Raw genomic sequence first — 115,343 nt, 5'->3', positions numbered from 1 at the left:
GACGCGGGCAATATCACCCCCCACCGAATAGAAGCGTCCTTGCACCAGATTGAAGCGCTCTGACAGATCATGGTGCCCGTCACGCAGGCGTTCGATGCTGGCATCGGCATTGCGCTGCTCGGCCACCAGGGCTTCGAAGCTGACTTCCTGGTTGCCGATGATCGCTTCGCGCTGGCCCACCTGCTCGTTCAGGGCCTGCCAGCGCAACGCCGACAGCTGGGCCTTGAGCTGACGCTCCTGACCCTTGTATTCCTGGTACTTCTCGGCAGCCTGTGCCTGGCGGTGCAAGCGTTCCAGCTGGCGGCCCAGCTCGTCGCGCAGGTCAGTCAGGCGGGCGAGGTTCTCGTGGGTACGGCGAATGCGGTTTTCGGTCTCGCGACGGCGCTCCTTGTACTTGGAGATGCCGGCTGCTTCTTCGATAAAATTGCGCAGGTCTTCGGGCTTGGACTCGATCAGCTTGGAGATCATGCCCTGTTCGATGATCGAGTAGCTGCGCGGCCCCAGGCCCGTACCGAGGAAGATATCGGTAATATCACGACGCCGGCATTTGGTGCCGTTGAGGTAATAAGTGGTCTGGCTGTCGCGGGTTACCTTGCGGCGAATGGAGATCTCGGCGTAGGCCGCGTACTCGCCCAGCAGGGTGCCGTCGGAGTTGTCGAACACCAGCTCGATGCTGGCCTGGCTCACCGGTTTGCGCGTGGTTGAGCCGTTGAAGATGACGTCGGTCATCGACTCGCCGCGCAGGTTTTTGGCCGAGCTTTCGCCCATGACCCAGCGCACGGCATCGATGATATTGGACTTTCCGCAACCGTTGGGGCCGACCACCGCCGCCATATTGCTCGGGAAGGTTACGGTTGTCGGGTCAACGAAAGACTTGAAGCCGGCCAGCTTGATGCACGTCAGGCGCACGCTCAGGCAGCCGTCAAGGCAGACAGCACCAGGGCACAACTGCGCTGGGCATAGCTGCTCAGCACCACGCGAATCTGCGCCAGGTCACGCGCCAGCACGGCTTCAAGCAGCTGCGCGAACAAGGCCAGAAACTCGCTCATCTCGGCCTTGCGCTGATCCAGTGCCAGGTAATAGGCACGGCTCATGGCCGGGTGCAGGTTCTCGACGGTTTCCTGCAGGTACGGGTTGTCCGCGAACGGGTACGCCGCACGCATCACGTTGAAGCTGTCTTCAACAAAGGCGCTGATGTCCTGGCGCTCGTAGCTGGCGGCCAGACGCTGCTGAATCTGCAGGAATGGCCCCAGGTCAGCCGGCACCGCCCAGCGTTGGGCAACCGCATTGCCGAGCAGGATGTACATCTCGCTCATCAGCGTACACAGGCTCTGCACCTTGTGCGCCGTAAGTTCGGTCACATGGGCGCCGCGGCGCGGGAGGATGGCGATCAGATGTCGCCGCTCCAGGATCAGCAAGGCTTCGCGCACAGAGCCACGACTGACATTGAGTGCCAGTGTCACTTTCTGTTCCTGAATGCGTTCCCCAGGCTTTAGCTCGCCGCGAATGATGCGTTCGGCGAGGTGGTGAGCGATTTGCTCGGCGAGGCTGTCCGGCGCCTTGAACGTCATGTTTTACCTTCAAAATCTTTTATCAGTGCAGGGGCGAAGTGTAACGCACTTGGTGGGCCCTCGCGCAGAGCCCCGGAGGCCGAATATGGCACGAAATAAGCAAATAAATCCCCCGGATATCAATCACAGGGATGAGCGAGCTCTATTTCTTGACCCGCAGGTCAACTTTAGCTAGATTTCTACTCATCCCGCGTTACAACAATAATGATTATGCGAGGCCTTCCGTGATCCAGTTCCTACTCAACCAGACGCTGCGCACCGAGCACACGCTGGACCCCAACCTGACCGTGCTCAACTATTTGCGCGAGCACTTGCACAAACCCGGCACCAAAGAAGGCTGCGCCAGCGGTGACTGCGGCGCCTGCACGGTGGTGGTCGGCGAGCTGCACACGGACGACCAGGGCCTTGAGCGGCTGCGCTATCGCAGCCTGAATTCGTGCCTGACCTTTGTCTCGGCACTGCACGGCAAACAACTGATCAGCGTCGAGGACTTGAAACACCAGGGCCAGCTGCACAGCGTGCAGCGGGCGATGGTTGACTGCCACGGCTCGCAGTGCGGCTTTTGCACCCCGGGGTTTGTGATGTCGCTGTTCGCCCTGCAAAAAAACAGCAGCGGCCAGGCTGATGGCCATCAAGCCCACGAGGCACTGGCCGGCAACCTCTGTCGCTGCACGGGCTACCGGCCCATACTGGCGGCTGCCGAACAGGCTTGCGCCGGGCAGCAACCGGATCAGTTCGATGCCCGGCACAGCGCAACCATCGCCCAGCTCAAGGCAATCACCCCAAGCCAGACCGGCGAACTCAACAGCGGCGATAAACGCTGCCTGCTGCCCTTGACCGTCAGCGACCTGGCCGAGCTTTACGAGTCCCAGCCCCAGGCCCGGCTGCTGGCAGGCGGTACCGATCTGGCGCTGGAGGTCACCCAGTTTCATCGCCCGTTGCCGGTGATGATCTACGTCGGCAACGTGGCCGAGATGAAGCGCATCGAGCACTTCGCCGATCGCATTGAAATCGGCGCTGCCGTTTCCCTGACTGATGCCTATGCCACGCTCAATACCGAGCACCCGGACTTTGGCGAACTGCTGCACCGTTTTGCCTCACTGCAAATCCGCAATCAGGGCACCCTGGGCGGCAATATCGGCAACGCCTCGCCGATTGGCGACTCACCCCCGCTGCTGATTGCCCTCGGCGCGCAGCTGTTGTTGCGCAAGGGCCAAACCCGACGCACGTTGGCCATTGAAGACTACTTCATTGATTACCGGGTTACCGCGCGCCAGGAGGGTGAATTTATCGAAAAGATCATCATCCCCCGTGCCGATCCCAGCCAGACATTTCGCGCCTACAAAATTTCCAAGCGCCTGGACGACGACATCAGCGCCGTTTGCGCAGCATTCAACCTGCACATCGACAACGGCGTGGTGACCGGTGCCCGCGTGGCATTCGGCGGCATGGCGGCCATCGCCAAACGCGCCGCCGCCTGCGAGGCGGCTTTGCTTGGCGCCGACTGGAACAGCGCCAGCATCGAACGGGCCTGCGCCGCACTGGCAAACGACTTCACCCCGCTGTCGGACTTTCGCGCCAGCAAGGAATACCGCCTGCTAAGCGCACAAAACCTGCTGCGCAAGTACTTCATCGAACTGCAAACGCCACACCTTGAGACGCGGGTAACAGCTTATGTCTAACCATCACAAAGTGGCCCCGACCCAGGCCGAGCTGACCTCCCTCTTTCAGCAGGATTTGAAAACCGGCGTAGGTCGCAGCGTCAAGCATGACAGCGCTGAAAAACATGTCAGCGGCGAGGCGCAGTACATTGATGACCGGCTGGAATTCCCCAACCAGTTGCACCTTTTCGCACGCCTGTCCGACCGCGCACACGCCAGAATCATCCGTGTCGACACCACGCCCTGCTACGCCTTCGAAGGCGTGCGCCTGGTCATCACCCACGAAGATATCCCCGGTCTGAAGGACATCGGCCCGTTGCTGCCCGGCGACCCGCTGCTGGCCATCGACAAGGTGGAATTTGTCGGCCAGCCGGTCCTGGCTGTGGCCGCTTGCGATCTGGACACCGCCCGCAAGGCGGCAATGGCCGCCATTATCGAATACGAAGACCTGGAGCCCGTGCTGGACGTGGTGCAGGCACTGCGCCAAAAACACTTTGTGCTCGACACCCACACCCATCAGCGGGGCGACTCAAGCGGCGCACTGGCCGCGGCTGAACATCGCCTGCAGGGCAGCCTGCATATCGGCGGGCAGGAACATTTTTACCTCGAAACCCAGATTTCATCGGTCATGCCCACCGAAGACGGCGGGATGATCGTGTACTGCTCCACGCAAAACCCCACCGAAGTGCAGAAGCTGGTGGCCGAGGTACTGGATGTGTCGATGAACAAGATTGTCGTCGACATGCGCCGCATGGGCGGTGGCTTTGGCGGCAAGGAGACCCAGGCCGCCAGCCCCGCCTGCCTGTGCGCCGTGGTGGCACGCCTCACCGGGCAACCGACGAAGATGCGCCTGCCACGGGTCGAAGACATGCTGATGACCGGCAAACGCCACCCGTTCTATATCGAATATGACGTCGGTTTCGACGCCAGCGGCCGCTTGCAGGGCATCGTGCTGGACCTGGCGGGCAACTGCGGCTGCTCACCGGACTTGTCCAACTCCATCGTCGACCGCGCCATGTTCCATGCCGACAACGCCTACTACCTGGGCGATGCAACGATCAATGGCTATCGCTGTAAAACCAACACGGCGTCAAACACCGCCTACCGCGGTTTCGGCGGCCCGCAAGGGATGGTCGCCATCGAAGAAGTCATGGACCGCATCGCCCGCCACCTGGGCCTCGATCCGCTGGCCGTGCGCAAGGCCAACTACTACGGCAAGACCGAACGCAACGTGACCCACTACTACCAGACCGTGGAACACAACCTGCTGGAAGAAATGACTGCCGACCTGGAGGCCAGCAGTCAGTACGCCGAACGCCGCGAAGCGATCAAGGCGTTCAATGCCGCCAGCCCGATCCTGAAAAAAGGCCTGGCGCTGACCCCGGTCAAGTTCGGCATTTCCTTTACCGCCAGCTTTCTCAACCAGGCCGGTGCGCTGATCCACATCTACACCGATGGCAGCATCCATCTCAACCACGGTGGCACCGAGATGGGCCAGGGCTTGAATATCAAGGTCGCGCAAGTGGTGGCCGAGGTGTTTCAGGTGGATATCAGCCGTGTGCAGATCACCGCCACCAACACGGACAAAGTGCCCAACACCTCGCCTACAGCAGCGTCCAGTGGCGCCGACCTCAATGGCAAGGCCGCACAAAATGCTGCCGAAACCATCAAGCAGCGTCTAATTGAGTTTGCAGCAGGCAAGTATCAGGTCGACGAACAGGCGGTGATCTTTCACAACGGCCAGGTGCGCATTGGCGAGCAGATCATCAGTTTTGAAAGCCTGATCCAGCAGGCGTACTTCGGCCAGGTGTCGCTTTCAAGCACCGGATACTACAAAACCCCGAAAATTTTCTATGACCGCAGCCAGGCACGCGGCCGACCGTTCTACTACTTTGCCTTTGGCGCCGCCTGCGCCGAAGTCATCGTCGATACCCTGACCGGCGAATACAAGATGCTGCGCACCGATATCCTCCATGATGTTGGCGCCTCGCTGAACCCGGCCATCGACATCGGCCAGGTCGAGGGCGGCTATATCCAGGGCGCTGGCTGGCTGACCATGGAAGAACTGGTGTGGAACGCCAAGGGCAAGCTGATGACCAACGGCCCGGCCAGCTACAAGATCCCGGCGGTGGCCGATATGCCGCTGGATTTGCGCGTCACCCTGGTGGAAAACCGCAAGAACCCCGAAGACACCGTGTTTCACTCCAAGGCCGTCGGCGAGCCACCATTTATGCTCGGCATCGCCGCCTGGTGCGCGCTCAAGGACGCGGTGGCAAGCCTGGCCGACTATCGCGTGCAACCTGCGATTGATGCCCCGGCCACCCCGGAACGGGTGCTGTGGGGGTGTGAGCAAATGCGCAAAAGCCTGTCGGGAGACCAGCATGAATAACTGGATCAGCGCCCTGGCCGAGTTGCAGCAGCAAGGCGAACCTTGCGTGCTGGTGACCATCATCGAAGAGCAAGGCTCGACCCCGCGCAATGCCGGTTCAAAGATGGTGATTTGCGCTGATAAAATCTTCGACACCATCGGCGGCGGTCACCTGGAGTACAAGGCAATGGAAATTGCCCGCCAGATGCTCGACAGCGGCAAGCACGCGACCCATCTGCAACGTTTCAGCCTCGGCGCCAGCCTGGGCCAGTGTTGCGGCGGGGTGGCGGTGTTGCTGTTCGAGCCGATGGGCCAGGTCCAGGCACAGATTGCGGTGTTTGGCGCAGGGCATGTGGCCCGCGCCCTAGTGCCCCTGCTCGCCAGCCTGCCCTGCCGGGTGCGCTGGATCGACTCACGGGAGCAGGAATTCCCGTCAGTCATGCCCCCGGGCGTGGAAAAAATCGTCACCGATGAGCCAGTTGACGAGGTCGATGCACTGCCAGCGGGTTGCTACTGCATCGTCATGACGCATAATCACGCCCTGGACCTGGAACTCAGCGCTGCCCTGCTTAAACGCAACGACTTTACCTACTTCGGCTTGATTGGCTCCAAAACCAAACGCGTGAAGTTTGAGCATCGCCTGCGTGAGCGCGGTATCGGTGCCGCACCTTTGCAGCGCATGCGCTGCCCGATGGGCCTGAGCGAAGTCAAAGGCAAACTGCCTGTTGAAATCGCGATTTCCATCGCCGGCGAAATCATCGCCACCTACAACACCCATTTCGGCCAGCACACTGCGAGCGCCGACAGCACGTCATCTGAATCCATTAAACAATTGCTGCCGTCTTCACGACGCAGCCATGCCACACACTGAGAATTGCCATGACCTGTAAAGCCTATCGCGCCGCCATTTTGCACAGCATCGCCGACCCTGCCGACGTCGGGATCGAGGCCTCCTACGAATATTTTGAAGACGGTTTGCTGGTGGTCGACAACGGCCAGATCAAAGCCGTGGGGCCGGCCAGCGAACTGCTTGGCACACTGAGCGCCGACATTGAAGTCACCGAGTACAAGGATGCGCTGATCACCCCCGGCTTTATCGATACTCATATCCACTTCCCGCAAACCGGGATGATCGGTGCCTACGGCGAGCAGCTGCTTGATTGGCTCAACACCTACACCTTCCCATGCGAAAACCAGTTCGCCGACAAGGCCCATGCTGACGAAGTGGCCGATGTTTTCCTAAAGGAACTGCTGCGCAACGGCACCACCACGGCCCTGGTGTTCGGCAGCGTACACCCGCAATCGGTAGATGCCCTGTTTGAGGCCGCACAGCGTCTGGACCTGCGCCTGATCGCCGGCAAGGTGATGATGGACCGCAACGCCCCGGATTATCTGACCGACACCGCCGAAACCGGCTACAGCGAGAGCAAGGCACTGATCGAACGCTGGCATGGCAAGGGCCGCCTGCACTATGCCGTCACCCCGCGCTTCGCGCCGACCAGCACCCCGGAGCAACTGACCCTGGCGGGCAAGCTGCTGGGCGAATACCCGGATGTGTATCTGCACACCCATATCAGCGAGAACCTGCAGGAAATCGAGTGGGTGAAGTCGCTGTTCCCGGAGCGCAAGGGTTATCTGGACGTGTACGACCACTACCAGTTGCTGGGTGAACGCTCGGTATTTGCCCACGGTGTGCATCTGTGTGACGAGGAATGTGCGCGACTGGCCGAGACCGGTTCGGCAGTGGCGTTCTGCCCTACTTCCAACCTGTTTTTGGGCAGCGGCCTGTTCAACCTGCCGATGGCCGAAAAACATAAACTCAATGTGGGCCTGGGCACGGATGTCGGCGCGGGGACCAGCTTCTCGCTGCTCAACACCCTGAACGAAGCCTACAAGGTCATGCAGCTGCAGGGCGCACGCCTCAATCCGTTCAAGTCGTTGTACCTGGCTACGTTGGGCGGGGCGCGGGCACTGCGCCTGGAGGACAAGATCGGCAATCTGCAACCGGGCAGCGACGCTGATTTCCTGGTGCTGGACTACAACGCTACGCCGCTGATGAGCTATCGCCTCAAGCAGTCAAAAAACATCGCCGAAACGCTGTTTGTATTGATGACCCTGGGCGACGACCGCACCGTGCAGCAAACCTATGCGGCAGGTAATCTGGTGCATCAACGCTGATAATCTCCCTGGTGGGAGCGGGCTTGCTCGCGAGGGTATCGGCGCGGTTTAACTAAAGCACCGCGTCGCCTGCATCGCGGGCAAGCCCGCTCCCACAAGAGCAGCCGAGGCTTAAATCTTGGCAGCAGGCCGGGGGCTTTTGCCCTTGGTTTGCAGCAAGTGCGAAAACACCGCGTGCAAGTCATCCGAGGCGCTTTCTTCGTCGAGGTTGAGCTTGCTGTCGATGTGATCCATGTGGTGCATCATCAGGTGCACGGCCTGATCGGCATCCCGGGCTTCAATGGCATCAATCAGCTGCATGTGTTCGTCATACGAACAGTGCGAGCGGTTGCCGCTTTCGTACTGGGCAATAATCAGTGACGTTTGCGATACCAGGCTGCGCTGAAAGCTGATCAGCGGCGCATTCTTGGCCGCTTCGGCCAGCTTCAGGTGAAACTCGCCCGACAGGCGAATCCCGGCACCGCGATCACCCCGCGAAAAACTGTCGCGCTCGTCCTGCACCATCTTGCGCAATTGCGCCAGGTCATCTGCCGTGGCATGCACCACCGCCAGTTCGGTAATCGCCTTTTCAACCAGTCGCCGGGCCAGAAACACCTGGCGCGCTTCATCCACGCTCGGGCTCGCCACCACTGCACCGCGATTGGGGCGCAGCAAAACAACCCCTTCATGGGCCAGACGCGACAAGGCGCGACGGATAATGGTACGGCTCACGCCAAAGATTTCGCCCAGAGCCTCTTCACTCAACTTGGTGCCAGGCGCCAGACGCTGTTCAAGGATCGCCTCGAAAATATGCGCGTAGACGATATCGTCCTGGGTTCCACTGCGGCCGGCCTTGCCAGCGCGGGGTTGTTTCTTGAGAGGCTGCAACTGTTCGTTCATGGGCACTCGTGTGGGAAGCGGCGGCGAATAAGGGGTTACGTTAGTACGTAAACGGGTGTCACCGACCAGAAATTAATGCAAAAAACAGGACGCATTGTACACAAAGCACAGTGCCAGTACGACTGTACGGTCGTTTACGAACCCTGCTGTATTGCAACTGAATACAACCTTTACGTTTAGGCTTGTCGCCTGTCCGAACTCCTATAGCACACAAGGAAGACCGTTCCATGACTGACGCCACGCAGCCGCGCTTGCATCCACTGGCAGACACCTCGCCCTCGGCGGTGGTCGCAGGCTTTATCGCCATGATGACCGGCTACACCAGCTCCCTGGTCCTGATGTTTCAGGCGGGGCAGGCAGCGGGCCTCACCAGCGGGCAGATTTCATCGTGGATCTGGGCACTGTCAATCGGCATGGCTGTTTGCAGCATAGGCTTGTCTTTGCGTTATCGCACACCGATCACCATCGCCTGGTCCACCCCGGGGGCGGCACTGCTGATCACCAGCCTGGGCGGGGTCAGTTACGGTGAAGCCATCGGGGCCTATATCACCTGCGCGGTACTGGTGATCATCTGCGGCATGACCGGCAGCTTTGAGCGCCTGGTCAAGCGCATCCCCTCATCCCTGGCCGCCGCGTTGCTGGCGGGCATCCTGTTCAAGATCGGCAGCGAAATTTTCGTCGCCGCGCAACACCGCACCGGCCTGGTGATCGGCATGTTTTTTACCTACCTGATCGTCAAGCGCTTGTCGCCGCGCTACGCCGTGCTGGCGGCGCTGCTGATCGGCACCCTGCTCTCGGGCATGCTCGGGCTGCTGGACTTCAGCGGTTTTGCCCTTGAAGTGGCCGTACCGGTATGGACCACGCCATCATTCTCGCTGGCCGCGACCATCAGCATCGGCATCCCGCTGTTCGTGGTGGCCATGACCTCGCAAAACATGCCGGGCATCGCCGTGCTGCGGGCTGATGGCTATGACGTACCGGCCTCGCCGCTGATCACCACCACCGGCGTGGCCTCCTTGCTGCTGGCACCTTTCGGCTCCCACGGCATCAACCTGGCGGCGATCAGTGCCGCCATCTGCACCGGCCCCCATGCCCACGAAGACCCGAAAAAACGCTACACCGCGGCCATGTGGTGCGGGATTTTCTATGGCATTGCCGGCATATTCGGCGCCACTCTGGCCGCCCTGTTCGCCTCGTTGCCCAAGGAACTGGTGCTGTCGATTGCCGCCCTGGCACTGTTCGGTTCGATCATGAACGGCCTGAGCATTGCCATGGGCGAAGCCAGGGAGCGTGAAGCGGCCCTGGTCACCTTTATGGTCACCGCATCGGGCATGACCCTGTTTTCGATCGGCTCGGCATTCTGGGGCATTGTCGCGGGCGTGCTGACCTTGATGATCCTGAACGTCAAGGCACGCTAAGCGATCAGATCGCCAGTGCCCCGCCATCCACCGCCAGCGCATGGCCGGTGGTAAACGCCGCGCCGTCCGAGCACAGATACAGCACGGCGCTGGCCACTTCTTCGACTTTACCGACACGCCCCACCGGGTGCATGGCGGCGGCGAACTCGGCCTTGCGCGGGTCGGCCTCATAAGCGCGGCGGAACATATCCGTATCGATCACCCCGGGGCACACGGCGTTAACCCGAATATGCTTTTTCGCATACTCGATGGCCGCTGATTTGGTCAGCCCGATCACCGCATGCTTGGACGCCGAGTAGATGCTCATTTTCGGCGCAGCGCCCAGCCCGGCCACCGAGGCGGTATTGACGATCGCCCCGCCGCCCTGGGCCAGCATCAATGGCAACTGATATTTCATGCACAACCATACCCCCTTGACGTTCACTCCCATGATCGCGTCGAACTCGTCCAGAGTGCCGTCGGCCAGGCGCCCTTGCTCGATCTCGATCCCGGCATTGTTAAAGGCATAGTCCAGGCGACCGTAGGTGCTGATCACCTGTTCCATCAGATGTTTTACCTGAGCCTCAACAGTGACATCGCAACTTACAAAAGCCGCACTGCCACCCGCCGCCTTTATCCGAGCCACCGTATCTTCGCCGCCTGCCACATCCCGATCAGCCACCACCACTTTCAGGCCTTCGGCGGCAAACGCCAGGGCCGTGGCCCGGCCTATGCCTGCTCCGGCGCCCGTTACCACAGCCACTTGCCCCGTAAACGTCATGCCCATTGGTGTAATCCTCAGCAGAGTGCATCGGTGCCCCGAAACATTCAGGCACGGTCATCCGCTTATTTATCCGAGTGATAAAAGCCTGCCTACAACCATCACCGCCACTGATAAAAACCTATTCGTAAACGCGCATTCACTTGCCCTGCGGCTTGAGAAGGTCTATCAACAGAGATCAATCTCCAATGAGTTATAGCAATGACTGACCAGACAAACCGCCAATTCCTGCTCTCCAAACGTCCAGTCGGTGCAGCAACCCGCGACACCTTCACCTTCCAGCAAGTGCCCGTGGTACAGCCCAAAGAGGGGCAGATCCTGGTCAAGAACGAATACCTGTCCCTCGACCCGGCCATGCGTGGCTGGATGAACGAGGGCAAGTCCTATATCCCGCCGGTAGCGCTGGGCGATGTGATGCGCGCCCTCGGTGTGGGCAAGGTCATCGCCTCGGCACACCCGGGCTTTGCCGTCGGGGATTACGTCAACGGTGCCTTGGGCGTGCAGGATTACTTCGTCGGCGAGCCACGCGGTTTCTACAAAGTCGATCCGAAATTGGTACCGCTGCCGGTGTATCTGTCCGCACTGGGCATGACCGGCATGACCGCCTACTTCGCATTGCTGGATGTTGGCGCACCCAAAGCAGGAGACACCGTGGTGATCTCCGGCGCAGCGGGGGCTGTTGGCAGCATTGCCGGGCAAATCGCCAAGTTGAAGGGCTGCCGCGTAGTGGGCATCGCCGGTGGCGAGGAAAAATGCGCGCGACTGGTCGATGAGTTTGGCTTCGACGGCACCATCGACTACAAAAGCGAAGATGTGCTCGCAGGCCTCAAGCGCGAATGCCCTAAAGGCGTTGATGTGTTTTTCGACAATGTGGGCGGCGATATTCTCGACGCAGTCCTCAGCCGCCTGAATTTCAAGGCGCGGGTCATCATCTGCGGCGCCATCAGCCAGTACAACAACAAGGAAGCCGTGAAAGGCCCGGCCAACTACTTGTCACTGCTGGTCAATCGCGCGCGTATGGAAGGCTTTGTGGTGATGGACTATGCCGATCGCTATGCAGCGGCCGGGCAAGAGATGGCGGGCTGGCTGCTCAAGGGCCAGTTGAAAAGCAAAGAGCATATTGTTGAAGGCCTGGAAAGCTTCCCGGAGAGCCTGGCGAAGCTGTTCAGCGGGGAAAATCACGGCAAGCTGGTGTTGAAGGTCTGACACGCCACATAAGGGTGGGTGGGAGCGGGCTTGCTCGCTATACAGGCGCAAGCCCGCTCCCACAGCATCAGACCGGTCGCAAACAGCCTTAAGCCAGCTCAGCGACCACCGCAGCAAGTGCCTTGGCCGGGTCGGCTGCCTGGCTGATCGGGCGACCGATCACCAGATAGTCAGAACCGGCATCCAGTGCCTGGCGAGGGGTCAGGATACGGCGCTGATCATCTTGCGCACTGCCCGCAGGACGAATCCCCGGCGTCACCAACTGCAGGCTCGGGTGCGCAGCTTTCAGCGCTTGCGCTTCCAGAGCCGAACACACCAGGCCGTCCATTCCGGCCTTCTCGGCCAAGGCTGCCAGGCGCAGCACCTGCTCCTGAGGCTCGATATCCAGACCGATACCGGCCAGGTCTTCGCGCTCCATGCTGGTCAGCACGGTCACGCCAATCAACAACGGCTGCGGGCCGGTACGCTTGTCGAGCACTTCACGGCAAGCGGCCATCATGCGCAAGCCGCCGGAACAATGAACGTTCACCATCCATACGCCCATTTCGGCAGCGGCCTTGACCGCCATTGCCGTGGTATTGGGGATATCGTGGAACTTCAGGTCCAGGAACACTTCAAAACCCTTGTCGCGCAAAGTGCCGACAATTTCCGAAGCACAGCTGGTGAACAGCTCTTTGCCCACCTTGACGCGGCACAGCTTGGGGTCCAACTGATCAGCCAGTTTCAATGCGGCGTCACGCGTTGGGAAATCCAGGGCGACGATAATAGGAGTCTGGCAGTCGGACATTAGCGGGTTCTCAGGCTGGTCGAAATCGGCGCGCATTGTAGCGGAACCAGCCGCTAACCGGCACCCGATGATCGCAAATTCACGTTTTTAGTCATTCCCAAGGTTATCCCATACACGCGCGAATAACCGGCCTACACTGAAAGCATCGAACACTTACTGACTTAACAGGATAAATCGCCGCACACTGCAACCCAGCCCTGTGCGGCATTAAACACGGAGAACACTCTATGCCTTGGTATGCCTGGTTAATTATCGTCGTCGCCATTGGTGCCATCCTCGGCGCCCTGATGACCCTGCGTGACACCGCCAACAAAGTTGAACTGACCGATGAGCAACGCAAACGCGTTGCCGAACGCAATGCCGAAATGGACGCCAAAGAATCAAAGGACGGGTAACCAGATAAACGGTCAGGGCCTGCATTTCAAGGAATCAGCATCAGTGGGAAAAACCTACAAGCAGTTGCATGATTTACCACTGCATCTGCTTGAAGGTCGACGCTATGATGGTCCATTGCATAAAGAGACACCTGCCATGCGCTACTCACACGATCATAAAGCCCAAACCCATCAGCGCATCGTCAGAGAAGCATCCGGACTCTTTCGACGAGACGGTATTGGTGCGACAGGCCTGCAGCCCCTGATGAAATCACTGGGCCTTACTCACGGGGGGTTCTATGCCCACTTTTCATCCAAGAACGACCTGGTAGAAAAAGCCTTGCAGCACGCCGCCAGCCAGGTTGACGGCATCTGCGCCGAACTGTTCAGCCAGCCCCAGCCGCTGCATGCCTTTATCGATGCTTACTTGTCTGAATGGCACCTGACCTCACCCCATGAAGGCTGTCCGTTGCCGACCATGTCCGTGGAGATGGCCCAGCAGGGCCAGGCCAGTGCTACCACCGACCATGTCATCGACGCCAGGCTCAAACAGATACAAGCCACCCTGCAAGGGGCAGACAGCGAAGACAAGAGCATCGTGATCTTCGCCACCCTGGTCGGCGCATTGGTTCTCGCCCGCGGTGCCGAGAGTGACGCGCTAAAACACAAGATTTTCGACGTCACACGCAGTGCCTTGAAGCAATCAGTGCCACCGGCCTGAACACTTACAGCCAGGCACAAAAAAGCCAGTCATAGACTGGCTTTTTCCGTTCAGTAGCCCGGCGTTCAGTTGATCGCAATCTTGTCGCGGTTTCTGTCGAAGATAACCTTGCCTATGCCTTTGACCTCAAGCAACTCATCGATTGAAGCAAAGTCACCATTGGCGTCGCGGTAAGCCACGATCGCCCGGGCTTTAACAGGGCCTACGCCAGAGAGTTCACGCTGCAGGGTGGCCTCATCCGCGGTGTTGATGTTTATTGTCACCACCTTGGCATCCGACACTGCTGGCACAGCTACCACCGACTCAACAGCACCTGCCGCCGGCGTGGCATGGGCCACACCGGTAACACCCACCATCAAGGCAAAGAACATCGAAGAGAGAAAAGCGGTACGCATAATTGACACTCCATAACATCGTTAAGTTGAAAACAGCTTTCCTGAGCTGTATTTCAAACTTAGGCGATGGTTAAAGAGTGTCAAAAACCAGAGCGTTGCAGGGTATGTAATCAGGATGGCTCGACACGGCGCTGCTGGTGAATCCAGTCAACAATCTCACCCTCGGGGGCATAACCGCTGACCGTCTCACGCAACAACTGGCGCACGCGCACATAGTCATCCTGATCAACCGCCTCAAGCAATTGCGACACTCGCTGCTTGAGTTCATCCCAAGGCAACATGTCCTCGTTGGCACACATGATCATGGGGTGGCGGGTCGCGACTACGTTGTCGCCAATCAGCAACTCTTCGTAAAGCTTTTCGCCAGGGCGCAAGCCGGTGAACTCGATCTCAATGTCACCATGCAGATTCTTGTCCGAGCGCACGCTAAAGCCAGACAGATGGATCATTTTCTCGGCCAGTTCGACAATGCGCACCGGCTCACCCATATCAAGGACAAATACATCCCCCCCCTGCCCCATTGAACCGGCCTGAATCACCAGTTGAGCGGCTTCCGGGATGGTCATGAAGTAGCGGGTAATCTTCGGGTGAGTCACGGTCAGCGGGCCGCCGGCCTTGATCTGCTTGTGAAACAGCGGGATCACCGACCCGGAAGAGCCCAGCACATTGCCAAAACGCACCATAGTAAAACGGGTTTTATTCACCCGTGACACATTGGCCGGGTCACCGAACAGCACAGGCGCCACTTCACGACTGAGTGCTTGCAGGGTCATTTCGGCAAGGCGCTTGGTACTGCCCATCACATTGGTCGGCCGCACCGCCTTGTCTGTGGAGATCAGAACGAAGTTCGATACACCCGACTGCAGGGCTGCCTGAGCAGTGTTGAGCGTACCGATAACGTTGTTCAGAACACCTTCGGCAATATTGTGCTCAACCATTGGCACATGTTTGTAGGCGGCAGCGTGATACACCGTATCGACATGCCAGGTCTTCATCACATCCAGCAATTTGTGCGGGTTACGCACAGAACCCAGGATCGGCAGTACTTTCACCGACAGCGATTCCAGGCTGACCCGGCGTTCCAGCTCGCCAAAGATGCTGTACAGGTTGAACTCGCTGTGCTCGAACAGCAGCAGCGTGGTTGGCTTCAACGCCAGGATCTGCCGGCATAACTCCGAACCGATCGAGCCGCCAGCCCCTGTGACCATGACACACTGGCCCTTGATGCAACGCTCCTGCAGCTCACCTTGCGCAGGTACCGGGTCGCGGCCCAGCAAATCGGCGATATCCACTTCCTGGATATCGTCAACCTTGACCCGGCCACTGGCCAGATCCATAAAACCTGGAACACTGCGCACATGCAGAGGGAACCCCTCGAGCAAGCCCAGAATCTCGCGGCGACGGGCCCGGGACGAAGAAGGGACGGCCAGCAGCAGCTCCTGGGCGCCTGTGCGTTCGATCATTTGCTGAATATGTTCAGGCTTGTAAACCTGCAAGCCAGAGATGATGCGATCTGCAATACTTTCATCATCGTCGATAAACGCCACGGGCCGCATGGCGCGCCCCATGCGCAAGGCGGCTACCAGCTGGTTGCCTGCGGCGCCGGCCCCGTAGATGGCCACGCGCGGCAGGCCGTCATCGCGATTGGTAAACGGTACATGCTGGACAGCCGCAAACCAGTCGCCCAGAAAGTATTGACGCATGGCCAGGCGCAAGCCACCGAGCAAGATCAGGCTCAGCCACCAGTAGTTGAAGATTATCGAGCGTGGCACGGCATTTTCAGGGGAGCTGTACCAATACATCACCGCGGCCAGGACCAGCGACGACAGACTGACCGCCTTGATGATGGCAATCAGCGCATCGTTGCCGAAATAACGCATGACGGCGCGGTACATGCCGAAACGGATAAAAAAAGGAATGGCGACAACCGGGGCAACGACAAACAGCCAGAAGTGTACCTTGAAAGGATTGATCATTTCGTCAATCCCCAGGCGCACAACGAAGGCAAGCCACAACGCTATCCAGACGAGCACTACATCGGTGGTGACCTGTATAACGCGTTTTTGTCGCCGCGAAAGGTTGAGTAAGTACGCTCGAATTTTATCCATAAACCCCTGAACACCTTTACTGCCCTAAAAAACCATCAACGCACTGCAACAGCCATGCCCCTTCCCTTTGCCGCAAGGTTACACCTCACGGCAACGAAGCTTGCTGAACAACATCACTGATCACCCTGCAGGTCAAGCCGATCTCTTCACCGGTCAAGGTTGGGTGAACCATAAACATCATACTCGTCTCGCCCAGTTCCCTGGCATTGGCCAGGCGTTGCGTCGGGCGCCAGTCGGTGTTGTCGAACGCCCTCTCCAGATAAACCTCGGAACAAGAGCCAGAAAAAGCTGGCACGCCCAGGGCGATGATCTCATTGAGAATACGGTCGCGGGACCAATCCGGTTTCAAGCATTGCGGGCGAACAAAAACATAGCACTTGTAGGCTGCATGTACTTCATCGTCTGGCAGGTCGGGAACGCGTAGCGCAGGCAGTTGCCGGGCAGCAGTCCAGATGGCCTTGGCATTATCGAGACGCGCACGGTGCCAGTCCTGCATGCGGCGCAACTGAATCCGGCCGATCACCGCCTGCACTTCAAGCATCCGCCAGTTCGTTCCGAAGCTTTCGTGCAGCCAGCGGAAACCAGGTGCGTGCTCACGCTCGTAAACCGCTTCCCAGCTTTTGCCATGATCCTTGTAAGCCCACATGTCTGCCCATAGCTGGCGATCATTGGTGGTGACCATGCCGCCCTCACCGCCTGTAGTCATGATCTTGTCCTGGCAAAACGACCAGGCGCCGATATGACCAATGGAGCCGACCGGGCGACCTTTATAATAAGCGCCGTGAGCCTGGGCGCAATCCTCGATCACTTTCAGGCCATGTTCATTGGCAAGGGCCATGATCGGGTCCATGTCACAGGGCCAGCCCGCCAGGTGAACACAGATCAGTGCCTTGGTGCGGGGGTCAATACGGCACGAATACTTTCAGCCGTAATATTTTGTGAATCCAGATCGACATCTGCAAAGATGGGAGCTGCACCTGCATTGACAATGCTGGAAACGGACGCCAAAAAGGTACGCGATGTAACAACAACCTCATCGCCGCTGCCGACCCCCAAGACTTTCAGCGCGAGGTCCAGGGCCACAGTACCGTTGGCCAATGCGACTGCGTATTCGGTACCGGACCACGCGGCAAACTCCTTCTCGAAGGTGCGCGTTTCTTGGCCAGTCCAATAGTTGACCTTATTGGACAAAATGACATTTCGGACAGCGTCTGCTTCTTCTTCCGTGAAAGAAGGCCAGCAAGAAAAATTAGTATTTAACACAGAAATATCTCCATGACGCCGCAGATGATGAGCACTGACAAGTGAGCACTCTCACCACTTGATAACGCAGCCTGCCCAAGAATAGCCAACTCCAAAACCGACACCGACAACCGTTTTACCTTCCGTCAAAACCCCTTTGAGCATTGACTCTTTGAGCGCTATCGGAATGCTGGACGAAACAGTATTGCCGCAGTGTTCGAACTCGGCAATAAATTTTTCGGCAGGTAATTTGATACGTCGACGCAAGGAATCAAGCATGAACTTGTTCGCCTGATGGAAAGCAAATAAGTCGACGTTTTCGACTGTGAACGATTCATCAAACAGAGAAGCAAACAGCTGTGGAATTCGCGTCATTGAAAACTCGAATATTTCAGCGCCGTTCATATACAGGTTAGCGTCAGTACGGGCATTGCCGCTGTCGTCCGTGTACAGCTCAGGATTTACATTCAGTGCAGCAGGATTGCGAGAACCGCCAATAGGAACTATCAGATTTTTAGCACCTGATCCGTCGGTGCCATAACGGAAACGGTCAATACACGGACCTTCTGCAACGGCCTGGATCAATGTCGCTGCAGCCGCATCACCAAAAAGCGTACGGACACTTTTATCCGCCGGGTGAATGTATTTGCTGTAGGCCTCTGCCGTGACCAGCAACACATTCTTGGCCTGACCTGTTTCAACCAGCCCTTTAGCCAGACCCAGACCATAGATGAAGCCAGAGCAACCCTGATTGTAATCAAACGCTCCGCATTGAGTAGAAAGCCCCAAGCGATCCTGAAGAATGCAAGCCGTTGCCGGTAAAAAATAATCCGGGCTTTGGGTACAGAGAATAATGAAATCAATCGCCGAGCGTTCAAGCTCAATCGCGTTCAGCAGTTTTTCACAGGCGTTGAAAGCAAGATCTGACGCACATTCATCAACGCTGACTACCTGACGCTTATTGATACCGGTCTTACTAAAGATTTTGTCAACATTCCACTCTGGAAAGTCGCGTGCCAAGTCTTCATTGGACAGCGTTTGCACTGGCAGAACATATTCGATAGCTGTGATTTTGGCGAACTGGTTCATTTTTTATCCCGAAATACGTTTAGCTGGAACACCAAAGACTGTGGTACCTGGAGCAACCTTTCGAATGACAACACTACCGGCTCCGACGACAGCAAACTCGCCAACCGTTACGTGAGGAACAATCACGGCATGAGAGCCCAGGAAAGCCCCTTCCATCAGCTTGACTCCGCCGGTCACATCACAATGAGGACTCAGGGTGCAGTAGTCAGCAATCGCGCTATCATGCCCGACTGCGCAACCCAAGTTTATTGTCACAAACTCGCCAACAAGAAGGTCGGTAGTCAGCACCGTCAAGGGACAAATGACAGTCCCCTTGCCGATGACTACGTTGGTTCCGATTACCACCGTGGGGTGAATCAGAGTGAAAAACTCTGCCCCTTTGGCAAGCAACTTTGCAGTTAATTGTTTCTTGGCCGCCGGGCTGGCGATCGCGCAAACAACGAATGTGTTGGGCGAGGGTACAAACTCGTCAATTTTAGATAAAATGGGCGGCAGACCAGGAAAAACATCCGGAGCATTGCTGGTGTCGTCAATAAAACCGGCTATTTCCCATACGGTATCGCTGGTAGGCCTACAAGAACCATTCTTAATAGTATCCAGCAACCAAGCGTGGACTTCTCGCCCGAAACCGCCGGCCCCCATGATGACCAGTTTTTTTGTCGTTATCACGCCAAGTACCCCCCATCAACAACCATTGCTGTGCCCGTAACCCAGCGCGCTGCTGGGGACAATAAGTAGTTGGCAGCGTAAGCAACATCTTCAGTTTTACCAAAGCCTAATGGGTGACGCTGCTCAATAGCCTTCATTGAGTCGGCGCCGACCAGACTTTGCAAGGTATCAACAAGCTCGGTCTGCACTATACCGGGCGCAATCGCATTGACACGGATACCTTCACGCGCGAGCTCCACAGCTGCAGCCCTGACCATGGACTCGACAGCACCTTTGCTGGCGCAATATCCAAGCAGGGCAGGCTCTCCGGCTTGTGCCATGACCGAAGAAATAAGAACGATGCTTGAATCAGGATTGCATACACCTTTTTGACGAAACGCCTTGATCAATGAAAATCCGGAAGTCACGTTGGTCGACATGATTTTTTCCCAATGCGACAGACTCGTTGCACGAATCGGCATAGGCATCTGTACACCTGCCGCATGGACCAGACCATCAAAGGGTGACGACAAGCTTGCTACAGATTTAAGCCATTGAGAAATATCAGTACCGTCCAGGAAATCGACGACCTCAACTGTATGGCCCATACCTTCCAAAAGGTCCAAAGAGGCTTTAAGGCGCTCAACGTCACGCGCAACCAACGTAATGACTGCTCCCTGCTTACTTAACCAAATAGCAACGTCACGACCGATCCCGGAGGAGGCCCCGGTGACAAGAATATGTTTGCCGGACAATGAAAAAGGATTGAGTTGCGTCACAAAGTGGCCCCTCCTTTGAGGCTGAATATTACTGCCAATGAGCTGCCTCCGATACCATAGGACGTGCCTCGCCCATCACAAAGAAACAAGCGACATTCAGCAAAAAATGCGTCTGAATGTAGCACGAATAACGCTGACTGGCCGCGCAAGAAAACAATATACGACGCCATGAAAATGAAGCGCCTGTATCAAAGAGCGCACCCTCCGAGTTCGGTTAGCTAGACAACTGCGAACACGAAGACAGGTTTAACGCCCCTGACGCAGCCCAAGAACATATACATATTTAGTGAATTCAGAAACTAACTACAGCGTGACTCATGAGCCCGGCGCTCATTGAACTCGACACACAAAAAAAAACGGCCTATTTGTATAAAACTGTTTGAGCAAAACCAGGCTAAAGCGGCAAACTGGATAGCACTTTAGCCAAATACAAACGGCAACTTTTAAATAAAAAACATTGATATCCTAACCACTTAACAGCCCGGCGCCTATTACCTTTAAAGCACCGCCCCCCTCGACCTCGTGCACCCTGACGGTGCAGGCCTCCACTCAATGTCATCAACCTAAGCTGCAGCCCTGCCCAAGGCAAGCCCCCCGAAGCAGCCAGCCGCCATGGCCGTCGGGCGATGACCAGGCCTCTGCCGCTCAATCAGGCGGTCTAACTGGGCTGGCGGTGATGTGATCATCGTCTGTTCCGGCTGTCTAGGCGAGATTTCTCGTTCTCCGGACGAGCCTATGCCGACCGCTTGTGGCCAGCTTTTTTTTGCACGGAGGTTGGGCGGTGGTGTTTCTTCAGCGCGTCGGTTTGTAGCCCTCACAACCTCGGCTGGCTGCGCGTTTGCGTTGGCGCGCAAAGCTACGGCCTGAGCGTACGGCACTGAGGCTTTTAGCCATCAAGGCCAGCACATTGCTCAGCCCCTGAGCACAGTGCCGCACCAGCAGCTCGACCAGGGTATTTTTGAGCCGTGACACGCCTTGGGTGAAGTTGACTTTCCATCGCAGCTTGCGACCTTTGTGGCGCTGTTCGATGACCGGCTGTAGCAGGTGCTGCATCAACAGCGCCAGGTTCTTCAACAGTTGAGCGGCATGAAAGTCCTGCTTTACAGCAGTCACGCTGCGGCCGCTGAAGTTGTCCAGCGTCAGGGTTTGTTTGAGGCGACGGAAGTCGGTTTCGATGCCCCAGCGGCGGTGGTAAAGCTCGGCAAACACCTCAGCGGGAAAGGCTTCTCGATCCAGCAACGAGGTCAGCAATACCTCGCTTTCGCCGTTGGCCAACTCGACCCGGATCAGTCTCAGCTCGATCTGGCTGGCAGGATCAACGCCAGCCTCGGAGCAGAACAGACGTGCTTCAGGATGGTTGGCCACGAAAAGCTGTGTGTCTTCAACTTGGCCAGAGTATAGAAACGCTTTGACCTGGGCGTTATAGCCACAGGGCAGGCGCATCAGAAAGTGCCGCTGTTGCTGCGCGAACAGCGCGAATAACCAGTGCCCAGGGTAACCACGGTCAAACAGCGTCAGGCTGTCAGCCGGCAGGTGCTCAAGGTGCAGATGGGCACAGTCGCGCTCGCCGACGGTCAGGGGCACGATCAGGCTATGCAGGGTTTGACCGTCAGCGACTTCGTAGAGTGTGGACAAGCGAGCCATGGGAAAGCCAGAGTGACTGCCAAAGAAGGTCGCCATGGTCGACTCCAGGGGTAAATGCACGGTCGAGCCATCCACCGCGAGCACCCTCAGCCCACGCCACTTCTGACGCAGCCCGAAGCAGTCAATTTGTTGCTGCAGGAGGTGATTGAGACTTTCAAATACCTCGGGGTTGAGCTTTTTGCGCGCTTTGCAGAAGGCCTGCGCAGTGACCATTTGCGTCTCAGTCGACGCCTGATTGAGTACGCGATAGAACTGATCGAGTTCGGTTTGCAGGGCCGTGCGCGGCTGATTGAGCAGGAACAGGACGAGGTTCTTGAAGGTGAGCTGGCGTCGGCGGGTAAAGTCTTGAGGATTCTGGCGGTGGGCGGCGATGAAGGCGGGACAATCGAGCGGACTGGTTATTTTTTGTACAATTTTCAAACCAGGGCTTGGCTGGCGGTGTCAAGCGATGCGGTATAGGTAGTCAAAAGGGCTTCTCCCATGCACTGATTTGAGCGCTAATTATATGATATTTATGGATAATTTCCAAAGTTGATGACATTGGGCCTCCACTGCGCCCAGATAAGCCTGATCTATAAAACTTCACACCGAACACGTACGGCATGCCCAGCTGGCAGGCCAACTGAGCACACACGCCATAACGGAGTTGCACTTTATTATTTAAGCCGCAATGAGCTCAACGACTTCATCTACCGTTTCACATTTATTCAAGCGATCAGCAGAGACAGCCTTGTTCAGGCGCTCATCAACCAGTGCCATGAACGTAATGACCGCAACAGAATCCCAATCCAGAGGCTGACCCAGTGAGAGAGTGTTTTCATCTGCTTCCATGGCTTCTTCAATCAAACGCAAAATTATATCGTTCATCACAGTTCCTTATCGTTCGTATTTTTTTGCAGCGGCACCACACTGCCCGTAAAGGGTTCCATGGTGACATTATCCACTTGAGAGATTCCATCCCTCGCAATCACTTTCTTAACGGTCAAAAAAAGGATTTTAGGCTCTGTACGTAAAGTATTGTCGCAAGCACCGCATAGCGCAGGCCAATGAGACCATCGCCGCAAAACTTGTTGCGAGCTTGTCGAAGCGCGTCACGATGCGACGGTTCTCCTTCAGCCAGCCAAACATGCGTTCGATGATGTTGCGCTGCCGATATTTGGGGCGATCAAAAAGTCGAGGCAATCCTGGCTTGGTTTTGCGCTTCATGCTTCGCAACGGAATGACTGGCTGCATGCGATAACGATCACAATACTGGCGCAGCGCTTCAGCGTCGTAACCCTTGTCAGCCAGCAACCAGCGGCAACGCTTGCGTGGGCGACCGCGCAGGCTGGGTATGCAAGCCTGATCGAGTAGCGGTTGGGCATAGGCTATATCGCTGGCTTGTCCGCCTGACAACAGGAAACGCAGAGGCACACCATTGGCGTCGCACAGCATGTGAATCTTGGTCGTCAGGCCACCCCGGCTGCGCCCGAGCGCGTGGTCTTGCGGTTCTTCAAATCCCCTTTTTTCCCGGCACCTGATGAGGCCCGGGTTGCTCGTACGGCAGTGGAGTCGATCATCCATGTTTCCAAGTCAATCAAACCCTGCTCATTCAATCGGATATGAAGACGCTTGAGCATCTGATCAAAAGCTCCGCAATCACGCCATCCCCGGAACCGTTGATAGATCGTTGACCAAGGGCCGAATCGTTCGGGCATGTCTCGCCAGGCTGCGCCAGAGCAAAGCACCCAGAGAATACCGTTTAGCATCAGGCGATCATCGGCCCGAGGGCGCCCGGTGCGCTGATTTTTGGTGAAGATATCTGCAACCAGATCCCAGGCTGCGTCGGGGAGTTCATACCGCTTTGCCATCTTGGCCTCCTGGCTTTAATGGCGGTGTATTTTACAGAAAATCGTATTTCTTGGGTTTACGTACAGAGCCTAACATCCAACAATAGCGACCTGTTATCAACATACCAGGTATCGAGTTTGAATTTATCATCCCAACTAAGTGAATTCCGGCCATTTACTTGAGCCCAGCCAGTGACGCCGGGTTTCACCTCATGCCTGCGATTCTGCTCCCGAGAATACAAGGGCAAATACTGCATCAATAGGGGTCGCGGCCCTACCAGACTCATATCCCCTTTGAGCACATTCCATAATTCAGGTAGCTCGTCGAGGCTTGTAGATCGCAATAACCGACCAAAGTCGGTCATTCTCTCAGCATCAGGCAGAAGATTGCCGCTTTTGTCAACACTGTTTTTCATGGTGCGAAACTTGATCATTTTAAAGGGCTTGCCATTTAGCCCCGGACGCACCTGAGTGAAGAAAACAGGCCCACCCAATTTTACGCGAACCAAAAGAGACACAATGAGTAAAACAGGGGAAAGAAGAATAAGGCCAATAAAGGCCAGCACCACATCAAATAGTCGTTTCAACTCGTAATTCCTTATTATAAAAAGTCAGCATTCGTTGCCAGTGCTCCTTTTGATCGAAACAACGTGCGACTCGAGTAAATGCCTCACCCCCCATGTCTACTAGTCTGGGGGCCGGGGTGTTGAGCGCTTCGCACATTGCAGTTAAAAGAGGATCAATTTGCCGGGCTGGAACCAGCCAACCGTTAACCCCCGGCTCGATAATTTCATTGCATCCATTAATGTCTGTAGCAATTGCAGCTTTACCCATCGCACCGGCTTGTAAAAGCACATTGGGGAAACCCTCTCTGTAACTTGGCAACACCAGGACAGTGCAAGCGCTGAGCGCGGATCGAACATCATCCTGATGGCCTAATAAATGAACAGATTCATTACTCTGGAGCAACGAGAGGGTCGTGGCGTCTACAGGAGCGCTGGTATCAATACCGCCAACCACAATCAGATGGGCCCGCGCAGGAAGCTGCTGGAAGGCTGCAGCAAGCTCCGACAAGCCCTTGTCATTGTTCAAGCGCCCAATGAAGCAAAATACAAAGTCATCCTTGGAGATACCCAAGGTTTCTCTCAAACAGTCCGCCTTCTCAAGAACGCCAGGAGATGCCTTGTCGAAGTAGGTAAAATCCACACCGGCGACGTTGCCATACCCAATGACGTTCATTGGCTTGGACGTAATATTGAACGCAATCAAGTCTTTTTTGACGCCATTACCCTCGGGTACAACCTTAGTCGCACACAGGCAAATCAACCTGTCGACCCAAATGAGCAACTTCTGCTTGAGCCCTCTCTGGGTAGGGAATATTAACCCTGTAAAAGTATGAATCCTGAACGGAACTCTGCAGACTAAACTGGCGACCATGGCCACCAACCCTGCTTTTGGGGTGTACGAATGAACAACATCTGGTTTTAACCGGCGCAGCAGAAAAATCATCTTGACTATGGAAATAAAATCCTTGAGCAAACTGATGCCCCTGAACATTGGCACGGGGTAAACCGGAACCCCCTCTAACGTTTCAAGTTTCCCCGCCTCAATTTCAGGCGAACTCACCAAAGACACATCAAATGTGCCATTCAAAAATCGGGGCTGTCCCTTTAAGATTGAAGCCAGTGTCTCTGGAACGGTTGTAACAATTACCAGTCTTTTTTTCATCTTATTAGACATAATTCTTTATTCACAAATGGACAACACTGTAGCAACACAATCATTGCCAAAGAAATGATAAGGTAAAAAAGGACTATCACCTACCCCCTCAAACTGTATAAAACCCTTCGCGGTAAAAAGAGCGGAAGTCAGCCCAGCTAAAAAGAGACTGATTTTGAAAAAGGCATTAAATTCCTCATCTGCCTGGGCATGCTGTACAACGGCCGCCAAAGCCAAACTGACACTTAATAAATCAAGCAACCTTAGTCCAGCATAGGTATAAAAAGCCATGAGGTAAAACACAAGCATCATTCCACCGCCCAGGCATACCAATTTACCCTTTGCAGCACGTGGCAAGTTAGAAAACATGACACCCATGAGGATGATGCACACGACCACGACGATACTCAAACCCGAAAAACCACCCACATTGACATATTCACTGTCGGAGTATGTATTGAGCTTGAATATGACATAGTCCGCTTTCAGAAACAGAAAGCCGATCGCAAGGCTGCACGCGACGAGAACCCACACGAGTCGCTTACCCTGCCAAAACTTTATCGAGGTCATGCCAATAAAAAACAGTGAGAAAATAATCGAATATTGAAACAACACCGCGGCGACACCAAACAGCACAGCCTTGAATATTTTATTCCCTTCGATAACACTCACCACCAGGTAAAACATCATCAGCGTGGCCAACCCAAGCCGCAGCACATTCATACTGTAAGCAAAGAAGTAAGCCGGCACAAAGAAAATCATAATGAAATATCGCCAGTCTCTCCCGCCCTTAAAGACAAGGCGAATCAAGGCCAGCGTAAAACATAAAGAGACTAATCTGATGACCACAGAGTCAGAGGTGAAAAACACTTGCAAAAACTTTACAGTCCATACAAAACCGGGCTCCCACCCGTCAATACCGGCACCCTCACGAAAACTGCTTGTAATCACCTCGTAATTATGAGTATCGGTACCTACCTGGCCACGCAAAACAGCTAACGCTCCGCAAAAAAGCAGAGAAGAACAATAAAAGAAATTACCTTTGTATCGAGTAAATGTCTCCACAACCCATGAGAAATATAAAAGCCCTAGCCCCAAAAAATACACCATAAAAACCGCCAGAAATAATCACTAGTACATCATGGGAACTAAATAATATGGCCAAGCCCCATAATTAGACAGGCCGCCTATTGGCAAGGTACAGCCCTTTCAATTTTAAAATATCCCTGAGCCTAGGCAGCGATCTGGCGCGCAAAAAAACTTTCAACGAGAGCACAAAGCTCTTGCGTAAAAAAACAGCATCCAACAAGGTTGTCATCAAAGAGCACGCAGCAACTTCTCTTGAATACTCAGGGTGCAAGCGAAGTATTTTAAGTTGACTGTCACAAAAAAAACGTCGCATTTTAAATGTCGCTTTTGCACCACTGGACAGCCCTCCCGCATGCAACCTGTACTTACCCAAGTTAGCATTCAACACAATACCATAGCCATCATCGACAAGACGAACCAGAATATACCAGTCAATTAGCTCTTCAGTCGAAGGACCATGCAGGAAAAACTTTTCAGCCCGATACATAGTAGAGCTGTGAGCCGCCACTGAACCACAGAGCATGAGATCGCGGGTATACAGCTCCACATTCAATACACTTGAAGCCAACGAGGGCATTATGCATGTATCACCAGCATCATTAAAAAAAGTCACCTGATGCCACACAACATTACAGCGCGGGTGAGCCTCTAAATAATCGACCTGGCACTGTAGCTTTCCTGGCAACATCAGATCATCGCCATCTACATGAGCGATGTACTTGCCTTTCGCCGCCGCATGAACAGCCGTGTAGTTTGCGGTGGAGCCAATATTACGCTCATGCAACACAGCCTTCACTACGCTGGGATACCGGGCCTTGAATTCATGAATAATTTCACGCGTATGATCTGTCGATGCATCATCGCCGATAATAATTTCATAATCAAAATTGACTGTTTGCTGAACAATACTTTCCAAACAGTCACGCAAATAAGCCTCGTGATTATACGTTACGACGCAAACAGATAATGTTGGGGATTTGGACGCCCCGCCCTTCACGACCACACTGCTCATCTCGCCATCCTGGTAAGTATTAGATGTCGCATAAAAGGAGATGCAAAGATTGATATGATTAATGCCACCCCGCCAACAGCCAACACATGAACCACGCTAAGCGCTGTTCCTGCAGACGCTGGAAACAGATAGTCTATTAAAAAGCCACCTGATAACGCGGGGAGAAAAATCTTTAATACATCCAGTAACAGCCATTCAACATGCACGCCCGGTATGATTTTTCGGTGGACGTATCCTACCCAGCAAAACAGGTATAACGCATTCATGCCACACCAGACGTAACCCGCCCCCACACCACCATAATGCTTGGCGGCGATCACAATCAGCGGAATAATAATGACAACCATCAGTGCATTGCCAAGCAAATGATAGAAGAGATTTCCTCGTGCATACTGCATGTAATAGGGAAATGCGCCAATGGCGAGCAACGCATTACCGACAGCATAGAGTTGCAAAATCGGTGCTGCCTGCTCAGCAACTGGCAAGCTCCCCGTCCATACATAAAGCAACGGCTTGGCGCAAAAAATCAACGTAATAGCGGCTGCACCCGCGATCACAGTAACTATCTGGGTGCTTGATTTATAAATCGCCACGACCTCATCATATTTCCCTGAGGCATGCAGGCTGGCCATCCTTGGCATCAGAACTTGACTGATGGGTGCCCCGATTATCATGATTCCGCTGGCAACCAATACGGCTAATGTATACACCCCATAATCGGCCAGCGGCAGGATACTTGAAAGTACCAGCTTGTCCGTTTGAGTCACCAACACCCAAACGGCTGACGTAAAGGCAATGCTCAACGCAAACTTCAAAACGGTTTTTACAGGCTTGAATGACCAGCCCAACGCCGCTCTTTCAATCGGGGTCAAAACAGGCAGCAACCGTAGACTTTTTACCCACAAGCCAAGACATTCAGCCAAGGCCAGGCACAACTGATAGCTGAAAAATACAAAGAGGGTATATCCGAAATACGCCATCACCGGAATAACCATGACAAACCTTAGCGTGCCCACAATCAGGTTAAAGCCACTCAGCCACACCAACTGCTCAAATCCTGTAATGATCCCTCTATACAGCCCCCCTAACCAACGTAACGACACACAGACCGCAATGATCTCAAGCGCTGTTTTAATGTCATTGACCGAAACCACTTCCACCTTCAACCAATGGCTCGCAATATTTGCAGCTTGAGAATACAAGAGCATAGCGCCCAGCAAAGCCACACCCACAAAAATACAACTGAGTGAACGGTATAGCCTTCTGAACGCAGTGACGTCCAATGCACCGGCATTGAATCTGGCCGTTTCACGGCCAATCGTCGGTGTTAAACCGAGGTCCAACAAAGCAAACCAAGCCTGCAGCATCGTAAAGAAACCAATCATGCCATATGCTTCGCCCCCCATAAATTTTATATAGAAGGGAAGCATGACGATACCAATGACCGCCGTGTAAATCTGACTGACATAACTGGCTATTACATTACGCTTAAAGCTCAAGTTAAAACCTCTAGTGAATTAAACCCCGTACTAACCGATTGAACGTCAGTGACTCACGCTGGGGATTGCTGCCTGACAAAAGCGATGATCTGCTCCACTTGAGCAAGCTCCAGTGCTGGATAAATCGGGAGACAGAGGACGCGCTGCGAGACACTGTCCGCCACCGGAATATTCGCTTTATTTGAAGAGGGCAAGCCGCGGTACATTGGGAAGTCGCTGATCAGTGGATAAAAATAGCGCCGCACAAAAATGTTTATTGACTTAAACTTTTCATACAGCTCATCTCGACTCAGCGGATAATCTTCTTCAATCAAAATGGGGAAATACGAAAAATTGGCTTTGTCTTGCCCACTTTCATCGACCACCTTGATTCCTTTCACTCCCGCGAGGCCTTCTCGGTACAGAGCATCAATCTTGCCACGCAAGCGTAATGCAGTATCGATGTGCTTTAACTGGAGCAAGCCGAAGGCCGCGTTAATCTCGCTCATCTTGCCATTGATACCTGCCGCCACAACCGTCACTTCATCAACAAAACCAAAGTTTTTCAAGTGCTCAATGCGCTGCTTAGTTTTTGCATCCGGACAGACGATCGCCCCACCTTCAAAGGTATTGAAGACTTTGGTCGCGTGAAAACTGAGCACACTCAAGTCGCCATGCCTCAGTACACTGCCACTGCGGTCTTTCACTGCAAACGCATGAGCCGCATCATAAATAACCTTCAGATTATAGTTATCTGCAATGGCCTGAATGGCATCCACATCACACGGATGACCGTAACAGTGGACAGGCAATATCGCCGTTGTCAGGGGGGTTATTGCCGATTCGATCTTTGCCGGATCCATATTCAACGTGATGGGATCGATATCAACAAAAACCGGCTTGATACCGTTCCAGAGTAACGAGTGAGCGGTGGCCACAAACGAGTAAGGCGTCGTAATTACCTCCCCTGTGATACGCAAGGCTTGCAAAGCCGTCAACAACGCAATGGTTCCGTTATTGAACAGCGCTATATGCTCAACCCCCAAATACTCACATAACTCGGCTTCCAATTGCTGATGCATCGGACCACCGTTCGTAAGTATTTTGCTTTCCCAGATACTTTCCAGGTAAGGTAAAAACTCTGAAAGTTCAGGCAAATAAGGTTGCGTTACAAATACAGGCTTATCGTTCAAAGCAATTCCCCTACACGAAGCAAACTTTACGCACACCCGCCATCGAATACGGGTTCACATCTATCGCACCTCATGGTGCGCCTAAATGATCCGCCATCAACGTATCTTAATCGGAGCATATTCATAAGACATATATATTTAAGAGCGCCCCGCTTTTTAAAGCAGAACGGCATCAGACAGGGGTGGCGCTTGCCTATCCTTGTCACTGATGAGATACGCACTCACGCACGGCCATTCAATATTCAGGGTTCCGTCAGACCATAGCAAGCTTCGTTCTGAATGCGGGTCATAGAAATTTGTAGTTTTATAAATAAAATGTGTGTCATCTTCCAACGCCAGAAAACCGTGGGCAAAACCGGCGGGAATCCACAGCATTTTCTTATTGACAGCTGACAATTCGATTCCGAACCATTGACCAAATGTGGAAGACCCTTTTCTAATGTCTACGGCAACATCAAAGGCAGCGCCTTGGGTAACACTAACCAACTTTCCCTGCGTATGCGGTTCAAGCTGATAATGCAGTCCGCGCAAAACGCCTTTTTTTGAACACGACTGGTTGTCCTGTACAAAATATTGAGGTTCTGGCAATCCCAGCTTGGAAAGCCCCTCATTAAACTCGCGCTGATTAAAACTCTCCATGAACCACCCACGCTCATCCTTAAAAACCTTCGGTTCGATAATGACAATGCCGAAGATGTCTGCCTGGGTGAACTTCACGCGCCTTTCCTCTCATTCAGCAATTTAGTTAAGTACTGCCCGTAGCCTGTTTTCTTCAGCCTTTTCGCTTGATCATCCAGGGTTTCCGGGGTTATCCAACCACTGTTAAATGCAATCTCTTCCAGGCAAGCCACCTTCAGCCCTTGGCGCTGCTCGATGGTATGCACAAAGTGACTGGCTTCGAGCAAAGACTCATGCGTGCCTGTGTCCAGCCAGGCAAACCCCCGCCCCAGCATTTCAACAACAAGGTTGTTTTGTTCGAGATACACACGATTGACATCCGTAATTTCTAGCTCACCCCGGGCTGAAGGCTTGATCTTTTTGGCAATTTCAACGACCTGATTGTCATAGAAATAAAGGCCTGTCACCGCATAGTTGGACTTCGGTATTAAAGGCTTTTCTTCAATGCTCAGTGCGCGGCCGCTACTGTCGAACTCAACAATGCCAAAGCGCTCCGGGTCTGAAACATGGTAACCAAACACCGTCGCGCCAGTGGCTTGATTCATGGCAGCGCGAAGATGGCCTGAAAAGTTCTGACCGTAAAAAATATTGTCACCCAGAATCAGGCAAACGGAAGCGTTACCAATAAACTCTTCGCCAATGAGAAAAGCTTGTGCCAACCCATCAGGGCTGGGTTGTTCCGCATAGCTCAGTTCAATACCGTATTGACTGCCATCGCCCAATAGCTTTTTGAAACATGGCAAGTCTTCAGGTGTCGAAATAATCAAGATTTCTCGCATGCCTGCCAGCATCAACACTGACAACGGATAAAAGATCATGGGCTTGTCATAAATGGGCAACATCTGTTTGGAGACACCCAGCGTTAGCGGGTGCAAGCGGGTGCCTGATCCACCAGCGAGAATTATTCCTTTACGTTTGATCGTGGTCATGTTTTTAACATTTCCTTAACTACTCCGATGCACAACTCACAGAGCGAGTAGTGATGGGATGAATTCCGTTTTTCTTAAAGGTACGCTACCGCCCCAGGATTCATCGTCGATTTCCTGAGAACGGTTTGTGCTTACATTGCCCAGCCGGTGACCAGGATTTAATTAACGACTGGCTATACTGGTAAGGGGCAAACTGATCTGTTGCTGACGATTCATCAAGTTGATAAGCAGGATGACGCGCTCTTCGCCGTCCATCGTCATGAAAATGGATTCAATACCTGCAAAGCTCTGGTCCAAAATGGTGATTTTTTCGCCAGGGCTGAATGCGGAAATCAGGCAAGACTCTGCACGACTCTTCAGATTGAGGATCAACTCGTGACTGACGGCCAAGGGGCGACCACCAAAGGCTACAACGCGTGCTACACCACGCGTGGAGCGTAAAGGAGCCCAATTGGCACCTGGCGGCATGTGTATAAACAAATAGCCCGGAAACAGGGACTCTTCGAGGTGCTGCAATTGCCCATGATGCAGACGTTCACGCCGACAGGTGGGCCGCGCGCACTCATAACCCTGACGCGCAAGATTCTCTTCTGCCCGCTCGTCTTGTCTTGGCTTGCATTGCACCAGATACCAGTCGTCAGCTCTGGATCGGGTGGTTTCCTGGGCAGTTGCTGTGCGTGTTAAAGGCATGAGTAATTCATATATAAATCCTTCCGTGTTTTACCATCGTGCAATGCGTTTGCCAATGACAAGCCGTCCTGTTCTTGGCGTCATTGCGCTGCTGCATTACAGAGCGGCCCTCCATCAGCGGACCTCAGCTGATCGATACAGTCAATTCGAATTTAAGAAAAGTCCGGATTTTTTCCACCCAGACCTGTTGCGCCATTATTTAGCCATACCGCAAATACACGTTCTGTTCATTGCTTCATACCTGAAACAAAGGTGCCTATAGCCTGAGCCTGCTAGTCGGCAGCGACAAGCACCTGCCCCCCCCTCAAAAACCTGCACCAATAATACAGCGCTCACCGTCCATTTCAACAAAGCCGGCCTTGAGCCCAGACTCTTGTATCGCAGCCCATAGTTCAGCAATACCCTGCATGTGTTGAAAAACACATTATGCCTCTGGTGAGTCAGCAAGGCCGTGATGTTATTGATCAGACGACCACTGGCGCAGCTCAATCCAGACACAATCGCATGACCTCGAGGATCGGTATTCGACAGGCCATTGGCTAATTGTTCATGTGTGGCAGGACTACTGTGTGGGACCTGTGCGCTTCTACCCTGCAGCCATTGCCTAGCCCCTGATATGGCCAGGAAAAATTGCGCATGAGCTGCAAATGAGACCGATCTGCACATCTAGGCTGAAATGATGATTGCAGATAAACGGCTAAATAAGAGGGCACGATTTTTTGGGCGCAACACATAAATTCTACTCATGCAGCACTGGGAAATCCGCCCCGCGCAATAAGCTTTCAAATATTGAATGAGGCCACTTGCCTGGTGTGAAAGACGACTGACATGATCATCCTTTACGCAGCTTATAAAAATCCAATCAAATAACAATTGCGTACACAGACGCTGCAAGCCCTGTTGTTGCATCTCACCCTGATGATCAGCAGGCTCTTACGGATGACTGACTTTCTTGAACATGAAGCCCGATGTATTGGGTTTGAGCACTTAGTTCAAGCTTTAAATAACGTTGACCTATAAAAAATCTTGTCAGCGCAAGTGCCATACTCAAGACAATGAAAGTTTTTAAGCGTTCAACCCGACCCTGAAAATCTGCTGCAACCTGAACCTTTGCGAGTAGCGCCATAAGCAGGATCTGAACATCTTCAAGGCCGTAATTGACAAGCCAAAACCGCCAAGCGGAATGCGCTATCACGCGAGACTCTCGGGCTACACCCGTGGCGGACCGACAAAAAGCACTCAACAGCAATTGACGGCAAGAAGCTTGCCCCGCACGGATCGGCATAGGGTGATATATGCGCGGAAAAGACATAATTTGCTCTCGGGGCAGTTCCATTAAGAGGCAATTCATCTATAGATCCGGGCTGAAAAGCATCAGCCCGATACCTAGTCAGTATCAGTCCTTTAGCAAAATCTCGCTGCAACTCATCGAAACGCACGAAGGACCTTGAAGCATGGAGCCCGAAGGCATATGAAGCTCCTCACGACGTTGAATCACAAAGTGCCTTGCAATAACAATCAGGATGCCGAGCAGAGCGCCCAACATAAACCCCAACACTGCAATTAAAGCCTTTTTAGGTTTGACTGGGTTCGTTGGATTCATCGCTTTGCGATCGACCGATACCAATTTCAGGGCGCTAAAGTCCATACTGCTCACACCGCCCAACCTGACAATCTCAGCACGAAGTGGCTCAACCCCCTTCAGAAACAAGTCTTCATTCTGACGCTGATTAAGCATTTCAACTTCACGGTTGGTTTGCAGCAATTGCAATTCGCGAGCTATTTGCGCGATTCTTTTTTCGGTGAAATCGTCGTTTTTCCGTTGCTGCAAGGCAGCGCGCTCGGCCTCAAGCACCTCAACTCCCAGAAAATACAAGGGTATCTTTTGATTATTGATCTCAGTGCGCATAAGACTCACATCGCCCGCCCGCACAGAGTCCCCCATAGCGGAAGGTGTCGTAGGTTTTTGAATACCCAGTGACTTAGCAATGCCAATGGCTTCACTCAATTGCGCCACACGATCCGCACGTTCAACTTTTAGTTGTTGGCGCAGCGCCTTGAGTTCGTCCTGTAGCTGAGCACGCTTCAGACTGTCGTTCTCAATCAAGGTAGCCATGCGCGCTTGTTTTTCAGTTTCATAATTGGAGCGGGCAGCGTCAATTTTCCCTTTCAGCTCGGTCAGACGATTATTTACGATGATCTTAAGGTCCGCAGCAATTTGCTCACGCGCGAACGTGATTGCGCGATCAACAAAACCATTGAGAATTTGCTCACCGTCGACACCCTCAGGGTAGTACTGTAGTGGTCAACTAATCCCGGACACGACGTTAAGTTTTTTCTCGGCCTGAGCCGGCGTTAGCCCGCCATTAAATTGATGAGGCCGTATCCAGTTGTAGCGATGCATCAAATAATGACTGATGTCTCGTTGTGCCTGCTGAACCGACATATAACCCACTGAAGGTATCCACTCGGTTTTCAAGCTGCGAAATACTCGCTCCATCGGCGAGTTGTCGTAGCAATTGCCCCGGCGACTCATGCTCTGGCTGATGCGGTACCGCCACAGACGCTGACGGAAGTGGCGACTTCCATATTGCGATCCCTGATCCGAATGAAACAGCAGCCCTTGAGGCTTCCCGCGTTGCTCATAGGCCATATCCAGTGCTTTGGTGACCAAGTCAGCATCCGGGTTTCCTGATAACGCCCAGCCCACTATCCGGCGAGCATAGAGATCCATAACCACGGCCAGGTAGTGCCATTTCCCTTGCGCCCAGATGTAGGTGATGTCACCGCACCAAACCTTGTTTGGCTCGGGAACATCGAATTTACGATTCAGTGTATTTGGAATGTCAGGCCGCTCGACCGTTGCTTTTTTGTAGGCATGCGAGCCAGGCTGCTTGCTGATCAACCCCAGTTCCCGCATCAAGCCTCGCACCTTGAAACGCCCGATCTGCTCGCCATCATCCTGCATCATCGACACGATACTTCGGCTGCCAGCAGCGTTTCGGCTCTGGGTGAACAGTTCGTTGACTCGACTGCGTAATCGAATTCTCTCAACGCCCGGAGAACGCCGCCTGAGGTGATGGGCGTAGTAAGTCGAACGGGTGATTTCGAACACCTCGCACAAGCAGTCAACAGGTTCATGGGCGCTTAGCTGATGGATCAGTGCGAACGCTCGAGATCTTCCGACATCAAGAGCGCGGTAGCCTTTTTTAATATCGATTTCTCTCGTTCAAGACGGGCGATTCGGGCTTCCAGTTCCTGGATCTTTTGCTGCTCTGGGGTGAGCGCCTTGCTCTGCGGGGTGACGCCTGTGCGTTCCTGCAGAAGCTGACTGACCCAACGGCGCAGGGCCGACTCGCCAATGCCGAGTGAACGACTGGCTTCGATGCAGCTGTAATTTTGTTTGAGTACGAGGTCAGCAGCCTCGCGTTTGAATTCAGCGGAAAAGACACGACGTTGCTTGGTCATCTGACACCTCGATATGGCGAGCATTCTCGCCTAAATGAGTGTCCGGTTTCATTAGACCACTACAGTACAACACCAACCCAATGGCTGCGCTGAGCGAGTTCGCATCTTTAGGGCCTGGAAGAAGCAGCTTCAAGGAGTCACGATTGAATTCTTCAAAGCTCTGCTCCAAAGTGCGACCCGGACGCCTGTATTGACTGAATAACGCCTCGTTCGCCTGGAAAAAGCTCAATCGCGCTTCATAGGACTCAAGCGTTGAACCCACTTTGAGCAAGGCTTCGCTGGGGGGCAGGGTATAAACACCTGATCGGTTAAGCGCATCCAGCTCGTTGATAGCTGCAGGGCGAAGTACACTGCTCACTTGGTACTCGGGGGTCACGAAGTAGGCGTAGCCCAATGCAATGAGACCACACACCGCACTCGTCGCAGCAATAATTTTCCTTTGTTGCCAAAATGTCTGAAACAAGGAGAACAGGTCTACCTCATTTGACGATGTACCAACGTGAATACGGGGGCTGCTACTCACAAACAAGGCCTGCCTTCATTAAGAATCTGCGGGCTCGTCATGCAGAAATTTTTAAGTACGAGAGTTATCGTGGCTTTGACAATCAGGTTAACCATCACTGTAGACCTGACGAAGCATAAAAATTTCTGGCAATCGAGAACAGAGCGCATTCTGCCAACATTACCAAACAATACAACCCACCAGGCCTGTAGGACATTTCCCAATCAAAGCACCTGATTGACCGGAAGGTGGCAGCCTTCCTGCCTCACTGCCCACAGCCTTATACCTGCGTCTGCAATCGGCGCTTGAGCTTGCTCGCCTTGCGCTGGTAAGCAATAAAGCCCATTAACGGCCCGACCGCCATCCCCACCAGCAAGGCACCAATGAAGAAAAACGATTGCGGCAGTTCAGGGGAGCGCCAACCCAAAAACATCAGTGCCGTGGGCTGCTGGTTTTCGAGGGTGAAAATCACGACCCCGAACATGATCAGCAGAGAAAATACCGCCAGCACTGCTCGTTTGACGTTACGCATCGGCAACTCCTGTTCCCTGAAGGTTAAATGTCGTCTTCCTCATCCTCGTTCACCCGGTCTCGCAGCTCTTTGCCCGGTTTGAAATGAGGCACAAATTTGCCATCCAGGCTGACCGACTGGCCTGTCTTTGGGTTGCGGCCTACACGAGGGGCGCGGTAATGCAGGGAGAAGCTGCCAAAACCACGGATTTCGATACGATCCCCGGTCGCGAGGCATTGAGACATTTGTTCAAGCATGGTCTTGATGGCCAACTCCACATCCTTGGATGAGAGTAGCCCTTGATGGGTGACAATTCGTTCGATCAACTCCGACTTCGTCATATTTTTCCCTTCTTTTTCAAGCAGCTAGATCAGCGCTCCCAAGGTTTTAGCATGATCGAAAGAATTTGAACAGCCCAGGGATTGACTTATCTTCACAAGCCGCATAAGCACTGCAAATAACCGGCCCCACCATAAACAACCACAGCCATCAGACCCATACCACCCCAGGCAGCGCACAGGCTACGCAGCGTCAGCGGCCGCCCTCACCCACAGCTAACTCCCGAACGAGCCACACGCACGCTTTTACAAGAGCTTGATAACCTCATACTCAAATCGCAGGCACAAAAAAGGGCGACCTAAGTCGCCCTTTTTCTATGGTCAATCAGAACTTAGTTCTGTTTTTCCATTTGTGCACGCAGCAGGTCGCCCAAAGTGGTCGGACCAGCAGCAATGTCAGAGGTAGCTGGCTTGTCGCGCAGGCTCTGGATTGCTTCTTTCTCTTCAGCATCATCTTTCGACTTGATGGAGAGTTGGATTACGCGGCTCTTGCGATCAACGCTGATGATCTTGGCTTCTACTTCTTCGCCTTCTTTCAGAACGTTGCGCGCGTCTTCAACGCGGTCACGGCTGATTTCGGAGGCTTTCAGAGTCGCTTCGATATCGTTGGCCAGAGTGATGATGGCGCCTTTAGCGTCAACTTCTTTCACGATGCCCTTAACGATTGCGCCTTTGTCGTTCTCTTGAACGTACTCGGAGAACGGATCGCTTTCCAGCTGCTTGATACCCAGGGAGATGCGCTCACGCTCTGGGTCAACAGACAGGATAACGGTGTCCAGCTCGTCGCCCTTCTTGAAACGACGTACGGCTTCTTCGCCCACTTCGTTCCAGGAGATGTCGGACAGGTGAACCAGGCCGTCGATGCCGCCGTCCAGACCAATGAAGATACCGAAATCGGTGATCGACTTGATGGTGCCGGAGATTTTATCGCCCTTGTTGAACTGGCCAGAGAAATCTTCCCATGGGTTAGATTTGCACTGCTTGATGCCCAGGGAGATACGACGACGCTCTTCGTCGATGTCCAGAACCATAACTTCCACTTCGTCGCCGACTTGTACGACTTTCGAAGGGTGGATGTTTTTGTTGGTCCAGTCCATTTCCGAAACGTGTACCAGACCTTCAACGCCTTCTTCCAGCTCTGCGAAGCAGCCGTAGTCAGTCAGGTTGGTTACACGCGCGGTAACGCGAGTGCTTTCTGGGTAACGGGCTTTGATAGCAACCCATGGATCTTCACCCAGTTGCTTCAGGCCCAGGGAAACACGGTTGCGTTCGCGATCGTATTTCAGAACCTTGACATCGATCTCGTCGCCAACGTTGACGATTTCGGAAGGATGCTTGATACGCTTCCAAGCCATGTCAGTGATGTGCAGCAGGCCGTCAACGCCACCCAGATCGACGAATGCGCCGTAATCCGTGAGGTTTTTAACGATACCTTTAACTTGCTGACCTTCTTGCAGCGATTCCAGCAGAGCTTCACGCTCGGCGGAGTTCTCTGCTTCAAGCACGCTGCGACGCGAAACAACAACGTTGTTGCGCTTCTGGTCCAGCTTGATGACCTTGAATTCCAGCTCTTTGCCTTCCAGGTGCGTAGTATCGCGCACTGGACGAACGTCAACCAGAGAACCTGGCAGGAACGCACGGATGCCGTTAACGTCGACAGTGAAGCCGCCTTTAACCTTACCGTTGATAACGCCCTTGACCACTTCTTCTGCTGCGAAGGCTGCTTCCAGAACGATCCAGCATTCAGCGCGCTTGGCTTTTTCACGGGACAGTTTGGTTTCGCCAAAGCCGTCTTCGACCGCGTCCAGCGCAACGTGAACTTCATCACCGATGTTGATGTTCAGTTCGCCAGCGTCGTTGTGGAACTGCTCCAGCGGGATGAGGCCTTCCGACTTCAAACCAGCGTGAACGGTAACCCAACCAGCTTGGTAATCGATATCAACGATGATAGCGGTGATGATCGAGCCAGCCTGAAGATTCAGGGTTTTTAGGCTTTCTTCAAAGAGTTCTGCAAAGCTTTCGCTCATTTTAATTCCTGTTGATCAAGGGCGAAGGAATACGCCCATCTGCCACATTCCAGACAATGTGGGTTACGTTCATATAAAAGAAGGCATGCAGGACTATTTCTGGTCTCCTGCACGCTTTCTTGGTCATCCAGCGATATCGCGAAGTGCGATTTCACTCATGATGCGTTCCAGCACCTGCTCGATTGACAACTCCGTGGAGTCCAGCTGTATGGCATCAGCCGCCGGCTTGAGCGGGGCTATTGCACGCTGCGTGTCACGCTCGTCGCGGGCACGAATCTCATCTAGCAGACCCGAGAGACTAACATCATCGCCCTTGGCCTTCAACTGCAAGTAACGGCGACGGGCCCGCTCCTCGGCGCTGGCGGTCAGAAAAACCTTCAATGGCGCGTCAGGAAACACCACCGTACCCATATCCCGACCATCTGCAACCAGGCCCGGGAACTCCAGAAAGGCACGCTGACGCTGCAGCAATGCATCGCGAACAGCCGGCAAGGCCGCGACTTTCGAGGCTCCAGCCGCTACGGTCTCGCTGCGGATGGCATGGGTCACGTCATCACCTTCCAGAATGATCCGTGCCGGCTTACCGTCCGTCGCGCCGATGAACTGAACATCAAGATGCGCCGCCAGTTTTTCCAGCAACGCCTCGTTATCCAGAGCAACGCCGTGATTACCTGCGGCAAATGCCAACAGGCGGTACAGAGCACCGGAGTCGAGCAAATTCCACCCCAGGCGCTTGGCCAGGATGCCAGCAACCGTGCCTTTGCCTGAACCGCTCGGGCCGTCGATGGTGATAACCGGTGCCGAAACCATCACGAGTTTTCCTCTTGAGCTACACGCATGCCCACTTGCTTGCACAGGGCAAGAAAGTTAGGGAACGAAGTCGCAACGTTGGCGCAATCATGGATACGGATTGGAGCGGTTGCGCGCAACGAAGCCACACTGAAAGCCATCGCGATACGGTGGTCGCCATGACCATGAACCTCACCACCGCCGATGGAACCACCCTCAATAATGATGCCATCCGGGGTTGGCTCGCACTTCACACCCAGGCTCAGCAAGCCATCTGCCATCACCTGAATGCGGTCGGATTCCTTGACCCGCAGCTCTTCTGCACCGCGCAGGATCGTGCGACCCTCGGCGACAGCGGCAGCCACGAACAAGACCGGAAACTCGTCGATTGCCAGCGGCACCAGCGCTTCAGGAATCTCGATACCCTTGAGTTTAGCTGCGCGTACGCGCAAGTCAGCCACCGGCTCGCCGCCCACTTCGCGCTGGTTCTCAAGCGTGATGTCAGCCCCCATCAGGCGCAGGATATCGATAACGCCAGTACGGGTCGGATTGATACCGACATGTTCAAGCAGCAAGTCCGAGCCTTCAGCAATGGAGGCAGCAACCAGGAAGAACGCCGAAGAGGAAATATCCCCCGGCACTTCAATATGGGTCGCCGTCAGCTTGTGGCCCGATTCAACCGAAGCCGTAGGGCCATTAACCGTAACCGGGTAGCCGAAGCCTTGCAGCATGCGCTCGGTATGGTCGCGGGTCGGCGCAGGCTCAGTAACCGAAGTCTTGCCTTCAGCATACAGCCCTGCCAGCAACAGGCAGGATTTAACCTGGGCACTGGCCATCGGCAAGGTGTAATCCATGCCCTTGAGCGCATGACCGCCGCGAATGGTCATCGGTGGACGACCTTCGGCAGCGGTTTCAATCACGGCACCCATTTCGCGCAACGGGTTGGCCACACGATTCATCGGGCGCTTGGTCAGGGATGCATCGCCGGTCAGCGTGGTGTCGAAACTCTGCGCGGCCAGCAGGCCGGACAACAGGCGCATGGAGGTGCCCGAGTTACCCAGGTAGATCGGGCCAGGCGGCGCTTTCAAACCGTGCAGGCCGACACCATGAATGGTTACGCGACCATGATGCGGGCCTTCAATCACCACGCCCATGTCACGGAACGCCTGCAGCGTGGCCAGGGCGTCTTCACCCTCAAGGAAACCTTCCACCTCGGTCGTACCTTCAGCCAATGAGCCGAGCATGATCGAGCGGTGGGAAATGGATTTGTCGCCTGGTACGCGGATCCGGCCAGTTACTTGACCACCAGGATTTGCCAAAAAAATCAGATCGTTGGAATTCATAGCGTCCACATATGCCCGGCGGGCCAGGATTTTACTGAAATGCTCGCGGGCAACCCGGGCGCGCGTGAAGACGCCCAGTAATTGATGCCCATCCCCTGCATCGACCGCGTCGCGCAAGGCGTCGAGATCACTGCGAAATGTATCCAATGTGCGCAGCACTGCCTCGCGGTTCGCGAAAAAAATGTCATGCCACATTACCGGGTCGCTGCCGGCGATTCTTGTGAAATCACGGAAGCCACCCGCTGCGTAACGGAAGATATCCAGATTCTCGTTGCGCTTGGCAAGAGAATCCACCAGCCCGAAGGCCAGTAAATGAGGCAAATGGCTGGTTGCCGCCAATACCTCGTCATGTCGCTCGACCTGCATATGTTCGACGTCCGCACCCAGGGCGCGCCACATCGTATCGACCAGGGCCAACGCATCGGCATCGGTCTGGGCCACAGGGGTCAAGATCACCTTGTGGCGCTGGAACAGGCTGGCATTCGAAGCTTCGACGCCACTTTGCTCGGACCCGGCTATCGGATGGCCGGGCACGAAACGCGGCGGCATACCACCAAAAGCCTGTGCCGCAGCGCGCACGACATTGCCCTTGGCACTGCCTACATCCGTCAGCACCGCCCGGCCAAGGTCCATGCCCGCCAGAAGGCCGAGCATTTTTTCCATGGCCAGTATAGGCACGGCCAACTGGATCACATCAGCCCCCACACAGGCAGTCGCCAGGTCCGCTTCGCAGCGGTCGACAACCCCCAGCTCCACAGCCAGCGCACAGGACTGAGGGTCGAGATCGACCCCGACAACTTCGGCACACAAGCCGCTTTCACGCAGACCCTTGGCGAAAGAGCCGCCGATCAGGCCCAGCCCGACCACGACCAGGCGCCCTATTACAGGCTTTACAGATTGCACAGACATTACATCAACCACGGGCAAGAACCTTGGACAGCGCCTCAAGCAGACGGGTGTTTTCCGCCGGCAAACCAATTGTGATACGCAAATGGTTGGGCATGCCGTAGTTGGCCACCGGGCGCACGATCACACCTTCGCGCAGCAGCCCCTGATAGACGGGAGCCGCCACCTGACCGAGGTCCACCGCGATAAAGTTGCCCCGGGACGGAATCCAGCCCAGGCCCAACTGACGAAAACCATCCTGCAACTGCTGCATGCCGGCTTCGTTCAGGCGACGGCTTTGCGCCAGGTAATCGGTATCTTGCAGGGCCGCACAAGCTGCCGCCAGCGCCAGGCTGTTGACGTTGAATGGCTGGCGGACCCGGTTGAGCACATCGGCCACCACCGCCGTCGACAGCCCATAACCCACGCGCAACGCAGCCAGGCCATAGGCCTTGGAGAAGGTACGGGAAACCAGCAGGTTTGGATAAGCCGACAGGAACTCCAGGCCATCAGGCAGATCACCGCCCTCTGCGTACTCGATATAGGCTTCGTCCAGCACCACGAGCACATGCTCGGGCACATCCTGCAAAAATTCGTTCAGTGCATCGACACCAAACCAGGTACCGGTCGGGTTGTTCGGATTGGCAATAAAGACCACCCGGGTATCAGCATCGATGGCAGCCAGCATGGCAGGCAGGTCATGCCCCCAATCCCTGGCCGGCACGACGCGGGCCTGGGCACCTACCGCCTGGGTCACAATCGGATACACCGCAAATGCGTGCTCACTGAACACGGCATTCAGGCCAGGCGCCAGGTAGGCCCGGGCCACCAGCTCCAGGATGTCGTTGGAGCCATTGCCCAGGGTGACCTGGTCAAGCTCAACGCCACACTGCCCGGCCAACAGGCTTTTCAAGGCAAAACCATTGCCATCCGGGTAACGCGTCAATTCGGCCAGCTCGGCACGAATGGCCTCCAGCGCCTTGGGGCTGGCACCCAAAGGATTTTCATTGCTGGCCAGTTTGACGATGGTCGCCGGATCCAGATCCAGCTCACGCGCCAGTTCGTCCACAGGCTTGCCCGGGACATAAGGCGAAAGTTGTTGCACGCCCGGCTGCGCCAGGGCGAGGAAGTCACCGCTCATGTTTTATCGCCTCAGAGAACCGCTTTCGGGTAGGAACCCAATACTTTAAGCGCTACGGCTTCTTGACTGATCTGCTCCAGGACACTTTTGACCAGCGGGTCGCGGTGATGGCCAGCAAAGTCGATGAAAAACACATAGGTCCATTTACCGCTACGCGAAGGACGCGTCTCAATGCGCGTCAGATCGATACCATTCTCATGGAACGGCACCAGCAACTCATGCAGGGCACCCGGACGGTTGCTCATCGACACAATGATCGAAGTCTTGTCATCACCGGTAGGCGGCACTTCCTGGCTGCCAATCATCAAGAACCGCGTGGAGTTGTCCGGGCGATCTTCGATTTTTTCGGCCAGGCGCGTCAGACCATACAGGCCCGCAGCCATATCACCGGCAATGGCGGCAGAGTTCCACTCACCCTTGACCCGCTTGGCCGCTTCAGCATTGCTCGACACCGCAATGCGCTCGACATTCGGGTAATGCGCATCCAGCCATTTGCGGCACTGGGCCAGCGACTGCGCATGGGAGTAGATACGGCTGATGCTGTCTGTCTTGGTGTTTTCGCCGACCAGCAGGTGGTGGTGAATGCGCAGCTCAACTTCGCCGCAAATCACCATGTCATGCTCAAGGAAACTGTCGAGGGTGTGGTTGACTGCGCCTTCGGTGGAGTTTTCCACCGGCACCACGCCAAAATTCACCGCACCGGCAGCCACTTCACGGAACACTTCGTCAATCGCAGCCATAGGCTTGCTGATGACCGCATGGCCAAAGTGCTTCATGGCCGCAGCCTGGGTAAAGGTGCCTTCCGGGCCCAGATAAGCCACCTTCAACGGCTGCTCCAGCGCCAGGCACGAAGACATGATCTCGCGGAACAACCGCGCCATCTCTTCATTGCCCAGCGGGCCCTTGTTGCGTTCCATGACGCGCTTGAGCACCTGAGCCTCACGCTCAGGCCGGTAAAATACCGGCACTTCGCCCTCAGCCAGCGAAGCCATCTTGACCCGCGCCACTTCCTGGGCACAACGTGCCCGCTCGCTGATCAGCTCCAGGACTTTCTCGTCCAGGCTGTCGATACGCAGGCGCAGGGCCTTGAGTTCTTGCTCGGACATTAGCCGTGTTCCTTTTCGAACTCTGCCATGTAAGCCACCAGCGCATTGACTGCATTGATGTCCACGGCGTTATAGATCGAAGCGCGCATGCCGCCCACGGAGCGATGCCCCTTGAGGTTCAGCAGCCCGCGTGCTTCAGCACCGGCCAGGAATGGCTTGTCGAGACGATCGTCCGCCAAACGGAACGGTACGTTCATCCACGAGCGATCAGAGAGGTTGATCGGGTTGCTGTACAGCCCGCTGGCATCGATGAAGTCGTACAAAGTACGTTTTTTCACTTCATTGAGCTTGCCGATCGCCTCGACACCGCCCTGCTCTTTCAGCCATTCGAACACCAGACCCGACAGATACCAGGCCAGGGTCGGCGGCGTGTTGTACATCGAGCCGTTGTCGGCCGCGACCTTGTAGTCGAGCATGGTCGGACAGATCGAACGCGCACGGCCCAGCAGGTCTTCACGAATGATGTTGACCACGATGCCGCTTGGCCCGATGTTTTTCTGGGCGCCGGCGTAGATCATGCCGAAGCGGGATACATCGACCGGACGCGACAGGATGTCCGAAGACATGTCAGCAACCAACGGCACATCGCCGGTTTCCGGGATCCAGTTGAACTCCAGACCACCGATGGTTTCGTTTGGCGCGTAGTGAACGTAGGACGCGTCCTTGGACAGGTTCCACTCATTCTGACCAGGAATCGCGAAGTAATCGTAAGGCTTGGCCGTGGCTGCCACATTGACGTGACCGAAGCGCGAAGCCTCTTCAATAGCCTTCTGCGACCAGATACCGGTATCGATGTAATCCGCCGAGCCATTTTCAGGCAGCAGATTCAGTGGAATCTGGGCAAATTGCTGGCTGGCACCGCCTTGCAGAAACAGGACTTTGTAGTTCGAGGGAATAGACAGCAGGTCACGCAGATCCTGCTCAGCCTTGGTCGCAATGGACACGAACTCATCGCTGCGATGGCTCATTTCCATGACCGAGAGGCCCTTGCCATGCCAGTCGAGCAACTCGGACTGGGCACGCAACAGGACAGCTTCAGGTAGCGCAGCAGGACCTGCGCAGAAGTTATAGGCTCGTTTGCTCACTTCCACTCTCACTCTGATTTGGTGATCACGCAATAAATCAACACTCGACACGGTGCGCCTTGTGGAACCAGGCTCGCTCACGATACGGGCAGCAGGGTCTATTGATATACCGTGCCGATGCTATCGCGAGCAAGCCCGCTCCCACTGGGCCACGACGTGTCGCAAACTTTCATGCCGGACATACAACAAGGGGGCGAATTCTCATCCGCCCCCTGTGTGTCCGCTTATTCCTGCGGTTCTTCGTCAGCGCCAGCCTCTAGCGGCTGCTCGTCGTCGGCGCCATCGTGGATGGCCTCACCGTCGAACTCTGCACCGCCTTCGCCCTCACCTTCGAGCTCATCGCCTTCCACTTCCGAAGGCTCCTGGACCCGCTCAAGCCCTACCAGCGTTTCATCGCTGGCCAGCTTGATCAAGGTGACGCCCTGGGTGTTTCGACCCAGGCTCGACACTTCGTCGACCCGCGTACGCACCAGGGTGCCCTGATCCGAAATCAACATGATTTCTTCACCGTCCTGCACCTGAACCGCACCGACCAGACGACCGTTACGCTCGTTGCTGACCATGGCAATAACGCCCTGACCGCCACGCTTGTATTCAGGGAACTCGCTGATCGCCGTACGCTTGCCATAACCACGCGCCGAAGCGGTGAGGATCTGGCTGCCTTCTTCAGGGATCAGCATCGAAATCAGCTTCTGCCCTTCCGGCAGGCGCATGCCGCGCACACCACGGGCCGTACGACCCATTGCACGGACATCGGACTCCTTGAAGCGAGTCACCTTGCCACCATCGGAGAACAGCATGACTTCACGCTCGCCATCGGTGATCGCGGCGCTGATCAGTACGTCGCCTTCGTCCAGCTCCAGCGCGATCAAGCCTACGCTGCGCTGACGGCTGAAGGCTTCCAGCGGGGTCTTCTTCACGGTGCCGTTGGCGGTCGCCATAAAGATGAAGTGACCTTCGGTGTATTCCTCGACCGGCAGCATGGTGGTGATGTATTCACCCTCATCCAGCGGCAGCAGGTTCACCAGCGGACGACCACGGGCCGCACGCGACGCTTCAGGGATTTCATAGGTCTTGAGCCAGTACACCTTGCCCTTGCTGGAGAACAGCAGCAGCGTGGTGTGGCTATTGGCAACCAGCAGGTGAGCGATGTAGTCCTCATCCTTGACGCCAGTAGCCGATTTACCTTTACCGCCACGACGCTGGGCCTGGTACGCAGCCAATGGCTGGGTCTTGGCATAGCCACCGTGGGAAATGGTCACGACGCGCTCTTCTTCCGGGATCATGTCGCCCAGGGTCAGGTCAAGACGGTGATCAAGGATTTCGGTGCGGCGCACATCGCCGTATTCGGCACGAATGACTTCCAGTTCCTCACGGATCACTTCCATCAGGCGCACAGCGCTGTTGAGGATGCGGATCAGCTCACCGATCTGGTTGAGGATTTCCTGGTACTCGGCCAGCAGCTTCTCGTGCTCAAGACCGGTCAAACGGTGCAGACGCAACTCAAGGATGGCCTGGGCCTGTTCTGGCGACAGGAAGTACTTGCCGTCACGCATACCGTATTGCGGATCGAGGTTTTCCGGGCGGCACGAATCGGCACCGGCGCGCTCAACCATTGCCACTACCGCAGTCGACTCCCAAGGGGTGCTGATCAGCGCTTCCTTGGCTTCGGACGGGGTTGGCGAGGCCTTGATCAACGCGATCACCGGATCGATGTTGGACAGGGCAACGGCCTGGCCTTCAAGGATGTGGCCACGCTCACGGGCTTTGCGCAGTTCAAAAACGGTACGACGGGTAACCACTTCGCGACGGTGACGCACGAAGGCTTCCAGCAGATCCTTGAGGTTCAGGATGCGTGGGCGGCCATCGATCAACGCAACGATGTTGATACCGAAAACACTTTGCAGCTGGGTCTGGGCGTAAAGGTTATTGAGAATAACCTCCGGCACTTCACCGCGGCGCAGCTCGATCACTACGCGCATGCCGTCCTTGTCGGACTCGTCGCGCAGCTCGGTGATGCCTTCGAGCTTCTTCTCTTTAACCAGCTCGGCGATCTTTTCGATCAAACGCGCCTTGTTCAGCTGGTACGGCAGCTCGGTGATAACGATTTGCTGACGGCCACCGACCTTGTCGATGTCTTCGATCATCGAGCGGGCACGCATGTAAATGCGGCCACGACCGGTGCGATAGGCTTCGATGATGCCGGCACGACCGTTGATGATGGCTGCGGTCGGGAAGTCCGGGCCCGGGATGAACTGCATCAGTTCATCGATGCTCAGTTCCGGGTTGTCGATCAGCGCCAGGCAGCCGTCGATGACTTCGCCCAGGTTGTGCGGCGGAATGTTGGTGGCCATGCCCACGGCGATACCGCTGGAACCGTTGACCAGCAAGTTGGGAATGCGTGTCGGCATGACGGCCGGGATCATTTCCGTGCCGTCGTAGTTCGGCACCCAGTCCACGGTCTCTTTGTGCAAGTCGGCCAGCAACTCGTGGGCCAACTTGGTCATGCGCACTTCGGTGTATCGCATGGCCGCAGCGTTGTCGCCGTCGACCGAACCGAAGTTACCCTGACCGTCTACCAGCAGGTAGCGCAGGGAGAATGGCTGAGCCATTCGAACGATGGTGTCGTAAACAGCAGTGTCACCGTGCGGGTGATACTTACCGATAACGTCACCGACCACACGGGCAGATTTCTTGTACGGCTTGTTCCAGTCGTTGTTCAGTTCGCTCATCGCAAACAGCACACGCCTGTGCACGGGCTTCAAGCCATCGCGCGCATCAGGCAGTGCCCGCCCGACAATTACGCTCATTGCGTAGTCGAGGTAGGACTGTTTCAGCTCGTCTTCGATATTGACCGGGAGGATTTCTTTGGCCAGTTCGCCCATGAGAAGCCTGATTCCTTTTTCGGGTGAAACTTCGCCACATCCATTCGGGACGAACGAAGCTCGCCGCCGCTGGCCACGTGCCACGCAACGACTTACGACAAATCAACAAGTTATGTCACGGATTTGCGCAGTAAGGGCAACCCTTGCGGGCCACCCTGGAAACCGCCGAATGTTATCACAATCGCCGCCACGCACCTATCCCTCAGATGCGCATGGAGCGTAGTAATTGCGACGTTTGTCGGCGTGAAGGGGCTCAGAGGGACTCTGAAGGCGATTTGAAGGCAGAACACCCTCCGCTTCCGTAGTCGCTGCCGCAGGCTGCGAAGGGTTGCGCAGCAACCCGTTTTCTCGAAAACACTGCGCCCCCTTCGCAGCCTGCGGCAGCGACTACAAGTCCACCCTAGTGCAATCGCTTGCGACACATCAATTGCGCCATTTTTGCCGCGTCCGGGCGCTCGATCACGCCTTTCTCGGTAACGATAACGTCAATCAGGTCGGCCGGGGTCACGTCAAACACCGGGTTGAACGCCTGCACATCCGCACCCACGCGCTTGCCGCCCACTTCCAGCAGCTCACGGCCGTCACGTTCTTCAATCGGGATGTCATCGCCCGTGGCCAGATCCATGTCGATGGTCGAGCTGGGGGCCACCACCATAAAGCGCACACCGTGGTGCATGGCGTTGACCGCCAGCTGGTAGGTGCCAATCTTGTTCGCCACATCACCATTGGCGGTGATGCGGTCAGCCCCAACGATCACCCAGGTCACGCCCTTGGTTTTCATGATGTGCGCCGCTGCCGAATCAACATTGAGCACCACCGGGATGCCCTCATTGGCCAGCTCCCACGCAGTCAGCCGCGAGCCCTGCAGCCAGGGCCGGGTTTCGTCGGCATAGACCTGCTCGATCATGCCTTCAAGCCAGGCCGCACGAATCACCCCCAGCGCCGTACCAAACCCGCCCGTCGCCAGCGCGCCGGTATTGCAGTGGGTCAGCACGGCCTGGGCATTGCCCTGGTGACGGCGAATCACATCAACGCCCAGTTGGGCCATGGTCAGATTGGCTTCACGATCACTTTCATGGATGGCTACCGCTTCGGCCTCAAGCACCTGCAGCACATCGGCGCGGGTCCGGGAACGGGCGAGCCGGTCACGCATACGGTTCAATGCCCAAAACAGGTTTACTGCAGTCGGGCGCGAGTCCGCCAGCAGGGTAAAATCCCCTTCCAGCGCAGCCAGCCAGTCGCCGCCCGCCGCCTTGCGTGCACGCGCCGCCAGCACCACACCATAGGCCGCCGCAATACCAATTGCAGGCGCGCCACGCACGACCATATCGCGAATGGCCTGTGCAACACCGTCAACCCCGGTGTACGCCAGCCAGTTCTCTTCAAAAGGCAAAATGCGTTGATCCAGCAGATACAGGGCGTCGTCCCGCCAATCGATGGCCTTAACCTTTTCCGCAGCCAACAGTCGATCGCGCATGCCTTCCCCCATTACCTGGTAACAAAGCGGCCGATTATAGCGAGCCCACCCTCAAGACGCTCGGGTATACTTCGCCTCCTTTTATAACGCACTGGAATCAGTTTTCGATGCCGACCCCGACCACGACCCTGGACTTACTGCTGCTACCCACCTGGCTGGTACCTGTCGAGCCGGCCGGTGTCGTACTCAAGGATCACGGCGTTGGCATCCGCGACGGGCGCATTGTGTTTATCGGCCCGCGGGCTCAAGCGCTCAAGCTGGTTGCCACGCAAACCCGCGAACTGCCCGACATGCTGCTCAGCCCCGGGCTGATCAATGCCCACGGCCACGCCGCCATGACCCTGTTTCGCGGCATGGCCGACGACCTGCCACTGATGACCTGGCTGGAGCAGCATATCTGGCCGGCCGAGGCCAAGTGGGTCGATGAAGACTTCGTGCGCGACGGCACCAACCTGGCGATCGCCGAGCAAATCAAGGGCGGCATCACCTGCTTCAGCGACATGTATTTCTACCCGAAAGTCGCCAGTGAGTGCGTACACAACAGCGGCATTCGCGCCCAGATCGCCATTCCGATTCTCGATTTTCCGATTCCCGGGGCCAGCAACGCGGACGAGTCCTTGCGCCAGGCCGTCGAAATGTTCGCCGACCTCAAGTTTCACCCGCGAATCAAAATTGCTTTCGGCCCCCATGCGCCCTACACCGTAGGCGACGAAAACCTGGAAAAAATCCGGGTCATTGCAGACGAACTGGACGCCGCGATTCACATGCACGTTCATGAAACCGCTTTCGAGGTACACCAGGCAGTCGAGCAGAACGCCGAACGCCCTGTGGCCCGCCTCGCCCGCCTGGGCTTGCTCGGCCCGCGCTTTCAGGCCGTACACATGACCCAGATCAGCGATGACGACCTGGCCATGCTGGTAGAAAGCAACTCCAGCGTGATTCATTGCCCCGAATCCAATCTTAAACTGGCCAGCGGCTTCTGCCCGGTGGAGCGCCTGTGGCAGGCCGGGGTCAATGTGGCGGTGGGCACCGACGGTGCCGCCAGCAACAATGACCTCGACCTGCTTGGCGAAACCCGTACCGCCGCCTTGCTGGCCAAGGCCGTTGCAGGCTCGGCCACCGCGCTGGATGCCCACCGCGCACTGCGCATGGCCACCCTCAATGGCGCGCGCGCCCTGGGCATTGAAAGCGACACCGGCTCGATCGAAATCGGCAAGGCCGCAGACCTGGTCGCCTTTAACCTCAGCGGCCTGGCCCAGCAACCGGTCTACGATCCGGTTTCGCAACTGATCTACGCCACAGGCCGCGATTGCGTGAAACACCTGTGGGTGGGCGGTAAGCAACTGCTTGATGATCGCCGCCTGACCCGCCTGGACGAGCAGCAACTCTGCGCAACCGCAAGGGCCTGGGGCGAACGCATAAGCGGCCATACTCATTGATTCAGTCCCTTCGGGCCCATGCCCGAAGCTTTACCAGATTATTCAGCTTTAGAGGATTTACCCATGAGCAACGTTGACCACGCCGAGATCGCCAAATTCGAAGCGCTAGCCCATCGCTGGTGGGACCGTGAAAGCGAGTTCAAGCCGCTGCACGATATCAACCCGCTGCGCGTCAACTGGATTGACGAGCGCGTGCAACTGGCCGGAAAAAAAGTGCTCGATGTAGGGTGTGGCGGCGGTATTCTCAGCGAGTCGATGGCTCAGCGCGGCGCAACCGTCATGGGCATCGACATGGGCGAAGCCCCGCTGGCCGTGGCGCAACTGCATCAGCTTGAGTCTGGCGTCAGTGTTGAATACCGCCAGATCACCGCCGAAGAACTGGCAGAAGAAATGCCCGGCCAGTTCGATGTGGTCACTTGCCTGGAAATGCTCGAGCACGTGCCTGACCCGTCGTCGGTGATTCGCGCCTGCTACAAGATGGTCAAGCCAGGTGGCCAGGTGTTCTTCTCGACCATCAACCGCAACCCCAAGTCCTACCTGTTCGCGATCATCGGCGCGGAATACATCATGAAGCTGATCCCCCGCGGGACCCACGACTTCAAGAAGTTCATCCGCCCTTCCGAACTGGGTGCCTGGAGCCGCCAAGCGGGCCTGAGCGTCAAGGACATCATCGGCCTGACCTACAACCCGCTGACCAAGCACTACAAGCTGGCTGCCGATGTTGACGTCAACTACATGATCCAGACCCTTCGCGAGGAGTAATACATGCGTTTAAGAGCAGTTCTTTTTGACATGGACGGCACCCTGCTCGACACCGCGCCGGACTTTATTGCCATTTGCCAGGCGATGCGCGCCGATCGTGACCTGCCGCCCGTCGCTGACAAACTGATCCGCGACGAAATTTCCGGCGGTGCCCGCGCAATGGTCGCCGCGACCTTCAGCATGGACCCAGAGGCACCTGGCTTCGAAGAACTGCGCCAGGAGTTTCTGGAACGTTATCAGCGTGATTGCGCGGTACACACCAAGTTGTTTGACGGCATGGAAGAGCTGCTGGCCGATATCGAGAAAGCGCATCTGGTATGGGGCGTGGTCACCAACAAGCCGGTGCGTTTTGCCCAGCCGATCATGGAGCGCCTGGGCCTGGCCGAGCGTTCGGCGCTGCTGATCTGCCCCGACCACGTCAAAAACAGCAAACCGGACCCTGAGCCACTGATCCTGGCCTGCAAAATGCTCGACCTGGACCCGGCCAGCGTGCTGTTTGTGGGCGACGACTTGCGCGACATCGAGTCCGGGCGCGATGCCGGGACCAAAACCGCCGCCGTGCGCTTTGGCTATATCCACCCTGACGACAACCCGGATCATTGGGGGGCCGACGTAGTCGTCGACCACCCGGGCGAATTGCGCAAGGTGCTGGATAACGCGATGTGCAGTTGCTGAGTCGCGCACGATCACCGATTTTGTAGAGGTTTTTATGTTTGATTATTCCGCCCGCCCCAACCTGCTTGAAGGCCGGGTCATCCTGGTCACCGGTGCCGGTCGCGGCATCGGCGCCGCAGCCGCCAAAACCTACGCCGCACACGGTGCAACCGTGCTGCTGCTGGGCAAGACCGAAGCCAACCTGAGCCAGGTCTACGACGATATCGAGGCCGCGGGTCACCCGCAGCCGGTGGTCATTCCGTTCAACCTCGAAACCGCCCAGCCCCATCAGTACGACGAGCTGGCCGCGATGATCGAGACCGAATTCGGCCATCTGGACGGGCTGCTGCACAATGCCTCGATCATTGGCCCGCGCACGCCGCTGGAACAGCTCTCGGGCGAGAGCTTCATGCGCGTGATGCACATCAACGTCAACGCCACGTTCATGCTCACCAGCACCCTGCTGCCGCTGCTCAAGCTGTCGCAGGACGCCTCGGTGATCTTCACGTCCAGCAGTGTCGGACGCAAAGGCCGGGCCTACTGGGGCGCCTATGGCGTCTCCAAGTTCGCCACCGAAGGCTTGATGCAAACCCTGGCTGACGAAGTTGAAGGCGTGGCCCCGGTACGCGCCAACAGCCTCAACCCCGGCGCTACCCGCACCAGCATGCGCGCCTTGGCGTATCCGGGCGAAAACCCCGAGAGCAACCCGCAGCCACACGAGATCATGCCGGTCTATCTGTACCTGATGGGCCCGGACAGCACCGGAATCAACGGCCAGGCGTTCAACGCGCAGTAACAGGGCCGCACACAAAAAACCGCGGGCTGCCAGTGAGGCCGCCCGCGGTTTTTTTATGCCCTAAAACACTGTTCAGCTCTCAACCAGCTCCCGATGCTCACGCACCACGGCGGCCTTGTCGAACAGCAGGCAACTCTGCAGAAACAGGTACATATAGTCATAGCTCTTGCAGATGGCCTTGCGCAGTTCAGTGATCTGCACCTGGCTGGGGTTCATGCCGACCAGGGTGCAGACAATTTCCAGCGCCTCCCAGGGATGCTCGTCATCATACTGGGCATGCATCTTCAGCCATTTCATCGCGCGCTTGCGCTCATCAACCGCAAACGATTCTTCATAGACATCGGTTGAGCAGACAATCGCGGCCCATTCACCCACAGCGCCCTCGATGGCGTAGTTGGTGGCCGCCATTGCCACGGCCAGCGAATCCTTGGAGCAACTGTGCCAGCACCAGTCATTCAGCGCCTGAAACTCGGCAGGCAGGTCCTGGGCATTGAGGTCTTCAAGGCTCACCCCGTGCGCCCGCGCCCAGTTGACCCAATAATCGGCATGGTTGAGCTCGACCCGGATATTGCGAATCAACCAGCGGCGGGCCATGTCTTCGCCCGGGTGACGCCCGTAGCGGGTCTTGCCCAGGTTATGCCCCATATACAGCGAAAACTGCTCGACCACCGGCCAGCCACCCACAAGAAACATGCGCATGGCCCGGGGGCTCAAGGTGTTGTCACGCATGCGCTTGTAGATCTCGTGCTTGACTGCACGCCGCTTGCTTTCGCTACAGTCCCGAATCAACTGCTGGGCCCACTGGGGGTAACTGGTTTCCTCCATAAGAGGCCCTGTTCGGTCGAAGACTTCACTCACAATCCAAATCCTTTTTGATAATAGACTTTAGAAATGTAGAACAGATCAACGCAATGTGCCCGGTGACTTCAATGTCAACGCCCGGGCGCGCTGGGGGCGCTGCAGCAAACTGTCAAAGGTGAACAACTGTGGGCGTTGCACAATATAGCCCTGGGCATAATCAACGCCGATTTCAATCAAGGCCTGTTCAATCTGCGTGCTTTCAACAAATTCGGCAATGGTACGTTTGCCCATGACATGGCCAATATGATTAATCACTTCAACCATCGCCCGGTTGATAGGGTCGTCCAGCATGTCCTTGACGAAACTGCCGTCGATCTTCAAAAAGTCGACGGGCAGATGTTTCAAATAGGCAAATGAGGACATCCCCGCGCAAAAATCATCCAGCGAAAAGTGACAACCCAAGGTTTTCAGTTCATTGATAAAGCGGATGGCATTGCCCAGGTTGGCAATGGCGCTGGTTTCGGTAATTTCAAAACAAATCAGTTTTGGCGACACGCCGTAACAGTCAAATTGTTCATGCAAAAACGCCAGGAAGTCATCATCGCCAATGGTGGAACCAGACAGGTTGATGGCACACATAGCCATTGGCCGCCCACCCGCCTGGGCTGAACACTCAGCAATGATCTTGAATACATTTTCCACCACCCAGCGGTCTATCGAACTCATCAGGCCATAACGTTCTGCCGCAGGAATAAAACTGTCAGGGAACACGATACGGCCATTTTCATCCTGCAGGCGCAACAGAATCTCGATATGCCCGCCCCCGTCCTGCACAGGCCCCAGGGGGGTGATTTCCTGGGCATACAGGCTGAAGCGGTTTTCTTCCAGGGCGACATGCAAGCGCTGCACCCAAGCCATTTCACCAAAGCGCAGTGACAGCTCGGTGTCATCCACATGGTAAACCTGCACCCGGTTACGGCCCTTTTCCTTGGCCATATAGCAGGCCATGTCTGCCGCCCGCATCAGGGATTCAAGGGTCACCGGGGCTTGATGGATATGCACCAGGCCAATGCTGATGGTGCTCATGAACGGGCGCCCCTTCCAGGCAAAATGCAGGCTTTGCACCGCCTGGCGCAGGCCGCCGGCGATTTTTTCCGCCATCTCCACCGGGCAGTTTTCCAGCAGGATGCCGAACTCATCGCCCCCCAGCCGGGCCAGGGTGTCGCCTTCACGCAAGCCGGTGCGCAGCAACACGCAAATATGCCGTAACAGCTCATCACCTGCCGCATGGCCGCAGGTGTCATTGACCAGCTTGAACTGGTCCAGATCAAGAAACATCAGGGCATGCCGGCCTTGCTGGCGGCCCAGGTTCTTGAGCACCAGCTCCAGGCGGTATTCGAACTCACGACGGTTGGCCAGCCCGGTCAGCGCATCATGGGTCGCCTGCCAGGACAAATTGGCGATGTACTGGCGCTCCTGGGTCATGTCATGCAGCACCAGTACTGCGCCGCTCACTTCCCCGGCATGAAGGATCGGAGCGCCCACCAGGGTAACCGCGACCGTACTGCCATCCATGCGCTGGATCTGCCTGGAGTGCTCGCGATTGTTGTTCAACTGGCCGTCGAGGATGCGCTCAACCAGCCCGGGGCCTTCGTCCTGGTCATTGTCGTCGAGCAGTTTGAACAACGCCGCCAGGGTCACGCCCTGTGCCTGTTCGGCCTTCCATTGGGTCAATTGCTCGGCCGCCGGGTTCATGTAGGCAATTGCACCATTCACGTCAGTGGTGATAACACCGTCGCCAATCGACGCCAGGGTGACTTGCGCCCGCTCCTTCTCCAGTTGCAGCGCCTCGGCAAAGGCACGGCTCTGCTTGAGCACTTTATGTGTACGCTTGAGTACCAGCAGGATCAGCGCCAGCGCCGTGGCCAGGTTGATGACCACCAGCAACCGCCAGATAAAGCGCGAGCCTTCACCCAGGGCGTCGCTGAAGGCTTTGGCGGAAGGCGCAATGCCCTCATTGATAGCGAAAATTTCGTTTTCCCAGCGCTGGGAGTCCGCCACTGTGGCCTTTCCGGAAATGATGGCCCGATGCATCTCCTCGGCCAGATTGTCGAGCTTGACCAGGTAGGCATCACCAATGGCCCACTTCTCAATGGCAGTTTCCATATAACTGACATGACGGAAGTAGCGATAGAACCAGATGATGCTTGAGGCATCCTCGGCACTGTTGCCGCCCTGCAGGATGCCTTCGCGGGCTGCAACTTCATTGGGCGGTGATTCATCCATCGCCAGGCGCAACTTGTGGTCACCCCGCGGGACACTGATGGCCTGTTTATATTTTTCGTAATACACCGGGTCATGGGTATCGGAATACAGGTAGAGAAAGTAGATGGCGTCCTTCTGACCCTTGGACCATAAACTCTCGCCGCCCACATAACTGCGCACGGCTGAAAGCATATACAGACTCACACACCCCAATAACGCCTGGAACAGCACGACCGCAATAAAAGGCCAAACAATGCCCAATAAGCGTGGTGTACCAAGGGGGCGTTTAGATTTCATGAGTTCCCTTTGCTTCATGGAGTCAAATGAAAACCAGAGAGAAAATCTCACTACAGCTCAGCCTAGGCCAATTTTCAAAGATTTGAGCAATGCCTGTTGCCCGAAATATTCAAAAGCCCCGCAAAGGCAACTCCCCACCTCAGGTTTGTTGCAAGTGCCCGTAGAGCCTTGCGTATAGCCCGCCCTCTGCAATCAACTGCTGGTGATCGCCGTCTTCGGCAATACGGCCACCATCAAATACCAGCACCCGGTCTGCCTGTTTTACCGCAGACAAGCGATGGGCAATGATTAAAGTTGTTCGCCCGCTCAAGAATTTACCCAAAGCGTGATGCAGGTTGTATTCGGTGGCGGCATCCAGGGCACTGGTGGCCTCGTCGAGGATCACCACCTTGGGTTCGGCCAGGACCATGCGCGCAATCGCCAGGCGCTGACGCTGACCACCGGACAAACGCACCCCTGAACGCCCCACGATGCTGTCCAGGCCCTGGGGCAGCGCCGCGATGGTGCCATCGAGCTGGGCGATTTGCAGGGCCTGCCAGCACGCGTCATCGGTTCGCTCACGGCCCATGGTCAGGTTGGCACGCACGGTGTCGTTGAACAGCGCCGGGTGCTGCAACACCACCGCCACATGCTCACGGATGGTTTGCAGGCCGATCTCGGGCTGGCTCTCGCCGGCAAAGTGGATGCTGCCCGACTGCGGCGTGTACAAGCCCAGCAGCAATTGCACCAGGGTGCTTTTGCCGCCGCCGCTGGTGCCGACAATGGCCACCTTCTCACCCGGGGCAATGGTCAGGTTGAGGTGATCGAGAACCTTTTCATCGCCATAGCTGAAGCTCAGGTCGCGCACTTCGATACCGACCGTCTGTCGCCCCGCAAACGGGTTGGCACCCCCGGGGTATTGCGGCTCGTCGTTGCGTGCCAGCAGTTGGTTGATGCGGGTAACCGCGCCATCGGCGGCATAGTAGGCATATTGCAAATTGAGCAATTGCTCAACCGGGCCGATCATGAACCACAGGTAACTGAACACAGCGAGCATCTGCCCGATCGACAGGTCCGAAAACAACACCGTCAGCATCGCCGCAGCGCGAAAGATGTCGATACCGAACTGGAACAACAGGCCGCTGGCACGATTGGATGCATCGCTTTTCCATTGCGACGCCACGGCAAAGTCCCGCACTTCCCGCGCCCGCAACCCCAGGCGCCCGAGGAAAAAGCCCTGGCGGTTACCGGCCCGCACTTCCTGAATCGAGTCCAGGGTCTCGGTCAGGGCCTGGGTAAAGCGTGCGGTGCTGTCGTTTTCAAGCTTCTTCAGATGCTTGACCCGCTTGCCCAACTGCACCGTGGCGTAGATCACCAGCGGGTTGAACAGCAAAATCAACAGAGCCAGTTGCCAGTGCATCCACAGCAAGATGGCCGAGGTGCCCACCAGCGTCAGCATCGCCACCAGGAACCGGCTCAGGGTTTCGCCAACAAACTTGTCGAGGGTATCGAGATCGGTCACCAGATGGGTAGTCACCGTGCCACTACCCAGGCTTTCGTACTCGGACAGTGAAATGCGCTTGAGGCGTTCGATCAGGCGCAGGCGGATACGAAACACGATGTCCTTGGCCAGGCGCGAAAACAACCGCGCCTGCAGCACGTTGAACAGCAACGCGCCGCAGCGCAGCAATAAGGTGATCACCAGCATCAGGCCGATATAGCCTGCAGCACTGTGCCAAGCGGTCGGCAACCAGTGATTCATGACTTTAAGCGCCGCATCACCGTTGCCCAGCAGCACCTCATCCACCAGCAAGGGCAGCAGCAAGGGGATGGGCACGCTGCACAGGGTCGCCAGCACGGCCACGCCGTTGGCGATCCACAGGGCTTTTTTATGGCGCAGGGCCAGGCGACGGATTTCAGCCCAGGTCAGGCGATCGGGCACCGGGGATACAGGCGGCACAGCCGAAGGATCAAACACGCGCAGCGCGTTCAAGCCAGCGGGCGAGCAAGTCAGACAGGGGTGCAAGGGGCTGATAGCCGTTGGTCAGCAGCGCCAGCTGGCCATTGCGCTCGGCGAGCAAGGTCGGGAAGCCGGCAATGCCCAGATCCTGCACCCAGGTAATATCCGCCGCTGTCGCCGCATGCTGCTCGGCCGAGTCAAACGCGGCAGCAAATTCGATACGCGGCACACCTGCAGTTTCGGCCAGCTCAACCAGCACACTGGCTTGGGTCACATCGCGGCCTTGCACATAAAACGCCTGCTGTATCAGCTTGACCAGTTTCCAGGCGCAATCCGGGGCAAGGCTGCGGGCGGCGACAACGGCCCGGCAGGCAGGCTCGGTGTCATACACAAACCCTTCGGGCAAGGCCCCTTCGAAGGTGAAGGGTTGCCCGGTGGCCTCGGTGACCGCCTGCCAGTGCTCAAGAATATAGCGCCGCGTAGCCGGCTCAAGCGCCGAACCACTGCCGGTACGCAAACCGCCCACCACCAGGTGCAGCTCAACGCCTGCGGCCTGCGCCTGCTCAACCAGCGCCTCGGCGATGGGCGAAAAGCCCCAGCACCAGGAGCACATAGGGTCCATCACATAGAGCAGGCGCGCTGTCATATCAGGCCTCGGCAGCTTTACGGTAATTGTGGCCAATCGGGTGCGGCTGGTTACGCTCCTTGGCCAGATCGATCTGCTTTTGCCGGTCGATGGCGCTGCGACGGGTTTTTTCGCTCAGCGTGTCCCAGCAATGCGGGCAACTGATGCCAGGCTGATAATGCTCGGACTCACGGTCAGCGATGCTGATTGGCGTGCGGCAGGCATGGCACTGGTCGTACTCGCCAGCAGTCAGGTCATGGCGCACGGTGACACGGTTATCGAACACAAAGCAGTCGCCCTGCCACTTGGTTTCTTCCTGTGGCACCTCTTCGAGGTACTTCAGGATCCCGCCTTTAAGGTGGTAAACCTCGTCGAAACCCTGGCTGAGCATATAGCTGGAGGCCTTTTCACAGCGAATGCCGCCGGTGCAGAACATCGCGACTTTCTTGTGCTTGGCCGGGTCGAAATTGGCTTTGATGTAGTCAGGAAATTCGCGAAAGCTGGTGGTTTTCGGGTCGATAGCGCCTTCAAAGGTACCGATCGATACTTCGTAATCGTTGCGGGTGTCGATCAACAACACCTCTGGATCGCTGATCAGCGCATTCCAGTTCTCGGGGTCGACATAGGTCCCGACTTTCTTGTTCGGGTCTACGCCTTCAACGCCAAGGGTCACGATTTCTTTCTTGAGCTTGACCTTGGTCCGATAGAACGGCTGGTCATCGCAGTAGGATTCTTTATGGTCGATATCGACCATGCGCGGATCGGTCTTGAGCCAGGCCATCAGCCCGTCAATGCCCTCGCGGCTACCGGAAACCGTGCCATTGATGCCTTCTTCGGCAATCAGCAGGGTGCCCTTGATACCGTTGTCGACCATGGCCTTGAGCAGCGGCTCGCGCAGTTCGACGTAATCTTCAAGGGTGACGAATTTGTACAGTGCAGCAACAACAATTGGTGCGGTCATCGTGTTTCTCTCCAGGTGGCTACCCTCGTAAAGGGTGAACCGGGCACAAAAAAAAACGCGCTGACTGATCAGCGCGCTGCAGATTCTAACAAAAAGCCAGCGGGCTGCGCTAACTCAGTCGTGTCCGCCGGCACAGGTCGGCGATGCCGGGGCCGTGCCGATTTTCGCCCATTCCTCAGGCGTATAGGTATGCAACGCCAGCGCATGGAACTCGCCCATCAGGTCACCCAGGGTGGCGTAGACCTTCTGATGGCGCTTGACGCTGTTGAGCCCGGCGAACTGCTCGCTGACCACCACTGCCTTGAAGTGGGTTTGCAGCCCGCGACTGTGCATGTGGCTTTCATCCAGCACACTCAGGTGCTCGGGTTGCAATGCGCCCAGGGCCGTTTCAATACGCTGCTGCATGCTCATTCAGGCTCCGCTTACTTCTTTTTGGCCGGGGCCGCTTTTGGCTCCAGCTCGGCAGTCATGTCAGCCAACAGCTTGTTGACGACCGGTACTGCGCTTTCCAGCTTGGCCTGGGTCATTTGCGCCGATTGCTGAGTCAGCTGGGGCATTTTTTCCAGCACTTTCTTGCCCAGTGGCGACTGGTAGAACGCTACCAGGTCCTTGAGCTCGGATTCGCTGAAGTTGGTGGTGTAGAGCTTGACCATGTCCGGCTTGAGCTTGTCCCAGCCAATCGCTTGGTCCAGAGCGGTGTTGGCCTTGGCCTGGTAGGTTTCCAGCAGCGCTTTCTTGGCGGCTGGTGCTTTGGTTTGCTCAAAACGCTGAGCAAACATTTGCTGCACTTGCATATACACCGGGGTACCCAGCTTATCGGCATGTGCCAGTTTCAGGAACGTTTCAGCACTGGCAGCGTGGCTGGCTGCATCGGCGAAAACCTGGCCGCTGGCGCAAACCAGAGCAACCGCTGTACAGATGGCGCGAAGACGGGTCATCGAGTTTCCTTTTCTAGCAAGCGAGGTTCAACCCCAAGGGCGGCCATTCTGCGCCTAATAAAGTCTGTCACTCAACCCCGAGACTGATAGACGTTCTCATCAGCCGACCAAAAGCGTCGAAAACACAAGATTGAACCCCTGCCCCCAATCAGCGCCTAAGCTGTCTGGTCAGACCTTGAGGAGAAAGAGACGATGAGCCGTATCGAAACCGACAGCCTGGGTGAAGTGAGCGTGGCCGATGAGGCCTATTGGGGGGCGCAGACACAGCGTTCACTGATCAACTTTGCCATCGGCAACGAAAAAATGCCGCTGGCGGTCCTGCATGCCCTGGTCTTGATCAAAAAAGCCGCCGCGCGGGTGAATGACCGCAACGGTGACTTGCCTGCCGATATCGCCCGCTTGATCGAACAGGCCGCCGATGAAGTGCTCGACGGTGAACATGACGACCAGTTCCCCCTGGTGGTCTGGCAAACCGGCAGCGGCACGCAGAGCAACATGAACGCCAACGAAGTGATCGCCGGCCGCGCCAACGAACTGGCAGGAAAGGGCCGTGGCGGCAAATCGCCAGTCCACCCCAATGACCATGTCAACCGTTCGCAAAGCTCCAATGACTGCTTCCCCACCGCCATGCATATCGCCGCCGCCAAGGCAGTGCACAATCATTTGCTGCCCGCCATCAGCGAGTTGGCGGGTGGCCTGGCCGAGCTGTCGGCCCGGCACATGAAACTGGTCAAGACCGGCCGCACCCATATGATGGATGCCACACCGATCACCTTCGGCCAGGAACTGTCAGCGTATATCGCGCAACTGGACTACGCCGAGCAGGCCATTCGCTCGTCCTTGCCGGCAGTCTGCGAGCTGGCCCAGGGCGGCACTGCCGTGGGCACCGGGCTCAATGCACCCCACGGCTTTGCCGAAGCGATTGCCGCGGAGCTGGCGGCACTGTCGGGTTTGCCGTTTGTGACCGCGCCGAACAAGTTTGCTGCACTGGCCGGCCACGAACCCCTGACCACGCTGTCGGGCGCCCTCAAGACCCTGGCCGTGACCCTGATGAAACTGGCCAATGACTTTCGCCTGCTGGGCTCCGGCCCTCGTGCCGGGCTCGCGGAAATCAAACTGCCCGCCAATGAACCGGGCAGCTCGATCATGCCGGGCAAGGTCAACCCGACCCAGTGCGAAGCACTGTCCATGCTGGCATGCCAGGTCATGGGCAATGACGTCGCCATCGGTTTTGCCGCCAGCCAGGGGCATCTGCAACTGAACGTCTACAAACCGGTGATCATTCACAACCTGTTGCAGTCGATCCAGTTGCTGGGGGACGGCTGCAGCAACTTCCAGAAACACTGCGTGACCGGCCTTGAAGTAGACGCCGCCAAAATGGCCGAGCACCTGGAACGCGGCCTGATGCTGGTGACCGCACTCAACCCGCATATCGGCTATGACAAGTCTGCCGAAATCGCCAAGAAGGCCTACGCAGAAGGCTTGACCCTGCGTGAGGCAGCCCTGGACCTGGGCTACCTGACCGATGCCGAGTTCGACCAGTGGGTACGCCCCGAGAACATGCTGGGCACCGGCAAACACGGCTAAAGGGCCTGCGCGACCGGGCTTGGTACGCCGGCAGGGCCTGCAATCTTGAATACCATCACGCCCCTGTCAGGCGTGATGGTGCCAATCAACTTGAACAACCGTCCATCGGCCTTGGCTTGAAGGACCGCAACGGCGGCGGGGTTGAAAGGCACCTCGGTGATTGAGCGTTGTGCCACGATGTCCACCCAGTCATCAGACATCATTATCGAGCTGCCGGACGAACTGCGCTCAAAGGTTATTTTGCCCCACGAACTGCCTGTGGGCTGCAGATGCCTGATTTTCATCAGGTACACATCGCCATTAGGGCCCCTGAAAACCATGCCCAAACCGATGGAGCCGCGCCTGTACCTGCCACCTTCAAGGCGCGTATAGCCACGATTTGTCATGACAACTTGCAAGATCTTTTTCGACAGTGTGGTTCGTGTGGCATGGGTCGCGATAACACCACTGCGCAATGCTGCGTAACTGTCCAGCAAAGCCATGACCTCGACATCCATTGTACGAATCAACATATGTTTGTTCAGTTGCCGCGCAACCTCCATATTGTAAATTCTCCCCGATGGCGTCGGCAGCACCGTGCGCAACCCCTGGAGCTCATCATATACAGGCGCCCAGATCGGCAGGGGCTGCTTGTTTGCCATGCTCGTCAGAGCTTCATCCAGTCGTCCTGTGGGAAACTGCTGCCTGTGCAAACTCTGCTCGCACAGTCGCTCCAGCTCGAGCACATCAGGTGCACGCATGACCTGGGTATCCACTGACTTGACGATCTGGCGCGTGTAGTTGCGCAAGAAGGTATGCACTTGATACTCATGACCGCTTGCAGGCAAATCAAAGGCCTGGCGCACAAGTGTCTCCAGATGCGGATGCTCACCCAGTTGGGGGGTCAGGTGCCAGTTGCCGATGACCACCCGCTGGGTGACAGGGTCGAACACGCCGTCAGCTTCGATAAATAATGCGCTTGTTCCATCGTCTCCCTTGCGCACGACCTTCCAGGACAACTGATCGGTGTCGAGCCGGACCCGATAAAACTTGTTGTCCATCAGGACAAAATCTTCAGCAATTTCTTCAAATATTCCGCCAACTGCAGAGCCGGGCTGGTCAACGAGCCGGTAGACACCTTCTGCAGTCAGAGTGCCCTGGGCTTGCAACCTGGCCGGATCAGCAGGATCCATGCGGAAAATCCCGTAGCCGCCCACTTCGTCCAGTTCCCGTGAGATAAACAAATCGCGCTGCCCAATCACCACGCGATCCATAGATTCAATGCCCTGCGGGCGCACGGCAGGAAGCGGTGCCGGGGCAATCTGCGGCGGCACCTCGTAACCGGCCGGGACCTTGCGCGTGGGGGTGACCGGGGTCGAATCGACAATCACCTCGTCCAGCTCAGAAAAAGGTGAACCGCCCTTGCCCCCCACGTCGAGATGATATTCCCACTCCCCCCGGGCATTTTGCCGAACGGGAGGCTCATAGTTTTTCGGCGGGCGGGCCTTCAGCCGCAAGGTCTGCTCACCCGCACGACGGTACACCTCATACACCTTGTCATTGACCTGGATGTACATGCGCTGGTTGAGCAAGAAGACATTTTCGTTTTTGCCCGTAAGCCTTACAGCATCGTAAAGCCGGACATTGACCTCATACCCCTCGAACGCCTTGCTCTGCCAGGACTTGCCCGTACTGATCGAAGGCAACCAGTCGCCCAGGCGCTTTTTCTGCAAGGCCTTGCTGGCTCGCCGCCCCACGTCATACAGGGTGGATCCGGCCTGGCCAAGCACCTGTTCCACATGACTCAGTACTGTGCCCACAGCTCCCGGCTTGACCACCAGTGGTGCCAGCGTGAGGATCACTTCGCCCAGGTTGAGCGTGGCAGAAAACAAAAGGCTGGCGCCAGCCTTGTAATCCCCCCGGGCAAAGGCGTTCACCGCTGCATTGGCGTCATGCCAGCCGTCATAGGCAGCGATGGCCGTTCCAATCCCCGGAAGTACCGACAAACCGAGTTTCACATAGCCCAGCTCACGCTCCGCACTGCGTTCCAGCTGACGGCGCTGGATTTCCAGGGCCGTTCTGGAGGCGATGTCGACCTGCTCCCTGAGCTTGCCCATGCGAGCCATGTACTGCATGTCAGTCAGGGACAGGTGCGGCGCCCTGACCGGGTCAATAATCAGGAACCCGTGGTCTGAGCTGCGCAAGATGGCATTGATGTTCTGCACATTGCGCGCCGGGTCGGAACCTGCGCTGGCGCTACGCGCCAGATAGTCGAGCAGGCGTCGGTCAAGCAGCACAAGGTTGGCCAGCCGCGACCTGAGCCCTTGCAGGCTGGTGTCCTCAACAAATTTCTGATTCCCCGGCGCACCCGGTAAATACATCAGCGTCAGCTCCGACGTTTTGTCATGCACCACCGACAAGCCTGTCAGCCCTTGCTCTGTGTAGGAACCGTCCCCGCGGATCGGTGAGCGCAACAAGGTGTAGCGATACTCGATGTCAAATTCGCCGCTGGTTGTTTGTTTGCCATTGCTGGCGCTGGTAGCGGCTTGCAACAGCCGTAGCCCCGCTGCAGACAGGTGGCCCTGTTGGCGAGCGGCCCAGGCTTCAAGGTTGATGGCCTGCCTGAACACCGCCAGGCGCCTGGCAATATCGGGAGCTCCTGGCTGACTGCCCGCCGGCGTGCGGCCTAAAAAAGCGTCGGTAATCCTGACGTTGTAGTGCGTTGCCACATCCAGCTCAGGAAGGGTCTTGAGCAGGTACTCAAGGTCGATGCCCAATGCCCGGGTGTCCAGGCCATCGAGCGTGAACTGGCTGTGCTTGAGGCGCAGCATCTGCTGCTCATCTTCGGCATCGATATTATGTCGGGCCAGGGCCGAGAGGCTGATGGTGTGGCGGCTGAGGCTGACGTCATCGCGCGTCGAAAAATCGGTGATCGCGATGCTTTCCGAGGTATCCCCCGCCAGATGCGGGCGCTCGGGCCTGTCCCCGGTCTGCACCACCTCAACAGTCACGCTATCAGGCATGTCGACCTTGACTGCGTCAGGATTGAGGGTGCGCTTGAGGTCGGCCTTGAGGCGGTCGGCCAGGGTATCGCGGGTAAACACTTCGAATGAAGGCAGGCTGTGGGCCAGGTCCTGTTCCAGCCAGGCGGCATTGCGCGCGTAGGTCATCAAGCCCTTGGCATATCCGCTACGGGCTTCGGCCGGCACCTGCAGCAACCAGTCAGGCAATTGCTGGGTGGCCCGGGCCGTACGCAATTGTTCGGCCACTTGATCAATGGCTTGCACACGAGCCTCATTGCCAGGCGCCATCAGGTTGTGCGCGGTTTCCAGGCGCAAGCGCTCAAGGGACTGCTCTGGCGTGGACTGGTCATACAACCATTGACCACCGGCCATAAGTGCGGCGCTTTCCTGATAGCTGGCGATCTGATCTTCGACTCCCAGGTTGAATGCGTGGCCATCCAGAACACGCAGGATCACCGGGTTGTCGCCAGCCTCAACGCTGATCGCGGCCCGAGCGCCGGCGCGGCTTTTAAGCGACACATGGCCAAGCCAGAACCCGTCCGGGTCGGCCCGCACGCTACGGGCCAACGCGACCTTGAGTTGGGCCACCGAACCAAAGGCATGCAAACCACCCGCCAGCCCCGGGACAAACAGGTACACACGCTCATCAGCCTGATGATCGTCAAGCGCCGGCTGGCGGGTCATCACCATCGCCCCCAGCAGCAGGTAGGAACGCTGCGAGCTGCCCAGCGATACATCGCAGACGCGCACCGTGCTGTCACCGCGAAGCGCGGACCAGGGTTCACTGACCACTTCCTTGAGCAGCTCGTAACCCTGTGCGGACAAACGGCCTTCATGGACTTGCAATTGCGCTTCGGCCAACAGCGCTCCCGATCTGCTCGCCGACAAGCGTTGCAACAAGCTCAGGCCCTCGGCGTCCAGCCGCGTCCAGAAGTCGGCGGTCAAAACCGGTGGCCCGACGACCAGGGCATCCGTTGCTTTCAGGCTGCCCGCCAGATGGGCTTGCAGCTGCTCATGGGCCTCCCGGTAAACGCTCAATCGGCCCGGGAGTTGCGTTTCATCGCCAAGGAATGCCAAAAGGCTCGCCTCATAACGCGCGACTTTTCGCTCGCGCAACGTGCCTGGCAAATGGGGGGACAGGCTGCCGAATGAGACATAATCGTCAGCTTCAAGGGTATGCGAGGTTGCAGTCATTAGCGCGTTCATCCCAGGTGACCTTAAGTCACCTGATCTGAACAGAAACGCGGCAGGCATCTGCGGTAGATATATACCGCGTGCGGGGCGCTATTTTTTCTTGGGCTTTTTGTCGTTCTTGAGCTTCTTGTCGTGCTTGTCGCGCTTGGCAAAGGCCGCTTCCAGGGCCTCGTTGATGGTGCGCAGTACCTTGACCCGTGCCCAGCGCTTGTCGTTGGCTTCCACCAGGGTCCAGGGCGAGATTTCGGTGCTTGTGCGGTCAACCATGTCGCAAACCGCCGTGCGATAGAGGTCCCATTTTTCGCGATTGCGCCAATCTTCCTCGGTAATTTTAAAGCGCTTGAACGGGATTTCTTCACGCTCCTGGAAGCGTTCAAGCTGGGTGTCCTTGTCGATGGCCAACCAGAACTTGACGACAATTGCCCCAGCCGCCGTGAGCTGTTCTTCGAAATCATTGATCTCGCCGTAGGCGCGCATCCAGTCCGCCGGGGTGCAAAACCCCTCGACCCGCTCTACCAGCACCCGGCCATACCAGGAACGGTCAAAAATGGTGAACTTGCCCCGTGCCGGCACCTGACGCCAGAAACGCCACAGGTAGGGTTGCGCCCGCTCATCTTCCGAAGGCGCGGCAATCGGCACGATGCTGTACTGGCGCGGGTCGAGCGCAGCGGCCACACGGCGGATCGAGCCGCCCTTGCCGGCCGCATCGTTGCCCTCAAACACGGCAATCAGCGAGTGGCGGCGCATGCGCTTGTCACGCATCAACCCCGACAAGCGCGCTTGCTCGGTAATCAACTGTTCCTGGTAGTCGTCCTTTTCAAGATGCTGGGTCATGTCCAGGCAGTCGAGCAGGGTCAACTCGCCCTGTTTGTCCGGCAAGGGCGGCACCCCGGCCGGCCGGGCAGCGACCTTGGCGGTTTGCAATGCGGCCTGCAGTCCGTCGAGCAGAATCCTGCCGACGGTCAGGCTGCGGTAATGCGGGTCCATGCCCTCGACGATATTCCACGGGGCATAATCGCGGCTGGTACGGCGGATGGCCCGCTCGCCGTAACGCACGAACTTGTCGTAGGTTTTCGATTGCTGCCAGTCCAGCGGGCTGATGCGCCAGCTGTGCAGCGGATCGTCCTTGAGGGTTTGCAGGCGTTCCTTCATTTGTTTTTTGGACAGGTGAAACCAGAACTTGAAGATCACCGCGCCTTCATTGCAGAGCATTTTTTCCAGGCGCTCCGCGCCGGCAATTGCCTGGTCCAGGACGGCATTCTTGAACAGGCCGTGAACCCGGCCCTGGAGCATCTGGCTGTACCAGTTGCCAAAAAACACGCCCATGCGCCCCTTGGCCGGAAGCTGGCGCCAGTAGCGCCAGGCAGGCGGGTGGGCCAGTTCCTCGTCGGTCTGGCTATCAAAGGTGCGTACCTCGATCAGCCGCGGGTCCATCCATTCACTGAGCAGCTTGACCGTCTCGCCCTTGCCGGCACCTTCTATGCCATTGATCAGCACAATGACCGCAGAGCGCTTTTGCTGCTGCAGTTCGTACTGGGCTTCAAGCAAGGCTTCACGCAGGGCGGGAGCTTCTCTGTCGTAGGTTTCTTTATCGATGACATGACCGATTTCAGCGGATTCGAACATGGAAAGCTCCCTGGCAAGATGTCACAAGCCTAGCGGATTGCTCTGTTTTATGTAGGAAGAAACCACGCAAACCTGTCATGGATCAGTCCCAGCCTGAGCGATCGGCTAGAATGGCGGCCTTGCCGTTGCCGAGCTGCACATGACTACTGAAACTGCCAATGCCCAGATTGACTGGGATGACCAGGGCCGCCCCCATTCGCGGGTGTTTGACGACGTGTACTTTTCAGACAAGTCGGGCCTTGATGAAACCCGTTATGTTTTTATTCAACAGAACGCCCTCGCAGAACGCTTCGCCGCGTTGGTGGCCAATACCCAACTGGTAATTGGCGAAACCGGCTTCGGCACCGGCTTGAATTTTTTATGCGCCTGGCAGTTGTTCGAACAACACGCACACCCCGAGGCCCGCCTGCACTTCGTCAGCGTCGAGAAATACCCGCTCACCCGTGATGACCTGCAGCGCGCCCTGGCGCTGTGGCCAGAACTGGCGCCGTTCAGCGAGCAATTGCTGGCCGCCTATGTTGCCATCCACCCGGGCTTCCAGACCCTGACCCTGGCCGATGGCCGAGTCACGCTCACGCTGTTGATCGGGGATGCCCTGGAGCAATTGCCGCAGCTCGACGGCAAAATCGATGCCTGGTTTCTCGATGGTTTTGCCCCGGCGAAAAACCCCGACATGTGGACCCCCGAACTGTTCGCGCAGCTGGCGCGCCTTGCCGCGCCCGGGTCAACGATCAGCACCTTCACCAGTACCGGCTGGGTGCGCCGGGCGTTGAACGAGGCCGGGTTCAAGATGCGCCGCACGCCGGGCATCGGCCATAAGTGGGAGATTCTGCGCGGGACCTTTGTCGGGTTGCCGGAAAATCAGTCAGTGCTCCCCACGGTCAAACCCTGGTTTGCCCGCCCGCCCCGGGTTGAAGGCCCGCGCAAGGCCCTGGTGATCGGCGGCGGCCTGTCGGGTTGCGCCAGCGCCAATAGCCTGGCCCGGCGCGGCTGGCAGGTGGTATTGCTGGAGCGCCATGAGCGGCTGGCCAAGGAGGCCTCAGGCAATCCCCAGGGCATTCTCTATCTCAAACTCTCTGCCCACGGTACGACCCTGTCGCAGATGATTGTCAGTGGTTTCGGCTATACCCGTCGCCTGCTGGAACACCTGCAACGCGGGCGCGACTGGGATGATTGCGGCGTGCTGCAACTGGGTTTCGATGCCAAGGAAGCTCAGCGTCAGGCGCAACTGGCCGCGGCATTCCCCCCGGCACTGGTGCATCTGCTCGACCAGCCCCAGGCACAAGCCCTGGCCGGAATCGAACTGGCCCACGGCGGGCTGTTCTACCCCGAAGGCGGTTGGGTACACCCCCCTGCGCTGTGCCACTACCAGACCCTGCACCCCAATGTTCAGGTCCTGACCCACAGTGATGTCGTGCAACTGCACAAGGTCGACGACCAGTGGCAGGCATGCCACGAGGATCGGCTACTGGCCAGTGCGCCGGTGGTGATCCTGGCGGGTGCAGCCGAGGTCAAACGCTTCCCGGCCAGCAGCGGCTTGCCGCTCAAGCGGATTCGCGGGCAAATCACCCAGCTGGCTGAAACTCCTGACAGCGCCGTGCTGAAAACCGTGGTCTGTGCCGAAGGCTATGTTGCCCCCGGTCGATTGGGGGAACATACCCTGGGCGCCAGCTTCGACTTCCATAACGAAGACCTGACCACCACCCCCGAAGGCCATCAGGGCAACCTTGACCTGCTGCAGGAAATATCCCCGGATCTGGCCCACCGCCTCGGTGACGAACAGCTCGACCCGCATACCCTCCAGGGCTGGGCCGCGTTCCGTTGCACCAGCCCGGATTACTTGCCCATCGTCGGCCCGCTGGCGGACCCGGAACAATTCGCCAGCGCCTATAGCGTGTTGCGCAAGGATGCCCGGCAAGTCCCCGACACGGCCTGCCCGTGGCTCGACGGCTTGTACGTCAACAGCGGCCATGGCTCCCGCGGCTTGATTACCGCGCCACTGTCCGGCGAGCTGCTGGCCGCGTGGATCAACGATGAGCCCCTGCCCTTGCCCAGAGCTGTCGCCGAAGCCTGCCTGCCCAACCGGTTTGCCCTGCGGGCACTGATCAAAGGGCTGTAGTGGGGGAATCATGGGATGCCCTGGGTGCCAGCAGTGACTCGGTCATTTGCAAGCTCCAGACATCGACCGCAGCGTCCATGCGCTGACGGACTTCACCGACCTCACGCAGGTAGCGCTCGCTGTTCATTTCCGGCGAGCGCTTCAACAACTCGCTGAGGGCCTCGAAGTACGGCTCGGTCAAGGCGCTGTATTGCGGCCTGTTAGTGCGGATCAGGTATTCGCGCCAAAACTGGCGGGTGCTGATAAAAATATTCAGGGCAGCGGTTTTCTCGGCCCGCTCGACCTCAAGCCGGGCGATATCCAGGTCCTCCCGGGTGACCCCGGCCAGGGATTTGAACACCATGCTTTCAGGTTGCCCCGGCAGCTCCAGGGCCCGCGCCAGGCCAATCCGGTAAGCCAGGTGTATTTCCAGTTCATCAGGCAACGGGCCGGCCTGCGCCAGGCGCAGCAGATAATGTTCATGGGCAATCCTGGCGACCTTGTCGAGCCTGAACAGCCCCTTGCCCAGCCCCAGCAACTGGTGCTTTTGCGGCGAGCCTTCCTGGGAGAGGCCCGCCAGCTCCATTTGCACCTCCATCTCGCTGAACGTGAAAGCCACACTGTCGGTACAACTGCGCGGTGAAGCGGCTATGTCCAGCACATCGCGGCGTAATACCGAGCTGTCATTGGCCGCCTCGATCATCTCCCAGACCCGCCGGCTCAGGTCCTGACGCACTTCGCGGGCATCTGCGGTGGCGGTGAGGCGACTGAGCACGGTGAAAAAGTCTTCCGAGGCCGCATCGGCCCGCAAGCTGTTCCACAGCAACTCCCTTCGACGCAGCTCCTGGGTGGTGATACCCGCTGTCCAGAACTCGAACGCCGCCGCTTCACTCATCAACTCTTCGCTGTTGATGCCCATGCTGCTGCCACCTTGCATGGCATTGCGGGCCAGGCGCAGGCGGCTGGCGGCCGACAACGGGTTACCGGTCAGGGAGATGTTGCGGGTCACGGCAAGGGGGGCCTGATAGACATGCTCCGGAATCTCGACGATGCGGTTTTCCCTGAGGTCCGCAGACTCCAGGAAGGGTCTGGAGATCAGGTCCTGTGGCCAGTGGTCGATCCAGGTCCGGCGCAGATACACCCGGCGCAGGAATCCCAGATGGCTCAATGCAAGGTTGGGGCCCAGCAGGTTGTCATTGAGGTTGAGCACCTGCAGCTTGCTCAGGGTATTGAGCACGGCAACATTGCCGGGGTTCAGGTACAGCAGGTTGCGCGCCAGGGACAAACGCCGCAGGTTGGGCATGCGCTCAAGCTGTGCAGGCAAATGAACCATGCGGTTGTTGTCCATTTCCAGCGACACCAGCCCGCTGAAATGCTCCAGGAACCTGCTGGCCGTGTCCCGGCAGTTCATATTATTGAGTTTCAACTCCCGCACATGGCTGAAGTCGGCCACCGCGGGCAGCTCCGGAAAGTTGCCCAGGCGAAAACCATCCAGGCTCAGGCTGTGCATGTCCTCGTTGTGTGCCCAGGGGATATGGGTCGGGCTCTTGCGCCAGCAGCGCTCGATCAGACCGGCTGCCTGGTAGCGGTTTTCGGCGTAGTCGTGCATGGCGTCCGCTAACGGCACATCGCTGGGCGTGGCATCGATCCACGCTTGCAGGCTGGTCAGCAGCGCCCTTCTCTCGCGCTTGCGTTCGCGCAGGATATGCAGCGGCTCGACTCCCCGCCCCACCAGACCGTCAAGGTACTCAATGACCTGTTCATCATCGAAGTCGGAGTAAATCATGCGCACACGGCGCTGCAGCTCCCAGGAGTGGGGACCCGACGTCATCCCGCACAAGGGATAGCCCATTTGCCCGTCAGCCAGGACAACCGGGGCCTTGAAACCCGGCTTGATCGGCTGCATGCCCAGCACCTGAGCTGACTCCTGCCGGGCATTGCTGGCCAGTTTGGCCAAGGCCGCGTTGAACGACGACGCATCCTGGCTTGAAGCAAAGCCCATTGCATTGCGTTCAAAGTCGGTCAAGGTCTGGAAAAGCGCCGTCGACAGCGGTACAGGAGCACCCGGCTCAAGAATGTATCCAGCGCCACGCGGCCTGTAGTGCATATACCCCCTGGGCGTCTTGACCAGCACTCGCGGCGGCGTCGTCAGCACGCCGTCCCACAGGTGAATCAAGGCACCGGACAGCGTGCCTTCGCGAATCTCCAGCGCTTTGTCGGCAGGCCAACCGGGCAGTTGCTCGAAGTAATGCAGGGCCAGTCGTTCGGCATCATCATTGGCCTGCGAACCCAGATAAAACCCCTCGATAGCGCGATTCAACCGCGCTTCGCGCAGATGTACCCGCACCCGCTCGGCCAGGGCCAGGGGCACCTTGCCTGCACGCAAGGCTTCCAGTTGCGGGTTGCTGGCCGACGCGACCAAAGCCTGCGCCACCGTGCGCGGCAATCCCGGAAAATCCCGTTCGATGACCTTGGCTTCAGGTGCCAGGGACTGGTTTAAACGCTCATACAGTTGCTCGAATACCTGACGCTTGTGCTCCCGTGCATAGTTGCCCAGCTCTCGGGCCAAGGCGCGCGCCGATGCGGGCGTGCCCGCCAGCTCGTTGCCCAGCAACGCTTTGGCCTGGGCTTCGGGCAAGGCGGCCAGTACGGCATCCAGCAGTTGGCCTTGCTCAAGAACGGATGCCGTCAGGTTGATATGCGAGGAAGTCGGCCATCCTGTACTGCCGTATTGCGCCAGGCGATTACCCATCTCGTCGACCACGGCCAGCCCCTTGCCCTCAGGCCAGCCCGGTAACCAGGGCAACAGTTGCAACTGCAGGTCGGTCCAGCGCCGGGAGGCGTATTGACCACTGCTCATCTGCCCGGCAAAGGTATCGAGCTGGTGGTCGATCACAAAGCGCTTGAGGGTGACGTTCAACAAGGGCGGTGCAGGCAGGTTGTCCAGATGGACACGGCGCAAGATATCCGGGTGGGTGTCGGTCAGTTCACGCACATGCTCCAGCGTTTGAGCGTCAAGGGCTGCGGCTTCAGGCCCCAGGCGTCCCAGTAAGGTGGCACTGTCGGCCCACTCCAGCGGCCGCTCATGCACGTGTTGCCAGGCGCCTTTGTTGTTGTGCAGCAATGCTGGTTTGAACGCCTGGGGCCGGTGTGGATGAGGTATGCGCCACTGCCGGCGCACGGCATCGAACTCGACGGGATAGTGCTTGCCGCTCACTTCCACATGCTCCATGCCGTTGATACGAAAAAGCCCCTGGCCGTCGACGGTAAAACGGTGTTCACCCACGGCACCGTGCTCATAGTGCTCTAGGTTTTTGTTCCATAACCGGGCCGTGCCGTCATCGCGGCTAATGGGTTCAAAACCTTCAAAGTGCGCCAGGGTGGCCGCACTCAGGCGCCTGGCTGCAGCCCGCACGGCAGCCACCCCGGCTACAACGGCAGTGTTGACGGCCAGATCCCTGGCGACATTGAGCAGGTGCTCGCGGGCATGATCGACATCGCCCTGGGTCCAGTCCTCGACCCCCTCATAGACTTCCTTGAGCATGTCGCCGATTGCCACCGCCAGCATCAGGTCGCCCAGAACCGGTACAAACAGGGCCGCGACGTTTATCAGCAACAGCCCTGCCGTTTTGTACAGCTGCCAGCGCTGTTCGCGCTCGCGTTCGTCGAGTACGCCGGTCGGTACAGCCAGCAGCTGTGCATCGGCAAACATGTTGCGCAATTGCACGGTACACAGGTAGTGCGCCGCACTTATGGCCTGGGGGCTTGCGGTCAGGCTCAAGTGTTCGGGGCGGGCCTGGAGCTTCTGGATAAACAACGGGCGCACGCTCAAGGCCGTGAACTGCGCAAAGAACTTCGCATAGGCCGGGTCCAGCAGCCGGTGTTTCAATTCATCGGTGAATACCTGCAAGGAACTGAACTCGAAAAAAGGCGCCAGCGGATCATTGGGTATATAGGCGATCAGCCGGTTGCCGGGATGCAGCAGCAAGGTATCCGCAGAAAAAATCACCACCCCGTCGATTGGCGTGTCCAGGATCGTCAGCGCGCTGAACACCAGCGGCTTGCCATCCAGCTGCACCCCGGGAGGATGGGTGGTGCTTTCGGGCCGGGCCAGCGTGGCAAGGATTGTCGTGTAGGCGGTTTGGCTGATTTTTTTCTTCAGGAAGGCGACATGGGCGTCGACCGCCATGTCATGGGTTTTCAGGCAGCGCAGGTTGGCCTGGGTAGCCAGGTGCGCAGGCCCCGGCGTACCCGACGCGTCAACGCCCAGAGAATGCTCCAGGTACTGCTGGTACTTGAGCCCCAGATCCAGCCGGCGGCACAGCGCGGCAAAGTGATGGGGCCTGAGCGGGCTGACATGATCTGCCTGCCCTCCAAGGCGAATCTGGCTCTGCGGGTTGAAGCCGTCTTCATGGGTCTCCCCGGCCGAAAAATTTTGCAGGGCAGCCCACAGCAGGGTCTTGGGTTCGTCACGCACCAGGTAGTGCCGAACGGTGCTCAGCAGGGTGTCGTCGGTAATCAGGTGAACATGCACCACTGCCAGGTAATCGTTGTGGATATTGAGTGACGACCCGAATTCGCCCATGACCGCGACCGCCAGCAACGCCCCGCAATAAGCCTCGACACTTTGCAGCTCACCGAACTTCTTGCCGACCAGGCCGTGATAGAAGCGGCTATGGGCCATAGAGGCATCCAGTGCGGTGATGGTGTGCGGATCGGCACCCAGCAGCCATTTGGGCATATGGCCATGCACCAGTTCCAGCGACTCAAGGTCGCTGAGTGTGGTATCGCGGGCATTCAGCGGGGGGGTGTGGCGGGCCATATCTGGTCTTCTGCAGGTCAGTGAGTGCCTAACCTAGCGCCGCATCATGGCTGCAGTGACATAGATAGATATATGCCCCTCGATAAATGCCGGTGCCCTGCCCGCAACACAACCATCGGTAATTTTTATTGAACGATCCGGGCACAGGTCACTCGATAAAACACGGTCATTTATGGCGATGCGGGTGGGTACAACCCCGCACCGCGCGGGCCGGTGACACGGCCCAAGGCTGTTTCACCCTTTAAAACCGGGCCCAAGCGCTACGAAGCGTCCCGCAAAGACGCTGACACATCCCTGTAGCACCACATGCAGAAATACCAAGGATTTACACACCATGTGCGGATTAGCTGGCGAGTTACGTTTTGATCAACACCCTGCCGACCTGGCAGCCATCGAACGCATCACCCACCACCTTGCACCTCGTGGCCCCGATGCCTGGGGGTTTCACAGCCAGGGGCCGGTCGCCCTTGGCCATCGTCGCCTGAAAATCATGGATTTGTCCGACGGCTCGGCCCAGCCGATGGTCGACAGCCAGCTGGGACTGTCCCTGGCTTTCAACGGTGCGATCTATAACTTCCCCGAGCTGCGCGCCGAGCTTGAAACCCTGGGTTACAGCTTTTATTCCGACGGCGATACCGAAGTGCTGCTCAAGGGCTATCACGCCTGGGGCGAGGCGCTGCTGCCCAAGCTCAATGGCATGTTTGCTTTTGCCGTCTGGGAGCGCGACGCCCAGCGCCTGTTTATCGCCCGTGATCGCCTGGGGGTCAAACCGCTGTACCTGTCGCGCACCGGCGAGCGCCTGCGCTTTGCCTCGACCCTGCCCGCGCTGCTCAAGGGCGGTGATATCAGCCCGATGCTCGACCCGGTGGCCCTCAACCATTACCTGAATTTTCACGCCGTAGTGCCAGCCCCCCGCACCCTGATTGCCGGCATTGAAAAACTGCCGCCCGCCACCTGGCTGCGCATCGACGCCAATGGCCATACCGAGCAGAAAACCTGGTGGACCCTGCCCTACGGCCCCCATGCCGATGAAGCCAACCTGACCCTGGAAGACTGGCGCGACCGCGTGCTCGACAGCACCCGCGAAGCCGTGGCCATCCGCCAGCGTGCAGCGGTGGATGTCGGCGTGCTGCTGTCAGGCGGTGTCGATTCCAGCTTGCTTGTAGGCTTGCTGCGGGATGTTGGCGTACAGGACCTGTCGACCTTTTCCATCGGGTTTGAGGACGCAGGTGGCGAGCGCGGTGATGAATTCCAGTATTCGGATTTAATCGCCAAGCATTACGGCACTCGCCATCACCAACTGCGCATTGGCGAACACGAAATCATCGAGCAACTGCCTGCCGCCTTTCGCGCCATGAGCGAGCCGATGGTCAGCCATGACTGCATCGCCTTTTACCTGCTGTCCCGGGAAGTCGCCAAGCATTGCAAGGTGGTGCAAAGCGGCCAGGGTGCTGACGAACTGTTTGCCGGCTATCACTGGTACCCACAAGTGGATGGTGCCAACGATCCTTATGCCGCGTACCGCGAAGCCTTTTTCGACCGCAGTTACGACGAGTACAAGGCCACCGTCCAGCCACAATGGCTGACAGCCAATGACGCTGCTGGCGACTATGTGCGTGAGCATTTCGCACAGCCGGGTGCCCAGGCCGGGGTGGACAAGGCCTTGCGCCTGGACAGTACCGTGATGCTGGTGGATGACCCGGTCAAACGGGTGGACAACATGACGATGGCCTGGGGCCTTGAAGCCCGCACGCCGTTCCTGGATTACCGCCTGGCCGAGCTGTCGGCGCGGATTCCGGCGCGCTTCAAATTGCCCGATGGCGGCAAGCAGGTACTCAAGGAAGCCGCACGGCTGGTGATCCCCAGCGAAGTCATCGACCGCAAAAAAGGCTATTTCCCGGTGCCGGGGCTCAAGCACTTGCAGGGCAACACCCTCAACTGGGTGCGCGACTTGCTGCTGGACCCGAGCCAGGATCGCGGCCTGTTCCAGCCGGCCATGCTTGACCAGTTGCTGACCAACCCGCAAAGCCAGCTGACGCCCCTCAATGGCTCCAAGCTGTGGCAACTGGCCGCCCTGAACCTGTGGCTGAGCGAACAAGGAATCTGATCGATGAAACCCCTCGCTACGGCTTATAGCCAGCGTTTACTGCGTGGCCAGACGCCTTCTTACGAACGCCTGCAAGCCCGCTTTGCCGAAGACGGCAGCGAACTGAATGCCTGCCCCGTGGCCGTACATTGCGGCTGGGGCCGGCTGTTGATCGGGCATACCTTTCCCGACCCCGCTACCCTGGCCGAAGAGCTGCTCAACGAGCAGCCCGGCGAGCGCGATATTGCCCTGTATGTCGCTGCGCCCCAGCAGGTGCTGGCGCAGTCGCCGCAACAACTGTTTCTCGATCCCTCGGATACGTTGCGCCTGTGGTTTACCGATTACCGCCAGGCCACCCGCGTGTTTCGCGGCTTCCGTATCCGCCGCGCACAAAGCGAGGCGGACTGGAGCGCGATCAACACCCTGTACCTGTCACGCTCCATGCTGCCCATCGACCCGACCCTGCTGACCTCGCGCCACGAGGGCGGCCCGGTGTACTGGATGGCCGAAGACGAGGACAGCGGCGCGGTGATCGGCAGTGTCATGGGCTTGAACCATCACACCGCGTTCAACGACCCCGAAAACGGCAGCAGCCTCTGGTGCCTGGCGGTCGACCCGCTGTGCTCGCGGCCAGGGGTGGGTGAAGTACTGGTGCGGCATCTGGTCGAGCACTTTATGAGCCGCGGCCTGAGCTATCTCGACCTGTCGGTGCTGCATGACAATGCCCAGGCCAAGAACCTCTACGCCAAACTGGGCTTTCGCACCCTGTCGACCTTTGCCATCAAGCGCAAGAACGGCATCAACCAGCCGCTGTTTCTGGGGCCTGGCCCCGAGGTCGGGCTCAACCCCTATGCCAGCATCCTCGTTGAAGAAGCCTACAAACGGGGCATCGACGTGCAGATTGACGACGCGGCCGCCGGCCTGTTCACCCTTAGCCACGGCGGGCGACGGATTCGTTGCCGCGAGTCCCTAAGCGACCTGACCAGCGCCATCAGCATGAGCCTGTGCCAGGACAAGTGCCTGACCCACAAGGTGCTCAGCCAGGCCGGCCTGAACGTGCCGACCCAGCAACTGGCGGGCAATGCCGATGACAACCTGGCGTTTGTCGAGCAGCACGGCCGGGTGGTGGTCAAGCCGGTGGATGGCGAGCAAGGAAATGGCGTGGCGGTGGACCTGCACAGCATCGAGCAGGTGCAACAGGCCATCGAGGCAGCGCGGGCGTTCGACAGCCGGGTGCTGCTCGAAAGTTTTCACGAAGGCCTCGACCTGCGCATCGTGGTGATCGGCTTTGAAGTGGTGGCTGCCGCCATTCGCCGTCCCGCGCAGGTGATCGGCGACGGTCAGCACCGCGTCCAGCGCCTGATCGAGGCGCAAAGCCGCCGACGCCAGGCCGCCACCGGTGGCGAAAGCCGCATCCCGCTGGACGCCGAAACCCTGCGCACCGTGCAGGCCGCAGGCTATGACTACGACAGCATCCTGCCCGCCGGGCAGGTACTGGCTGTACGCCGCACCGCCAACCTGCACACCGGCGGCTGCCTGGAAGACGTCACCGCCGTGTTGCACCCGGTGCTGGCCGACGCCGCCATTCGCGCAGCCCGGGCCCTGGATATTCCGGTGGTGGGGCTCGACCTGATGGTGCCCGCCGCCGACCAACCCGACTATGTCTTTATTGAAGCCAACGAGCGCGCCGGGCTGGCCAACCATGAACCCCAGCCCACCGCCGAGCGCTTTATCGATTTGTTGTTTCCCCACAGTCAGCCTGCTCAATAGCTGACCGGCCCTCAGGAGTTTTTATGAACCGCAGCCTCCCTGAACCCGACCTCGACTACCTGCAACGGGTATTGCTGGAAATGCTCGCCATTCCCAGCCCCACCGGTTTTACCGACACCATCGTGCGTTATGTCGCCGAGCGCCTCGACGAATTGGGGATCCCTTTTGAACTGACCCGCCGCGGCACCTTGCGCGCCACCCTCAAGGGCCAGAAAAACAGCCCTGACCGCGCCGTGTCCGCGCACCTGGACACCATCGGCGCCAGCGTGCGGGCGATCAAGGACAACGGCCGGCTGGTGCTGGCACCTGTCGGTTGCTGGTCGAGCCGGTTTGCCGAAGGCAGCCGCGTCAGCCTGTTTACCGACAACGGCGTGATCCGCGGCAGTGTCCTGCCATTAATGGCTTCTGGCCACGCCTTCAATACCGGCGTGGATGAACTGCCGATCAGCTGGGACCATATCGAGTTGCGCCTGGATGCCTACTGCGCCACCCGCGCGGATTGCGATTCGCTGGGGGTCAATATCGGTGATTTCGTGGCCTTCGACCCACTGCCAGAATTTACCGAAAGTGGCCATATCAGTGCGCGGCATCTGGATGACAAGGCGGGTGTGGCGGCCCTGCTCGCCGCCCTGAAAGCCATTGTCGACAGTGGCGAACAGCCCCTTATCGACTGTCATCCACTGTTTACCATCACCGAAGAAACCGGCAGCGGTGCTGCGGCAGCCTTGCCGTGGGATGTGAGCGAGTTTGTGGGGATCGATATTGCGCCGGTGGCGCCGGGCCAACATTCCAGCGAGCATGCGGTGAGTGTAGCGATGCAGGATTCGGGCGGGCCCTATGACTATCACCTGTCGCGGCATTTGCTGGGGCTGGCCAGTGATAATGAGTTGCCGGTGCGCCGGGACATGTTTCGTTATTACTTCAGCGATGCCCATTCGGCCGTGACGGCGGGGCATGACATTCGCTGTGCATTACTGGCATTTGGCTGTGATGCCACCCACGGGTATGAGCGCACCCATATCGACAGCCTGGCAGCGTTGAGCCGATTGCTGGGGGCTTACATCCTCAGCCCGCCGGTATTCGCCAGCGATGCGCAGCCTGCACAGGGCTCACTGGATCGCTTCAGCCATCAGATCGAACATGATGCGCAGATGGAAAGCGACACCCGGGTGCCGTCGGTGGAGAGTCTGGTGGGGGAAAATCGGAACTGAGGCAAACCGCAAAATAATGAGTGGAAGCGGGCTTGCTCGCGATGGGGTCCGCGCGGTTTTTCAGTTAAACCGAATTGAAGCCATCGCGAGCAAGCCCGCTCCCACAAGAAGCTAGACCTGAGCCTGAGCCCCTTCAAACCACGCCAGTTTCTCACGCAGCAAAACCACTTCGCCCACAATCACCAGCGTAGGTGCATGCACTTCATGCTCCGCTACCAGTGTCGGCAAATCGGCCAGGGTACCGGTAAACACCCGCTGGTTGGACGTAGTGCCCTGCTGAATCAAGGCCGCCGGGGTATCCGCCGAACGACCATGCTTGATCAGCTGTTCGCAGATGATCGGCAAACCTACCAGGCCCATGTAGAACACCAGGGTTTGCGCTGGCGCAACCAGGTCGTTCCAGGGCAGGTTGCTGGTACCGTCCTTCAGATGCCCGGTAACAAAGCGCACAGACTGCGCGTAGTCACGATGGGTCAGCGGAATCCCGGCATAGGCAGCACAACCACTGGCTGCGGTAATGCCCGGTACTACCTGGAACGGAATCCCGTGGGCCGCCAGCTCTTCGATTTCTTCACCGCCACGGCCAAAGATAAACGGATCGCCACCCTTGAGCCGCACCACGCGCTTGCCCTGTTTGGCCAGATCCACCAGTTGCTGGTTGATCTGATCCTGCGGCACGGCATGATCGGCGCGACGCTTGCCAACATAAATCCGCTCGGCATCGCGACGGCACAGTTCAAGAATCGCCGGCGCCACCAGGCGATCGTACAGCACCACGTCCGCTTGCTGCATCAAGCGCAGCGCGCGGAACGTGAGCAAGTCAGGATCGCCCGGCCCGGCACCCACCAGATACACCTCACCGGTGGTCAGGGCTGCTTTGCCCTCAATCTTGGCCACCAGCAAGCGCTCGGCTTCAGCGCCCTGCCCGGCCAGCAAACGGTCGGCAATCGGGCCCTGGAACACATCTTCCCAAAACCCGCGACGCTGCTGCACATCCGGAAACAGGCCCTTGACCCGGGTACGGAAACGCGCCGCGAGGCCCGCCAACTGACCATAGGTCGAAGGAATCCAGGTTTCGATCTTGGCGCGGATCAACCGCGCCAGCACTGGCGCATCGCCGCCACTGGAGATGGCGATCACCAAGGGTGAGCGGTCGACAATCGCGGGGAAGATCAAGCTGCACAAGGCAGGTGCATCCACCACATTGACCGGCACGCAGCGGCGGTGGGCATCGGCGGAGACCTGGGCGTTGAGTGGCTCATCGTCGGTGGCGGCGATGATCAGGACGCAACCTTCAAGGTCGGCCTCGACATAACCGCGCAGCACCTGTTCGCCACCGCTGCTGTTTATCAACTCGCACAGCTGTGGCTCCATGGCGGGTGCGACCACCCGCAGCACCGCACCGGCATCAGCCAGCAGGCGGGACTTGCGCAAGGCAATCTCCCCGCCGCCAACCACCAGTACACGGCTGCCACGCAGGTTATGAAACAGCGGCAGAAACTCCATTTAGCCGATGACCTCAATGCCGCCCATGTAAGGCTTGAGTACGTCAGGTACACGGATCGAACCGTCAGCCTGCTGGTAGTTTTCCAGCACGGCAACCAGGGTACGGCCTACAGCCAGACCGGAACCGTTGAGGGTGTGCACCAGCTCAGGCTTGTTGGTTTCCGGGTTACGGAAACGCGCCTGCATGCGACGGGCCTGGAAATCACCGCAGTTGGAGCACGACGAAATCTCGCGGTATTTGTCCTGGCTTGGAACCCACACTTCCAGATCGTAGGTCTTGACCGCGCTGAAACCCATGTCGCCAGTGCACAGCGCCAGGGTGCGGTAAGGCAGCTCCAGCAGTTGCAACACCTTCTCGGCATTGCCGACCAGGCCTTCCAGCGCTTGCATCGAGGTAGACGGTTCAACGATCTGGACCATTTCAACCTTGTCGAACTGGTGCTGGCGGATCATGCCGCGGGTATCGCGACCCGATGCACCGGCCTCGCTGCGGAAGCACGGGGTGTGCGCCACCAGCTTGATCGGCAGGGCTTTGTGCTCGACGATCTCGCCAGCCACGATGTTGGTCAGGGTCACTTCAGCCGTCGGGATCAGGTAGAAATCGGCTTCGCCTTCACGGCTGATCTTGAACAGTTCTTCTTCGAACTTCGGCAACTGGCCAGTGCCTTGCAGCGCCGGGGCCTGAACCAGATAAGGCGTGTAGGCCTCTTCGTAGCCGTGCTCACCGGTATGCAGGTTGATCATGAACTGGGCCAGCGCACGATGCAGGCGGGCAATCGGGCCGCGCAGCAGGGCAAAACGGGCACCGGAGAGCTTGGCGGCGGTTTCAAAGTCCAGCCAGCCATGCTGCTCGCCGAGGGCGACGTGGTCCTTGATCTCGAAATCAAAGGCCGTTGGCGTGCCCCAGCGACGGATTTCGACGTTGCCGTCTTCGTCAGCGCCTACCGGCACGGAAGCGTCCGGCAGGTTGGGCAGGCCCAGCAGGATGGCGTCCAGCTCGGTCTGGATCACATCCAGCTCGGCCTTGCCATTGGCCAGGTCGCTGCCCATGGTTTCAACACTGGCCATCAGTGGCGCGATGTCTTCACCGCGTGCCTTGGCCTGACCAATGCTTTTGGAGATGGCATTGCGCTCGGCCTGCAACTTCTCGGTCAGGGTCTGGACTTCTTTACGCTTGGCTTCCAGCGCGTCGATGCGCGCCACGTCCAGCGTGAAGCCACGGGATGCCAGGCGATCCGCTACGTCCTGCAGGTTGCTACGTAACAGTTTGGAATCGAGCATGTCGGTTTCTCGTTTATCAAAGTTTGGTCAGGGACAGGCCAGCCCAGGTTGCGAGCAGCCCGCCGAATACGCTGAGGGCCGCATAGCCCAGTGCCAGTGGCACTTGCCCGCTTTCCAGCAGGCGCACCGTATCCAGTGAAAAGGATGAAAAAGTGGTCAAGCCACCCAGGAAACCGACCATCAGCCCGGCGCGGACTTCAATCGGTACTTCCGGGCGAATCAGAAAAAGTCCGTAAAGGAGGCCTATCAACAGGCAGCCCACGATATTAACGGCCAATGTCGCGGTATAAAAGTGCCGCGGCCAATTGGCGTTGATCCAGTTACCTGTAGCGAAGCGCAACAACGTGCCTGCAATGCCGCCCGCCGAGACGGCTACTACCAATGGAATCACGGTTTTCTCCGTTGTTTGGGGCTGGCCCGGTCGAGTGCAGCGAGATGCTTGAGCTTCTCGCCGATTTTCAACTCCAGCCCGCGAGGAACAGGCTGGTACAGGTTCAAGGGCTCCAGTTCGTCCGGGTAGTAGTCTTCGCCTGCGGCGTAGGCATCCGGCTCATCATGGGCATAGCGATACTCATCGCCATAGCCCAGTTGCTTCATCAGCTTGGTCGGCGCGTTGCGCAAATGCAGCGGCACTTCCAGCGAGCCGTATTCGGCGGCGCTGCGCAGTGCGGCCTTGAATCCCATGTACACGGCGTTGCTTTTCGGCGCGCAGGCCAGATAAGTGATGGCCTGGGCCACCGCCAGCTCGCCTTCCGGGCTGCCGAGCCGTTCTTGCACGTCCCAGGCCGAAAGGCACAGGCTGAGGGCTCGCGGGTCGGCGTTGCCGATGTCTTCACTGGCCATGCGTACCACGCGCCGGGCGATGTAGAGCGGGTCGCAACCGCCGTCGATCATACGCGCAAACCAGTACAGCGCGCCGTCGGGGTTGGAGCCGCGCACTGACTTGTGCAACGCCGAAATCTGGTCATAAAAGGCTTCGCCGCCCTTGTCGAAACGCCGCTGGGTATCGCCCAGCAGGTTATGCAGCAGGTCGGTGCCGATTTCGCTGTGGTCTTCGGCCAGGTCCGAGGCGTTTTCCAGCAGGTTGAGCATGCGCCGGCCATCGCCGTCAGTGGCCCGCAGCAAAATCTGGAAACCTTCATCGCTGAGGGTCAGGCCGCGCTTGCCCAGGCCCTTGTCCTCGGTCAGCGCCCGCTGCACCAGCTTGTGCAACGCTGCTTCATCGAGGCTTTTGAGCACATAGACACGCGCCCGGGACAGCAAGGCATTGTTCAGTTCAAACGAGGGGTTTTCGGTAGTGGCACCGATAAAGATCAGGGTGCCATCTTCCACATAGGGCAGGAACGCATCCTGCTGCGACTTGTTGAAGCGATGCACTTCGTCGACAAACAGGATGGTGCGCCGGCCATACTGGCCCGCCTGCTGCTTGGCGATTTCGACGGCCTGGCGGATCTCCTTGACCCCGGCCAGGACTGCCGAGACGGTTTCGAAATGCGCGTCAGACACTTCCGCCAGCAACCGCGCCAGGGTGGTTTTACCCACGCCCGGCGGGCCCCAGAAGATCATCGAATGCAGCGCGCCCTGCTCCAGCGCCTCACGCAAGGGCTTGCCGCGGGCGAGCAAGTGTTGCTGGCCAACGTACTCGTCCAGGTTGGCCGCACGCAAACGGGCAGCCAGCGGTTGGGCTATCGGGGCACTTCGAAACAGATCCATGGGCAGCGTTTGAAACCTCTTCCAGGGCTTATTCCTGGATGACATCAGCCCCTTTCGGGATATCGAACTTGAACTTGGAAGCCGGGATCGGCTCGTTGACCTTGACCCCGGTGAACAGGATGTTGGTCCGCTGGCCCACGCTGTCGATCAACTGCATGTCGTTGATCTTGCCGCCGCGAAAGGACAGGCGCAGGGAATCGAACAACGTGTCCTTGGTCTTGGGTTTGAGGGTGAAGTCCATCACGTCACCAGCCTGTTTGGAGGTGATGTCGAAACTTTCACTGATTTTCGACACATCACCCGACAACAGCAGGGCCGGGGTCTGGGTCAGGCGCTGATCCAGTTTCTTGATCGTGACCTGCTCCAGGTCCGGGTCCCACAGCGAGACTTTCTGGCCATCGGAAACCATCAGCTGCTCCTGGGGAGCATCGGTGTGCCAGTAAAACAGCCCCGGCCGCTTGACCGACATGTCACCGGCCGTTTCCTGCAACTGGGTGCCGCTGCCATCGAGGGTCAGCTGGGAAAAACGGGCGGTGATGGTATCAGAGCCCAACAGTTGGCCAAGACGTTTCACACTCTCGGCGTCGGCATGGGCCGACAGCGAAGAAAAAGCCAGTACCGGTAGCAACAGCATGCTGACAAAACGCATGGACATCCTCATTGATTAGTTAGCAGCCCTGGGGCAGCTCAATCGCGCATCGGGGCCGGCGCCAATACTTCGCGCGAGCCGTTAGTGTTCATCGAGGTTACGACCCCGGCCATTTCCATGGATTCAATCATTCGCGCAGCGCGGTTGTAACCGATCTTCAATTTGCGTTGTACCGCAGAAATCGAGGCACGACGGCTTTCAAGCACAAACTGTACGGCTTCGTCATACAGGGCATCGGTTTCCGGGTCGTCCCCGCCTTCGCTGCCACCGCCTTCAAAGCCGCTGCCCGCCTCTTCAACACCGTTGAGGATATCTTCGTTGTAGTCCGGAGCGCCGCGCAGCTTCCAGGCTTCTACCACGCGGTGAACTTCATCGTCGGACACAAACGCGCCGTGAACCCGGATCGGCAGGCTGGTGCCGGGCGGCATATAGAGCATGTCACCGTGGCCCAGCAGTTGCTCGGCGCCACCCTGGTCGATGATGGTGCGCGAGTCGATCTTGCTGGAAACCTGGAACGCCATTCGGGTGGGGATGTTGGCCTTGATCAGGCCGGTGATCACGTCCACCGAAGGGCGCTGGGTTGCGAGGATCAAGTGGATGCCGGCTGCCCGCGCCTTCTGGGCGATACGGGCGATCAACTCTTCGACCTTCTTGCCGACGATCATCATCATGTCGGCAAATTCGTCGACCACCACTACGATGGTCGGCAACTTCACCAGCAACGGCGCTTCGTCGTGAATGCTTTCGCGCTTGTACAGCGGGTCGACCAGCGGCTCGCCGGCGTCCTGGGCATCCTTGACCTTCTGGTTGAAGCCGGCCAGGTTACGCACGCCCATCTTGGCCATCAGCTTGTAACGGCGCTCCATCTCGGCAACGCTCCAGCGCAGGGCGTTGGCGGCGTCCTTCATGTCGGTGACCACCGGGCACAGCAGGTGCGGAATGCCTTCGTAGATCGACAGCTCAAGCATTTTCGGGTCGATCATGATCAGTTTGGCGTCTTCCGGGCCAGACTTGAACAAAATCGACAGGATCATGGCGTTAACGCCTACCGATTTACCGGAACCGGTGGTACCGGCTACCAGCAAATGCGGCATTTTTGCCAGGTCAGTGATCACCGGGCGACCGCCGATATCATGGCCCAGGGCCAGGGCTACCGGTGACTTGGCGTTGTCGTACTCAGGGGTCGACAGCACTTCAGAGAACCGCACGATCTGACGGTCTTCATTGGGGATCTCGATACCGACCGTGGTTTTACCCGGGATAACCTCAACCACCCGCACGCTGGTCACGGCCAGCGAACGCGCCAGGTCCTTGGCCAGGTTGGCAATGCGGCTGACCTTTACCCCGGCAGCGGGTTGAATTTCGTAACGGGTAATGACCGGCCCCGGGTGGATCGAGTCCACCGTCACTTCTACACCGAATTCCTTGAGCTTGATTTCCAGCAAATGGCCAACGGCTGCCAGGGATTCAGGGGAATAGTTGAGCTGTTTTTTCTCGGCCGGGTCCAGAATCGAGATTGGCGGCAAGGTGCCTTCAACGGCGCTGTCCACAAACAACGGCGCCTGTTTCTCTTTTTGCACGCGCTTGCTTGGCTCGGGCGCCTTGGCTGGCGCGGGTGCAATAACCGCCGGCACGTGTTTTTCACGCTCGGACATGTGCTTGCTCAACGCCTGCTCGCGCTCGATCAGGCGTTCCTTGGCCTTGGCCTGCTCACGCTTGTCGGGAACACTTGGCGCGACCACTTCATTGACCCGGGCATCCACCTCGCGCAGCTTGGCCTGCAGTTGCTTGCGCTCGTTGCGTTCGGCCCACCAGCGATTGGCCGCGCCCTGGATCAGCTCGAACAGGTCGAGGGTGATTTTGCCTGTCACGTCCATGACCCTGAACCATGACAGGTCGGTGAACACCGTCAGGCCGAACAGGAACAGCGCGATCAGCAACAGGGTGCTGCCCTGGATATTCAGCGCATTCCTGGCCAGGTCGCCCAGGCTTTCGCCCAGCGCCCCGCCCGCCCCCGCCGGCAGGCCCGAGGCAGAATGAAAATGGATATGGGCCAGGGCCGCGCCCGAGATCACCAGGAAGATCAGGCCCACCAGGCGCCACGAAAACAGCCAGCCGCTCCACTGCCAGGGCTGATGCCGCTCGCGGAAGATCTGGTACGCCTTGACCGCCAGCAGCAGCGGGAAAATATAGGCAAAGTAACCCAGCACCATAAACAGGATGTCGGCACTGTAGGAGCCGGCTGGCCCGCCGAAGTTCTGCACATCCACCACACGGCTGTTATGGCTCCAGCCGGGGTCGTCCTTGCCATAGGTCAACAGGGCCATGATCAGGAACAGGCACAGGGCGCCGATAGCGATCAATGCACCTTCCTTGAGCCGGTAGTGCAATTGCTGACGCCAGAGAGGAACTGCTTTGGGTGCTGCTGTGGATTTCTTCAAAACGGGTCTTTTCCTGCGCCTGTGGCGCGCCCAACTATTAATTGACTAATGTGACTGCAAAATACTGCTCATGACGAGCAGGCGACAAGTTCGGACGTGAAATGAACCCTGCCCTGTATTATTGCGTGCTGCAACGTGGAGCAGTTTAGATCAGCTCATACAGGCAGGCCATTGTACGGGTTTGAGCCGTCGACGCCATGCTGGCCGTGACAGCCCGGGATGCGCCAATTTGAGCATGTATTACCTTTTGTGACAAAGACTTATACCAGCTGCAAAACCGGGCTTGTATTTAACTGGCAGATCGACTGAGACCGCACTTGCGTGACAGAGTTGCAGCCGCCTCCCCTTCTTCGGTAAGACTCAATGCCATGCTGACCTGGTTAAAACGCGACACACTGACATTTCCGCCACTGGCCAAAGCCATGCGCGAGCCCAACGGCCTGCTGGCGGCCGGTGGCGACCTGTCTGCCGACCGACTGATCCAGGCCTATCGCCACGGTTGCTTTCCGTGGTTCAGCGAAGGCCAGCCGATCCTCTGGTGGTCGCCTGATCCGCGTACGGTGCTGTTCCCCGAAGAGCTGCATGTGTCACGCAGCCTGGGCAAACTGCTGCGCAAGCAACGCTATCAGGTGAGTTTTGACCGCGACTTCGCAGCCGTGATCAAGGCCTGTGCCGCACCCCGAGACTATGCAGACGGCACCTGGATCACCGACGACATGCAAAATGCCTATATCGAGCTGCACGCCCGCGGCCATGCCCATTCGGTAGAGGTGTGGGACAACGGTGAACTGGTGGGCGGCCTGTATGGCCTGGCGATGGGCCAGCTGTTTTTTGGCGAATCCATGTTCAGTCGTGCCGACAATGCCTCGAAGTTCGGTTTTGCCACCCTGGTCAGGCAGTTGCAAGCCTGGGGTTTTGTGCTGATTGACTGCCAGATGCCCACCGACCACCTGCAAAGCCTGGGCGCGCGCTCAATCCCGCGTCAGCTGTTTGCCGACTATCTGCAAAAACATCTGGACCTGCCCACAACTGCACAGTGGGTTTAGTAGGCGACTTTTGCGCGCTGGCTTACACTTAATTTAAAGATTTCCCGAGGGCTCATCATGACCGAGTTGGCGCGTTTGAAGTTTTATGCCACTCAACCTCACGCTTGCAGCTACTTGCCTGATGAACAGGCCACCACGCTGTTCCTCGACCCCAGTCAGCCGATGGATGTGCAGGTTTATGCCGACTTGTCCGAGATGGGCTTCCGGCGCAGTGGCGACCATCTCTATCGCCCGCACTGCCTGAAGTGCGATGCCTGCACCCCGGCGCGCATCCCTGTAGCCCGCTTCCTGCCAAATCGTCAGCAAAAACGCATTTTCAAGCGCAATGCCGACTTGCAGGTACAGGCGGTGAAACCGGCGTTCAGCGAAGAGAACTTCGATCTTTACCAGCGTTATATCGAACAGCGCCATGCCGATGGCGACATGTACCCGCCCAGCCGTGATCAGTTTTCGACCTTCCTGGTGCGCGACCTGGCGTTTTGCAGGTTCTACGAATTCCGCCTTGATGGCCGTTTAATGGCAGTGGCCGTCACGGACGTACTGCCCAATGGCCTGTCGGCTGTTTACACCTTCTACGATCCCGACGAGGAGCGGCGCAGCCTGGGCCGCTACGGGATCCTCTGGCAAATTGCCGAAGCCCGGCGCCTGGGGCTGGATGCGCTGTACCTGGGGTACTGGATCAAGAACTGCAAAAAGATGAATTACAAGACCGAATATCGGCCCATTGAGCTATTAATCAACCAGAGATGGAGCTCTCTTGATTGAACCCTTGGCTTAACCCCCATTTTTCGGGCACAATGCACGCCGCTTTTGCCTGGCGCAGTTGCACCGGGCCATTCATTGGACACCGAGGGCTTTACTGCATGTCGAAAGAAGACAGCTTCGAAATGGAAGGCACTGTCGTCGACACCCTGCCCAACACCATGTTTCGTGTGGAGTTGGAAAATGGGCACGTCGTAACCGCGCATATCTCCGGCAAGATGCGCAAGAACTACATTCGTATTCTTACCGGTGACAAAGTGCGCGTCGAGCTGACGCCCTATGACTTGAGCAAAGGGCGCATCACTTACCGCGCTCGCTAAGCAAGTCAATACAAAACGCCCGGCTCTGCCGGGCGTTTTTGTTTGCCCGCGATTTGAGCGATGCCAGCAGAACCTGTGGGAGCGGGCTTGCCCGCGATGCAAGCGAGCGATGCTCCAGCTTGACCGCAGTGATGCCATCGCGGGCAAGCCCGCTCCCACAAGATGTGTGTATGCATGTGACCTGGCGAATATCCCGCGCCAACAATTAGTACTGCGCACTTCAAACTTCTATACCTGTAACTTTCCTGTCATATTAAGTGCCTGCCCGGCGAACCACGCCAACAACTTCCAGACTTCCTGAACCCTTCCTGTACCAACCCCACTTGCCAAGTTTAAACATTGACGCCCGCTGACAGCCTGAGTAGATTGCACAGGTCGGTCATTCAGGCCGCCTATAAACTTCACAAAAGAAGCCAATGGACACAGTATCTAGTCGCTGTCCGGGCACCGTAAATTCGGCGCTCCGGGCACCAAACCCAAACATTGACGGGACTCGCCTGCACGGCGAGGTCAACTGCGCTAGAGCCTGACGCTCCAACGTAACGACCTCACCGGCAGCTGTCCGGTCACGAGGTGTGTTATGACCTTTAAAACCCATGTACTACCCGGCGTTCGCGCCTTTGCCTCGAGCATGCGCGTCAAACTGTCCCGCGAGCCCACCTACGTTCGCGCGCTAAAATCGCCCTTTCACACCCCCACTTTCGACGTAAAACCAGCGCACCGTCAGGTGCATTGGCGCGTCAGCCCTGCCACCGGCCAACTGGAGCAGCGCTGGAGCATGGCCGACTCCCAGGACCCGCAGAGTCGGTTCTTGCGCTGATTTTCAACTTTTAAATATACCCGCCAATCAACTGGAGGTCCTTATGGAAGAAGCCAGTAGTTGCCCGCTGCGTGCCTGTTAATTAATTCGCAGCAGCGGGACTTTAAGCGCACTTAACACTTCAATTAAACCGATTGCGAAGTTTGCGACTCGGCATACATTGGCGCGCCTTTTAAAAGGCACTTCAATATATGCCCGGTCAAGAGTTGGCGACAGGAGTACTCATCATGAGCGCCGTTAAAAACACTAAAGTTCGGGACAAGAACAGCACCGCTGACAGCCAGAAACTGTCCATGCGTGCCGCTCGGGAAGCACAGAACGGCCTTTCGGCCACCCTGGCCAATGTGCGCGCCACCACTGCCGGCCTGACCGAAGAGCAGGCCGCCGAGCGCCTGCAAACCGAAGGCTACAACGAAGTGGCCCATGACAAGCCGCCTCATGCCTTCGTGCAATTCATGCTGGCCCTGCACAATCCGTTTATCTATGTATTGCTGACCCTGGGCGTCATCAGTTTTTTCACCGACTATTGGCTGCCGGAACGGGACGGCGAAGAAGGCGACCTCACCAAAGTCATCATCATTGGCCTGATGGTCGGCCTCAGCAGCCTGCTGCGGTTCTGGCAGGAGCACCGCTCGGCCAAGTCCGCCGAGGCCCTCAAGGCCATGGTCCGCACCACCGCGACCGTGGTGCGGCGCGACAACAGCGGCACCCGCACCTCGGTGCATGAAGTACCGATGCGTGAACTGGTGGCCGGCGATATCGTGCAGCTGTCGGCCGGCGACATGATCCCGGCGGATATTCGCCTGATCGAGTCCCGCGACCTGTTTATCAGCCAGGCCGTGCTCACCGGCGAAGCCTTGCCCGTAGAGAAGTACGACACCCTGGGCGATGTCACGCAAAAATCCGCCTCCAGCACCGGCGCCGACCAGAGCAACCTGCTGGACCTGCCCAATATCTGCTTTATGGGCACCAACGTGGTCAGCGGCACGGCGCGCGCCGTGGTGGTGGCCACCGGGCCACGCACCTATTTTGGCTCGCTGGCCAAGGCCATCGTCGGTTCACGCACGCAAACCGCATTCGACCGCGGGGTCAACAGCGTCAGCTGGCTGCTGATCCGCTTTATGCTGGTCATGGTGCCGATCGTGTTCTTCCTCAACGGCTTTTCCAAGGGCGACTGGGGTGACGCCTTCCTGTTTGCCCTGGCGGTGGCGGTCGGCCTGACCCCGGAAATGCTGCCAATGATTGTCAGCGCCAACCTGGCCAAGGGCGCAACCGCCATGGCCAAGCGCAAAGTGGTGGTCAAGCGCCTCAATGCCATCCAGAACCTGGGGTCGATGGACGTGCTGTGCACGGACAAGACCGGCACCCTGACCCAGGATCACATCATCCTGGAGCACCATGTCGACGCCAGCGGCAAGCGCGATGAATCGGTACTGGCCCTGGCCTGGCTCAACAGCCATCACCAAAGCGGCATTCGCAACCTGATGGATCAGGCCGTGGTGCAGTTCGCCCGGCAGGACGCAAAGTTCAGCGCACCGCTCAACTACAGCAAGGTCGATGAACTGCCCTTTGATTTCGTGCGTCGGCGCTTGTCGATCATCGTCAAGGACAGCCGTGGCGATCACTTGCTGGTGTGCAAGGGCGCCGTGGAAGAAATGCTCGGTATCGCCACCCACATGATGGAAGGCGACATTCGCGTGGCGCTGGACCCGGCGCGCCGTGAACAACTGCTGGCCCTGGCCACCGAATACAACGAGGACGGCTTCCGCGTGCTGCTGGTTGCCACGCGGGACATCCCCAAGGCCCAGGCACAAAAGCAATACAACACCGCTGACGAGCACGACCTGGTGATCCGCGGCCTGCTCACCTTTCTCGATCCACCAAAAGAGACGGCTGGCCCGGCAATTGCCGCCCTGCAAGATATCGGTGTAGCGGTCAAGGTGCTGACTGGCGACAACGCCGTGGTCACCAGCAAGATTTGCCGCCAGGTCGGCCTGGAACCCGGCACGCCGCTGCTCGGCCCGCAGATCGAGAGCATGGACGACGCCACACTGCAATTGGAGGTTGAACAACGCACGGTATTTGCCAAGCTCACCCCGCTGCAGAAGTCCCGGGTACTGAAAGCCCTGCAAGCCAATGGCCATACCGTCGGCTTTCTCGGCGACGGCATCAACGACGCCCCGGCCCTGCGCGATGCCGACGTGGGCATCTCGGTGGACAGCGGCACGGATATCGCCAAGGAATCAGCCGACATCATCCTCCTGGAGAAAAGCCTGATGGTGCTGGAGGAAGGCGTGCTCAAAGGCCGTGAGACCTTCGGCAATATCATGAAGTACCTGAACATGACCGCCAGCTCCAACTTCGGCAACGTGTTCTCGGTACTGGTGGCCAGTGCCTTTATTCCTTTCCTGCCGATGCTGTCGATTCACCTGCTGCTGCAAAACCTGATGTACGACATCTCCCAGCTGGCTTTGCCGTGGGACAAGATGGACCGGGAATACCTGCAAAAACCGCGCAAGTGGGACGCCAAGAATATCGGCCGCTTCATGATCTGGATCGGCCCGACTTCGTCGATCTTCGACATCACCACCTTCGCCCTGATGTGGTACGTGTTCTCGGCCAACAGCGTGGAAATGCAGACCCTGTTCCAGTCCGGCTGGTTTATCGAGGGGCTGCTGTCGCAAACCCTGGTGGTGCATATGCTGCGCACCCGCAAGATCCCGTTCTTCCAGAGCACGGCGGCATGGCCGGTGACCATGATGACCATCCTCGTAATTGTGCTGGGGATCTACGTACCGTTCTCGCCACTGGGCACGATGGTGGGCCTGGAGCCGCTGCCGCTGTCGTACTTCCCTTGGCTGGTGGCCACCCTGCTGAGCTACTGCTGCGTTGCGCAACTGATGAAAACGATCTACATCCGCCGTTTCAAGCAGTGGTACTGATCTAAAGCCGTGGGGCCGGGCAACTGGCCCCACGGCACAATGAATATGTGTTTTGTGGAGATTCCTTATGTCGGGAACCACTCTGTTACTCAACCTCGCGGGCGCCATCGCACTTTTGCTGTGGGGCACCCATATGATTTCCACCGCCCTGCTGCGCGGGTTTGGCACCCAATTGCGCAACTGGATGGGGCGCAACCTGAATAACCGCTGGATGGCGCTGATCAGCGGCATCGGCATTACCGGTGTGCTGCAAAGCAGCACGGCAGTCAGCCTGATGGCCACCTCCTTTACCGCAGCCGGCACCCTGAGCCTGGCGCCCGCCCTGGCCGTGATGCTGGGGGCCAATATCGGCTCGACTCTGGTGGTGCAACTGCTCAGTTTCGATACCTCACTGGCAATGCCGGTGATTGTGCTGACAGGCTTTATTGTTTTTCGCCTGCGCGATGATTCACGCTACGAAAGCGTCGGCTGCGCACTGATCGGCCTGGGCCTGATGCTGCTGGCCCTGGGCCTGCTCAGTGCCACCCTGGGGCATATGGAAGCCACCTCGGTGTTTCGCGCCGTGATGCAAAGCCTGGAAGGCGATGTGATCATCGCAGTGGTCGCTGCCGTGCTGCTGACCTGGGTCTGCCACTCCAGTGTCGCCGTGGTACTGCTGATTGCCTCGCTGGCCGGCGCCGGCATGATGACACCCGTCACCGCCATCGCCCTGATGCTCGGCGCCAACATCGGTGGCGCGCTACCCTCCATGATGAGCGCCAGCTCACCCGTGGCGCGACGCCTGCCGCTGGGTAACCTGCTGGTCCGCCTGCTGGGCACCGTGGCCTTGCTGCCCTGCCTGCCGTTGCTGGCCAGCGTTGTGGCCCGCAGCGATATTGGCCTCGCACAGTGGGTGGTGTACCTGCATACCGCGTTCAACCTGCTGCTGGCCGTGGTGTTTATCGGCCTGATCGAACCCTGCGCACGCCTGTTGACCCGCCTGCTCCCCCAGCAGGAACCCCCAGCAGACCCGGGCATGCCGCAGTATCTGGACGAAGCCGGGCTGGAAGTGGCCAATATCGGCCTGTCCAATGCCGTGCGTGAAGCCCTGCGCCTGGCGGACATGACCGCACTGATGCTCAATCAGGTGTTGCAACTGTTCGAGAAACCCGTCCCGCACACGGCAGTCAAGGTGCGCCAGCTGGATCAGTCCATCGACCTGCTAAGTGCGGCAATCCGCGCCTATCTGGCCGATATCGGCCAGGACGGCCTGAGTGATGACGATGCCGATCGCGCCCAGGAAGTGCTGATGTTCGTAATCAACCTGGAGCACGCTGGTGACATCCTCAGCAACCTCGCGCAACTGGCTGTTCGCCGCACGCGCCGGGGCGAGCACTTTTCCTCGTTCGAACTGATCCAGATCCAGGCCATGCACCTGGCCCTGCTGGACAGCCTGAACCTGGCTATTACCGCGTTTTTGCGTGAGGACGTGAGCGCTGCCCAGGCCCTGATCGGGCACAAGGAAACCGTGCGCAAACTGGAAGCCAGCGCCAGCCGCGAGCACTTTCGCAAGCTGCAAAATGACAAGAGCGCCTGGGCCGAATCCGGGGATATTTTCCAGCGGGTGCTGCGCGACTACCGTCGCGTCCATCACCATATCGCAGCCCTGGGCTACCCGATGCTGGAGCGCACTGGCGCACTGACCCACTAGCGCCACACAGCAAAAAGGCGCCAAAGCACCAATGCAAACCAGTCATGGGCATTGTGGAGCGGGCTTGCTCGCGATACAGACAACGCGGTTCAACTTTCAAACCGCGTTGCCCCAATCGCGAGCAAGCCCGCTCCCACAGGGATTTTGCATCCCGCCCAACTGATCGGCATTAGCCCGAAGGCGCCTTTTTTACTGCGGTGTTACATCAAGCCATTTCGACGGCGGTTTCAGACTCGAAGGTCAGCTCGCCGTTTTCAAGGTCGATGTGTACCACACCGCCATGATCGGCCAATTCACCAAAGAGAATCTCTTCAGCCAGTGGACGCTTGATCTTGTCCTGGATCAAACGGGCCATCGGCCGTGCGCCCATCAGCGCGTCATAGCCACCCGCCGCCAGCCAGCCGCGCGCCGCATCCGACACCTCAAGCTGCACGTGCTTGTCTTCCAGTTGCGCCTGCAGCTCGGTGAGGAACTTGTCCACCACATGCTTGATAACCTCGTGGCTGAGGCGACCAAACTGGATGATGGTGTCCAGGCGGTTACGGAACTCGGGGGTAAAGCTCTTCTTGATCGCTTCCATTGCATCGGAAGCATGATCCTGATGGGTAAAGCCCATCGAAGCCCGAGACGCGGTTTCAGCACCTGCGTTGGTGGTCATGATGATGATCACGTTGCGGAAATCCGCCTTGCGCCCGTTGTTGTCGGTCAGCGTGCCGTGGTCCATGACCTGCAGCAGCAGGTTGAAGACTTCCGGGTGCGCCTTCTCGATTTCATCGAGCAGCAATACACAGTGAGGCTGCTTGGTGATGGCTTCAGTGAGCAAACCGCCCTGATCGAACCCGACATAGCCCGGAGGCGCACCGATCAGACGCGACACGGTGTGGCGCTCCATGTACTCGGACATGTCGAAGCGGATCAGCTCGATACCCAAGGCCTTGGCCAACTGGCGCGCCGCCTCGGTTTTGCCGACACCGGTAGGCCCGGCAAACAGGAACGAGCCCACCGGCTTGTCCGGCGACTTGAGCCCGGCACGGGACAGCTTGATCGCCGTGGACAGCGAATCAATGGCCGCATCCTGGCCGAACACGGTCAGGCGCAGGTCACGCTCAAGGTTGCGCAACAGCTCCTTGTCCGAGACCGAGACGTGTTTTGGCGGAATACGGGCGATTTTCGCCACGATGTCTTCAACCTGGGCCACTTCAATGCGCTTGACCCGGCTCTCGACCGGCTGCAGGCGCTGGAAGGCACCGGCTTCGTCGATCACGTCAATGGCCTTGTCCGGCATGTGCCGGTCATTGATATAGCGCGAGGCCAGCTCAGCCGCAGCGCGCAGGGCCTCGTCGCTGTATTCGATGCCGTGATGCTGCTCGAAACGACCCTTGAGCCCGCGCAGAATGCCGATGGTGTCTTCGACCGAAGGCTCGGACACGTCAACTTTCTGGAAGCGACGCGCCAGGGCACGATCTTTTTCGAAGATCCCGCGAAATTCCTGGAACGTGGTGGATCCGATACAGCGAATATCACCCGAAGACAGCAATGGCTTGAGCAGGTTGGACGCGTCCATCACCCCGCCCGAGGCCGCACCGGCACCGATAATCGTGTGGATTTCGTCGATAAACAGGATCGCCTGCGGGCGCTTTTTCAGCTCGCCCAGCAGCGCCTTGAAACGCTTCTCGAAATCGCCACGGTACTTGGTGCCCGCCAGCAAGGCGCCGAGGTCAAGGGAATAGACGATGCTGTTAGCCAGCAGGTCAGGCACTTGATTGTCGACGATGCGTTTGGCCAGGCCCTCGGCAATCGCGGTTTTGCCCACGCCAGCCTCGCCGACCAGCAGCGGGTTGTTTTTGCGCCGACGCGCCAGGATCTGAGCAACGCGCTCAACTTCCATTTCGCGACCCACCAGCGGATCAATCCGGCCCTGACGGGCCAGTTCATTCAGGTTGCTGGCATAAGCGTCCAGAGGGTTGCTGGAGGACGACGACTCGCCACCCTCTTCATCTTGCATTTCATGATCGCTGTCGCTGTGCTCGCCATGCCCGGGCACCTTGGAGATGCCGTGGGCAATAAAGTTGACCACGTCGATGCGCGCCACGCTCTGCTGCTTGAGCAGGAATACGGCCTGGCTTTCCTGCTCGCTGAAGATGGCTACCAGCACATTGGCGCCGGTCACTTCACGCTTGCCGGAGCTCTGCACATGGAACACCGCACGCTGCAAGACCCGCTGGAACCCCAGGGTTGGCTGGGTTTCACGGTCTTCGTCGTGGACGGGGATCAGGGGAGTCGTGGAATCAATAAACTCTTGCAGGTCATGCTTGAGTTTCTCGAGGTTTGCGCCACAGGCGCGTAGAACGGTTGCGGCCGCCTCATTATCCAGGAGCGCTAAAAGGAGGTGCTCAACCGTCATGAACTCATGACGTTTGGAGCGGGCTTCCTTGAAGGCAAGATTGAGGGTGACTTCGAGCTCGCGATTTAACATGGCTTCACCTCATACCCAAGTGGTCGGCGTTAACCGTCCTTCTCGATTTCACAGAGTAGCGGATGCTGGCTTTCGCGTGCGTACTGGTTTACCTGCGCCGCCTTGGTCTCGGCAATGTCGCGGGTATAGATGCCGCACACAGCCCGTCCTTCTGTATGGACGGCCAGCATGACCTTGGTCGCCAATTCGCGATTCAAGTTAAAAAACACTTCAAGGATCTCTACAACGAAATCCATTGGCGTGTAGTCATCATTAAATAAAACCACCTTGTACATCGGCGGCGCCTGAAGCGCAGGCTTAGCCTCTTGCACAGCCAAGCCAGCGGAGTCTTCGTCATCAAAATCGGGGTGATCCTGATTGAATGTTAGTCGAGTCTGGCTGATTGCATGCATGGAAAGAAAGGTTCGTCGTTGGTTGTACGAATACAGTGATGGAGGCGTGAGTATCATAATTCAACACCGCCGCCGCGTGACCTTGACTATCGGTAAAACGGTGTTACAACCATATAGTACCCACAGTGGGAAAAATGGTCCGCACAGTCAACCATATTTACGGGTTTCTGTGCGAGTTGACTGGATAATACTCCAGTGATGGAGTGGTTTGCAGCAGAGGGATATGAGTATGCAAGGCAAGGTCAAGTGGTTCAACAACGCCAAAGGCTTCGGCTTTATTAATACGCAGGCCAAGGAAGGCATCGATGAACACGGAAACCCGATCGACTTTTTTGCGCATTTTTCAGCAATCCAGATGGACGGTTACAAGACGCTCAAGGCAGGCCAGCCTGTGAGCTTCGATATAATCCAGGGCCCCAAGGGCCTGCATGCGGTTGCCATCACCAACGCTCAAGTTCCAGCCAGTGCTCAAGCGCCTGCACAAGAGGTGACCAGCCTCTCGGTCTGACCCGCCGCAGAAGAAACCGGCCGATTCAATCACGCGAATCGGCCGGTTTTTTTATGCCCGCGCCCTGCGCGGGGAAAATGCAGATTGCCGAAAAACCGCGTAAACACTGGGCTAATCGGCAAAAATCAGGGCATTTTGCCGCAGGGACTTAGACCAATGGATGATTCGTGTTAGGCCGCCCCCCTCGCAGCAACCTTGATGACCTATGTATACTGCGCCGGTGACCATTGAGTCACCTGCAAACACATGCTGGAATGAGTCTTTCAGGCCTAGAAAGGCTGAGCCGTTACCCCGGTTCGACCGCTTGACGCTCTACTGATGCATTCACATCACCGCGAAGAACCTCGACTTTCGGCTCATTGTTCACTGTGAACGAAAGCGCCTACCCTGCGCATCTCGAGTATCTGAGCACGCTCAGCAAAGAAGAGAGTTAATCCGAAATGCCCAACCGTTCGAAGATCATCTACACCTTCACCGACGAAGCTCCGGCGCTCGCCACCTATTCACTGCTGCCTATCATCGAGGCGTTTACCGCCAGCGCCGATATCGCCGTTGAAACGCGCGACATCTCTCTGGCTGGCCGCATCCTCTCAAGCTTCCCCGAGCAATTGGGTGACAAGGCTGTAGCGGACCACCTCGCCGAACTGGGCGCCCTGGCCGTTACCCCTGAAGCCAACATCATCAAGCTGCCCAACATCAGCGCCTCGGTCCCGCAACTGCAGGCCGCGATCAAGGAACTGCAAGCTCAGGGCTACAACATTCCGGACTACCCGGAAACCGTCACCACCGACGCCGAAAAAGAAACCAAGGCCCGTTACAGCAAGGTAATGGGCAGTGCCGTGAACCCGGTACTGCGCGAAGGCAACTCCGACCGCCGCGCCCCGCTGTCGGTCAAGAACTACGCGCGCAAGCACCCGCACAAAATGGGCGCCTGGGCTGCAGACTCCAAGTCCCACGTTGCTCACATGAGCGAAGGCGACTTCTACGCCAGCGAAAAAGCCGCCCTGATCGAAACACCGGGCAGCGTTAAAATCGAACTGATCGCTCAAGACGGCACCACCACCGTCCTGAAAGAAAAAACCGCCGTCCAGGCCGGTGAGATCATCGATTGCTCCGTGATGAGCAAAAAAGCCCTGCGCCAGTTCGTAGCGGCCGAAATCGAAGACGCCAAAAAACAAGGCGTTCTGTTCTCGGTTCACCTTAAAGCCACCATGATGAAGGTTTCCGACCCGATCATGTTTGGCCAGATCGTGGCCGAGTTCTACAAGGATGCGCTGGAAAAACACGCAGACGTCCTGAAAGAAATCGGTTTCAACCTGAACAACGGTATCGGCGACCTGTACGCGCGCATCAAGGCGCTGCCGGCCGAGAAGCAAGCTGAAATCGAAGCCGACATCGAAGCTGTGTATGCCAACCGCCCTGCGCTGGCCATGGTCAACTCCGACAAGGGCATCACCAACCTGCACGTGCCAAGCGACGTAATCGTCGACGCCTCGATGCCGGCCATGATTCGTGATTCCGGCAAGATGTGGAACACCGAAGGCCAGCTGCAGGACACCAAGGCCGTGATCCCGGATCGCTGCTACGCCACCATCTACCAGGCCACCATCGAAGACTGCAAGAAGCACGGCGCCTTCGATCCAACCACTATGGGCAGCGTGCCAAACGTTGGCCTGATGGCGCAAAAAGCCGAAGAGTACGGCTCCCACGACAAAACCTTCCAGATCAAGACCCCGGGCGTTGTTCGCGTCACCGACAGCAACGGCAACGTGCTGATGGAGCAAAAGGTCGAAGAAGGCGATATCTGGCGCATGTGCCAGGCCAAGGACGCGCCGATCCGCGACTGGGTCAAACTGGCCGTCAACCGCGCTCGCGCCAGCAACACCCCGGCCGTGTTCTGGCTCGATCCAAAGCGTAGCCACGACGCCGAAATGATCAAGAAGGTAGAAACCTACCTGAAGGATCACGACACCAGCGGCCTGGACATTCGCATCATGGCGCCGGTTGAAGCCATGAAGTTCACCCTGGAGCGTACCCGCAAGGGCCTGGACACCATCTCGGTGACCGGCAACGTGCTGCGCGACTACCTGACCGACCTGTTCCCGATCATGGAACTGGGCACCAGCGCCAAAATGCTGTCGATCGTTCCGCTGATGAATGGCGGCGGTCTGTTCGAAACCGGCGCAGGTGGTTCGGCTCCGAAGCACGTTCAACAGCTGCTGGAAGAAAACTTCCTGCGCTGGGACTCGCTGGGTGAATTCCTGGCACTGGCGGCTTCCCTGGAGCACCTGGGCACGACCTACAACAACCCGAAAGCGTTGGTGCTGGCCAAGACCCTGGACCAGGCCACCGGCCAGTTCCTCGACAACAACAAATCGCCATCGCGCAAAGTCGGCAACATCGACAACCGCGGTAGCCACTTCTACCTGGCGCTGTACTGGGCTCAGGCCCTGGCCGCCCAGACTGAAGACAAAGAACTGCAAGCCCAGTTTGCCCCAGTGGCAAAAGCAATGGCCGAGAACGAGGCAAAAATCGTTGCCGAACTCAACGCCGTGCAGGGCAAGCCGGTCGATATCGGTGGTTACTACCACGCCGATGCCGACAAGGTAAGCAAAGTAATGCGCCCTAGCGCCACACTGAACGCGATCATCGCCTCGGTGTAAGGGCAAACAGGCAACACCACAGACCCCGGCCCACGACGCCGGGGTTTGTGTTTTTACGGCCCATACAAACCCTGTGGGAGCGGGCTTGCCCGCGATAGCATCACCGCGTAAAAATCACATACCGAAGCGCCTGCTTCGCGAGCAAGCCCGCTCCCACAGGGGTATGCACCTACCCATAAACCGAGACCCACCCCATGGAATGGAAACCCCATATCACCGTCGCCACTGTCGTTGAAGACAATGGCCGCTTCCTGATGGTCGAAGAACTCAAGCGCGAGCGCGCCGTGCTCAATCAACCCGCCGGGCATCTCGACCCCGACGAAAGCCTGATCGACGCCGCCATCCGCGAAACCCTCGAAGAAACCGGTTACGACGTCGAACTGACCGGCGTGATCGGCATTTACCTCTACACCGCCCCCAGCAACGGCGTGACCTACCAGCGCATCTGCTTTGCCGGCAAGGCCGTCAAGCACCACCCCGACTACAAGCTCGACACCGGCATTATCGGCCCGTTGTGGCTGACTCGCGACGAGCTGCTGGCGCAACGCGATCGCTGGCGCAGCGAGCTGACCCTGCAGTGCATCGACGATTATCTGGGCGGCAAACTGTTCGACCTGACGTTAATCCGCCCTTCGGTTTAGCCTTGAGCGCTCGGGCCTGCTAGAATCGCGTCCTTTTTCAAGACACTCATTGAATCCTTATGCGTGATCCAGCCCTAGTCGCCCCCGAAAAACAGCGCGTCATCGTCGGCATGTCCGGCGGTGTCGACTCTTCCGTTTCCGCCGTTCTGCTTATGGAGCAGGGCTACCAGGTGGAAGGCCTGTTCATGAAGAACTGGGAGGAAGACGACGGAACGGATTACTGCACCGCCATGGATGACCTGGCAGACGCCCAGGCCGTGTGCGACAAGATCGGCATCAAGCTGCACACCGCCAACTTTGCCGCCGAGTACTGGGACAACGTGTTCGAGCACTTCCTGGCCGAGTACAAGGCCGGCCGTACGCCCAACCCGGACATCCTGTGCAACCGCGAAATCAAGTTCAAGGCCTTCCTGGACTACGCCCTGATGCTCGGCGCCGACCTGATCGCTACCGGCCACTATGTGCGCCGTCGCGACATTGACGGCCGCACCGAGCTGCTCAAGGGCCTGGACCCGAACAAGGACCAGAGCTACTTCCTGCACGCCGTCGGCGGCGAACAGATCGCCCGCACCCTGTTCCCGGTCGGCGAGCTGGAAAAACCGGAAGTGCGCCGCATCGCCGAAAAGCACGATCTGGCCACGGCCAAGAAAAAAGACTCCACCGGGATCTGCTTTATCGGCGAACGCCGTTTCAGCGATTTCCTCAAGCAATACCTGCCGGCACAGCCGGGCGAGATCAAGACCACCGAAGGTGAAGTGATCGGCCGCCACCACGGCCTGATGTACCACACCATCGGCCAGCGCCAGGGCCTGGGCATTGGCGGCCTCAAGGACGCCAGCGACGAGCCGTGGTACGTGCTGGTCAAGGACCTGGAGCACAACGAGCTGATCGTCGGCCAGGGCAACGACCATCCGTGGCTGTTCTCCGGCGCCCTGCTCGCCTCCGAGATCTACTGGGTCAATCCGATCGACCTGAGCACCCCGTTGCGCCTGACAGCCAAGGTTCGCTATCGCCAGAGCGACCAGCCCTGCACCCTGGAAAAAACCGCAAGTGGCTACCGCGCCACCTTCGATGACCCGCAACGCGCAGTAACACCCGGCCAGTCCGTGGTGTTTTACGACGGCGAAGTCTGCCTGGGCGGCGGCGTGATCGAAGTGGCCGAGCCCTGGTCGAGCAAGGGCAAGCGCCCATGAACCCGACTCAGGAGCAACTGGTAGCCCTGGGCGGCGTATTCCTGTCCGCCGTTTTGGTGGACAAGATCGCCAAGACCGGCCAGGTCAGCGAGGCCGACCTGAGCTGCATGCTCGGCAGCCTGCTGGTGCGTGACCCCAAGGACACCCTGGAAGTGTTTGGCGGTGACGACATCAACCTGCGCGAAGGCTACCGCGCCCTGATCGGCGCCCTTGAGCGCGACCCCAACACCCTGCAGCGCGAGCCTTTGCGTTACGCGTTGTCGATGCTCGGCCTTGAGCGCCAACTGGCCAAGCGCGATGACATGCTGGAGCTGATCGGCAAACGCCTGCCGCAGATCCAGTCCCAGGTCGAACACTTCGGCCCGGCCCACGAAAACGTGGTGGCCGCCTGCGGCGCGCTGTACCAGGACACCCTGAGCACCTTGCGCCAGCGCATCCAGGTGCACGGCGACATGCGCAACCTGCAACAACCGAACAACGCGTCGAAAATTCGCGCCCTGCTGCTGGCCGGTATCCGCTGCGCACGGCTGTGGCGCCAATTGGGCGGGCATCGCTGGCAGCTGGTCATCAGCCGGCGCAAGCTGCTCAAAGAGCTTTATCCAATGCTGCGCGGCAACTGAAGCCCGCCAGCAGGCACAGATTTCAACATCGATTCGCGTGTGACGCCGGTCACTTGGCAACGGACCGGCCGTTTTTTCATGTATGATACGCGCCCCATTTCGTTGCCCGACTGTCCGAGAACACCCCATGAAGCTCTCTTCGCTCACTGCGGTTTCCCCTGTTGACGGCCGCTACGCCGGCAAAACCCAGGCCCTGCGCCCAATTTTCAGCGAATACGGCTTGATCCGTGCTCGCGTCCTGGTTGAAGTTCGCTGGCTCCAGCGCCTGGCTGCTCACGCTGCCATCCCTGAAGTCCCGGCCTTCTCCGCCGAAGCCAACGCCGTTCTGAACGAACTGGCGGAAAACTTCTCTCTGGAGCACGCCGAGCGTGTCAAAGAGATCGAGCGCACCACCAACCACGACGTCAAAGCCATTGAGTACCTACTCAAGGAACAGGCCGCCAAGCTGCCTGAACTGGCCAACGTCAGTGAGTTCATCCACTTTGCCTGCACCAGCGAGGACATCAACAACCTGTCCCACGCCTTGATGCTGCGCGAAGGCCGCGATGACGTGATGCTGCCGCTGATGCGTCAAACTGCAGAAGCCATCCGCGAGCTGGCGATCAAGTTCGCCGACGTACCAATGCTGTCGCGCACCCACGGTCAACCGGCCTCGCCGACCACCCTGGGCAAAGAGCTGGCCAACGTGGTTTACCGCCTTGAGCGTCAAATCGCTCAGGTTGCAGCCGTACCGCTGCTGGGCAAGATCAACGGCGCCGTGGGCAACTACAACGCCCACCTGTCGGCCTACCCGCAGATCGACTGGGAAGAAAACGCCCGCGCCTTTATCGAAGACGAACTGGGCCTGGGCTTCAACCCGTACACCACCCAGATCGAGCCGCACGACTACATCGCCGAGCTGTTCGACGCCATCGCCCGCTTCAACACCATCCTGATCGACTTCGATCGCGATATCTGGGGCTACATCTCCCTGGGCTACTTCAAGCAGCGCACCATTGCCGGCGAAATCGGTTCCTCGACCATGCCGCACAAGGTCAACCCGATCGACTTCGAAAACTCCGAAGGCAACCTGGGTATCGCCAACGCCCTGTTCCAGCATCTGGCCAGCAAGCTGCCAATCTCCCGCTGGCAGCGCGACCTGACCGACTCCACCGTACTGCGCAACCTCGGCGTGGGCTTTGCTCACAGCGTGATCGCATACGAAGCCAGCCTCAAGGGCATCAGCAAGCTTGAACTGAATGCGCAGAAAATCGCTGCTGACCTGGACGCTTGCTGGGAAGTCCTGGCCGAGCCGATCCAGACCGTGATGCGCCGCTACAACATCGAAAACCCGTACGAGAAGCTCAAAGAGCTGACCCGCGGCAAGGGCATCAGCCCTGAAGCACTGCAAACTTTCATCGACGGCCTTGAAATGCCGGAAGCGGCCAAAGCCGAGCTGAAGCTGCTGACCCCTGCCAACTACATTGGCAACGCGGTCGCGCAAGCCAAGCGTATCTGATCGCTGCAACGACCTATTAACGCCCGGCCGTGCCGGGCGTTTTTATTCCCGATTACAAAGTGCATTTTTTCAATAGGTTACACATGAATCCTGATATTCCTCTTCAACTTCTGGGCGGCATCACGGCGCGCGAGTTCATGCGCGACTACTGGCAGAAGAAACCCCTGCTGGTACGTCAGGCCATTCCTGACTTCGAAAGCCCGATCGACGCTGACGAGCTGGCCGGTCTGGCACTTGAAGAAGAAGTCGAATCGCGCCTGATTATCGAGCACGGTGAGCGTCCGTGGGAACTGCGCCGCGGCCCGTTCGCCGAAGACGAGTTCGGCAAACTGCCAGAGCGCGAGTGGACCCTGCTGGTACAGGCCGTTGATCAGTTCGTGCCGGAAGTCAACGAGCTGCTGGAAAACTTCCGTTTCCTGCCGAGCTGGCGCATCGACGACGTGATGATCAGCTACGCCGCCCCGGGTGGCAGCGTTGGCCCGCACTTCGACAACTACGACGTGTTCCTGCTGCAGGGTTACGGCAAGCGTCACTGGCAGATCGGCCAGATGTGCGACTCCGACAGCAAGCTGCTGGAGCACGCCGACCTGCGCATCCTCGCTGATTTCCAGGCCACCGACGAGTGGACCCTTGAGCCCGGCGACATGCTCTACCTGCCACCGCGCCTGGCCCACTGCGGCGTGGCCGTGGACGACTGCCTGACCTACTCGGTGGGCTTCCGTGCGCCGAGCGCCGCTGAAGTGCTGACCCACTTCACCGACTTCCTCAGCCAGTACCTGCCGGACGAAGACCGTTACACCGACGCCGACGCACAGCCGGTCAGCGACCCGCACCAGATCCAGCACGACGCCCTGGGCCGCCTGAAAAGCCTGCTGACCGAGCACATGAGCGACGAGCGCATGCTGCTGACCTGGTTTGGCCAGTTCATGACCGAGCCACGTTATCCGGAACTCGTGGTCGGCCCTGAACTCGAAGAAGAAGACCTGCTGGGCAGCCTGGAACAGGGCGCGATCCTGATCCGCAACCCGAGCGCCCGCCTGGCCTGGTCCGAAGTCGATGACGACCTGCTGCTGTTCGCCAGCGGCCAGAGCCGCCTGCTGCCAGGCAAGCTGCGCGAACTGCTGAAAATGATCTGCGCTGCCGACGCGCTGCACAGCGACAACCTCGGCACATGGTTGGCCGATGAAGATGGACGCAACCTGCTCTGCGAGCTGGTTAAACAAGGAAGCCTGGGGTTCGCTGATGAATAGCATTCACGTACGTGTCGCCGACTGGCAAAAGGACAACGCCGAACTTCGACGCATTCGTGAGGCGGTGTTTATTGCCGAACAATCTGTACCTCCAGAACTGGAGTGGGATGCAGACGATGCCGATGCCGTGCATTTTCTGGCCTATGAAGGCGACTTTCCGATTGGAACCGCCCGGCTGCTGCCGGACGGTCATATCGGCCGCGTGTCGGTCCTCAAGGACTGGCGCGGGCTGAAAGTCGGCGACGCGCTGATGCAAGCCACAATCCTTGAAGCCGAGAAACGCGGTCTCAAGCAGCAAATGCTCAGCGCACAAGTGCATGCCACGCCGTTTTACGAGCGCTTGGGCTTCAAGATCGTCAGCGAGGAGTTCCTCGAAGCAGGGATCCCTCACGTTGATATGGTGCGTGTGAGCTAACCCCTCACCCACCCATGTGGGAGCGGGCTTGCTCGCGATGCAGGCAGCGCGGTATGGCTGCAAAAACCGTGTCGCCATTATCGCGAGCAAGCCCGCTCCCACAACAAGCCCACATGCAATCCACATAACGCCCTGCCATCCCCGGATCGCAGGGCGTTTTGCTATCTGGCACACTCACACCAAGCCCCTTCAAGCATTGCGGAGATAATGGACATGTCCCTACGCCCCTTCATCGCCGGCCTGTTGCTGATCGCAAGTTTCAGCGCAATCGCCGACACCCGGGTTATCACCTTGCAAAACCGTACCAGCGCCGATCTGCTACCCATTGCGCAGAACTTTATCGGCAAAAACGGCAAAGTCAGCGCCTACGGCAATCAACTGATCGTCGAGGCAGCCCCCTCGAAAATCCAGAATCTCGAAGATCTGCTGGCCCAACTCGACACACCCGCCCGACGCCTGCTGATCACGGTCGACACCCGTGACAGCAACCTGGCCAATAATGACCCGAACACCCGGGTTATCAGCACCGCCAGCCGCGATGGCGGCACCCAGCAAATCCAGACCAGCGAAGGCACCCCGGCCTTTATCCAGACCGGCCAGAGCGTGCCGCTGACCAGCACCCAGACCGACGCCTATGGCCGCCTGCTGACCCAGACCGATTACCGCAACGTCACCCGGGGTTTCTACGTCACCGCCAGCGTCACAGGTGAAACGGTACACCTGGCGATCAGCACCACACGCGACCGCATGAGCCAGGAACAACCAGATGTAGTGAATATCCAAAGTAGCGACACACAGGTCAGCGGGCCGCTGGGACAATGGATCACCCTGGCCGGCATCAACGGTCGCAACCAGCCCGACAATCCGGCGCAAACCCGCAGCTACTCTACGCAAAGCCGGGATGACGTGACCGTGCGGGTCAAAGTCGACGTACTCGACCAAAAGGGCCAAAACTGACTGGCAAGTCGTTTTTCGCAAATTATGTAGTGTTATAAAAAAAGCACTACAAAACATTTGACGCCTCAAAAATGCAAGGGCATGATGGCCCCGCTCCCGCTGATCAGAGGCCCCGCAAAGGCCCTGGGGCCTTTACCGCCTGTAGCGAGCAGCCATTCACGCACTTACTTCAAACAACATTGTTGTGTGCCTGGTGGAGCAACCACTTTTCAACCCAGACCTATGCGACGAGGTTTATCACCATGGCACTGACACGCGAACAGCAAATTGCAGCCCTTGAGAAAGACTGGGCCGAAAACCCACGCTGGAAAGGCGTGACTCGCGATTACTCCGCTGCTGACGTGGTCCGCCTGCGCGGCTCGGTACAACCCGAGCACACCTTTGCAAAAATGGGTGCCGACAAGCTGTGGAAACTGGTGACACAGGGCGCACACCCGTCCTTCCGTCCTGAGAAAGATTTCGTCAACTGCATGGGCGCCCTGACCGGGGGCCAAGCGGTACAACAGGTTAAAGCCGGTATCCAGGCTATCTACCTGTCGGGTTGGCAAGTGGCGGCAGACAACAACTCTGCCGAATCCATGTACCCGGATCAGTCGCTGTACCCGGTGGACTCCGTTCCAACCGTGGTCAAGCGCATCAACAACTCGTTCCGCCGCGCCGACCAGATCCAGTGGAAAGCCGGTAAAAACCCGGGTGACCAGGGTTATATCGACTACTTCGCACCGATCGTGGCAGACGCCGAAGCCGGTTTCGGCGGCGTACTCAACGCCTATGAGCTGATGAAAAGCATGATCGAGGCAGGCGCCGCGGGCGTTCACTTCGAAGACCAGCTGGCTTCGGTGAAAAAATGCGGTCACATGGGCGGCAAGGTATTGGTACCGACCCAGGAAGCCGTACAAAAGCTGACTGCTGCCCGTCTGGCGGCTGACGTTGCCGGTACGCCGACCATTATCCTGGCCCGCACCGATGCCAACGCGGCTGACTTGCTGACCTCTGACTGCGACCCTTACGACCAGCCGTTCGTAACCGGCGAGCGCACCAAGGAAGGCTTCTACAAAGTCCGTGCCGGCCTCGATCAAGCCATCGCCCGTGGCCTGGCCTACGCCCCTTATGCCGACCTGATCTGGTGTGAAACCGCCAAGCCGGACCTGGCGGAAGCGCGCCGCTTTGCCGAAGCGATCAAGAAGGAATACCCGGACCAACTGCTGTCCTACAACTGCTCGCCTTCCTTCAACTGGAAGAAGAACCTGGACGACGCGACCATCGCCAAGTTCCAGCGCGAACTGTCGGCAATGGGCTACAAGCACCAGTTCATCACCCTGGCTGGCATCCACAACATGTGGCACAGCATGTTCAACCTGGCGCACGACTACGCCCGCAACGACATGACCGCCTACGTGAAACTGCAAGAACAGGAATTTGCTGACGCCAGCAAGGGCTACACCTTTGTGGCGCACCAGCAGGAAGTGGGCACTGGCTACTTCGACGACATGACCACCGTAATCCAGGGTGGCTCGTCTTCGGTGACCGCGCTGACCGGTTCGACTGAAGAAGAACAGTTCCACTGATAATGGAACCCCGGCCATTGCCCAGCCCGTAAAGAACAAAGGCAATGCCTTGAACGTGACGCCCCGACTGGTTCGGGGCGTTTTTTTGCGCAACGACTTGCCCTCTGTGGGAGCGGGCTTGCTCGCGATGCTGGCAACCCGACACTACAGACATGGCGCGCTGATGCCATCGCGAGCAAGCCCGCTCTCACAGAAAGGCATCCCACGGCCCTGCCCATCCGACAAAACACTGACCCAGATCCATGCTTCGATTGCCAGACCGGGTTAAAAAGCCAAGTTCCAAACTTGCTAACAGCGCTTATATAAGCCAAGTTCTGGAGGTCTGCGACATAGCGACACAACAAACAACCACTCAAACGATATTAATTATCATTACGAGTTGCTTTTGTTGAATACATGAGCCCCAAAAAACAAACACTGAAAAACGCTGTAAGGCCCACAGTACAAGGCCTGCATAGACATTGATGGAGGTTCTACAACTAAAGGACTGAATTAATTCATCTTAGAAAATTTACTTGCTGGGTGTTTAGCCATAAAATCCCGGCAATCAATAGCACTGCGACATAACGTCACTGCTTTATTACCTTTTCTAGCTCAGAGACCTTTGCTCTCTGTTAAGGATTTCCAGCATGCCCGAAGCGACAGGACTCATAGCCCACAACTGGGGCTTTGCCATTTTCCTTCTCGGCGTTGTCGGCCTCTGTGCCTTCATGCTCGGTGTCTCCAGCCTTCTCGGGTCAAAAGCCTGGGGACGCAGCAAAAACGAACCGTTCGAGTCCGGCATGCTACCTACCGGTGGCGCCCGCTTGCGGCTCTCAGCCAAATTCTATCTGGTCGCGATGCTGTTCGTGATCTTCGATATCGAAGCCCTCTTTCTCTTTGCATGGTCTGTGTCTGTTCGCGAAAGCGGCTGGACCGGATTCGTCGAAGCTCTCGTTTTCATAGCAATTCTGTTGGCAGGCCTTGTCTACCTATTTCGGGTGGGTGCTCTTGATTGGGCACCGGAAGCTCGTCGTAAGCGGCAGGCCAAGCTGAAACAATGAGGCTTTGGCAATGCAATACGAACTCACCAGGATCGACCCGGATGCTCCTAACGAGCAATACCCGATCGGCACACGGGAAACCGTTGCCGATCCGTTAGAAGATCAAGTCCACAAAAACATCTTCATGGGCAAGCTCGAAGACGTGCTGAACGGCACGGTCAACTGGGGGCGTAAAAACTCCCTGTGGCCGTACAACTTCGGCCTGTCGTGCTGCTACGTGGAAATGACCACCGCCTTCACGGCGCCCCACGACATCGCGCGCTTCGGCGCCGAAGTGATCCGGGCATCGCCGCGTCAGGCGGATTTCATGGTTATTGCCGGTACCTGCTTCATCAAGATGGCGCCGATCATTCAGCGCCTCTATGAGCAAATGCTTGAACCGAAATGGGTTATCTCCATGGGTTCTTGCGCCAACTCCGGTGGCATGTACGACATCTACTCCGTGGTTCAAGGGGTCGACAAGTTCCTGCCCGTGGACGTTTACGTGCCAGGCTGCCCACCCCGCCCGGAGGCTTTCCTGCAAGGCTTGATGCTCTTGCAAGAGTCGATTGGCCAGGAGCGTCGCCCACTTTCCTGGGTCGTTGGCGAACAAGGCGTGTATCGCGCCGAGATGCCATCGCAAAAGGAACAGCGCCGCGAACAGCGTATTCAGGTAACCAACCTGCGCAGCCCCGACGAAGTCTGATCCAGCGCCGTTTCTAATCAATAGAACGAATCACTGGCTTCATTCTTTACGTTGACCGAAAGCGATAAAAAACCATGACTGCAGGCTCCGCTCTGTACATCCCGCCTTACAAGGCTGACGACCAAGATGTGGTTGTCGAACTCAACACCCGTTTTGGCCCCGAGGCGTTCACCGCCCAGGCCACGCGCACCGGCATGCCGGTGCTTTGGGTTACCCGCGCAAAACTGGTCGAAGTACTGACCTTCCTGCGCAACCTGCCAAAACCCTACGTCATGCTCTATGACCTGCACGGTGTGGACGAACGTCTGCGCACCAAGCGTCAGGGCTTGCCATCGGGTGCCGACTTCACCGTCTTCTATCACCTGATGTCGCTGGAACGTAACAGCGACGTCATGATCAAGGTGGCCCTGTCCGAGAAAGACTTGAGTGTCCCTACCGTGACCGGTATCTGGCCGAACGCCAACTGGTACGAGCGTGAAGTCTGGGACATGTTCGGCATCGACTTCAAAGGTCACCCGCACCTGTCGCGCATCATGATGCCGCCGACCTGGGAAGGTCACCCGCTGCGCAAGGACTTCCCGGCCCGCGCCACCGAGTTCGACCCGTACAGCCTGACCCTGGCCAAGGTGCAGCTGGAAGAAGAAGCCGCACGTTTCCGCCCGGAAGACTGGGGCATGAAGCGCTCCGGCGAAAACGAGGACTACATGTTCCTCAACCTGGGTCCGAACCACCCTTCGGCCCACGGTGCCTTCCGCATCATCCTGCAGCTGGACGGTGAAGAGATCGTCGACTGCGTGCCAGACGTGGGCTACCACCACCGTGGTGCCGAAAAAATGGCCGAGCGCCAGTCCTGGCACAGCTTCATCCCGTACACCGACCGTATCGATTACCTCGGTGGCGTGATGAACAACCTGCCGTACGTGCTTTCGGTCGAGAAACTCGCCGGGATCAAGGTACCGGACCGCGTCGACACCATCCGCATCATGATGGCCGAGTTCTTCCGGATCACCAGCCACCTGCTGTTCCTGGGTACCTATATCCAGGACGTGGGCGCCATGACCCCGGTGTTCTTCACGTTCACCGACCGTCAGCGCGCCTACAAGGTGATCGAGGCCATCACCGGCTTCCGCCTGCACCCGGCCTGGTACCGCATCGGCGGCGTGGCCCACGACCTGCCGAACGGCTGGGATCGCCTGGTCAAGGAATTCATCGACTGGATGCCCAAGCGTCTGGACGAGTACCAGAAAGCCGCTCTGGACAACAGCATCCTGCGTGGTCGTACCATCGGCGTTGCCGCCTACAACACCAAAGAGGCCCTGGAATGGGGCGTCACCGGTGCCGGCCTGCGCTCCACCGGTTGCGACTTCGATATCCGTAAAGCGCGCCCGTACTCCGGCTACGAGAACTTCGAATTCGAAGTCCCGCTGGCGGCCAACGGCGACGCCTACGATCGTTGCATCGTGCGCGTCGAAGAAATGCGCCAGAGCCTGAAAATCATCGAGCAGTGCATGCGCAACATGCCGGCTGGCCCGTACAAGGCGGATCACCCGCTGACCACGCCGCCGCCTAAAGAGCGCACGTTGCAGCATATCGAGACCTTGATCACGCACTTCCTGCAAGTTTCGTGGGGCCCGGTGATGCCGGCCAACGAATCCTTCCAGATGATCGAAGCGACCAAGGGCATCAACAGTTATTACCTGACGAGCGATGGCGGCACCATGAGCTACCGCACCCGGATTCGTACCCCAAGCTTCCCGCACCTGCAGCAGATCCCTTCGGTGATCAAAGGCGAAATGGTCGCGGACTTGATTGCGTACCTGGGTAGTATCGATTTCGTTATGGCCGACGTGGACCGCTAAGCATGAACAGCACGCTTATCCAGACAGACCGTTTCGCCCTGAGCGAAACCGAGCGCTCGGCCATCGAGCACGAGATGCATCACTACGAAGATCCACGCGCAGCGTCGATCGAAGCCCTGAAGATCGTTCAGAAGGAACGCGGCTGGGTGCCGGACGGCGCGATTTACGCCATCGGCGAACTGCTGGGCATTCCTGCCAGCGACGTTGAAGGCGTGGCCACGTTCTACAGCCAGATCTTCCGCCAGCCGGTGGGCCGTCACATCATCCGCGTGTGCGACAGCATGGTCTGCTACATCGGTGGCCACGAGTCCGTGGTGGGCGAAATCCAGAACAAGCTGGGCATCGGCCTCGGCCAGACCACCCCGGACGGCCGCTTCACGCTGCTGCCGGTGTGCTGCCTGGGCAACTGCGACAAGGCGCCGGCGTTGATGATCGACGACGACACATTCGGTGACGTGCAGCCTGCTGGCGTCGCCACGTTGTTGGAGGCCTACCCATGAGCCTGACTTCTTTCGGCCCTGCCAACCTGATCAAGCGTTCGGCAGAAACCCACCCCCTGACCTGGCGTCTGCGTGACGACGGCGAGCCGGTATGGCTTGACGAGTACCAGGCCAAGGACGGCTACGCTGCCGCACGCAAGGCCTTCGCCGACATGGCCCAGGACGATATCGTCCAGACCGTGAAAGACGCAGGCCTCAAGGGTCGCGGCGGTGCCGGCTTCCCTACGGGCGTGAAGTGGGGGCTGATGCCTAAAGACGAATCCATGAACATCCGTTACCTGTTGTGTAACGCCGATGAAATGGAGCCCAACACCTGGAAAGACCGCATGCTGATGGAGCAACTGCCCCATCTGCTGATCGAAGGCATGCTGATCAGTGCCCGCGCGCTGAAGACCTACCGTGGCTATATCTTCCTGCGTGGCGAATACACCACTGCGGCCGTACACCTGCGCCGCGCCGTGGAAGAAGCCAAGGCCGCCGGCCTGCTGGGCAAGAATATCCTCGGTTCGGGCTTTGACTTCGAACTGTTCGTGCACACCGGTGCCGGGCGTTATATCTGCGGTGAAGAAACCGCACTGATCAACTCCCTCGAAGGCCGTCGCGCCAACCCGCGCTCCAAGCCGCCGTTCCCGGCCGCTGTGGGCGTATGGGGCAAGCCGACCTGCGTGAACAACGTCGAAACCCTGTGCAACGTACCGGCCATCATCGGCAACGGCGTTGACTGGTACAAATCCCTCGCCCGCGAAGGCAGCGAAGACCACGGCACCAAGCTGATGGGCTTCTCCGGCAAAGTGAAGAACCCTGGCCTGTGGGAACTGCCATTCGGCGTGACCGCCCGCGAGCTGTTCGAAGACTACGCCGGCGGCATGCGCGATGGCTTCAAGCTCAAGTGCTGGCAGCCAGGCGGCGCCGGTACCGGCTTCCTGTTGCCCGAGCACCTCGACGCACAAATGTACGCCGGTGGCATCGCCAAGGTTGGCACCCGAATGGGTACTGGCCTGGCAATGGCCGTGGACGACAGCGTCAACAT

At 57.9% G+C, this 115,343-nt stretch carries 92 protein-coding genes and 1 pseudogene (2 of these 93 running past the window's edge); 38 read left to right on the top strand and 55 right to left on the bottom strand.

The features are described from left to right. Window positions 1-909: the start of a chromosome segregation protein SMC gene (smc, locus tag BFC21_RS01270; protein WP_120265531.1), read on the bottom strand. It extends 2,580 nt beyond the left edge of the window; 909 of the gene's 3,489 nt are visible here — the first part of the coding sequence; it begins with the start codon at window positions 907-909; its stop codon lies beyond the left edge, outside the window. A gap of 2 nt (window positions 910-911) precedes the next feature. Next, on the bottom strand, window positions 912-1,571 hold the full coding sequence (locus BFC21_RS01265; RefSeq protein WP_088379451.1) for a GntR family transcriptional regulator: 660 nt from the start codon (window positions 1,569-1,571) through the stop codon (window positions 912-914). A gap of 224 nt (window positions 1,572-1,795) precedes the next feature. Between BFC21_RS01265 and xdhA the strand changes: the two genes are divergently transcribed. The 4 genes from xdhA to guaD are packed head-to-tail and all read left to right on the top strand — an operon-like array spanning window position 1,796 to window position 7,778. Beyond that, entirely contained in the window at window positions 1,796-3,253 is a 1,458-nt protein-coding gene (gene xdhA / locus BFC21_RS01260; RefSeq protein ID WP_088379450.1) for a xanthine dehydrogenase small subunit, read from the top strand. After that, window positions 3,246-5,621 (top strand): xanthine dehydrogenase molybdopterin binding subunit, encoded by a 2,376-nt coding sequence (gene xdhB, locus BFC21_RS01255; protein ID WP_088379449.1) that lies wholly within the window; start codon window positions 3,246-3,248, stop codon window positions 5,619-5,621. Before xdhA ends, xdhB begins: the two co-directional genes overlap by 8 nt. Beyond that, window positions 5,614-6,471 (top strand): xanthine dehydrogenase accessory protein XdhC, encoded by an 858-nt coding sequence (gene xdhC / locus BFC21_RS01250; protein ID WP_088379448.1) that lies wholly within the window; start codon window positions 5,614-5,616, stop codon window positions 6,469-6,471. Before xdhB ends, xdhC begins: the two co-directional genes overlap by 8 nt. Before the next feature lie 8 nt (window positions 6,472-6,479). Beyond that, complete coding sequence (gene guaD, locus BFC21_RS01245; RefSeq protein WP_162939270.1) at window positions 6,480-7,778, top strand: guanine deaminase; 1,299 nt, start codon at window positions 6,480-6,482, stop codon at window positions 7,776-7,778. Between the two features lie 111 nt (window positions 7,779-7,889). Here guaD and BFC21_RS01240 read toward each other — a convergent pair whose 3' ends face one another. Continuing rightward, window positions 7,890-8,657 carry a GntR family transcriptional regulator gene (locus tag BFC21_RS01240; RefSeq protein ID WP_088379446.1) on the bottom strand — a complete coding sequence of 256 codons (768 nt, stop codon included), beginning with the start codon at window positions 8,655-8,657 and terminating at the stop codon, window positions 7,890-7,892. 227 nt (window positions 8,658-8,884) lie between these two features. Here BFC21_RS01240 and BFC21_RS01235 point away from each other — a divergent pair, with 227 nt between their 5' ends. Further along, window positions 8,885-10,075, top strand: coding sequence for a benzoate/H(+) symporter BenE family transporter (locus BFC21_RS01235; protein ID WP_088379445.1), 1,191 nt, complete (start codon window positions 8,885-8,887; stop codon window positions 10,073-10,075). A 4-nt stretch (window positions 10,076-10,079) separates the two neighbouring features. Here the strand turns inward: BFC21_RS01235 and BFC21_RS01230 are convergent, their stop codons facing one another. Continuing rightward, window positions 10,080-10,841 (bottom strand): SDR family oxidoreductase, encoded by a 762-nt coding sequence (locus BFC21_RS01230; RefSeq protein WP_120265530.1) that lies wholly within the window; start codon window positions 10,839-10,841, stop codon window positions 10,080-10,082. Window positions 10,842-11,036: 195 nt separating this feature from the next. On the opposite strand from BFC21_RS01230, the gene BFC21_RS01225 reads away from it, so the two are divergent. Then, window positions 11,037-12,041 (top strand): NADP-dependent oxidoreductase, encoded by a 1,005-nt coding sequence (locus BFC21_RS01225; protein WP_095004116.1) that lies wholly within the window; start codon window positions 11,037-11,039, stop codon window positions 12,039-12,041. 88 nt (window positions 12,042-12,129) lie between these two features. Here the strand turns inward: BFC21_RS01225 and pyrF are convergent, their stop codons facing one another. Further along, entirely contained in the window at window positions 12,130-12,828 is a 699-nt protein-coding gene (gene pyrF, locus BFC21_RS01220; protein WP_029611337.1) for an orotidine-5'-phosphate decarboxylase, read from the bottom strand. 227 nt (window positions 12,829-13,055) lie between these two features. Between pyrF and BFC21_RS01215 the strand changes: the two genes are divergently transcribed. Then, on the top strand, window positions 13,056-13,223 hold the full coding sequence (locus BFC21_RS01215) for a DUF2897 family protein (protein WP_016780266.1): 168 nt from the start codon (window positions 13,056-13,058) through the stop codon (window positions 13,221-13,223). A 136-nt stretch (window positions 13,224-13,359) separates the two neighbouring features. Further along, entirely contained in the window at window positions 13,360-13,923 is a 564-nt protein-coding gene (locus BFC21_RS01210) for a TetR/AcrR family transcriptional regulator (RefSeq protein WP_016780265.1), read from the top strand. Between the two features lie 65 nt (window positions 13,924-13,988). Here BFC21_RS01210 and BFC21_RS01205 read toward each other — a convergent pair whose 3' ends face one another. The 32 genes and pseudogenes from BFC21_RS01205 to mtnA all read right to left on the bottom strand — a co-directional run bounded on the left by BFC21_RS01205 (window position 13,989) and on the right by mtnA (window position 50,002). Beyond that, window positions 13,989-14,318, bottom strand: coding sequence for a helix-hairpin-helix domain-containing protein (locus tag BFC21_RS01205; RefSeq protein WP_095004117.1), 330 nt, complete (start codon window positions 14,316-14,318; stop codon window positions 13,989-13,991). Window positions 14,319-14,428: 110 nt separating this feature from the next. Then, entirely contained in the window at window positions 14,429-16,426 is a 1,998-nt protein-coding gene (locus BFC21_RS01200; RefSeq protein WP_088379441.1) for a nucleoside-diphosphate sugar epimerase/dehydratase, read from the bottom strand. An 85-nt stretch (window positions 16,427-16,511) separates the two neighbouring features. Then, a pseudogene (locus BFC21_RS01195) lies at window positions 16,512-17,689 on the bottom strand (DegT/DnrJ/EryC1/StrS family aminotransferase). A 51-nt stretch (window positions 17,690-17,740) separates the two neighbouring features. Next, entirely contained in the window at window positions 17,741-18,757 is a 1,017-nt protein-coding gene (locus tag BFC21_RS01190) for a ketoacyl-ACP synthase III (RefSeq protein ID WP_120265529.1), read from the bottom strand. Window positions 18,758-18,760: 3 nt separating this feature from the next. Beyond that, window positions 18,761-19,423 carry an acetyltransferase gene (locus BFC21_RS01185; protein WP_162939375.1) on the bottom strand — a complete coding sequence of 221 codons (663 nt, stop codon included), beginning with the start codon at window positions 19,421-19,423 and terminating at the stop codon, window positions 18,761-18,763. Next, window positions 19,423-20,184, bottom strand: coding sequence for an SDR family NAD(P)-dependent oxidoreductase (locus tag BFC21_RS01180; protein WP_120265527.1), 762 nt, complete (start codon window positions 20,182-20,184; stop codon window positions 19,423-19,425). Before BFC21_RS01180 ends, BFC21_RS01185 begins: the two co-directional genes overlap by 1 nt. A 792-nt stretch (window positions 20,185-20,976) precedes the next feature. Further along, complete coding sequence (locus tag BFC21_RS01175; RefSeq protein WP_023082049.1) at window positions 20,977-22,248, bottom strand: IS4-like element ISPa1635 family transposase; 1,272 nt, start codon at window positions 22,246-22,248, stop codon at window positions 20,977-20,979. A 240-nt stretch (window positions 22,249-22,488) separates the two neighbouring features. Then, window positions 22,489-22,695: a phosphopantetheine-binding protein gene (locus BFC21_RS01170; protein WP_120265526.1), complete on the bottom strand. Its 207-nt coding sequence runs from the start codon at window positions 22,693-22,695 to the stop codon at window positions 22,489-22,491. Between the two features lie 129 nt (window positions 22,696-22,824). Further along, window positions 22,825-23,678, bottom strand: a protein-coding gene (locus BFC21_RS01165; RefSeq protein WP_086005488.1) for an IS5 family transposase whose coding sequence is annotated in 2 segments (ribosomal slippage) — window positions 22,825-23,334 and window positions 23,337-23,678 — 852 coding nt in all. Because the reading frame shifts where the segments join, the coding sequence is not laid out codon by codon here. 56 nt (window positions 23,679-23,734) lie between these two features. After that, window positions 23,735-24,244: a sugar transferase gene (locus BFC21_RS01160; RefSeq protein ID WP_120265525.1), complete on the bottom strand. Its 510-nt coding sequence runs from the start codon at window positions 24,242-24,244 to the stop codon at window positions 23,735-23,737. Then, the gene (locus BFC21_RS01155; RefSeq protein ID WP_120265524.1) at window positions 24,228-25,397 is read right to left on the bottom strand and encodes a glycosyltransferase family 4 protein; all 1,170 of its coding nucleotides are present in this window, start codon (window positions 25,395-25,397) and stop codon (window positions 24,228-24,230) included. The genes BFC21_RS01160 and BFC21_RS01155 overlap by 17 nt, the downstream gene beginning before the upstream one ends. Before the next feature lie 6 nt (window positions 25,398-25,403). Further along, on the bottom strand, window positions 25,404-26,486 hold the full coding sequence (locus BFC21_RS01150; RefSeq protein WP_120265523.1) for an EpsG family protein: 1,083 nt from the start codon (window positions 26,484-26,486) through the stop codon (window positions 25,404-25,406). Window positions 26,487-26,550: 64 nt separating this feature from the next. Then, the gene (locus BFC21_RS01145) at window positions 26,551-27,477 is read right to left on the bottom strand and encodes a glycosyltransferase family 2 protein (RefSeq protein WP_120265522.1); all 927 of its coding nucleotides are present in this window, start codon (window positions 27,475-27,477) and stop codon (window positions 26,551-26,553) included. Next, window positions 27,474-28,976 carry an oligosaccharide flippase family protein gene (locus BFC21_RS01140; protein ID WP_120265521.1) on the bottom strand — a complete coding sequence of 501 codons (1,503 nt, stop codon included), beginning with the start codon at window positions 28,974-28,976 and terminating at the stop codon, window positions 27,474-27,476. The genes BFC21_RS01145 and BFC21_RS01140 overlap by 4 nt, the downstream gene beginning before the upstream one ends. Window positions 28,977-29,029: 53 nt before the next feature. After that, window positions 29,030-30,148: a DegT/DnrJ/EryC1/StrS aminotransferase family protein gene (locus BFC21_RS01135; protein ID WP_120266676.1), complete on the bottom strand. Its 1,119-nt coding sequence runs from the start codon at window positions 30,146-30,148 to the stop codon at window positions 29,030-29,032. A gap of 156 nt (window positions 30,149-30,304) precedes the next feature. Continuing rightward, complete coding sequence (rfbC, locus tag BFC21_RS01130) at window positions 30,305-30,865, bottom strand: dTDP-4-dehydrorhamnose 3,5-epimerase (RefSeq protein WP_120265520.1); 561 nt, start codon at window positions 30,863-30,865, stop codon at window positions 30,305-30,307. After that, window positions 30,862-31,755 carry a glucose-1-phosphate thymidylyltransferase RfbA gene (gene rfbA, locus BFC21_RS01125; protein WP_120265519.1) on the bottom strand — a complete coding sequence of 298 codons (894 nt, stop codon included), beginning with the start codon at window positions 31,753-31,755 and terminating at the stop codon, window positions 30,862-30,864. Before rfbA ends, rfbC begins: the two co-directional genes overlap by 4 nt. A 162-nt stretch (window positions 31,756-31,917) precedes the next feature. Continuing rightward, the gene (gene rfaH, locus BFC21_RS01120) at window positions 31,918-32,445 is read right to left on the bottom strand and encodes a transcription/translation regulatory transformer protein RfaH (RefSeq protein ID WP_169845461.1); all 528 of its coding nucleotides are present in this window, start codon (window positions 32,443-32,445) and stop codon (window positions 31,918-31,920) included. 922 nt (window positions 32,446-33,367) lie between these two features. Beyond that, complete coding sequence (locus BFC21_RS27085; protein ID WP_162939269.1) at window positions 33,368-33,796, bottom strand: hypothetical protein; 429 nt, start codon at window positions 33,794-33,796, stop codon at window positions 33,368-33,370. Window positions 33,797-33,841: 45 nt separating this feature from the next. Further along, window positions 33,842-34,561, bottom strand: a complete 720-nt coding sequence (locus BFC21_RS01115) for a GNVR domain-containing protein (protein WP_371914927.1) — start codon at window positions 34,559-34,561, stop codon at window positions 33,842-33,844. A 189-nt stretch (window positions 34,562-34,750) separates the two neighbouring features. Next, a protein-coding gene (locus tag BFC21_RS01110) for an IS3 family transposase (RefSeq protein ID WP_087148787.1) occupies window positions 34,751-35,913 on the bottom strand; the annotation gives its coding sequence in 2 pieces (ribosomal slippage) (window positions 34,751-35,658 and window positions 35,658-35,913; 1,164 coding nt in all). Then, window positions 35,882-36,436 carry a Wzz/FepE/Etk N-terminal domain-containing protein gene (locus BFC21_RS01105; protein WP_256557616.1) on the bottom strand — a complete coding sequence of 185 codons (555 nt, stop codon included), beginning with the start codon at window positions 36,434-36,436 and terminating at the stop codon, window positions 35,882-35,884. The genes BFC21_RS01110 and BFC21_RS01105 overlap by 32 nt, the downstream gene beginning before the upstream one ends. Before the next feature lie 259 nt (window positions 36,437-36,695). After that, entirely contained in the window at window positions 36,696-36,947 is a 252-nt protein-coding gene (locus tag BFC21_RS01100; RefSeq protein WP_088379439.1) for a lipopolysaccharide assembly protein LapA domain-containing protein, read from the bottom strand. Between the two features lie 23 nt (window positions 36,948-36,970). Next, window positions 36,971-37,267 (bottom strand): integration host factor subunit beta, encoded by a 297-nt coding sequence (gene ihfB, locus BFC21_RS01095; RefSeq protein ID WP_003447108.1) that lies wholly within the window; start codon window positions 37,265-37,267, stop codon window positions 36,971-36,973. A gap of 329 nt (window positions 37,268-37,596) precedes the next feature. Next, window positions 37,597-39,291: a 30S ribosomal protein S1 gene (gene rpsA, locus BFC21_RS01090; RefSeq protein ID WP_016780248.1), complete on the bottom strand. Its 1,695-nt coding sequence runs from the start codon at window positions 39,289-39,291 to the stop codon at window positions 37,597-37,599. Between the two features lie 123 nt (window positions 39,292-39,414). Next, window positions 39,415-40,101 carry a (d)CMP kinase gene (gene cmk / locus BFC21_RS01085; protein WP_083369851.1) on the bottom strand — a complete coding sequence of 229 codons (687 nt, stop codon included), beginning with the start codon at window positions 40,099-40,101 and terminating at the stop codon, window positions 39,415-39,417. Then, window positions 40,101-42,332 (bottom strand): bifunctional prephenate dehydrogenase/3-phosphoshikimate 1-carboxyvinyltransferase, encoded by a 2,232-nt coding sequence (locus BFC21_RS01080; protein ID WP_088379438.1) that lies wholly within the window; start codon window positions 42,330-42,332, stop codon window positions 40,101-40,103. Before BFC21_RS01080 ends, cmk begins: the two co-directional genes overlap by 1 nt. A 4-nt stretch (window positions 42,333-42,336) precedes the next feature. Further along, window positions 42,337-43,449 (bottom strand): histidinol-phosphate transaminase, encoded by a 1,113-nt coding sequence (hisC, locus tag BFC21_RS01075; protein WP_088379437.1) that lies wholly within the window; start codon window positions 43,447-43,449, stop codon window positions 42,337-42,339. An 11-nt stretch (window positions 43,450-43,460) separates the two neighbouring features. Beyond that, window positions 43,461-44,555 (bottom strand): prephenate dehydratase, encoded by a 1,095-nt coding sequence (gene pheA, locus BFC21_RS01070; RefSeq protein WP_016780245.1) that lies wholly within the window; start codon window positions 44,553-44,555, stop codon window positions 43,461-43,463. Beyond that, entirely contained in the window at window positions 44,555-45,640 is a 1,086-nt protein-coding gene (gene serC / locus BFC21_RS01065) for a 3-phosphoserine/phosphohydroxythreonine transaminase (protein ID WP_088379436.1), read from the bottom strand. The genes pheA and serC overlap by 1 nt, the downstream gene beginning before the upstream one ends. A gap of 224 nt (window positions 45,641-45,864) precedes the next feature. Beyond that, window positions 45,865-48,525 carry a DNA gyrase subunit A gene (gene gyrA / locus BFC21_RS01060; RefSeq protein WP_088379435.1) on the bottom strand — a complete coding sequence of 887 codons (2,661 nt, stop codon included), beginning with the start codon at window positions 48,523-48,525 and terminating at the stop codon, window positions 45,865-45,867. A gap of 400 nt (window positions 48,526-48,925) precedes the next feature. Continuing rightward, entirely contained in the window at window positions 48,926-50,002 is a 1,077-nt protein-coding gene (mtnA, locus tag BFC21_RS01055; protein ID WP_095004133.1) for an S-methyl-5-thioribose-1-phosphate isomerase, read from the bottom strand. 107 nt (window positions 50,003-50,109) lie between these two features. Between mtnA and BFC21_RS01050 the strand changes: the two genes are divergently transcribed. From BFC21_RS01050 to BFC21_RS01035, 4 genes are all read left to right on the top strand, one after another. Further along, complete coding sequence (locus BFC21_RS01050) at window positions 50,110-51,441, top strand: TRZ/ATZ family hydrolase (RefSeq protein WP_120265517.1); 1,332 nt, start codon at window positions 50,110-50,112, stop codon at window positions 51,439-51,441. Window positions 51,442-51,504: 63 nt separating this feature from the next. Further along, window positions 51,505-52,203 carry a bifunctional 2-polyprenyl-6-hydroxyphenol methylase/3-demethylubiquinol 3-O-methyltransferase UbiG gene (gene ubiG, locus BFC21_RS01045; protein WP_016780240.1) on the top strand — a complete coding sequence of 233 codons (699 nt, stop codon included), beginning with the start codon at window positions 51,505-51,507 and terminating at the stop codon, window positions 52,201-52,203. Between the two features lie 3 nt (window positions 52,204-52,206). Continuing rightward, window positions 52,207-52,878: an N-acetylmuramic acid 6-phosphate phosphatase MupP gene (gene mupP, locus BFC21_RS01040; RefSeq protein ID WP_088379433.1), complete on the top strand. Its 672-nt coding sequence runs from the start codon at window positions 52,207-52,209 to the stop codon at window positions 52,876-52,878. A 34-nt stretch (window positions 52,879-52,912) separates the two neighbouring features. Continuing rightward, a complete protein-coding gene (locus tag BFC21_RS01035) occupies window positions 52,913-53,653 on the top strand; it encodes a YciK family oxidoreductase (protein WP_120265516.1) in 741 nt (246 codons plus the stop codon). A 72-nt stretch (window positions 53,654-53,725) separates the two neighbouring features. Here the strand turns inward: BFC21_RS01035 and BFC21_RS01030 are convergent, their stop codons facing one another. The 7 genes from BFC21_RS01030 to BFC21_RS01000 form a co-directional block, all read right to left on the bottom strand. Continuing rightward, entirely contained in the window at window positions 53,726-54,511 is a 786-nt protein-coding gene (locus BFC21_RS01030; RefSeq protein ID WP_088379431.1) for a TenA family transcriptional regulator, read from the bottom strand. A gap of 45 nt (window positions 54,512-54,556) precedes the next feature. Continuing rightward, window positions 54,557-57,016: an EAL domain-containing protein gene (locus BFC21_RS01025; RefSeq protein WP_088379430.1), complete on the bottom strand. Its 2,460-nt coding sequence runs from the start codon at window positions 57,014-57,016 to the stop codon at window positions 54,557-54,559. Between the two features lie 139 nt (window positions 57,017-57,155). Continuing rightward, on the bottom strand, window positions 57,156-58,937 hold the full coding sequence (locus BFC21_RS01020) for an ABC transporter ATP-binding protein (RefSeq protein WP_371914967.1): 1,782 nt from the start codon (window positions 58,935-58,937) through the stop codon (window positions 57,156-57,158). 28 nt (window positions 58,938-58,965) lie between these two features. Further along, window positions 58,966-59,601, bottom strand: coding sequence for a DsbA family protein (locus tag BFC21_RS01015; RefSeq protein WP_086796192.1), 636 nt, complete (start codon window positions 59,599-59,601; stop codon window positions 58,966-58,968). A 1-nt stretch (window position 59,602) separates the two neighbouring features. Further along, entirely contained in the window at window positions 59,603-60,541 is a 939-nt protein-coding gene (locus tag BFC21_RS01010; RefSeq protein WP_016780233.1) for a rhodanese-related sulfurtransferase, read from the bottom strand. Window positions 60,542-60,655: 114 nt separating this feature from the next. Continuing rightward, window positions 60,656-60,952, bottom strand: coding sequence for a BolA family transcriptional regulator (locus BFC21_RS01005; protein WP_016780232.1), 297 nt, complete (start codon window positions 60,950-60,952; stop codon window positions 60,656-60,658). 11 nt (window positions 60,953-60,963) lie between these two features. Beyond that, window positions 60,964-61,479 carry a DUF2059 domain-containing protein gene (locus tag BFC21_RS01000; RefSeq protein ID WP_016780231.1) on the bottom strand — a complete coding sequence of 172 codons (516 nt, stop codon included), beginning with the start codon at window positions 61,477-61,479 and terminating at the stop codon, window positions 60,964-60,966. A gap of 192 nt (window positions 61,480-61,671) precedes the next feature. Between BFC21_RS01000 and BFC21_RS00995 the strand changes: the two genes are divergently transcribed. Next, window positions 61,672-63,066, top strand: coding sequence for a class II fumarate hydratase (locus BFC21_RS00995; RefSeq protein ID WP_088379428.1), 1,395 nt, complete (start codon window positions 61,672-61,674; stop codon window positions 63,064-63,066). Here the strand turns inward: BFC21_RS00995 and BFC21_RS00990 are convergent. Next, window positions 63,063-67,262 (bottom strand): dermonecrotic toxin domain-containing protein, encoded by a 4,200-nt coding sequence (locus BFC21_RS00990; protein WP_120265515.1) that lies wholly within the window; start codon window positions 67,260-67,262, stop codon window positions 63,063-63,065. The genes BFC21_RS00995 and BFC21_RS00990 overlap by 4 nt on opposite strands. A gap of 90 nt (window positions 67,263-67,352) precedes the next feature. Further along, complete coding sequence (pap, locus tag BFC21_RS00985) at window positions 67,353-68,888, bottom strand: polyphosphate:AMP phosphotransferase (protein WP_088379426.1); 1,536 nt, start codon at window positions 68,886-68,888, stop codon at window positions 67,353-67,355. Between the two features lie 139 nt (window positions 68,889-69,027). Here pap and mnmC point away from each other — a divergent pair, with 139 nt between their 5' ends. Then, on the top strand, window positions 69,028-71,007 hold the full coding sequence (mnmC, locus tag BFC21_RS00980) for a bifunctional tRNA (5-methylaminomethyl-2-thiouridine)(34)-methyltransferase MnmD/FAD-dependent 5-carboxymethylaminomethyl-2-thiouridine(34) oxidoreductase MnmC (protein WP_088379425.1): 1,980 nt from the start codon (window positions 69,028-69,030) through the stop codon (window positions 71,005-71,007). Here the strand turns inward: mnmC and BFC21_RS00975 are convergent. Further along, the gene (locus BFC21_RS00975) at window positions 70,994-75,808 is read right to left on the bottom strand and encodes an NEL-type E3 ubiquitin ligase domain-containing protein (protein ID WP_120265514.1); all 4,815 of its coding nucleotides are present in this window, start codon (window positions 75,806-75,808) and stop codon (window positions 70,994-70,996) included. The genes mnmC and BFC21_RS00975 overlap by 14 nt on opposite strands. A 334-nt stretch (window positions 75,809-76,142) precedes the next feature. Here BFC21_RS00975 and BFC21_RS00970 point away from each other — a divergent pair, with 334 nt between their 5' ends. From BFC21_RS00970 to BFC21_RS00960, 3 genes are read left to right on the top strand one after another with little or no spacing between them, the layout of a single operon-like run. Next, a complete protein-coding gene (locus BFC21_RS00970) occupies window positions 76,143-77,915 on the top strand; it encodes an N-acetylglutaminylglutamine amidotransferase (protein ID WP_088379423.1) in 1,773 nt (590 codons plus the stop codon). Between the two features lie 3 nt (window positions 77,916-77,918). Next, on the top strand, window positions 77,919-79,664 hold the full coding sequence (gene ngg / locus BFC21_RS00965; RefSeq protein WP_088379422.1) for an N-acetylglutaminylglutamine synthetase: 1,746 nt from the start codon (window positions 77,919-77,921) through the stop codon (window positions 79,662-79,664). 23 nt (window positions 79,665-79,687) lie between these two features. Continuing rightward, window positions 79,688-80,875, top strand: coding sequence for an osmoprotectant NAGGN system M42 family peptidase (locus BFC21_RS00960; protein ID WP_088379421.1), 1,188 nt, complete (start codon window positions 79,688-79,690; stop codon window positions 80,873-80,875). 111 nt (window positions 80,876-80,986) lie between these two features. On the opposite strand, the gene cysG is transcribed toward BFC21_RS00960, so the two are convergent. From cysG to ftsK, 6 genes are read right to left on the bottom strand one after another with little or no spacing between them, the layout of a single operon-like run. Further along, entirely contained in the window at window positions 80,987-82,381 is a 1,395-nt protein-coding gene (gene cysG / locus BFC21_RS00955; protein ID WP_120265513.1) for a siroheme synthase CysG, read from the bottom strand. After that, entirely contained in the window at window positions 82,382-83,662 is a 1,281-nt protein-coding gene (gene serS, locus BFC21_RS00950) for a serine--tRNA ligase (protein ID WP_088379419.1), read from the bottom strand. It abuts the gene before it with no gap. Between the two features lie 16 nt (window positions 83,663-83,678). After that, on the bottom strand, window positions 83,679-84,053 hold the full coding sequence (gene crcB / locus BFC21_RS00945) for a fluoride efflux transporter CrcB (protein WP_088379418.1): 375 nt from the start codon (window positions 84,051-84,053) through the stop codon (window positions 83,679-83,681). Next, window positions 84,050-85,375: a replication-associated recombination protein A gene (locus BFC21_RS00940; RefSeq protein ID WP_088379417.1), complete on the bottom strand. Its 1,326-nt coding sequence runs from the start codon at window positions 85,373-85,375 to the stop codon at window positions 84,050-84,052. The genes crcB and BFC21_RS00940 overlap by 4 nt, the downstream gene beginning before the upstream one ends. A 28-nt stretch (window positions 85,376-85,403) precedes the next feature. Then, window positions 85,404-86,024, bottom strand: coding sequence for an outer membrane lipoprotein chaperone LolA (gene lolA, locus BFC21_RS00935; protein WP_016780219.1), 621 nt, complete (start codon window positions 86,022-86,024; stop codon window positions 85,404-85,406). A 38-nt stretch (window positions 86,025-86,062) separates the two neighbouring features. Then, window positions 86,063-88,465, bottom strand: coding sequence for a DNA translocase FtsK (gene ftsK, locus BFC21_RS00930; protein WP_095004146.1), 2,403 nt, complete (start codon window positions 88,463-88,465; stop codon window positions 86,063-86,065). A gap of 368 nt (window positions 88,466-88,833) precedes the next feature. Between ftsK and aat the strand changes: the two genes are divergently transcribed. From aat to BFC21_RS00900, 6 genes are all read left to right on the top strand, one after another. Continuing rightward, window positions 88,834-89,511: a leucyl/phenylalanyl-tRNA--protein transferase gene (aat, locus tag BFC21_RS00925; RefSeq protein ID WP_016780217.1), complete on the top strand. Its 678-nt coding sequence runs from the start codon at window positions 88,834-88,836 to the stop codon at window positions 89,509-89,511. A gap of 57 nt (window positions 89,512-89,568) precedes the next feature. After that, window positions 89,569-90,276 (top strand): arginyltransferase, encoded by a 708-nt coding sequence (locus BFC21_RS00920; RefSeq protein ID WP_088379415.1) that lies wholly within the window; start codon window positions 89,569-89,571, stop codon window positions 90,274-90,276. A 98-nt stretch (window positions 90,277-90,374) separates the two neighbouring features. After that, window positions 90,375-90,593: a translation initiation factor IF-1 gene (gene infA, locus BFC21_RS00915; protein WP_002553999.1), complete on the top strand. Its 219-nt coding sequence runs from the start codon at window positions 90,375-90,377 to the stop codon at window positions 90,591-90,593. A gap of 580 nt (window positions 90,594-91,173) precedes the next feature. After that, window positions 91,174-91,413 carry a hypothetical protein gene (locus BFC21_RS00910; RefSeq protein ID WP_088379414.1) on the top strand — a complete coding sequence of 80 codons (240 nt, stop codon included), beginning with the start codon at window positions 91,174-91,176 and terminating at the stop codon, window positions 91,411-91,413. A gap of 227 nt (window positions 91,414-91,640) precedes the next feature. After that, window positions 91,641-94,355: a magnesium-translocating P-type ATPase gene (gene mgtA / locus BFC21_RS00905; protein ID WP_120265512.1), complete on the top strand. Its 2,715-nt coding sequence runs from the start codon at window positions 91,641-91,643 to the stop codon at window positions 94,353-94,355. Between the two features lie 67 nt (window positions 94,356-94,422). After that, the gene (locus BFC21_RS00900) at window positions 94,423-96,045 is read left to right on the top strand and encodes a Na/Pi cotransporter family protein (protein ID WP_120265511.1); all 1,623 of its coding nucleotides are present in this window, start codon (window positions 94,423-94,425) and stop codon (window positions 96,043-96,045) included. A gap of 205 nt (window positions 96,046-96,250) precedes the next feature. Here the strand turns inward: BFC21_RS00900 and clpA are convergent, their stop codons facing one another. Then, a complete protein-coding gene (gene clpA, locus BFC21_RS00895) occupies window positions 96,251-98,521 on the bottom strand; it encodes an ATP-dependent Clp protease ATP-binding subunit ClpA (RefSeq protein ID WP_088379411.1) in 2,271 nt (756 codons plus the stop codon). Between the two features lie 29 nt (window positions 98,522-98,550). Further along, window positions 98,551-98,913 carry an ATP-dependent Clp protease adapter ClpS gene (gene clpS, locus BFC21_RS00890; RefSeq protein WP_016780211.1) on the bottom strand — a complete coding sequence of 121 codons (363 nt, stop codon included), beginning with the start codon at window positions 98,911-98,913 and terminating at the stop codon, window positions 98,551-98,553. A 229-nt stretch (window positions 98,914-99,142) separates the two neighbouring features. Between clpS and BFC21_RS00885 the strand changes: the two genes are divergently transcribed. From BFC21_RS00885 to nuoF, 15 genes are all read left to right on the top strand, one after another. Continuing rightward, window positions 99,143-99,421, top strand: a complete 279-nt coding sequence (locus tag BFC21_RS00885) for a cold shock domain-containing protein (RefSeq protein ID WP_162939267.1) — start codon at window positions 99,143-99,145, stop codon at window positions 99,419-99,421. 440 nt (window positions 99,422-99,861) lie between these two features. After that, window positions 99,862-102,084 carry an NADP-dependent isocitrate dehydrogenase gene (locus tag BFC21_RS00880; RefSeq protein WP_088379409.1) on the top strand — a complete coding sequence of 741 codons (2,223 nt, stop codon included), beginning with the start codon at window positions 99,862-99,864 and terminating at the stop codon, window positions 102,082-102,084. Window positions 102,085-102,278: 194 nt separating this feature from the next. Then, window positions 102,279-102,725, top strand: a complete 447-nt coding sequence (locus BFC21_RS00875) for an NUDIX hydrolase (RefSeq protein ID WP_016780208.1) — start codon at window positions 102,279-102,281, stop codon at window positions 102,723-102,725. 59 nt (window positions 102,726-102,784) lie between these two features. Further along, the gene (mnmA, locus tag BFC21_RS00870; protein WP_016780207.1) at window positions 102,785-103,918 is read left to right on the top strand and encodes a tRNA 2-thiouridine(34) synthase MnmA; all 1,134 of its coding nucleotides are present in this window, start codon (window positions 102,785-102,787) and stop codon (window positions 103,916-103,918) included. Further along, the gene (hflD, locus tag BFC21_RS00865) at window positions 103,915-104,538 is read left to right on the top strand and encodes a high frequency lysogenization protein HflD (protein WP_088379408.1); all 624 of its coding nucleotides are present in this window, start codon (window positions 103,915-103,917) and stop codon (window positions 104,536-104,538) included. The genes mnmA and hflD overlap by 4 nt, the downstream gene beginning before the upstream one ends. Before the next feature lie 127 nt (window positions 104,539-104,665). Next, window positions 104,666-106,036, top strand: coding sequence for an adenylosuccinate lyase (gene purB / locus BFC21_RS00860; protein WP_086796178.1), 1,371 nt, complete (start codon window positions 104,666-104,668; stop codon window positions 106,034-106,036). Between the two features lie 83 nt (window positions 106,037-106,119). Then, the gene (locus BFC21_RS00855; RefSeq protein WP_088379407.1) at window positions 106,120-107,286 is read left to right on the top strand and encodes a cupin domain-containing protein; all 1,167 of its coding nucleotides are present in this window, start codon (window positions 106,120-106,122) and stop codon (window positions 107,284-107,286) included. After that, entirely contained in the window at window positions 107,279-107,701 is a 423-nt protein-coding gene (locus BFC21_RS00850; protein ID WP_088379406.1) for a GNAT family N-acetyltransferase, read from the top strand. The genes BFC21_RS00855 and BFC21_RS00850 overlap by 8 nt, the downstream gene beginning before the upstream one ends. Before the next feature lie 213 nt (window positions 107,702-107,914). Then, window positions 107,915-108,658 (top strand): secretin N-terminal domain-containing protein, encoded by a 744-nt coding sequence (locus tag BFC21_RS00845; protein WP_088379592.1) that lies wholly within the window; start codon window positions 107,915-107,917, stop codon window positions 108,656-108,658. 242 nt (window positions 108,659-108,900) lie between these two features. After that, window positions 108,901-110,226 carry an isocitrate lyase gene (gene aceA / locus BFC21_RS00840; protein WP_016780201.1) on the top strand — a complete coding sequence of 442 codons (1,326 nt, stop codon included), beginning with the start codon at window positions 108,901-108,903 and terminating at the stop codon, window positions 110,224-110,226. 629 nt (window positions 110,227-110,855) lie between these two features. After that, the gene (locus BFC21_RS00835) at window positions 110,856-111,269 is read left to right on the top strand and encodes an NADH-quinone oxidoreductase subunit A (RefSeq protein WP_003446990.1); all 414 of its coding nucleotides are present in this window, start codon (window positions 110,856-110,858) and stop codon (window positions 111,267-111,269) included. Window positions 111,270-111,279: 10 nt separating this feature from the next. Beyond that, window positions 111,280-111,954, top strand: coding sequence for an NADH-quinone oxidoreductase subunit B family protein (locus BFC21_RS00830; protein WP_016780200.1), 675 nt, complete (start codon window positions 111,280-111,282; stop codon window positions 111,952-111,954). A 74-nt stretch (window positions 111,955-112,028) separates the two neighbouring features. After that, the gene (nuoC, locus tag BFC21_RS00825) at window positions 112,029-113,813 is read left to right on the top strand and encodes an NADH-quinone oxidoreductase subunit C/D (protein ID WP_016780199.1); all 1,785 of its coding nucleotides are present in this window, start codon (window positions 112,029-112,031) and stop codon (window positions 113,811-113,813) included. 2 nt (window positions 113,814-113,815) lie between these two features. After that, entirely contained in the window at window positions 113,816-114,313 is a 498-nt protein-coding gene (nuoE, locus tag BFC21_RS00820) for an NADH-quinone oxidoreductase subunit NuoE (protein ID WP_088379405.1), read from the top strand. Then, window positions 114,310-115,343, top strand: the 5' portion of a protein-coding gene (gene nuoF / locus BFC21_RS00815; RefSeq protein ID WP_086796175.1) for an NADH-quinone oxidoreductase subunit NuoF. 322 nt of this gene lie beyond the right edge of the window; 1,034 of the gene's 1,356 nt are visible here — the first part of the coding sequence; the start codon lies at window positions 114,310-114,312; its stop codon lies off the right edge, out of view. The genes nuoE and nuoF overlap by 4 nt, the downstream gene beginning before the upstream one ends.

Source organism: Pseudomonas sp. TMW 2.1634 (genome assembly GCF_001703595.1).
GTDB classification, from domain to species: domain Bacteria; phylum Pseudomonadota; class Gammaproteobacteria; order Pseudomonadales; family Pseudomonadaceae; genus Aquipseudomonas; species Aquipseudomonas fragi.
The sequence above is the reverse complement of the archived record's forward strand: the minus strand, read 5'-3'. Positions and strand labels throughout refer to the sequence as shown.

Bases quoted from the DNA above. Each gene is read 5' to 3' on its own strand.
- rfbA (WP_120265519.1), bottom strand. From the start codon at position 31,755: ATGACCACGATCAAACGTAAAGGAATAATTCTCGCTGGTGGATCAGGC.
- guaD (WP_162939270.1), top strand. From the start codon at position 6,480: ATGACCTGTAAAGCCTATCGCGCCGCCATTTTGCACAGCATCGCCGAC.
- BFC21_RS01010 (WP_016780233.1), bottom strand. From the start codon at position 60,541: ATGACCGCACCAATTGTTGTTGCTGCACTGTACAAATTCGTCACCCTT.
- BFC21_RS01100 (WP_088379439.1), bottom strand. From the start codon at position 36,947: ATGCGTAACGTCAAACGAGCAGTGCTGGCGGTATTTTCTCTGCTGATC.
- BFC21_RS01230 (WP_120265530.1), bottom strand. From the start codon at position 10,841: ATGGGCATGACGTTTACGGGGCAAGTGGCTGTGGTAACGGGCGCCGGA.
- ubiG (WP_016780240.1), top strand. From the start codon at position 51,505: ATGAGCAACGTTGACCACGCCGAGATCGCCAAATTCGAAGCGCTAGCC.
- BFC21_RS00875 (WP_016780208.1), top strand. From the start codon at position 102,279: ATGGAATGGAAACCCCATATCACCGTCGCCACTGTCGTTGAAGACAAT.
- rpsA (WP_016780248.1), bottom strand. From the start codon at position 39,291: ATGAGCGAAAGCTTTGCAGAACTCTTTGAAGAAAGCCTAAAAACCCTG.
- mnmA (WP_016780207.1), top strand. From the start codon at position 102,785: ATGCGTGATCCAGCCCTAGTCGCCCCCGAAAAACAGCGCGTCATCGTC.
- cysG (WP_120265513.1), bottom strand. From the start codon at position 82,381: ATGGAGTTTCTGCCGCTGTTTCATAACCTGCGTGGCAGCCGTGTACTG.
- BFC21_RS01240 (WP_088379446.1), bottom strand. From the start codon at position 8,657: ATGAACGAACAGTTGCAGCCTCTCAAGAAACAACCCCGCGCTGGCAAG.
- nuoE (WP_088379405.1), top strand. From the start codon at position 113,816: ATGAACAGCACGCTTATCCAGACAGACCGTTTCGCCCTGAGCGAAACC.
- BFC21_RS01035 (WP_120265516.1), top strand. From the start codon at position 52,913: ATGTTTGATTATTCCGCCCGCCCCAACCTGCTTGAAGGCCGGGTCATC.
- BFC21_RS01225 (WP_095004116.1), top strand. From the start codon at position 11,037: ATGACTGACCAGACAAACCGCCAATTCCTGCTCTCCAAACGTCCAGTC.
- gyrA (WP_088379435.1), bottom strand. From the start codon at position 48,525: ATGGGCGAACTGGCCAAAGAAATCCTCCCGGTCAATATCGAAGACGAG.
- BFC21_RS01145 (WP_120265522.1), bottom strand. From the start codon at position 27,477: ATGAGCAGTGTGGTCGTGAAGGGCGGGGCGTCCAAATCCCCAACATTA.
- BFC21_RS01080 (WP_088379438.1), bottom strand. From the start codon at position 42,332: ATGTCTGTGCAATCTGTAAAGCCTGTAATAGGGCGCCTGGTCGTGGTC.
- BFC21_RS00880 (WP_088379409.1), top strand. From the start codon at position 99,862: ATGCCCAACCGTTCGAAGATCATCTACACCTTCACCGACGAAGCTCCG.
- mupP (WP_088379433.1), top strand. From the start codon at position 52,207: ATGCGTTTAAGAGCAGTTCTTTTTGACATGGACGGCACCCTGCTCGAC.
- BFC21_RS01235 (WP_088379445.1), top strand. From the start codon at position 8,885: ATGACTGACGCCACGCAGCCGCGCTTGCATCCACTGGCAGACACCTCG.
- BFC21_RS01200 (WP_088379441.1), bottom strand. From the start codon at position 16,426: ATGGATAAAATTCGAGCGTACTTACTCAACCTTTCGCGGCGACAAAAA.
- BFC21_RS00885 (WP_162939267.1), top strand. From the start codon at position 99,143: ATGCAAGGCAAGGTCAAGTGGTTCAACAACGCCAAAGGCTTCGGCTTT.
- xdhB (WP_088379449.1), top strand. From the start codon at position 3,246: ATGTCTAACCATCACAAAGTGGCCCCGACCCAGGCCGAGCTGACCTCC.
- BFC21_RS00995 (WP_088379428.1), top strand. From the start codon at position 61,672: ATGAGCCGTATCGAAACCGACAGCCTGGGTGAAGTGAGCGTGGCCGAT.
- BFC21_RS01150 (WP_120265523.1), bottom strand. From the start codon at position 26,486: ATGGTGTATTTTTTGGGGCTAGGGCTTTTATATTTCTCATGGGTTGTG.
- purB (WP_086796178.1), top strand. From the start codon at position 104,666: ATGAAGCTCTCTTCGCTCACTGCGGTTTCCCCTGTTGACGGCCGCTAC.
- rfaH (WP_169845461.1), bottom strand. From the start codon at position 32,445: ATGCCTTTAACACGCACAGCAACTGCCCAGGAAACCACCCGATCCAGA.
- BFC21_RS00910 (WP_088379414.1), top strand. From the start codon at position 91,174: ATGACCTTTAAAACCCATGTACTACCCGGCGTTCGCGCCTTTGCCTCG.
- BFC21_RS00975 (WP_120265514.1), bottom strand. From the start codon at position 75,808: ATGGCCCGCCACACCCCCCCGCTGAATGCCCGCGATACCACACTCAGC.
- BFC21_RS01115 (WP_371914927.1), bottom strand. From the start codon at position 34,561: ATGGCTACCTTGATTGAGAACGACAGTCTGAAGCGTGCTCAGCTACAG.
- mtnA (WP_095004133.1), bottom strand. From the start codon at position 50,002: ATGCGCGATCGACTGTTGGCTGCGGAAAAGGTTAAGGCCATCGATTGG.
- clpA (WP_088379411.1), bottom strand. From the start codon at position 98,521: ATGTTAAATCGCGAGCTCGAAGTCACCCTCAATCTTGCCTTCAAGGAA.
- BFC21_RS01000 (WP_016780231.1), bottom strand. From the start codon at position 61,479: ATGACCCGTCTTCGCGCCATCTGTACAGCGGTTGCTCTGGTTTGCGCC.
- BFC21_RS01050 (WP_120265517.1), top strand. From the start codon at position 50,110: ATGCCGACCCCGACCACGACCCTGGACTTACTGCTGCTACCCACCTGG.
- BFC21_RS00960 (WP_088379421.1), top strand. From the start codon at position 79,688: ATGAACCGCAGCCTCCCTGAACCCGACCTCGACTACCTGCAACGGGTA.
- BFC21_RS01265 (WP_088379451.1), bottom strand. From the start codon at position 1,571: ATGACGTTCAAGGCGCCGGACAGCCTCGCCGAGCAAATCGCTCACCAC.
- BFC21_RS01005 (WP_016780232.1), bottom strand. From the start codon at position 60,952: ATGAGCATGCAGCAGCGTATTGAAACGGCCCTGGGCGCATTGCAACCC.
- BFC21_RS00970 (WP_088379423.1), top strand. From the start codon at position 76,143: ATGTGCGGATTAGCTGGCGAGTTACGTTTTGATCAACACCCTGCCGAC.
- pyrF (WP_029611337.1), bottom strand. From the start codon at position 12,828: ATGTCCGACTGCCAGACTCCTATTATCGTCGCCCTGGATTTCCCAACG.
- BFC21_RS00830 (WP_016780200.1), top strand. From the start codon at position 111,280: ATGCAATACGAACTCACCAGGATCGACCCGGATGCTCCTAACGAGCAA.
- infA (WP_002553999.1), top strand. From the start codon at position 90,375: ATGTCGAAAGAAGACAGCTTCGAAATGGAAGGCACTGTCGTCGACACC.
- BFC21_RS00855 (WP_088379407.1), top strand. From the start codon at position 106,120: ATGAATCCTGATATTCCTCTTCAACTTCTGGGCGGCATCACGGCGCGC.
- mnmC (WP_088379425.1), top strand. From the start codon at position 69,028: ATGACTACTGAAACTGCCAATGCCCAGATTGACTGGGATGACCAGGGC.
- BFC21_RS27085 (WP_162939269.1), bottom strand. From the start codon at position 33,796: ATGAATTGCCTCTTAATGGAACTGCCCCGAGAGCAAATTATGTCTTTT.
- BFC21_RS01215 (WP_016780266.1), top strand. From the start codon at position 13,056: ATGCCTTGGTATGCCTGGTTAATTATCGTCGTCGCCATTGGTGCCATC.
- pheA (WP_016780245.1), bottom strand. From the start codon at position 44,555: ATGTCCGAGCAAGAACTCAAGGCCCTGCGCCTGCGTATCGACAGCCTG.
- BFC21_RS00990 (WP_120265515.1), bottom strand. From the start codon at position 67,262: ATGACTGCAACCTCGCATACCCTTGAAGCTGACGATTATGTCTCATTC.
- BFC21_RS00940 (WP_088379417.1), bottom strand. From the start codon at position 85,375: ATGGATCTGTTTCGAAGTGCCCCGATAGCCCAACCGCTGGCTGCCCGT.
- xdhC (WP_088379448.1), top strand. From the start codon at position 5,614: ATGAATAACTGGATCAGCGCCCTGGCCGAGTTGCAGCAGCAAGGCGAA.
- BFC21_RS00845 (WP_088379592.1), top strand. From the start codon at position 107,915: ATGTCCCTACGCCCCTTCATCGCCGGCCTGTTGCTGATCGCAAGTTTC.
- serS (WP_088379419.1), bottom strand. From the start codon at position 83,662: ATGCTCGATTCCAAACTGTTACGTAGCAACCTGCAGGACGTAGCGGAT.
- BFC21_RS00900 (WP_120265511.1), top strand. From the start codon at position 94,423: ATGTCGGGAACCACTCTGTTACTCAACCTCGCGGGCGCCATCGCACTT.
- hflD (WP_088379408.1), top strand. From the start codon at position 103,915: ATGAACCCGACTCAGGAGCAACTGGTAGCCCTGGGCGGCGTATTCCTG.
- BFC21_RS01015 (WP_086796192.1), bottom strand. From the start codon at position 59,601: ATGACAGCGCGCCTGCTCTATGTGATGGACCCTATGTGCTCCTGGTGC.
- nuoC (WP_016780199.1), top strand. From the start codon at position 112,029: ATGACTGCAGGCTCCGCTCTGTACATCCCGCCTTACAAGGCTGACGAC.
- BFC21_RS01170 (WP_120265526.1), bottom strand. From the start codon at position 22,695: ATGAACGATATAATTTTGCGTTTGATTGAAGAAGCCATGGAAGCAGAT.
- clpS (WP_016780211.1), bottom strand. From the start codon at position 98,913: ATGCATGCAATCAGCCAGACTCGACTAACATTCAATCAGGATCACCCC.
- BFC21_RS00835 (WP_003446990.1), top strand. From the start codon at position 110,856: ATGCCCGAAGCGACAGGACTCATAGCCCACAACTGGGGCTTTGCCATT.
- BFC21_RS01155 (WP_120265524.1), bottom strand. From the start codon at position 25,397: ATGTCTAATAAGATGAAAAAAAGACTGGTAATTGTTACAACCGTTCCA.
- pap (WP_088379426.1), bottom strand. From the start codon at position 68,888: ATGTTCGAATCCGCTGAAATCGGTCATGTCATCGATAAAGAAACCTAC.
- aceA (WP_016780201.1), top strand. From the start codon at position 108,901: ATGGCACTGACACGCGAACAGCAAATTGCAGCCCTTGAGAAAGACTGG.
- BFC21_RS00850 (WP_088379406.1), top strand. From the start codon at position 107,279: ATGAATAGCATTCACGTACGTGTCGCCGACTGGCAAAAGGACAACGCC.
- BFC21_RS01205 (WP_095004117.1), bottom strand. From the start codon at position 14,318: ATGCGTACCGCTTTTCTCTCTTCGATGTTCTTTGCCTTGATGGTGGGT.
- lolA (WP_016780219.1), bottom strand. From the start codon at position 86,024: ATGCGTTTTGTCAGCATGCTGTTGCTACCGGTACTGGCTTTTTCTTCG.
- ngg (WP_088379422.1), top strand. From the start codon at position 77,919: ATGAAACCCCTCGCTACGGCTTATAGCCAGCGTTTACTGCGTGGCCAG.
- aat (WP_016780217.1), top strand. From the start codon at position 88,834: ATGCTGACCTGGTTAAAACGCGACACACTGACATTTCCGCCACTGGCC.
- BFC21_RS01190 (WP_120265529.1), bottom strand. From the start codon at position 18,757: ATGAACCAGTTCGCCAAAATCACAGCTATCGAATATGTTCTGCCAGTG.
- cmk (WP_083369851.1), bottom strand. From the start codon at position 40,101: ATGGTTTCGGCACCGGTTATCACCATCGACGGCCCGAGCGGTTCAGGC.
- BFC21_RS01025 (WP_088379430.1), bottom strand. From the start codon at position 57,016: ATGAAATCTAAACGCCCCCTTGGTACACCACGCTTATTGGGCATTGTT.
- ihfB (WP_003447108.1), bottom strand. From the start codon at position 37,267: ATGACGAAGTCGGAGTTGATCGAACGAATTGTCACCCATCAAGGGCTA.
- mgtA (WP_120265512.1), top strand. From the start codon at position 91,641: ATGAGCGCCGTTAAAAACACTAAAGTTCGGGACAAGAACAGCACCGCT.
- BFC21_RS00920 (WP_088379415.1), top strand. From the start codon at position 89,569: ATGACCGAGTTGGCGCGTTTGAAGTTTTATGCCACTCAACCTCACGCT.
- BFC21_RS01210 (WP_016780265.1), top strand. From the start codon at position 13,360: ATGCGCTACTCACACGATCATAAAGCCCAAACCCATCAGCGCATCGTC.
- hisC (WP_088379437.1), bottom strand. From the start codon at position 43,449: ATGAGCGGTGACTTCCTCGCCCTGGCGCAGCCGGGCGTGCAACAACTT.